78 protein-coding genes and 1 riboswitch are annotated in these 84,758 nt (G+C 74.3%); of the genes, 35 read left to right on the top strand and 43 right to left on the bottom strand.

Annotation, left to right across the window (positions count from 1 at the left end):
- Positions 1 to 54 precede the first annotated feature (54 nt).
- Genes alr through A0J59_RS05245 form a run of 5 tightly spaced genes read left to right on the top strand, consistent with a single transcriptional unit; the run spans position 55 to position 4,061 of the window.
- Positions 55 to 1,290, top strand: coding sequence for an alanine racemase (alr, locus tag A0J59_RS05265; protein ID WP_064315445.1), 1,236 nt, complete (start codon positions 55 to 57; stop codon positions 1,288 to 1,290).
- The gene (gene tsaE / locus A0J59_RS05260) at positions 1,287 to 1,835 is read left to right on the top strand and encodes a tRNA (adenosine(37)-N6)-threonylcarbamoyltransferase complex ATPase subunit type 1 TsaE (RefSeq protein WP_064315429.1); all 549 of its coding nucleotides are present in this window, start codon (positions 1,287 to 1,289) and stop codon (positions 1,833 to 1,835) included. The genes alr and tsaE overlap by 4 nt, the downstream gene beginning before the upstream one ends.
- A gap of 47 nt (positions 1,836 to 1,882) precedes the next feature.
- Positions 1,883 to 2,614 (top strand): tRNA (adenosine(37)-N6)-threonylcarbamoyltransferase complex dimerization subunit type 1 TsaB, encoded by a 732-nt coding sequence (gene tsaB / locus A0J59_RS05255; protein ID WP_047233048.1) that lies wholly within the window; start codon positions 1,883 to 1,885, stop codon positions 2,612 to 2,614.
- Positions 2,611 to 3,162 (top strand): ribosomal protein S18-alanine N-acetyltransferase, encoded by a 552-nt coding sequence (gene rimI, locus A0J59_RS05250; protein ID WP_053369636.1) that lies wholly within the window; start codon positions 2,611 to 2,613, stop codon positions 3,160 to 3,162. The genes tsaB and rimI overlap by 4 nt, the downstream gene beginning before the upstream one ends.
- Positions 3,159 to 4,061, top strand: coding sequence for a sulfurtransferase (locus A0J59_RS05245; RefSeq protein ID WP_082918756.1), 903 nt, complete (start codon positions 3,159 to 3,161; stop codon positions 4,059 to 4,061). The genes rimI and A0J59_RS05245 overlap by 4 nt, the downstream gene beginning before the upstream one ends.
- Positions 4,062 to 4,147: 86 nt before the next feature.
- Here the strand turns inward: A0J59_RS05245 and A0J59_RS05240 are convergent, their stop codons facing one another.
- Positions 4,148 to 4,768, bottom strand: coding sequence for a malonic semialdehyde reductase (locus tag A0J59_RS05240; protein ID WP_052877610.1), 621 nt, complete (start codon positions 4,766 to 4,768; stop codon positions 4,148 to 4,150).
- Positions 4,769 to 4,897: 129 nt separating this feature from the next.
- Between A0J59_RS05240 and tsaD the strand changes: the two genes are divergently transcribed.
- Together tsaD and A0J59_RS05230 are read left to right on the top strand one after the other, a co-directional pair.
- Complete coding sequence (tsaD, locus tag A0J59_RS05235; RefSeq protein WP_255365008.1) at positions 4,898 to 5,947, top strand: tRNA (adenosine(37)-N6)-threonylcarbamoyltransferase complex transferase subunit TsaD; 1,050 nt, start codon at positions 4,898 to 4,900, stop codon at positions 5,945 to 5,947.
- Complete coding sequence (locus A0J59_RS05230; protein ID WP_064315428.1) at positions 5,944 to 7,017, top strand: hypothetical protein; 1,074 nt, start codon at positions 5,944 to 5,946, stop codon at positions 7,015 to 7,017. Before tsaD ends, A0J59_RS05230 begins: the two co-directional genes overlap by 4 nt.
- Before the next feature lie 17 nt (positions 7,018 to 7,034).
- Here the strand turns inward: A0J59_RS05230 and A0J59_RS05225 are convergent, their stop codons facing one another.
- Both A0J59_RS05225 and A0J59_RS05220 read right to left on the bottom strand, forming a co-directional pair.
- Positions 7,035 to 8,192 (bottom strand): glutamate--cysteine ligase, encoded by a 1,158-nt coding sequence (locus A0J59_RS05225; RefSeq protein ID WP_304439883.1) that lies wholly within the window; start codon positions 8,190 to 8,192, stop codon positions 7,035 to 7,037.
- Positions 8,189 to 9,478, bottom strand: a complete 1,290-nt coding sequence (locus tag A0J59_RS05220; protein WP_047233052.1) for a hypothetical protein — start codon at positions 9,476 to 9,478, stop codon at positions 8,189 to 8,191. The genes A0J59_RS05225 and A0J59_RS05220 overlap by 4 nt, the downstream gene beginning before the upstream one ends.
- Positions 9,479 to 9,719: 241 nt before the next feature.
- On the opposite strand from A0J59_RS05220, the gene groES reads away from it, so the two are divergent.
- Complete coding sequence (gene groES / locus A0J59_RS05215; RefSeq protein WP_047233053.1) at positions 9,720 to 10,016, top strand: co-chaperone GroES; 297 nt, start codon at positions 9,720 to 9,722, stop codon at positions 10,014 to 10,016.
- A 166-nt stretch (positions 10,017 to 10,182) separates the two neighbouring features.
- On the opposite strand, the gene A0J59_RS05210 is transcribed toward groES, so the two are convergent.
- Entirely contained in the window at positions 10,183 to 10,473 is a 291-nt protein-coding gene (locus tag A0J59_RS05210) for a WhiB family transcriptional regulator (RefSeq protein WP_031316449.1), read from the bottom strand.
- Between the two features lie 267 nt (positions 10,474 to 10,740).
- Between A0J59_RS05210 and A0J59_RS05205 the strand changes: the two genes are divergently transcribed.
- Positions 10,741 to 11,874, top strand: a complete 1,134-nt coding sequence (locus A0J59_RS05205; protein WP_047233054.1) for a MerR family transcriptional regulator — start codon at positions 10,741 to 10,743, stop codon at positions 11,872 to 11,874.
- 82 nt (positions 11,875 to 11,956) lie between these two features.
- Positions 11,957 to 13,486 carry an IMP dehydrogenase gene (guaB, locus tag A0J59_RS05200; protein WP_082141239.1) on the top strand — a complete coding sequence of 510 codons (1,530 nt, stop codon included), beginning with the start codon at positions 11,957 to 11,959 and terminating at the stop codon, positions 13,484 to 13,486.
- A 118-nt stretch (positions 13,487 to 13,604) separates the two neighbouring features.
- On the opposite strand, the gene A0J59_RS05195 is transcribed toward guaB, so the two are convergent.
- Positions 13,605 to 15,218: an FAD-dependent oxidoreductase gene (locus tag A0J59_RS05195; RefSeq protein ID WP_064315427.1), complete on the bottom strand. Its 1,614-nt coding sequence runs from the start codon at positions 15,216 to 15,218 to the stop codon at positions 13,605 to 13,607.
- A 356-nt stretch (positions 15,219 to 15,574) separates the two neighbouring features.
- Here A0J59_RS05195 and A0J59_RS05190 point away from each other — a divergent pair, with 356 nt between their 5' ends.
- Positions 15,575 to 16,213, top strand: coding sequence for a Rid family hydrolase (locus A0J59_RS05190; RefSeq protein WP_047233056.1), 639 nt, complete (start codon positions 15,575 to 15,577; stop codon positions 16,211 to 16,213).
- A 53-nt stretch (positions 16,214 to 16,266) separates the two neighbouring features.
- On the opposite strand, the gene A0J59_RS05185 is transcribed toward A0J59_RS05190, so the two are convergent.
- On the bottom strand, positions 16,267 to 17,802 hold the full coding sequence (locus A0J59_RS05185; protein WP_172820016.1) for a UDP-N-acetylglucosamine 1-carboxyvinyltransferase: 1,536 nt from the start codon (positions 17,800 to 17,802) through the stop codon (positions 16,267 to 16,269).
- A gap of 158 nt (positions 17,803 to 17,960) precedes the next feature.
- On the bottom strand, positions 17,961 to 18,662 hold the full coding sequence (locus tag A0J59_RS05180) for an exonuclease domain-containing protein (RefSeq protein WP_053369639.1): 702 nt from the start codon (positions 18,660 to 18,662) through the stop codon (positions 17,961 to 17,963).
- Positions 18,663 to 18,806: 144 nt separating this feature from the next.
- On the opposite strand from A0J59_RS05180, the gene A0J59_RS05175 reads away from it, so the two are divergent.
- From A0J59_RS05175 to A0J59_RS05160, 4 genes are all read left to right on the top strand, one after another.
- The gene (locus A0J59_RS05175) at positions 18,807 to 19,931 is read left to right on the top strand and encodes a GuaB3 family IMP dehydrogenase-related protein (RefSeq protein ID WP_053369640.1); all 1,125 of its coding nucleotides are present in this window, start codon (positions 18,807 to 18,809) and stop codon (positions 19,929 to 19,931) included.
- A 68-nt stretch (positions 19,932 to 19,999) separates the two neighbouring features.
- The gene (locus tag A0J59_RS05170) at positions 20,000 to 20,545 is read left to right on the top strand and encodes a GNAT family N-acetyltransferase (RefSeq protein WP_369799750.1); all 546 of its coding nucleotides are present in this window, start codon (positions 20,000 to 20,002) and stop codon (positions 20,543 to 20,545) included.
- The gene (locus A0J59_RS05165; RefSeq protein WP_064315426.1) at positions 20,542 to 21,603 is read left to right on the top strand and encodes a GNAT family N-acetyltransferase; all 1,062 of its coding nucleotides are present in this window, start codon (positions 20,542 to 20,544) and stop codon (positions 21,601 to 21,603) included. Before A0J59_RS05170 ends, A0J59_RS05165 begins: the two co-directional genes overlap by 4 nt.
- 9 nt (positions 21,604 to 21,612) lie before the next feature.
- Entirely contained in the window at positions 21,613 to 23,256 is a 1,644-nt protein-coding gene (locus A0J59_RS05160; protein ID WP_082918755.1) for a succinic semialdehyde dehydrogenase, read from the top strand.
- A gap of 29 nt (positions 23,257 to 23,285) precedes the next feature.
- Here A0J59_RS05160 and A0J59_RS05155 read toward each other — a convergent pair whose 3' ends face one another.
- The 6 genes from A0J59_RS05155 to A0J59_RS05130 form a co-directional block, all read right to left on the bottom strand.
- On the bottom strand, positions 23,286 to 23,972 hold the full coding sequence (locus A0J59_RS05155) for a vancomycin high temperature exclusion protein (protein WP_052877611.1): 687 nt from the start codon (positions 23,970 to 23,972) through the stop codon (positions 23,286 to 23,288).
- 128 nt (positions 23,973 to 24,100) lie between these two features.
- Entirely contained in the window at positions 24,101 to 25,069 is a 969-nt protein-coding gene (locus A0J59_RS05150; protein ID WP_064315439.1) for a DUF4031 domain-containing protein, read from the bottom strand.
- A gap of 110 nt (positions 25,070 to 25,179) precedes the next feature.
- Positions 25,180 to 26,439 carry an acetate/propionate family kinase gene (locus A0J59_RS05145; RefSeq protein WP_043656335.1) on the bottom strand — a complete coding sequence of 420 codons (1,260 nt, stop codon included), beginning with the start codon at positions 26,437 to 26,439 and terminating at the stop codon, positions 25,180 to 25,182.
- Positions 26,436 to 28,628, bottom strand: coding sequence for a phosphate acetyltransferase (gene pta, locus A0J59_RS05140; RefSeq protein WP_047233060.1), 2,193 nt, complete (start codon positions 28,626 to 28,628; stop codon positions 26,436 to 26,438). Before pta ends, A0J59_RS05145 begins: the two co-directional genes overlap by 4 nt.
- Positions 28,625 to 31,126 carry a phosphoketolase gene (locus A0J59_RS05135; RefSeq protein WP_047233061.1) on the bottom strand — a complete coding sequence of 834 codons (2,502 nt, stop codon included), beginning with the start codon at positions 31,124 to 31,126 and terminating at the stop codon, positions 28,625 to 28,627. The genes pta and A0J59_RS05135 overlap by 4 nt, the downstream gene beginning before the upstream one ends.
- Positions 31,127 to 31,268: 142 nt before the next feature.
- Positions 31,269 to 33,473 carry a DUF11 domain-containing protein gene (locus A0J59_RS05130; RefSeq protein WP_064315425.1) on the bottom strand — a complete coding sequence of 735 codons (2,205 nt, stop codon included), beginning with the start codon at positions 33,471 to 33,473 and terminating at the stop codon, positions 31,269 to 31,271.
- 150 nt (positions 33,474 to 33,623) lie between these two features.
- Here A0J59_RS05130 and A0J59_RS05125 point away from each other — a divergent pair, with 150 nt between their 5' ends.
- Positions 33,624 to 34,517, top strand: coding sequence for an SURF1 family protein (locus A0J59_RS05125; protein WP_053369645.1), 894 nt, complete (start codon positions 33,624 to 33,626; stop codon positions 34,515 to 34,517).
- 72 nt (positions 34,518 to 34,589) lie between these two features.
- Here A0J59_RS05125 and A0J59_RS05120 read toward each other — a convergent pair whose 3' ends face one another.
- Positions 34,590 to 35,492 (bottom strand): hypothetical protein, encoded by a 903-nt coding sequence (locus tag A0J59_RS05120; protein ID WP_064315424.1) that lies wholly within the window; start codon positions 35,490 to 35,492, stop codon positions 34,590 to 34,592.
- A 489-nt stretch (positions 35,493 to 35,981) separates the two neighbouring features.
- Between A0J59_RS05120 and A0J59_RS05115 the strand changes: the two genes are divergently transcribed.
- On the top strand, positions 35,982 to 36,275 hold the full coding sequence (locus tag A0J59_RS05115; protein WP_047233063.1) for a hypothetical protein: 294 nt from the start codon (positions 35,982 to 35,984) through the stop codon (positions 36,273 to 36,275).
- Positions 36,276 to 36,362: 87 nt separating this feature from the next.
- Here the strand turns inward: A0J59_RS05115 and A0J59_RS05110 are convergent, their stop codons facing one another.
- On the bottom strand, positions 36,363 to 38,096 hold the full coding sequence (locus A0J59_RS05110) for an ABC transporter ATP-binding protein (RefSeq protein WP_064315423.1): 1,734 nt from the start codon (positions 38,094 to 38,096) through the stop codon (positions 36,363 to 36,365).
- Entirely contained in the window at positions 38,093 to 39,889 is a 1,797-nt protein-coding gene (locus tag A0J59_RS05105) for an ABC transporter ATP-binding protein (protein ID WP_064315422.1), read from the bottom strand. The genes A0J59_RS05110 and A0J59_RS05105 overlap by 4 nt, the downstream gene beginning before the upstream one ends.
- Before the next feature lie 124 nt (positions 39,890 to 40,013).
- Here A0J59_RS05105 and A0J59_RS05100 point away from each other — a divergent pair, with 124 nt between their 5' ends.
- Positions 40,014 to 40,454, top strand: a complete 441-nt coding sequence (locus A0J59_RS05100) for a DUF3817 domain-containing protein (RefSeq protein WP_082918754.1) — start codon at positions 40,014 to 40,016, stop codon at positions 40,452 to 40,454.
- Positions 40,451 to 41,719, top strand: coding sequence for a ThiF family adenylyltransferase (locus A0J59_RS05095; protein ID WP_064315421.1), 1,269 nt, complete (start codon positions 40,451 to 40,453; stop codon positions 41,717 to 41,719). Before A0J59_RS05100 ends, A0J59_RS05095 begins: the two co-directional genes overlap by 4 nt.
- 100 nt (positions 41,720 to 41,819) lie before the next feature.
- Here A0J59_RS05095 and A0J59_RS05090 read toward each other — a convergent pair whose 3' ends face one another.
- The 3 genes from A0J59_RS05090 to thiO all read right to left on the bottom strand — a co-directional run bounded on the left by A0J59_RS05090 (position 41,820) and on the right by thiO (position 44,284).
- Positions 41,820 to 42,563, bottom strand: a complete 744-nt coding sequence (locus A0J59_RS05090) for a thiazole synthase (RefSeq protein ID WP_064315437.1) — start codon at positions 42,561 to 42,563, stop codon at positions 41,820 to 41,822.
- Positions 42,564 to 42,671: 108 nt separating this feature from the next.
- Complete coding sequence (gene thiS, locus A0J59_RS05085) at positions 42,672 to 42,905, bottom strand: sulfur carrier protein ThiS (protein WP_047233067.1); 234 nt, start codon at positions 42,903 to 42,905, stop codon at positions 42,672 to 42,674.
- 5 nt (positions 42,906 to 42,910) lie between these two features.
- Positions 42,911 to 44,284 carry a glycine oxidase ThiO gene (thiO, locus tag A0J59_RS05080; RefSeq protein WP_064315420.1) on the bottom strand — a complete coding sequence of 458 codons (1,374 nt, stop codon included), beginning with the start codon at positions 44,282 to 44,284 and terminating at the stop codon, positions 42,911 to 42,913.
- Positions 44,285 to 44,288: 4 nt separating this feature from the next.
- Positions 44,289 to 44,369, bottom strand: a riboswitch (TPP riboswitch).
- 52 nt (positions 44,370 to 44,421) lie between these two features.
- On the opposite strand from thiO, the gene thiE reads away from it, so the two are divergent.
- The 3 genes from thiE (at position 44,422) to A0J59_RS05065 (ending at position 47,315) form a co-directional block, all read left to right on the top strand.
- On the top strand, positions 44,422 to 45,138 hold the full coding sequence (gene thiE, locus A0J59_RS05075) for a thiamine phosphate synthase (protein ID WP_047233068.1): 717 nt from the start codon (positions 44,422 to 44,424) through the stop codon (positions 45,136 to 45,138).
- Between the two features lie 43 nt (positions 45,139 to 45,181).
- Positions 45,182 to 46,795, top strand: a complete 1,614-nt coding sequence (guaA, locus tag A0J59_RS05070) for a glutamine-hydrolyzing GMP synthase (protein WP_064315436.1) — start codon at positions 45,182 to 45,184, stop codon at positions 46,793 to 46,795.
- Positions 46,796 to 46,880: 85 nt separating this feature from the next.
- Positions 46,881 to 47,315, top strand: a complete 435-nt coding sequence (locus tag A0J59_RS05065) for a DUF6188 family protein (protein ID WP_053369653.1) — start codon at positions 46,881 to 46,883, stop codon at positions 47,313 to 47,315.
- Between the two features lie 74 nt (positions 47,316 to 47,389).
- Here A0J59_RS05065 and A0J59_RS05060 read toward each other — a convergent pair whose 3' ends face one another.
- The 7 genes from A0J59_RS05060 to A0J59_RS05030 form a co-directional block, all read right to left on the bottom strand.
- Entirely contained in the window at positions 47,390 to 47,875 is a 486-nt protein-coding gene (locus tag A0J59_RS05060) for a hypothetical protein (RefSeq protein WP_064315419.1), read from the bottom strand.
- Between the two features lie 75 nt (positions 47,876 to 47,950).
- A complete protein-coding gene (locus A0J59_RS05055; protein ID WP_156532810.1) occupies positions 47,951 to 48,430 on the bottom strand; it encodes a hypothetical protein in 480 nt (159 codons plus the stop codon).
- A 320-nt stretch (positions 48,431 to 48,750) separates the two neighbouring features.
- Complete coding sequence (locus A0J59_RS05050) at positions 48,751 to 49,053, bottom strand: hypothetical protein (protein WP_220084436.1); 303 nt, start codon at positions 49,051 to 49,053, stop codon at positions 48,751 to 48,753.
- Between the two features lie 77 nt (positions 49,054 to 49,130).
- The gene (locus tag A0J59_RS05045; RefSeq protein ID WP_082918753.1) at positions 49,131 to 49,418 is read right to left on the bottom strand and encodes a transposase; all 288 of its coding nucleotides are present in this window, start codon (positions 49,416 to 49,418) and stop codon (positions 49,131 to 49,133) included.
- Positions 49,419 to 49,727: 309 nt separating this feature from the next.
- A complete protein-coding gene (locus A0J59_RS05040; protein ID WP_156532806.1) occupies positions 49,728 to 50,081 on the bottom strand; it encodes a hypothetical protein in 354 nt (117 codons plus the stop codon).
- 335 nt (positions 50,082 to 50,416) lie between these two features.
- Entirely contained in the window at positions 50,417 to 51,079 is a 663-nt protein-coding gene (locus A0J59_RS05035) for a hypothetical protein (protein WP_064315415.1), read from the bottom strand.
- A 237-nt stretch (positions 51,080 to 51,316) separates the two neighbouring features.
- Entirely contained in the window at positions 51,317 to 52,477 is a 1,161-nt protein-coding gene (locus A0J59_RS05030; protein ID WP_064315435.1) for a glycosyltransferase family 4 protein, read from the bottom strand.
- Between the two features lie 180 nt (positions 52,478 to 52,657).
- Between A0J59_RS05030 and A0J59_RS22610 the strand changes: the two genes are divergently transcribed.
- On the top strand, positions 52,658 to 53,431 hold the full coding sequence (locus A0J59_RS22610; protein WP_064315414.1) for a hypothetical protein: 774 nt from the start codon (positions 52,658 to 52,660) through the stop codon (positions 53,429 to 53,431).
- 182 nt (positions 53,432 to 53,613) lie between these two features.
- Here A0J59_RS22610 and A0J59_RS05020 read toward each other — a convergent pair whose 3' ends face one another.
- Both A0J59_RS05020 and A0J59_RS22525 read right to left on the bottom strand, forming a co-directional pair.
- Positions 53,614 to 54,189, bottom strand: coding sequence for a hypothetical protein (locus A0J59_RS05020; RefSeq protein ID WP_053369659.1), 576 nt, complete (start codon positions 54,187 to 54,189; stop codon positions 53,614 to 53,616).
- Complete coding sequence (locus A0J59_RS22525; RefSeq protein ID WP_156532804.1) at positions 54,189 to 55,916, bottom strand: PspC domain-containing protein; 1,728 nt, start codon at positions 55,914 to 55,916, stop codon at positions 54,189 to 54,191. The genes A0J59_RS05020 and A0J59_RS22525 overlap by 1 nt, the downstream gene beginning before the upstream one ends.
- Positions 55,917 to 56,052: 136 nt before the next feature.
- Between A0J59_RS22525 and A0J59_RS05010 the strand changes: the two genes are divergently transcribed.
- Positions 56,053 to 57,486 (top strand): ATP-binding protein, encoded by a 1,434-nt coding sequence (locus tag A0J59_RS05010; protein WP_082918752.1) that lies wholly within the window; start codon positions 56,053 to 56,055, stop codon positions 57,484 to 57,486.
- A 77-nt stretch (positions 57,487 to 57,563) separates the two neighbouring features.
- A complete protein-coding gene (locus A0J59_RS05005) occupies positions 57,564 to 58,181 on the top strand; it encodes a response regulator transcription factor (protein WP_156186385.1) in 618 nt (205 codons plus the stop codon).
- A 69-nt stretch (positions 58,182 to 58,250) separates the two neighbouring features.
- Here A0J59_RS05005 and cobA read toward each other — a convergent pair whose 3' ends face one another.
- The 5 genes from cobA to A0J59_RS04980 form a co-directional block, all read right to left on the bottom strand.
- Positions 58,251 to 59,645 (bottom strand): uroporphyrinogen-III C-methyltransferase, encoded by a 1,395-nt coding sequence (cobA, locus tag A0J59_RS05000; RefSeq protein ID WP_064315412.1) that lies wholly within the window; start codon positions 59,643 to 59,645, stop codon positions 58,251 to 58,253.
- Between the two features lie 10 nt (positions 59,646 to 59,655).
- On the bottom strand, positions 59,656 to 61,044 hold the full coding sequence (locus A0J59_RS04995; RefSeq protein ID WP_047233073.1) for a sulfate adenylyltransferase subunit 1: 1,389 nt from the start codon (positions 61,042 to 61,044) through the stop codon (positions 59,656 to 59,658).
- Complete coding sequence (cysD, locus tag A0J59_RS04990; RefSeq protein WP_082141245.1) at positions 61,044 to 62,054, bottom strand: sulfate adenylyltransferase subunit CysD; 1,011 nt, start codon at positions 62,052 to 62,054, stop codon at positions 61,044 to 61,046. Before cysD ends, A0J59_RS04995 begins: the two co-directional genes overlap by 1 nt.
- Before the next feature lie 8 nt (positions 62,055 to 62,062).
- Positions 62,063 to 62,746, bottom strand: a complete 684-nt coding sequence (locus A0J59_RS04985; RefSeq protein WP_255365010.1) for a phosphoadenylyl-sulfate reductase — start codon at positions 62,744 to 62,746, stop codon at positions 62,063 to 62,065.
- A 215-nt stretch (positions 62,747 to 62,961) separates the two neighbouring features.
- Positions 62,962 to 64,710, bottom strand: coding sequence for a nitrite/sulfite reductase (locus A0J59_RS04980; RefSeq protein ID WP_047233074.1), 1,749 nt, complete (start codon positions 64,708 to 64,710; stop codon positions 62,962 to 62,964).
- 444 nt (positions 64,711 to 65,154) lie between these two features.
- On the opposite strand from A0J59_RS04980, the gene A0J59_RS04975 reads away from it, so the two are divergent.
- The 4 genes from A0J59_RS04975 (at position 65,155) to A0J59_RS04960 (ending at position 67,505) form a co-directional block, all read left to right on the top strand.
- Positions 65,155 to 65,529, top strand: coding sequence for a hypothetical protein (locus A0J59_RS04975; protein WP_064315411.1), 375 nt, complete (start codon positions 65,155 to 65,157; stop codon positions 65,527 to 65,529).
- A gap of 102 nt (positions 65,530 to 65,631) precedes the next feature.
- Positions 65,632 to 66,192: a PadR family transcriptional regulator gene (locus A0J59_RS04970; protein WP_047233076.1), complete on the top strand. Its 561-nt coding sequence runs from the start codon at positions 65,632 to 65,634 to the stop codon at positions 66,190 to 66,192.
- Entirely contained in the window at positions 66,189 to 66,995 is an 807-nt protein-coding gene (locus A0J59_RS04965) for an alpha/beta fold hydrolase (protein ID WP_082918751.1), read from the top strand. The genes A0J59_RS04970 and A0J59_RS04965 overlap by 4 nt, the downstream gene beginning before the upstream one ends.
- A gap of 27 nt (positions 66,996 to 67,022) precedes the next feature.
- The gene (locus tag A0J59_RS04960) at positions 67,023 to 67,505 is read left to right on the top strand and encodes a DUF456 domain-containing protein (RefSeq protein WP_064315410.1); all 483 of its coding nucleotides are present in this window, start codon (positions 67,023 to 67,025) and stop codon (positions 67,503 to 67,505) included.
- Positions 67,506 to 67,511: 6 nt separating this feature from the next.
- Here the strand turns inward: A0J59_RS04960 and A0J59_RS04955 are convergent, their stop codons facing one another.
- Positions 67,512 to 67,892, bottom strand: a complete 381-nt coding sequence (locus tag A0J59_RS04955; RefSeq protein WP_064315409.1) for a VOC family protein — start codon at positions 67,890 to 67,892, stop codon at positions 67,512 to 67,514.
- Positions 67,893 to 68,010: 118 nt separating this feature from the next.
- On the opposite strand from A0J59_RS04955, the gene A0J59_RS04950 reads away from it, so the two are divergent.
- The gene (locus A0J59_RS04950; protein ID WP_064315408.1) at positions 68,011 to 70,770 is read left to right on the top strand and encodes a UvrD-helicase domain-containing protein; all 2,760 of its coding nucleotides are present in this window, start codon (positions 68,011 to 68,013) and stop codon (positions 70,768 to 70,770) included.
- 4 nt (positions 70,771 to 70,774) lie between these two features.
- Here the strand turns inward: A0J59_RS04950 and A0J59_RS04945 are convergent, their stop codons facing one another.
- On the bottom strand, positions 70,775 to 71,464 hold the full coding sequence (locus A0J59_RS04945; RefSeq protein ID WP_255364997.1) for a DUF6518 family protein: 690 nt from the start codon (positions 71,462 to 71,464) through the stop codon (positions 70,775 to 70,777).
- Between the two features lie 107 nt (positions 71,465 to 71,571).
- Between A0J59_RS04945 and A0J59_RS04940 the strand changes: the two genes are divergently transcribed.
- Positions 71,572 to 72,486 (top strand): DUF5996 family protein, encoded by a 915-nt coding sequence (locus A0J59_RS04940; protein WP_047233080.1) that lies wholly within the window; start codon positions 71,572 to 71,574, stop codon positions 72,484 to 72,486.
- A 28-nt stretch (positions 72,487 to 72,514) separates the two neighbouring features.
- Here the strand turns inward: A0J59_RS04940 and A0J59_RS04935 are convergent, their stop codons facing one another.
- Together A0J59_RS04935 and A0J59_RS04930 are read right to left on the bottom strand one after the other, a co-directional pair.
- A complete protein-coding gene (locus tag A0J59_RS04935) occupies positions 72,515 to 73,090 on the bottom strand; it encodes a Clp protease N-terminal domain-containing protein (RefSeq protein WP_064315407.1) in 576 nt (191 codons plus the stop codon).
- Position 73,091: 1 nt separating this feature from the next.
- Complete coding sequence (locus A0J59_RS04930; RefSeq protein ID WP_047233082.1) at positions 73,092 to 73,313, bottom strand: helix-turn-helix domain-containing protein; 222 nt, start codon at positions 73,311 to 73,313, stop codon at positions 73,092 to 73,094.
- A gap of 196 nt (positions 73,314 to 73,509) precedes the next feature.
- On the opposite strand from A0J59_RS04930, the gene A0J59_RS22030 reads away from it, so the two are divergent.
- The 3 genes from A0J59_RS22030 to sucD all read left to right on the top strand — a co-directional run bounded on the left by A0J59_RS22030 (position 73,510) and on the right by sucD (position 77,311).
- Positions 73,510 to 75,039: an OmpA family protein gene (locus tag A0J59_RS22030; RefSeq protein WP_064315406.1), complete on the top strand. Its 1,530-nt coding sequence runs from the start codon at positions 73,510 to 73,512 to the stop codon at positions 75,037 to 75,039.
- Between the two features lie 174 nt (positions 75,040 to 75,213).
- Positions 75,214 to 76,383, top strand: coding sequence for an ADP-forming succinate--CoA ligase subunit beta (gene sucC / locus A0J59_RS04920; protein WP_047233083.1), 1,170 nt, complete (start codon positions 75,214 to 75,216; stop codon positions 76,381 to 76,383).
- Positions 76,384 to 76,420: 37 nt separating this feature from the next.
- A complete protein-coding gene (gene sucD / locus A0J59_RS04915) occupies positions 76,421 to 77,311 on the top strand; it encodes a succinate--CoA ligase subunit alpha (protein WP_047233084.1) in 891 nt (296 codons plus the stop codon).
- Positions 77,312 to 77,414: 103 nt separating this feature from the next.
- Here the strand turns inward: sucD and A0J59_RS04910 are convergent, their stop codons facing one another.
- The gene (locus A0J59_RS04910) at positions 77,415 to 78,473 is read right to left on the bottom strand and encodes a 1-acyl-sn-glycerol-3-phosphate acyltransferase (RefSeq protein WP_064315405.1); all 1,059 of its coding nucleotides are present in this window, start codon (positions 78,471 to 78,473) and stop codon (positions 77,415 to 77,417) included.
- Complete coding sequence (locus A0J59_RS04905; RefSeq protein ID WP_064315404.1) at positions 78,470 to 79,315, bottom strand: patatin-like phospholipase family protein; 846 nt, start codon at positions 79,313 to 79,315, stop codon at positions 78,470 to 78,472. The genes A0J59_RS04910 and A0J59_RS04905 overlap by 4 nt, the downstream gene beginning before the upstream one ends.
- A gap of 81 nt (positions 79,316 to 79,396) precedes the next feature.
- On the opposite strand from A0J59_RS04905, the gene A0J59_RS04900 reads away from it, so the two are divergent.
- Positions 79,397 to 80,659 (top strand): DUF6350 family protein, encoded by a 1,263-nt coding sequence (locus A0J59_RS04900; RefSeq protein WP_064315430.1) that lies wholly within the window; start codon positions 79,397 to 79,399, stop codon positions 80,657 to 80,659.
- 43 nt (positions 80,660 to 80,702) lie between these two features.
- On the opposite strand, the gene A0J59_RS04895 is transcribed toward A0J59_RS04900, so the two are convergent.
- The 4 genes from A0J59_RS04895 to A0J59_RS04880 all read right to left on the bottom strand — a co-directional run.
- A complete protein-coding gene (locus tag A0J59_RS04895; protein WP_064315403.1) occupies positions 80,703 to 81,302 on the bottom strand; it encodes a hypothetical protein in 600 nt (199 codons plus the stop codon).
- Complete coding sequence (locus tag A0J59_RS04890; RefSeq protein ID WP_047233088.1) at positions 81,299 to 82,786, bottom strand: MFS transporter; 1,488 nt, start codon at positions 82,784 to 82,786, stop codon at positions 81,299 to 81,301. Before A0J59_RS04890 ends, A0J59_RS04895 begins: the two co-directional genes overlap by 4 nt.
- Before the next feature lie 59 nt (positions 82,787 to 82,845).
- Complete coding sequence (locus tag A0J59_RS04885) at positions 82,846 to 84,186, bottom strand: M20/M25/M40 family metallo-hydrolase (RefSeq protein WP_064315402.1); 1,341 nt, start codon at positions 84,184 to 84,186, stop codon at positions 82,846 to 82,848.
- A gap of 85 nt (positions 84,187 to 84,271) precedes the next feature.
- On the bottom strand, positions 84,272 to 84,758 hold a 487-nt coding region (locus A0J59_RS04880), incomplete at its 5' end, for a hypothetical protein (RefSeq protein ID WP_064315401.1).

Below are 84,758 nucleotides of genomic sequence, written 5' to 3'. Positions count from 1 at the left end.
CCCCCGGTCCCCGCTGACCCCGGCCTCGACTACCCGGCCCGCGCCTTCGTCGACCTGGCGGCGATCCGCGACAACGTCCGCGCCCTCGCGGGGCACGCGCCGTCGGCCGAGGTGATGGCGGTCGTCAAGGCCGACGCCTACGGGCACGGCCTCGTGGCGAGCGCGCTCGGGGCGCTCGCGGGCGGCGCGACGTGGCTCGGGACCGCACAGCTGAGCGAGGCGCTCGCGCTGCGCGCCGCCGGGATCGGGGTGGACCGCGCTCGCGTCCTCACGTGGCTCTACCCGCCCGGCGCCCCGCTGCGCGCGCTCGTGGAGGCGGACGTCGACGTCTCGCTCGCCGCGCGCTGGGCGGTCGACGAGGTCGTGGCCGCGGCCCGGGCCGCCGGCCGGACCGCGCGCGTGCACCTCGCGGTCGACACGGGTCTCGGCCGCAACGGGATCATGCCGGCCGACCTGCCCGACGTGCTCGACGCCGTCGCGCGCGCCCAGGCCGAGGGCGCGGTGCGCGTCGTCGGGCTCTGGTCGCACCTCGCGTTCGCGGACGAGCCCGGGCACCCGAGCGTCGTCGCGCAGGCCGACGTGCTCGACGAGGCGGTCCGGCTCGCCGAGCGCGCGGGCGTCGCGCCCGAGCTGCGCCACCTCGCGAACTCGGCCGCGACGCTGACCGCGCCGCGCACCCACTACGACCTCGTGCGACCCGGCCTCGCGGTGTGGGGCATGACGCCCGTGCCGCAGCTCGGGCCGCCGTCCCGGTACGGGCTGCGCCCCGCGATGACGCTCGAGGCGCGCCTCGCGACGGTCAAGCGCGTGCCCGGCGGGCACGGCGTCTCCTACTCGCACCACTACACGACCCCGCAGGACACGACGCTCGGCGTCGTCCCGCTCGGGTACGGCGACGGGATCCCGCGGCACGCCTCGGGCGGCGGCCCTGCGGGGGCGCCCGGCGGTCCGGTCCTCGTCGGTGCGCGTCCCGGAGACGGCGGTCGGGTCCTGCGCGTCGCGGGACGCGTGTGCATGGACCAGCTCGTGCTCGACCTCGGCCCGGACGCAGCCGAGCGCGCGGGCGACGTCGTCACGCTGTTCGGCGCGGGCGACGGCGTCGAGCAGGACGGCGTCCCCAGCGCCGAGGACTGGGCCCGGGCCGCCGGGACCATCAGCTACGAGATCACCACGCGCCTCGGCGCGCGCGTGCCGCGCGAGCACGTGGGGACCCACGTGCTCGACGACGGCGCGCGGGCGCTGCTCGCGCACGAACAGCACCCCAGCACGGAAAGGACGGTCCGCGCATGAGCGACGACCCGACCCCCTCGACCTCCACCGACGCGGCCGCCGCGCACGGCGTCGTCGTGCTGCCCGACGCCGACGCGACCCGCGCGTTCGGCCGCGCCCTCGCGGGCGTGCTGCGCGCGGGCGACCTCGTGATCCTCACGGGCGACCTCGGCGCCGGGAAGACGACGCTCACGCAGGGCATCGGCGCCGGGCTCGGCGTGCGCGGTCAGGTCGCGTCGCCGACGTTCATCGTCGCGCGCGAGCACCCCCCGCTCGGCGACGGCCCGGCGCTCGTGCACGTGGACGCGTACCGCCTCGGCTCGCTCGACGAGGTCGACGCGCTCGACCTCGACTCGAGCCTGGACGACTCGGTGACCGTCGTGGAGTGGGGCAGCGGGCTCGTCGAGGCGCTCGCGGGCGACCGGCTCGAGATCGTGCTCGAGCGCCCGCGCGGCGGGGTCGACCCTCGGTCGGACGACGCCCCCGAGGCCGGGGAGCGGCGCGTGACCGTGCGCGGGGTCGGTCCGCGCTGGTCCGGCCTCGACGTCGCCGCGCTGACCGGGTAGCGCACCGCGAGGAGAACAGTCCCTGTCCCGGCCGTAGGCTGGGGGCCGTGGCTGTTCTCGCGCTCGACACCTCCGCCTCCGTCACCGTCGCCGTCGTCTCCGACGACGGCGCCCGTCTCGCCCGCCGCGACGCCCCCGAGCGTCGTCGGCACGCCGAGGCGCTCGCCCCGCTCGTCGAGGAGGCGCTCGCCGAGGCCGGGGTCGACCGCCGCGACCTCACGGCCGTCGCCGTCGGCACGGGTCCCGCGCCCTTCACAGGCCTGCGGGTCGGGCTCGTCACCGCACGCACGCTCGGCTTCGCCCTCGGCATCCCCGTGCTCGGCGTCCCGAGCCTCGACGCGATCGCGGCCCAGGCCGTGAGCGACCTCGGCCTCGAGCCCGACGACGAGCTGCTCGTCGCGACCGACGCCCGCCGTCGCGAGGTGTACTGGGCGCGCTACCGCGTCGTCGCGCACGAGGGCCCGCACGCCGTGCCGGTGCTGGAGACCGTCGCGGGTCCTGACGTCGGGCCGGCGGCCGCGGTCGCCGAGCACGCCGCCGGCGCGGTCGTCGTGGGGGAGGGGGGCGAGCTCTACCCGGACGCCCTCGACGGCGCCGACGACGCGCCGCTCGTGCCCGACGCCGCCGTCCTCGCGCGGCTCGCGATCGCGCGCCGCGCCGCGGGGACGGACCAGCCGACCGAGCCGCTGTACCTGCGCCGCCCGGACGTCCACGAGGCCGCCGCGCGCAAGCGCGTGAGCGACACCGCGCCCGCCCCGGCGCCCGAGGGGTCCCGATGAGCGCGCGCCGCTACGAGATCCGCCTGCGTCCGCTCAGGGCGGCCGACCTCGACCGCGTCGTCGAGCTCGAGCGTGAGCTGTTCGGGCGCGGCGCCTGGACGTACGGGATGCTCGCGGACGAGCTCGCGGGCCTCGGGCGGTGGTACGTCGCCGCGGAGCCCGTGCGCCTCTACGCCGCCGGCCCGCAGCCCGTCGTCGGCTACGCGGGCCTGTGGTTCGACGGCGACGTCACCCAGGTCATGACCCTCGGCGTCGACCCGGCGTTCCAGCACCAGGGCGTCGGCTCCACGCTCCTGGAGGCGCTGATCGAGCGTTCCCGCGACCTCGGTGCGAGCGCGGTGCTGCTCGAGGTGCGGGTCGACAACGACCCGGCGCTCGCGCTCTACGCGAAGTACGGGTTCGAGCAGCTCGGCATCCGCAAGCGCTACTACCAGCCCGAGGACGTCGACGCCTACACGATGCGGCTCGAGCTCGGCGCTGCCGGGGCGCCCGGCGGGCCCGACGCGCCGGACTACGGCACCGCGCCCGACACCGGCGTCCTCGCGTGAGCGCGCCCGCGCCGCGGAGCCCTCGCACCGGCACGGCCGGGTCCGACGCCGGCCGTCGAGACCGCGTGCTCGTCGCCGCGCCCGACCTGGCGGAGGCGCTCGCGGGCGACCGCCCGCCCGTCGTGCTCGACGTGCGCTGGGCGCTCGGCGTCACCGACGGGCGCGAGCAGCACCGCGCGGGGCACGTCCCGGGCGCCGTCTACGTCGATCTCGAGACCGAGCTCGCGGCGCCGCCCTCGGCCGCGGCGGGCCGGCACCCGCTGCCCGACCCGGCCGACCTCCAGACCGCGGCGCGGCGCTGGGGCGTGCGTGCGGACCGACCGGTCGTCGTCTACGACGCCGTGGGCGGCACGTCCGCCGCGCGCGCCTGGTGGCTGCTGCGCTGGGCGGGTCACGACGACGTGCGCATCCTCGACGGCGGGCTCGCCGCCTGGCGGGCGGCCGGGCACGCGCTCGACGAGGGCGACGTGCGGCCCGAGCCGGGCGACGTCGTCGTCATGCCGGGCGGGATGCCCGTGCTCGACGCCGACGGCGCAGCCGACCTCGCGGCCTCGGGCGTGCTGCTCGACGCGCGCGCGGGCGAGCGGTACCGCGGCGAGGTCGAGCCGGTCGACCCGCGCGCGGGCCACGTCCCCGGCGCGGTGAGCGCGCCGACCACGGACAACCTCGCCGCCGACGGGACGTTCCTGGACGCGGCCGCGCTGCGTGCGCGGTTCGCGGCCCTCGGGGCGCTGCCCGGCGCGGACGACGCGCCCCCGGCCGTGGGCGTCTACTGCGGCTCCGGCGTGACCGCGGCGCACGAGGTCGCCGCCCTCGCGACGCTCGGCGTCGAGGCGGCGCTCTACGCCGGCTCGTGGTCGCAGTGGTCGAACGACCCGGCACGGCCCGTCGCGACCTGACCGCACCGCGCCGCGGACGCCGCGAGGCGGCACCCCGGTGGGGTGCCGCCTCGGCGGACGTGCGGGCGCGGCGGGGCCGCGGGGGGTCAGACGGTCGCGATGGCCTGCTCGGGCGCGAGGCGCGGCGAGCGCGGGTAGGGCGTGCCGACGCCGTCGGCCACGCCGACGTTGATGACGAGCATCGACTTCCAGCCGTTGTCGGCGAAGAACTCGGCGTCGATCCCGGCGCGGTCCATGCCGTTCATCGGGCCTGCGGCGAGGCCGGCGGCGCGCAGGCCGACGACGAGGTAGCCCGCCTGGATGTGCGCGTTGTCGCGCGCCATGCCGTCGCGGACCTCGGGGACGCCGTGAAGGTTGTCGCGCATGCCGGGCACGTGCGGGAACAGCGTGTCGAGGTGCTCGTGGAACGCGGGGTCGTACGCGACGACGAGCGACAGCGGCGCGTTCGCGACGCGCTCCTTGTTGCCGTCGTTCATGTGCGCGACGAGGCGCTCGCGGGCCTCGGGCGTGCGCACGGCCAGGATGCGCAGCGGGACGGTGTTCATGGCCGTCGGGCCCCACTTGACGAGGTCGTAGACCGCGGCGAGCTGCTCGTCGGTCACCTCGGCGTCGGTGAACTGCGCGGTGGTGCGCGCCTCGCGGAAGAGGCGGTCGGCCGTGGTCTCGTCGATCTGCAGGCTCTCGGGAGCCAGGGTGTCGGTGCTCATGACCGGGGCAACGGTTGAGCATTGAACCATCTTCCCGACAGACGGTGTGACGTGCGCGACACGGCGCGGTCCTCCCGCGCGCGCGACTACCCTGGACGCCATGGTTCCCTCTGTGTCCGTGAGGTCTCTGTGAGCGCCGGCGAGCCCCTGGTGCTCGGCATCGAGACGTCCTGCGACGAGACCGGCGTCGCGCTGGTCCGGGGTCGCGAGCTGCTCGTCGACACGGTCGCGAGCTCGATGGACGAGCACGCGCGCTACGGCGGCATCATTCCCGAGGTCGCGTCGCGCGCCCACCTCGAGGCCATGATCCCCACGATCGAGCGCAGCCTCGGCACGGCCGACGTCGACCTGTCCGAGGTCGACGCGATCGCCGTCACCGCGGGGCCGGGGCTCGTCGGCCCGCTGACGATCGGCGCGTCCGCCGCCAAGGCGCTCGCGCTCGCGCTCGGCAAGCCGCTCTACGGCGTCAACCACGTCATCGGCCACGCGGCCGTGGACGAGCTCGTGCACGGCGCGTTCCCGGAGCGCGTCATGGCGCTCGTCGTGTCCGGCGGGCACAGCTCGCTCCTCCTGGTCGACGACGTCGCGACGTCCGTCACCGAGCTCGGCTCGACGCTCGACGACGCGGCGGGCGAGGCGTTCGACAAGGTCGGGCGCCTGCTCGGCCTCCCGTACCCGGGCGGGCCGCACATCGACCGCCTCGCGCGCGAGGGCGACCCCACGGCGATCCGCTTCCCGCGCGGCCTCACGGCGCGCAAGGACCAGGAGAAGCACGCGTACGACTTCTCCTTCTCCGGCCTCAAGACGGCCGTCGCGCGTTGGGTCGAGGCCCGGCAGGACGCGGGGGAGGAGATCCCCGTGCACGACGTCGCGGCCTCCTTCGCGGAGTCCGTCGCCGACGTGCTCACCGCCAAGACCATCGCGGCGTGCGAGCGGCACGGCGTGTCGACGCTCGTCGTCGGCGGCGGCTTCAGCGCGAACTCGCAGCTGCGCGACATGGCCGCGAAGCGCTGCGCGGAGGCGGGCATCGAGCTGCGCATCCCGCCGATCCGCTACTGCACGGACAACGGCGCGATGATCGCCGCGCTCGGGTCCGCCGTCGTTCGGGCCGGCGTGGCGCCGTCGAGCCTCGACATCGGCGTGGACTCGTCGATGCCGCTGACCGTGACGCACGTGTGACCTCCGAGCCCGTCCTGACGCCCGACGAGGCGCTGCGCCGCGCGCACGCGTGGGCCCAGGCGGCCGCAGCGTCGCGCCCCGGGCCGGAGCGGGCCCAGGCCGAGCACGCCGCGGCGTACTGGTCGGCGCAGCACCGGGCGCTCCTCGCGACCGTGCCCGTCCCTGCCTACGGGACGCCGGCCGCGACGACCGTCGCGCTGTACGGCCAGCCCTCCGGCGTCCCCACGACCCAGCCCGCGTACGGGGCTCCGACGGCGACCGCACCCGCGTACGGGGCGTCCACCGTCTCGTGGGAGGTGCCGCGCCGCCGTCGGGGTCGTGCCGGGCGGGTGGTGATGTTCGTCCTGGTGCTCGTGGTGTCCGTCGTCGCGTACCTCGTCAACGGCGTGCGCGAGGCGCGGGACGACGGCGCGGTCCTGCCCACCGAGCAGGAGGGCGCCGTACCGCCCCCCACGGTCTGGGAGGACCCGAGCCCCGACGCGACGGCGTCGGCGACCGGCATGGAGGCCGCGTGGAAGGCGGGCGAGTACGCCGAGCCGCTGCCCGACCCCGTGCCGGGCGCGACGCAGACCACGCCCTTCCTGCCCGACCACCCCGACCCCACGGCCTGGCTGCTCGCCCTCAACCCCGCCAACGAGGGCGTGCAGGTCGTGTTCACCGACGACCCGACGCTCAACTGCGGCATGGAGCACGTCGCGGAGCACGACGCGTACGCGACCGGCTCGGCGGGCTGCTTCCAGCCCGCCCACCCGACCGTGCTGTTCGTGTGGTGGGGCGAGGACTCCGACCCGGCGACCAAGCAGGTGCTGCTCGCGCACGAGCTGTCGCACCTGCTCCAGTGGTGGCACGAGTTCGACCTGCTCCAGTCGGCCGTCGACTCGGGGTTCGCGGAGGACGAGGAGTGGACGCACGCGCTCGAGACCGACGCGACGTGCCGCGTGCTGTCGTGGGGCGGGTACTCGGAGGCGGCGGCGGACCGCACGTCGTCGCCGTGCGACACCGACGACTGGTCGCCGACGTGGCTCGCCGACCGCGCCGCGGACCTCGGCGTGGTCCTGCGCGACTACTGACCGTCCCCGGAGGACCGTCAGAGCGGGCGGCCCGCCCGCATCTCCGCGACGAGCGAGCGCACGACGGCGTCCAGCTCGCCCCCGTTGCGGCGCGCGACCGCGCGCTGGCGCTGGTAGGACGCGCCACGCCGCACGATCGTGCGCACGCCGTCGAGCTCGTCCAGGCACCCGAGGCGCGCGGCGACGGGCTCGAGCTCGACGAGCAGGCGCCCGACGGCGTCGGTCACGAGCTCCTCGTTGCCCTCGCGGTCGAGGATGATGATCGCGTCCATGCCGTAGCGCGCCGAGCGCCACTTGTTCTCCTGCGCGAACCAGGGCGGGATGCTCGGGAGCTCGCGGCCCTCGTCGAGCATCGTCGAGAAGTGCTCGACCAGGCAGTGCGTGAGCGCGGCGAGCGCGAGCAGCTCGGAGATGTTCGTGACGCCGTCGCAGATGCGCGTCTCGAGCGTGCCGAACTGCGGGGCGGGTCGCAGGTCCCAGCGGATCTCGTCGAACGCGTCGATGACCCCCGTGTGGAGCATGTCCGCGACGTAGCCCTCGAGCTCCTCCCACGTGCCGAACTGGAACGGGAGCCCCGCCGTGGGGAGCTGCTGGAACATGAGCGCACGGTTCGACGCGTACCCGGTGTCCTTGCCGCCCCAGAACGGCGAGCTGGCCGAGAGCGACTGCAGGTGGGCGAAGGTCGTGAGCATCGCGCGCTGGATCGGCAGCACCTTGGCGCGGTCCTCGATGCCGACGTGCACGTGCACCCCGTAGATGAGCATCTGCCGCCCCCACCACTGCGTGCGGTCGATGAGGGTGTTGTAGCGCTGCTTGTCGGTGACCTTCTGCTGCGCCCAGCGCGCGAACGGGTGCGTGCCCGCGCTCATGAGCTCCACGCGCAGCGGGTCGGTCACGGCCCGGAGCTCCTCGATCGACCGCTCGAGGTCGCGTCCCGCCTCGCCGACCGTGCGGCACACGCCGCTCACGACCTCGACCGTGTTGAGCAGCAGCTCCTGCTTGATGGACGGGTGCGTGCCCCCGTCCTCCGGGCGCACCGCGTCGAGGACCGTCTGGGCGACCTGGCGCAGGTCGCCCGAGTCGGCGTCGACGAGCGCGAGCTCCCACTCCAGCCCGACGGTCGAGCGCTCCGACCGCGCGAACGGGATCGCGGTACGCCGCGGCAGGGCGCTCACCGCGGGCCCCCCTGGGCATCGCTCTGCGGGGCGCCCGTCGAGGGGGCGGCGAGCGGCTCGACGACGAGGACCTGCTGGGACCCGCCCACACGCGTCAGGACGATCGTGGCGGTCGCGTCGCCCGTGAGGGCGAGCTGCCGACGGAGCTGCTCGGGCGTGACGGCCGTGCCGCGCTTCTTGATCGTCAGGCGTCCCACGCCGCGCTCGCGCAGGTAGGAGCGCAGCCGCTTGAGACCGAACGGCATCGTGTCGAGCACGCGATAGCCGCGTGCGAGGCCGTCCGCGAGCCCGGTCGCGTCGAGGGGCGCGGGGGAGTCGGTCGTCACGTAGGCGATCGTCCGGTCGAGCAGCCGCCCGCCGAGCCCGCGGGCCGCGTGGGCGACGAGCCCCGCACGGATGACCGCGCCGTCGGGCTCGTAGAGGTACTGCCCGACGCCTCCCACGTCGGGGACGACGTCGTGCTCGCCGGGGCGGTGGGCGACCCGGCGCGTCGTGGTGCGCTCGGTCCCGTCCGGCCCGGTCCACGTCGTGAGGACGAGCGCGGAGCGGCCCGGTCCCTCCGGCGCGAGCGGCCCGAACCAGAGGCCCGCCTCCACGACGTCGCCGTCGACCGAGACCCACTCGGTCTCGGCGTCCTCGGGCAGGCCGTCGTGCGGGATCCCGGGACCGACCTTGATGCCCACGGCGGGGACGCGATCGCGCAGCGCCCACACCGCGTCGAGCGGCGGGGCGTACGCCTTCGGGTCGAACACGCGCTTGCCGCCCCGCGTCCGTCGGGCCGGGTCGGCGTACACGCCCTCGATCCGCTCGCCCTCGAGGTCGAGCGCGAGCCCGTCGCCGTGGCGCACCTCGGCCTCGGGGAAGTGGCGCAGGTTCACGGTCGCGATCGCCGCGGTGAGCTCGTCGACGTCGGTCGCGAGGACCTCGAGCTCCGCGGCGGCGAACGCGAGGGCGTCGACGCCGATCCCGCTCGTGAGGTCGGCGACGCGCCGGATCCCCGCGTCCTGGTACCGCCGCGCGTGCAGGCCCGCGACGACGAGCCGGCTCGCCTGCTCCAGCCCCGCCTGCGTGAAGAGCATGCCGTCGGCGAACGCGCCGAGCTTGCCGCGGGCGGCCGCGCGCAGCCGCGACTGCGTGAGCGCCGCGGCGGCGAGGTCGGGATCGACGCCCTTCGCGCGCAGCCCCGCCGAGAGCACGAGCGCCTGCTGCTCGTCGTACGGGGGCAGCGCGCCGAGCAGCGCCCAGCCCTCGGGGCTGAGCAGCTTGGTCAGCGTGGCGGCGTCCATGGCGTCGATCCTTCCACGGGGGACGGGGACCCCGCGCAGCCGGGACCCGGATCGTCCCGAGGGGCGGACGTTGGCACTCGCCTTGACCGAGTGCTAACGGCGACCTAGATTTGAGGACGTGCCGCCACCGCTCGCGGAGGCGGCACCACGTGCGACCAGGCTGTCCGGCACCCGCGACGACGGCCAGCCGGTGCGCTCGACCCATCCGTTGCAGTTCTCACCGCGAAAGGGGAGGTCCGACGTGTCGGTCCCCATCAAGCCGCTCGAGGACCGGATCGTCGTGAAGGCCCTCGAGGCCGAGACCACGACCGCATCCGGCCTGGTCATCCCGGACACCGCCAAGGAGAAGCCCCAGGAGGGCGAGGTCCTGGCCGTGGGTCCGGGCCGTGTCGACGACAACGGCAACCGCGTCCCGCTCGACGTGACCGTCGGCGACAAGGTCATCTACAGCAAGTACGGCGGCACCGAGGTCAAGTACGGCGGCGTGGACTACCTGGTCCTGTCCGCGCGCGACATCCTCGCCGTGGTGGTCGGCTGACGCCGACCCGTTCCAGCAGCAGGGCCCGCGACCGTCCGGTCGCGGGCCCTGCTGCGTTCCGTGGCCGGTCGCCCCACCGTCTCCCACGGGTCGTGCGCACGTGCTCGCCCGGTACGACGTCGGACCGGTGCCGTGCAGGTCTGCTGGTGGTGCCGCGGCGTGCCGGTCAGCCGGTGCGGCGAGCGCCGCCGGCGAGGATCGCCGCCCGCTCGTCCTCGCTCAGGCCGCCCCACACCCCGTACGGCTCGCGCACGCGGAGCGACTGCTCGCGGCACTGCATCATGACGGGGCACGAGTGGCAGATCGCCTTCGCGGCCTCCGCGCGCCGTCGTCGCGTCGAGCCGCGTTCGCCCTCGGGGTGGAAGAACAACGTGTCGTCCGCGTCGCGGCACGAACCCTGGTACTGCCATTCCCACAGCTCCATGACGGGCCCGGGGAGCCTCGAGATCTCTGCCATGGCGAACAACCTACAAGCGTTGCAGAGGTTGTTCAAGTCCCCTGTGGTGAAAAAGTGAACGGGCAGGTCGCGACCGGTTCGAACGCGCCGATGTGGGTCACGCGGCGTCGAAGCGATCCATGGCACGCGGAGGGACTGGCGCGATGTTGACGCGATGGCGCGTTTGCGCGTGTGCTGAACAAATACTGCACAAGTCTGAAGCGAAGGGTGCAGGACTGTGACCTGGACGAGGTGGCGAGACCGGTGGCCGGTCGGCAGAATCGATCCATGACCTCCGTCCGGTCCGCCCCCGACCCCGAGGGAGCCCGACCGAGCATGTCCTCGAACCCCGGCCTCGCCGTCGCCGCCGTCGCGCGCCGGCTCGGTGTCGCGCCCGCAACCCTGCGGACCTGGGACCGCCGCTACGGCCTCGGCCCGTCCCAGCACCGCGCGGGATCCCACCGCCGCTACACCGACGACGACGTCGCGCGCCTGGTCGTCATGCGGCGCCTCACGCTCGACGGCGTCGCGCCCGCCGACGCCGCCCGCGCGGCCCTCGCGGCCGACGACGACGAGCTCGACGCGCACCGCGGCACCGTCTCGTTCGACGAGCACGGCGCCGAGGGCGGCGCGGACCTCGACGATGACCTCGACGCGGACGACGCCGCCGCCGAGCCGGCCCCGCCGTCACGCCCGTTCCTGCGGGCCGTGCCCGGGGGCGAGCCCGCGCGGGGAAGCGGGCCGCGTGCGCTCGGCGTGCGGGAGGCGCCGCGCCCGACGCGCGTCTCCGACGTCGTCGACGCCGCGATCGCCTACGACCAGCGCAACTGCGACCGGCTCCTGCGCATCCCCGCCGGTGGCGACCCCGCCACCTGGTGGTCCGACCTCGTCGAGCCGGCGCTCGAGCGGCTCGCCGAGCGCACGGTGCTCGCCGGTCCGGGAGAGGTCCCCGAGGTCGTCCTCGCCAACGCGACGCTGGGCGCGCTGCGCGAGTACACGCAGGCGAGCGAGGACGCGATCGTTGCGGCGGGCGGCCCGCCGCGCAACCACCCGAGCCGCATGCGCCGGATCGTCCTCGTCTTCGCGGCGCCCGACGAGCCGCTGCCGCTGGCCGCGCACGCCCTCGCGGCGTCGCTCGCGTCGCACGGCGCGATGGCCCGGATCGTCACGGGGCCGGCGAACGTCCACCGCACGCTCGAGATCGTCACGATGGTGCGGCCCTCCGCCGTCGCCATGGTGACGACCCAGGCGCGTCCCGACCTGGGGATCGTCCACGCCGCGCACGAGGCGAACCCGAGCCTGCCGTTCTTCGTCGGCCTGCCGAGCGACGAGGCTGCCGGCGACCTCCCGCTCGCTGCGACGGTGCACCGCGTGCGCAGCTTTCCCGGGCTCCTGCACGAGCTCCTGGCGGTCGTCCGCTGAGGTCTCGGGCGGCCGGTCTGCGGGGTGCCGGGCGCGGTTCGCGGCGGGAATACCGGAGAGCCCCGCGGCGTAGAATCCTGGTGTGACCGCCTCGCCCGTCCCCGCCGCCGCTCCCGACCGCGACCCCTTCGGTTTCCTGGGTCTCACCTACGACGACGTCCTGCTGCAGCCCGGTTACTCGGACCTGGCGCCGTCGGACATCGACACCACGACGCGCCTGACCCGCGAGATCTCGATCCGCGTGCCGCTCGTCTCGGCAGCGATGGACACCGTCACCGAGTCGCGCATGGCGATCGCGATGGCGCGCCAGGGCGGCATCGGCGTCCTGCACCGCAACCTCTCCATCGAGGACCAGGCGCTCCAGGTGGACCTGGTGAAGCGCACGCAGACGGGGATCATCGACAACCCGGTGACGATCGGCCCGGACGCGACGCTCGAGGAGCTCGACAAGACGGCGGGCGAGTACCGCATCTCCGGCTTCCCCGTCCTCGACGCCGAGCGCCGCCTCATCGGCATGGTCACCAACCGCGACCTGCGCTTCACGCCCGTCGCGGAGTGGGCCACGACCAAGGTCGACGAGGTCATGACGCCGCAGCCGCTCATCACGGGCCCGGCCGGCATCTCGCGCGAGGAGGCCACCGCGCTCCTGCGCAAGCACAAGCTCGAGCGTCTCCCGCTCGTGGACGCCGACGGCCGCCTCACGGGCCTCATCACCGTGAAGGACTTCGTGAAGTCCGAGCAGTTCCCGCAGGCGTCCAAGGACGGCCAGGGGCGCCTGCTCGTGGGCGCCGCCATCGGCTACTTCGGCGACGCATGGCAGCGCGCCACGACGCTCATCGACGCGGGCGTGGACGTGCTCGTCGCCGACACGGCGCACGGCAACGTCCGCATGCTCATCGAGATGGTCGCGCGCCTCAAGTCCGACCCGGCGACGCGCGACGTGCAGGTGATCGGCGGCAACGTCGCGACGCGCGAGGGCGCCCAGGCGTTCGTCGACGCGGGCGCGGACGCGGTCAAGGTCGGCGTCGGTCCGGGCTCCATCTGCACGACGCGCATCGTCACCGGCGTGGGCGTCCCGCAGGTCACGGCGGTCTACGAGGCGTCGCTGGCCGCGCGCCCGGCGGGCGTGCCCGTCATCGCGGACGGCGGCATGCGCCACTCGGGCGAGATCGGCAAGGCGATCGTCGCGGGCGCGGAGTCGGTGATGCTGGGCTCGATGCTCGCGGGCACCGAGGAGTCGCCGGGCGAGACGATCCTCGTGAACGGCAAGCAGTACAAGGCGTACCGGGGGATGGGCTCCATGGGCGCCATGTCCTCGCGCGGCAAGAAGTCCTACTCGAAGGACCGCTACTTCCAGGCCGAGGTCACGAGCGACGACATGATCGTCCCCGAGGGCATCGAGGGCCAGGTCGCGTACAAGGGCTCGCTCGGCACGGTCGCGCACCAGCTCGTCGGCGGTCTGCACCAGACGATGTTCTACGTCGGTGCGCGCACGGTCCCGGAGCTCCAGGAGAAGGGGCGCTTCATCCGCATCACGTCGGCGTCGCTCAAGGAGAGCCACCCGCACGACGTCCAGATGACCGTCGAGGCGCCGAACTACTCCGGCTTCTGAGGCGGCTCGCCGCCACGCGACGACGGCCCGGCGTCCGGCACCCTGCACGGGCCCGGGTGCCGGGCCGTCGTCGCGCGGCACGGGCGCCGTCAGGCGGGCGCGGGTGCGCCGTCGAGGCTCACGAGGCCATGACGCGCGTGTGCAGTGCCTGCACGGCGTACCGGGCGGCCCAGAACGCGCCGTGCTGCCACGCCGAGATCTCCGACATCCAGTCGCCCGCGAAGTACACGTTGCCCGCGCCCTGCTGGAGCTGCTTGAAGCGCGACGACTGCGTGTTCGGGTACGCCCACGCGCCCTCGATGTAGGGCACCTTGTGCCACGCGATGGAGAACGAGCTCTCGAGCTCGGTCCGGTACTTCTCGCCGTGGATCTTCACGCCCTGCTCGACGGCGCGCATCTCGCGCTGCCGCGGCGTCATGTCCGCGTAGGAGCGCGCGTTGGCGCCGGTGTTGTAGTACCCGACGACGAGGCCACGACGCTCGCCGTACCCGTAGGAGGGATACCAGACGTGGGCGAGGTCCATGTCGGTCTCCGTGATCCCGCCGAAGATCCGGTGGTCGTCCTCCCAGAACCGCGAGCGGTACTCGAGCCCGATCTTGCCCGCGGGCGACCCGACCGCGAACTCGCCCAGGGCGGCGTCGATGTCGGCCCCCCAGTTGGTGTCCCACCGCCGCATGAGCCCCGCGGGCGCGGCGACGATCGCGAAGTCCGCATCGATCTGGCGGGCCTTGCCGTTGTGGGCCGTGTAGGTGACGGTGACGCCGCTCGTGGTGTTCCGCACCCCGGTGACCGGCGAGCTGAACAGGACGTTCTGCTTGCCGATGGCCCGGACGAAGTAGTCGTAGGTCGTGTCCATGCCGCCCTTCGGCTGGAACATGAGCATCGACTGCTCCCAGTTGATCTCGAACGGGAAGTACTGCCCCACCTTCGACGCGAGCACCTCCGAGACCGTGCCGGGGCCGGGGAGCGGCGTGCCGTGCTCGTTCCAGGCGGACGGGTAGACGGAGTAGCCCCGGTTGTCCCCGCCGCGGTAGCTGCCGTCGGACTGCAGCGACCCCCAGGACCGGAGGAACGCGCGCAGGTTCTCCTTGTCCGCGGCCGTGAGCTTCTGGTCGAGCGCGCCCTGGTCGGTCGCGTAGCTCAGCAGCTCGGACGTGTAGCCGAAGACGTCCGCCTTGGCCGTGCGGTACCGGACCGGGTTGCCGGGGGTGGCGCCCGAGCGCTCGTTGTAGAGGTAGGCGTCCGCGTTCGCGTTGGTGAACACCTCGTAGGGGACGCCCAGCTCGCGCAGGTAGTCCATGGTGACCATCCACTGCGCGATGCGTCCGGCGCCCGCGTTCATGTACACGCCGTCGGAGAACCGTGCCTTCTGGGTGACGCCGTTGATGTCCGTCTCGGAGTCGCCCCCACGTATCGTCAGCGTCCGCCCGCCGGGCCGGTGCCGCGCCTCCAGCACCGTCACCCGGTACCCCGCCTTCTGCAGCTCGTACGCCGAGGCGAGGCCCGCGGGCCCGGCGCCCACGACGACGACCTTCTTGGCGGAGCGTCCCGTCAGGCTGAAGTCGCTGCCCCGCGGCGGTGTCCACGACTCGTTCCGCGGCTGGGCGGCGGCCGTCGGCGCGAGCCCGACAGCGCCCATCGTCGCGAACATGACGCCGGCGCTGGAGCCGACCCCGACGGCCTGGAGGAAGTTGCGGCGCGAGACGCCGGACGTCTTCTCGTCAGTGACCATGTGGCTGGAGCCCTCTCGTCCACGGCCCGACGGACGGACTGCCCGGCCCACGATGCCGGGTGCCGCCGTCAGCACCGCGGCCGACGCTAGGCACGCGTCGTCGCGAACGCGGGTCCGGCAGGTTTCGCGTCCGTCAACGCGCGGCGGCTCGCGTAAACGTCTCGTGTCGTCGCCGTCGCGCCGGGTCGCGGGACCGCGCGGCACGGGCGTCGCGCGACCGACGGGGCGGCGACGAGCGGACACGAGACCGTCACGGCCCGGAAACGGTCGGCGTCTAGCGTCGCCGCTCCGGTGGCCGTCCTGGCCGCCGGAGCGGGCGCCAGGGTGGCGCCCGTCGTCCCCGCCTGGAGGCCTGCATGAAGAACCGCACGAAGGTCGTCGTCGCTGTCGCCGTCACCGCCGCCGTGGCCGTCCCCGGCACCGCCGTCGCCGCAGGGAAGCTCTTCGAGCCGAAGCCCACCGAGTCCTTCTCGTTCGTCACCGGCGACACCCCGTCGATCGCCGACGGCGTCGCGTTCGGCAAGAACGTCGCCTGGTACAAGTCCTCGGGCCTCGGGCCCTCCGCGATGAACACGGCGTCGGGGGCAGGGGCCGAGGAGCGCTACATCCCCACCGACGTGTTCCCCGGCGGGGTGCTGCCGGCGGGGGTGACGATCACCGAGGCGCAGGGGATCAACGTCCTCATGCGGATCGGCGAGAACCTCGAGCGCGCCGGGCTGTCCTACGACGACGTCGTGTCCATGCGCGTGTTCCTCCAGAACCCCGCCGGGCAGGAGAAGATGGACTTCGCCGGCTGGAACCGCGCCTACCGGCAGTTCTTCGCCAACACGAACCTCGCGACCGGCAAGCCGATCGATGTCCAGCTCGGCTCGGCGACGACCGCCCCGATGGTCGTCAACGCCGCGCGCCCGTCGCGGTTCGCGCTCGAGATCGAGAACCTCCCCGTGAACGGCTGGCTCGTCGAGGTGGAGGTCGACGCCGTCTACCCGAAGTGACGCACGACGGGCCGGCGCCCCGGAGGGTGCCGGCCCGTCGCGGGGGAGGCGACTCAGTCGCGGAAGGTCTCGATGTTCGCGCCGAGCTCGCGCAGGCGCTCCGTGAGGCCCTCGTAGCCGCGCGCGATGATGTCGACGCCGCGCAGGACCGAGGTGCCCTTCGCCGCGAGCATCGCGAGCAGGATGACGACGGCGGGCCGCAGGGCCGGCGGGCAGCTCACCTCGGCACCGGACCAGCGCGTCGGGCCGGTGACCTGGAGCCGGTGGGCGTCCAGGAGCCGCACGTCGGCGCCGAGGCGCGTGAGGTCCGTGAGGTGGATGGCGCGGCCCTCGTAGACCCAGTCGTGGATGAGCGTCGTGCCGTGCGCGTTTGCCGCGATGACGGCGAAGAACGGCAGGTTGTCGATGTTGAGGCCCGGGAACGGCATGGGGTGGATCTTGTCGATCGGCGCCCGGAGCTCGCTCGGGTGCACGGTGACGTCCACGAGGCGCGTCCGGCCGTTGCGGGCCAGGTACTCGGGGCTCAGCGTGTAGCGCAGCCCCATCTCGGACAGCGTCGCGAGCTCGATCTCCATGAACTCGATCGGGACCCGGGCCACCGTGATCTCGGAGCCGGTGACGATGCCCGCGGTGAGCAGGCTCATGGCCTCGACCGGGTCCTCCGAGACGGCGTACTCCACGTCCACGTCGATCTCGGTGCGGCCGTGCACGCGCAGGGTCGTCGTGCCGATGCCCTCCACGCGGACGCCGAGCAGCTCGAGGTAGAAGCACAGGTCCTGGACCATGTAGTTGGGGCTCGCGTTGCGGATCGTCGTGACGCCGTCGCGGCGGGCCGCTGCCATGAGCGCGTTCTCCGTGACGGTGTCGCCGCGCTCGGTGAGCACGACCGACAGGTCCGTGCCCGAGGCCGGGGCCACCGTCGCGTGGTAGTTGCCGCCCGTCGCGGTGACCGCGAGGCCGAACGGCCGCAGCGCGATCATGTGGGGCTCCACGGTGCGCGTGCCGAGGTCGCACCCGCCGGCGTACGGGAGCTCGAACGTGTCCCGGAGCCCGAGCAGCGGGCCGAGGAACATGATGATCGAGCGCGTGCGCCGCGCGGCGTCGACGTCGATGGCGGCGAGGTCGAGCTGGTCCGGCACGACGATCTCGAGGTCGCGCCCGCCGGTCGTCCAGGTCGCCCGGACGCCGATCGAGCGGAGCACGTCGACGATGCGGTCGACCTCCACGATGCGGGCGACGCCGCGCAGCGTGGTGCGGCCCCGGTTGAGCAGCGACGCGCACAGGAGGGCGACCGCGCCGTTCTTGGAGGAGTTGACCTCGATGCGCCCGGACAGCGTGTGGCCGCCCTGGACGCGCAGGTGCGCGTGCTTGGGCCCGCCGAGGCTGATGATCTCGGAGTCGAGCGCGAGGCTGATGCGGTTGAGCATCTCCAGGCTGAGGTTCTGGGCGCCCTGCTCGATGCGGTGCACGGCGCTCTGGCTCGTGCCGAGCCGCTCGGCGAGCTGGGTCTGCGTGAGGCCCCGGTTCTGGCGGGCGCCGCGGATGAGCGCGCCGACCTGCGTCAGAGGGGCGTCGTCGATCACTGTCATGCGAGCGACGATAACTCATGGATGAGATATTCACGCGTCGGCGCCGCGCAGTCGTGGCGAGATCACGCGTTCGTCACACGATCTCCATCCGTGTCGTGAGATAGGTGGCGGCCGGGTGCGCCCGGGCCTCGTGCCGGGCTCGTCGGCGGGCACGTCCGCTACGAGGGCCAGCGGCCGTCCGCGCCGGCCCCGACGTAGGGCGGCTCGCGCTCGGGGTCCAGCGCGTCGACCCAGCGTCGGTGCGCCGCGACCTGGAGGTCGTGGAGGGCGTCGGGGCCCAGGGCGCCGAGGTCCGGGAAGGCGCGCCCGAGGGCGTCCAGGAGGTCCAGCGTGGCGAGGACGTCGGCGTCCGCGGTGTGCAGGGGGCCGACGTCGAGCACCTCGTAGCGCGCGCAGAGGTCGACGAGCCGGCGCTTGCCCTCGCGGGCCGGGTCCCACGCGCGGTCCAGCACGAGCGGGTCGAGCACCGGGCGCACGGGGCGGCCCAGCCGGGCGGCGAGCGTCGGCAGGCCGTGGCGGACGAGCTCCGCGTCGAGGAGGGACAGGTCGAACGCGGCGTTGTACGCGACGATGGGCACCCCGTCGCGCTGGGCGTCGACGAGGAGCGTCGCGATCTCCTCCAGCGCGGTCGCGGGCGCGACCCCGTGGGCGACCGCGTGCGCCGTCGTGACGCCGTGGATCGCCGTCGCCTCGGCGGGGATCTCGACACCGGGGTCGAGGAGCCACGTGCGCACGTGCGTCGAGCCGGGCTCGCGCAGCACGAGCGCGGCGGTGACGATCCGGTCGACGTCCACGTCGACGCCCGTGGTCTCGGTGTCGAGACCGAGGAGCGGTCCCGCCGTCCAGGGCGTCGTCGTCATGGTCCACCTCGGGTCTCGCTCGGGTCCCGGTGCTCGTCGCGCCCGGTGCCGCCGGACGTCCCGGCGACGAGCGTCACCCTGCCAGCGCCCACCCACAGGGCGGTCGTGCCGGTGGCGGGTTCGGCCCGCCGGTAGGCTGGCCCGGTGAGCAACGAGATCGAGATCGGACGTGGCAAGCGCGGTCGGCGCGCGTTCTCCTTCGACGACGTCGCGGTCGTGCCCTCCCGGCGCACGCGCGACCCGAAGGAGGTGTCGGTCGGCTGGCAGATCGACGCGTACCACTTCGAGCTGCCGATCCTCGCGGCACCCATGGACTCGGTGATGAGCCCGGCCACGGCCGTCGCGCTCGGCAACCACGGCGGCCTCGGCGTGCTCGACCTCGAGGGCCTGTGGACCCGCTACGACGACCCCACCGCCCTGCTGGAGGAGATCGCGACCCTCGAGCCGCTCGAGGCGACGCGGCGCATGCAGGAGATCTACGCGGAGCCCATCAAGCCCGACCTCATCACGCAGCGCCTCAAGGAGATCCGCGCCGCGGGCGTCACGGTCGCGGGCGCTCTGTCGCCGCAGCGCACCCAGGAGCACTACCAGACCGTCGTCGACGCAGGCGTCGACCTCTTCGTCATCCGCGGGACGACCGTCTCGGCGGAGCACGTCTCGGGCGTCGCGGAGCCGCTGAACCTCAAGCGGTTCATCTACGAGCTCGACGTCCCGGTCGTCGTCGGTGGTGCCTCCACGTACACCGCGGCGCTGCACCTCATGCGCACGGGCGCCGCGGGCGTCCTCGTCGGCTTCGGCGGTGGGGCCGCGCACACCACGCGCGTCTCGCTCGGCATCCACGCGCCCATGGCGACGGCGGTCGCGGACGTCGCGGCCGCGCGCCGCGACTACCTCGACGAGTCGGGCGGCCGCTACGTGCACGTCATCGCCGACGGCGGCGTCGGCCGCTCGGGCGACCTCGTCAAGGCCGTCGCGTGCGGCGCGGACGCCGTGATGATCGGCGCCGCGCTCGCGCGGGCCGAGGAGGCGCCGGGCCGAGGCTGGCACTGGGGCTCCGAGGCGCACCACGCGCAGCTCCCGCGCGGCGAGCGCGTGCGCGTCGGCACCGCCGGGACGCTCGAGGAGATCCTCTTCGGCCCCGGCCGCCAGGCCGACGGCACCCTGAACCTCGTCGGTGCGCTGCGCCGCGCGATGGCGACGACCGGCTACTCCGACCTCAAGGAGTTCCAGCGCGTCGAGGTCGTCGTCTCGCCGTACCAGCCTCGCTGAGCCGCGCCGTGACGGGACGGGTCGCGGACGGACCCCGGCTGACCCGCGCGGGCGACGGTGTGCCCGACGTGGTGCCGGACGTGGTGCCCGACGGCGGCCGTGCCGGGACGGGCGCGGACGTCGTGTTCGCGGAGGTCGCGGACGACGACGTCGAGGCCGTCGTCGCGCTGTGGCGCACGTGCGGGCTCACCCGGCCGTGGAACGACCCGTACCGCGATCTCGCGGACGCGCGGCTGGGGGAGACGTCGACGGTGCTCGTGGGCCGGGCGACGCGCGACCTCCCGGAACCGGCGCCCGACGACGGCGAGGCGGGCGGCGCGGTCCGCGCAGGCGAGGTCGTCGCGTCGGCGATGGCCGGCGTCGACGGGCACCGCGGCTGGCTCTACTACGTGGCCGCCGACCCGCGTCTCCAGGGCATCGGCACGGGGCGGGCCACCGTCGTCGCGGCGGAGGCGTGGCTCGCCGCGCAGGGGGCGCGGGCGGTGCGGCTCATGGTGCGCTCGACCAACGTCGCCGTCCGCGGCTTCTACGAGCGCCTCGGCTACACCGACCAGGAGTGCGTCGTGCTCGGCCGACCGCTCGGCGCGCCGGACGCGCGCGACGCCGGACGATGACGCCCGGCCCCGCCTGGGCGCCGTCCGCCGACGACCTGGCCGCGCTGGAGGCCGAGCACCGCGCGCGGGTCCGGGCGCTCGACCCGCTCGTCGCGGTCCCGGACCTGGGCGCGGCCCCGGGGGACGAGCGCCTGCTCGCCGTCCGGCTCCCCGACGGGTCGAGGGCCGCGGGCCTCGTCACGGTCGGCGACGTCGGCGCCGACTCCTCGGCCGCGCTGTTCCGCCCGCTGCGCGAGCACCGGCTGCGTGCCCGGGTAGCGGGACCGGACGTCCCGGGCGCGGTGGCGGCGCTCCTCTCGGCGTGGTCCGAACGCGTCGCGCAGGACCCGGGCACTCCGCCCGACGGCGACGGCGTGCCCCAGGTGGGACCCGCTCCGCGCGACCACGGGATGGTGCTGCTCTGGCCGAGCCGGGACGTCGGGGCGGTCGCGGCGCTCGCCGCGCACGGCATGCGCCCGACCGTGCACCTCGCCGCGCGCCGCGGGACGGCGCCGGGTGCGGCAGGACACGGTCCGGCAGGCCTGGTGGTGCGTGACGCGACGCCCGACGACGTCCCGGCGCTCGTCGAGCACCAGCTCGCCGAGCTCGCGTACGACGAGCTCGTGGGCGCCGCCCGGGTGCGGCCCGGAGCCCGGGAGCACCTCGCGACCCAGGTCGCGGGTGCGGTGGCGAACCCGGCCACGACGTTCCTCGTCGCGACGGCGCCGCCGACGGACGTCCGCGGGACCGGGGACCGGGCCGAGGAGGTGCTGGGCGTCGTCGCGGTCGAGCCGCCGGAGCGGTCGGGCGCGGTCGCCGGGACGGTCACGACCAGGCCGGTCTCCTACCTCGTGCTGCTGCACGTGACAGGCGCCGCACGCGGCGCCGGGGTCGGCGGCACGCTCGTCGACGCGGCGCTCGCGCGCGTCCGGGACCGTGTCGGGGAGGACGCGGTCGTGCTCCTGCACCACGGCGTCCTCAACCCGCTCTCGGCACCCTTCTGGGCGCGCCGGGGCTTCCGCCCCGTGCTCACGACCTGGGAGCTCCCCGTCTCGGGCACTGTCGGTCCGACGACGTAGCCTGTCCCCATGACGAGCTCATCCGGCACCCCCGGCACCGGTCCTGGCGAGGGCGCCGCGCTGGACGGCCCGATCGACCCCGAGAACCCGGCCGCGACCTACGTGCTCGAGCCCGAGGTCGTCGCCCCCCTCGCGCAGCGCGTCGTCACGGGCAACGAGGCGGGCATGCACCGCTCCGTCCTGCCGTTCACGGGTGCGCCACTCGCCGCGTTCCCGGTGTCCTCCGTCGAGGACGTCGCGCGAGCGGTCGACCGGGCACGGGCGGCCCAGCCCGCCTGGGCGGCGCGCTCCGTCCGGGAGCGCGCGGCCGTGCTGCGCCGCTTCGGCGAGCTCGTGCTCGCGCGGCAGTCGGACGGGCTCGACCTCATCCAGATGGAGTCCGGCAAGTCGCGGCGCAGCGCGTTCGAGGAGGTCGCGGACGTCGCGATCCTCACGCGCCACTACGCCCGGCGCGGGCCCCGCTACCTCGCCGACCGCCGCGCGCCGGGCATGCTGCCCGTGCTGACGGGCACGCGCGTGCACCGTCGCCCGGTGGGCGTCGTCGGCGTGATCGCACCGTGGAACTACCCGCTGACGCTCGCGTTCGCCGAGGCCGTGCCCGCGCTCGTGGCGGGGAACGCCGTCGTGCTCAAGCCCGACCCGCAGACGACGCTCACCGCGCTGTGGGGCGCCGAGCTGCTCGAGGAGGCGGGGCTGCCTGCCGACCTGTTCCTCGTCGTCGCGGGCGGCGGCGACGTCGGGGCGGCGGTGACCGACCACGTCGACCACATCGCGTTCACCGGCTCGACGGCGACGGGCCGCAAGGTCGCCGCGCGCGCGGGGGAGCGGCTCATCGGCGCGACCCTCGAGCTCGGCGGCAAGAACCCCCTCTACGTCGCGGCGGACGCCGACGTGCGCGCCGCGGCGCGCGGCGCGGTCCGCGCGTGCTTCTCCAACTCGGGCCAGCTCTGCGTCTCGATCGAGCGGATCGTGCTGCACGAGGACGTCGCCGACGCCTTCCTCGACGAGTTCGTGCCGCTCGTCCGCGAGATGCGCCTCGGGGCCGGGCTCGACTACTCCGCCGACATGGGGTCGCTCACGTCGCAGGCGCAGCTCGACCGCGTCGTCGCGCACGTCGAGGACGCCATCGCGCGCGGGGCACGCGTCCTCGCGGGCGGCGTGCACCGTGCGGACATCGGACCGTGGTTCTACGCGCCCACGGTCCTGGACGACGTGCCCGACGACGCCGCGTGCGCCCGGGAGGAGACGTTCGGCCCGGTCGTGTCGGTGCGGCGGGTCGCGAGCGACGACGAGGCCGTCCGCGTCATGAACGACTCGGAGCTCGGGCTCAACGCGAGCGTGTGGACGCGCGACGTCGCGCGGGGCCGCCGGATCGCGGCCCGCGTGGAGGCCGGGACCGTCAACGTCAACGACGGCTACTCCGCCGCCTGGGGTTCGGTCGGCGCGCCGATGGGCGGGTTCAAGGCGTCCGGCCTCGGGCGTCGGCACGGCCGCGAGGGGATCGAGGCGCTCACGGAGGCGCAGACGATCTCCGTGCAGCGCGGCGCCAACCAGGGCCTTACGCTCGACACGCTCTACGGGATCGGCGGCGAGCTCCCCAGCAAGGTGCTCACGACCGCGCTCGACGCGATGCGGAGGCTGCGCCTGCCCTGACCGCGCCGCCGGCGTGCCGCGGCGCGTCCTCAGCGGCGCACGGCGTCGAGCACGGCCTTCGTCGCCGCGGGCACCTCGCGGACGCGGTAGAGCACGGCCTTCCACGGCTCCACGCTCGCCGCGCTGACCCCGATCCCGACGGCGTCGAGGCCCGCGACGCGGCACGAGAAGAGCGTGCGCGGCAGGTGGTAGCCCTGCGTGACGACCACGGCCGTGCCGACGCCGAACTCCGACACCGCGCGCGTGCACGTCGCGTGCGTGTCGAAGCCCTCGCGGTCGAGCAGGATCGCGTCGTCCGGGACGCCCCGGTCGAGCAGCCACGCGCGCATCGACTCGGGCTCGTCGTAGTCGTCGTGCGCGTCGCCGCTCACGAGGACGACGGGCGCGACGCCACGGGAGTACAGCTCCGCGGCCGCGTCGAGCCGACGGCGCAGGTACGTGGACGGCGACCCGTCGGGTCGCAACCCCGCGCCCGGGACGACGATCGCGTCGCTCGGCGGCGCGTCGGCCGGGTCGGCGACGTGCGCGCGCCCGACGCCCTGCACGACGGCGAACGGCGCCAGCACGAGCACCGCCAGACCGGCCGCGACCCAGACCGTCGCGCGCCGCCGCCGCGACCAGCGCGGGCGACGCCGCAGCGACCGACCGGAGGACCGCGCCACCGACGGGGACGCGTCGGACGGGGAAGAGGCGGGCGGCGCCGGTTCGTCGGTCACGGCCCGACCCTAGCGCTGCCGGGGCGTCGAGCGAGCGATCGTGGCCGACCGAGCAGGCGATCGTGTCCCGTCCGCCGTCCAGGACGGACCGGGACTACCACCTGCTCGGCACGTTCCGGGGGAGAGAGTCAGGCGAGGGCGGCGAGCTCGTCGGTGAGGTTCGCGCTGGCGCGGTCCTCCCACAGCGTGGCGCCCTGCGGGGTGCGGAAGAGCGCACCGCCCGCGAGCAGGCCGCGCAGGACGGCGGCGCGACCGGTGCGGAAGGCGTCGTCGGGGACGTGCGCGTACTCGGCGCGGACCTGCCGGACGTAGCGCGTGTACCGGTCCGGCGCGGAGCCGAGGATCGCGAGGTCGGCGTCGGACACGAGCGCGCCCGGCCCGTCGCCCGCCGCGGGGGAGTGGTCCGTCGTCACGAGCACGAGCCGGACGACCTCCGCCACGGCCGCGGCGTGGAGGTGGCCCGCGAGCCGGGCTTCCGCCAGGTCGGCGGACCGTTCCTCGTCGCGACCCGCCTCGCCGTCGTGCACGGCGTCGTGGAACCACAGCGCGAGCTGGGTCACCGCGGTGCTCCCCGGCGCGTCGAGCGAGCCGTCGTCCGTCGGCCTGCCCGACGCCGCACCGCCGCCCGCCCGCCCGGGCGCAGCGACGTCGTCGGGCACCCCGGGCGCGCGCCCCTCCAGGAGCGCGAGCGAGTCGAGCGCGTGCACCAGGTGCTCGGGTCCGTGGTAGACGCGGTGCGGCTCGTGCCAGCGCTCGACGAGGTCCACGCCGACGTCCCGGGCCCCGGGCAGCAGCGCGTCCCAGCGGGCGAGCAGCGCGTCGGCCTTCGCCGCGCGCCGCGCCCGGCCCGGCACGCGTAGCCCGGACGACCCGAGCCTCCGGGCGAGCTCGCGCCCGCCGACGGGGACGGCACCCGCCGCCACGGCGACGTCGTACCGCTCGGCGGCGACGTCGTAGTGGTCGAGGTCGAACGCGCGGCGGCTCACGCCGATCGAGGCCGCGAACGCGTGCAGCTCCGCCAGCGAGGCGTCCGACACGAGATGGCTGAACAGCGTCCCGTGCGCGGGCCACGCGGGCGGGTCGATGAGAACGGTCACCACCCGAGCATGCCACCGGCCGGTGAGCCGACGCGCGGGCGTCGGCTCACCGGCCGGGGAGCGGCCTGAGCCGCGTAGGTGTCACCCGGAGGAGCCCGGGCGTGCGGGGATCAGCCGGCGCGCGAGGCCGCCTCGACGACCTCGACCGACTGGCGCGCGATGGCGAGCTCCTCCATCGTCGGGACCACCATGACGAGCGTGCTCGTCCAGTCCGGCGAGATGACGCGCGGCTCGCCGGAGTCGACGGCGTTGCGGTCCGGGTCGACTGCGAGGCCGAGCGGCTCGAGCCCCTCGACGACGGCGGCGCGCACCTCGGCGTCGTGCTCGCCGACGCCCGCGGTGAAGGCGACGACGTCCACGCGGCCCAGCACGGCGGCGTACGCGCCGACGTACTTGCGCAGCCGGTGGATGTACACGTCGAACGCGAGGCGGGCACCCTCGTGGCCGGCCTCCATGAGCCGGTGCAGCTCGCGGAAGTCGTTCACGCCGGACAGCCCCTTGACGCCCGAGCGCTTGTTGAACAGGTCGTCGATCTCGTCGATGCTCATGCCCGCGTTGCGCGCGAGGTGGAACACGACCGCGGGGTCGATGTCGCCCGTGCGCGTGCCCATGACGAGGCCCTCGAGCGGGGTGAGGCCCATCGACGTCTCGACCGGCACGCCGCCCTTGACGGCCGACGCCGAGGCGCCGTTGCCGAGGTGCAGGACGATCGTGTTGAGACCCTCGATCCGGCGCCCGAGGACGCGCGCGACCTTCCCGGACACGTACTGGTGGCTCGTGCCGTGGGCGCCGTAGCGGCGGATCGCGTACTTCTCGGCGACCTCGGCGTCCAGGGCGTACGTCGCGACGTGCTGCGGCAGCCGCTGGAAGAACGCGGTGTCGAACACCGCGACGTGCGGCACGTCGCCGAGCAGCGACCGCGCGACCTCGATGCCCTTGACGTTCGCCGGGTTGTGCAGCGGCGCGAGCGGGGACAGCGAGCGGATCCGCTCGAGCACGCCGTCGTCGACGAGGACCGGGTCGGCGAACAGCGAGCCGCCCTGCACGACGCGGTGCCCCACCGCGTACACGTCGGCGTCCGAGAGCGTCGGGCCGACCTCGTCGAACATGCTCAGCGCGATGCGCAGCGCGTGCCCGTGGTCCGCGACGGGCTCCTCGCGCGTCGTCGTGTTCCCGGCGAACCGGTGCTTGATGATCCCGGACTCCTCGCCGATGCGCTCGATCGTGCCCGCGGCGATCGCCTCGCCGCCGACGGGGTTGACGAGCTGGTACTTGAGCGAGGACGACCCCGAGTTCATGACGAGCACGGACCCGTGCGCGCCGTACGCGCTGTAGGGGTTGGGGCGCTCGCCCTCGGGCAGGATCGTCATGACGTGGCTCCCTGGGAGTCAGAGGTGGGGTCGGCGGCGTCGGCCGGGGCCTGCGCCTGGATCGCGGTGATCGCGACGGTGTTGACGATGTCCTGCACGAGCGCGCCGCGCGAGAGGTCGTTCACCGGCTTGTTGAGGCCCTGGAGGACCGGGCCCACCGCGACGGCGCCCGCCGAGCGCTGGACCGCCTTGTAGGTGTTGTTGCCCGTGTTGAGGTCCGGGAAGATGAACACGGTCGCGCGCCCCGCGACGTCCGAGCCCGGCATCTTCGACGCCGCGACGGACGCGTCGACGGCCGCGTCGTACTGGATCGGGCCCTCGACGAACAGGTCGGGGCGCCGCTCGCGCACCAGCGCGGTGCCCCGGCGCACCTTGTCCACGTCGGCCCCCGAGCCGGACTCGCCGGTCGAGTACGACAGCATCGCGACCCGCTGGTCGACGCCGAACTGCTGCGCCGTCGCCGCCGAGGAGATCGCGATGTCCGCGAGCTGCTCCGCCGTCGGGTCGGGGATGACCGCGCAGTCGCCGTAGACGAGCACGCGGTCCTGGAGGCACATGAGGAACACGGACGAGACGACGGACACGCCCGGCTGGGTCTTGATGATCTCGAACGACGGCTTGATGGTGTGCGCCGTCGTGTGCTTCGCGCCCGACACCATGCCGTCCGCGAGCCCGAGGTGGACCATCATCGTGCCGAAGTAGGACACGTCCTGGACGCGCTCGCGCGCCTCCTCGAGCGTCATGCCCTTGTGCGCGCGCAGCCGCTGGTACTCCGCGGCGAACCGCTCGACGAGCTCCGGGTCGTGCGGGCTGACCACGTGCGCGGCGTCGATGTCGAGGCCGAGCTCGGCCGCGCGGGCGCGGACCTTCTGCTCCTCGCCGAGGATCGTCAGCTCCGCGACCTGGCGGCCGAGCAGCGTGGACGCGGCGCGCAGGATGCGGTCGTCGTCGCCCTCGGGCAGCACGACGTGCTTGCGGTCCGCGCGGGCGCGGGACAGCAGCTCGTACTCGAACATCAGCGGCGTGACGACCTCGGGCCGCGGCACGTCCAGCCCCGCGAGGAGCGCCGCGCCGTCGACGCTCTGCTCGAACAGCGCGAGCGCCGTGTCGACCTTGCGCTGCGACTCCTTGGTCACGCGGCCCCGGGCGCTCGCGGCGGCGCTCGCCGAGCGGAACGTCCCGAGGTCGGTGCGGATGATCGGCAGGCTGGGGTCCAGGTCGGCCACGAGGCGCGCCGTCGACTCGGGCGGGAAGAACCCGCCGTTGAGGATGACGCCCGCGAGCGACGGGAAACCGGACGCCGAGTGGGCGGCGAGCAGACCGATGAGGATGTCCACCCGGTCGCCGGGCGTGATGACGACGGCGCCGTCGGTGAGCCGGTCGAGCAGGTGCTCGAACGACATGGCGCCGACGAGCAGGTCGGTCGCCTCGCGCGCGAGGAGCTCCTCCTCGCCGAACGCGAGCGTCCCACCCACGGCCTCCATGAGGATCCGCACGGTCGGGGCGTCGAGGAACGGGTCCTCGGGCACCGCCCAGCCGGGCAGCCGGGCGCCCGGGGCGGGCTCCGCCGTCGGGCCCGACGGCGTCCCCGCCCCCGTGAGCGGCTCGCCGTCCGGGCCGAGCGACCCGAGCAGCGCGCGCACCGCGTCGAGGTCGTCCGGCTGGACGCGGTTCGCGACGACGCCGATGGGCTGCGCGTGCTGCGAGCGCAGCTCGGCGACGCTCACCTCGATGAGGTTGCCCACGGCGTCGGGCGTGCGGCCCTTGCCGGAGACCACGAGGAGGACCGGCGCGCCGAGGTTCGCCGCCACGCGTGCGTTGAACGACAGCTCGGTCGGCCCCGCGACGTCCGTGTAGTCCGTCCCGACGACCACGACGAAGTCGCACTGGCGCGCGACCTCGTGGTAGCGCGCCACGATCTGCGACAGCGCGCCCTCGGGGTCGGCGTGGACGTCCTCGTACGTGACGCCGATCGCCTGCTCGGCGGTGACGTCCACGCCGTCGTGCGCGAGCAGGAGCTCGAGCACGTAGTCCTGCACGTCCGGACCGACGGCCCGGGTGACCGGCCGGAAGACCCCGACCCGCTGGACCTTGCGGACCAGCAGGTCGAGGACCCCCAGCGCGATCGTGGACTTGCCCGTCTCGCCCTCGGGCGAGGTGATGTAGATGCTGCGAGCGGTGTCGCTCACTCGTTGTCTCCTCCGGTGTCCTGCACGGCGGCGCTCGCGCCGTTGTACTGCGGGCCACCCTCCTCGGTCGCCGTCTCGCCGACGTCCGGCCACACCCAGTCGCGCACCTCGGGGATGTCCTCCCCGTGCTCGCGGGTGTACTGCCGGGCCGTCAGCCGCGCGTCGACCATCTCCTGACGCAGACCCGCGTAGGTCGAGCGCAGGGACGGCACACGGTCGATGACGTCGATCACCAGGTGATAGCGGTCGATGTCGTTGAGCATGGCCATGTCGAACGGGGTGGTGGTGGTGCCTTCCTCCTTGTAGCCGCGCACGTGGATGTTCGCGTGGTTGGTGCGGCGGTACGTGAGGCGGTGGATCAGCCACGGGTAGCCGTGGTAGTTGAAGATGACTGGCTTGTCCGACGTGAAGAGCGTGTCGAAGTCCTTGTCCGACAGGCCGTGCGGGTGCTCGTTCTCGTCCTGGAGCCGCATGAGGTCCACGACGTTGACGACCCGGACCTTGAGGTCGGGGATGCGGCGGCGCAGGATGTCCGCCGCGGCGAGCACCTCGAGCGTCGGCACGTCACCCGCGGAGCCCAGGACCACGTCCGGGTCCTCGCCCTCGACCTCGGTGCCGGCCCACTCCCAGATGCCCAGCCCGCGCGTGCAGTGCGCGATCGCCTGCTCCATGGACAGGAACTGCGGCGCCGGCTGCTTGCCCGCCACGACGACGTTCACGTACTGGCGAGAGCGCAGGCAGTGGTCGTAGGTGGACAGAAGAGTGTTGGCGTCCGGCGGCAGGTACACGCGGACGATCTCGGCCTTCTTGTTCACGACGTGGTCGATGAAGCCCGGGTCCTGGTGGCTGAAGCCGTTGTGGTCCTGGCGCCACACGTGGCTCGAGAGCAGGTAGTTGAGGCTCGCGACCGGCCGGCGCCACGGGATGTGGTTGGTGACCTTGAGCCACTTCGCGTGCTGGTTGAACATCGAGTCGACGATGTGGATGAAGGCCTCGTAGCTCGTGAACAGGCCGTGGCGCCCGGTGAGCAGGTAGCCCTCGAGCCAGCCCTGGCACTGGTGCTCCGAGAGCATCTCCATGACCCGGCCCGCGCGCGCGAGGTGCTCGTCGACGTCGGGACCGAAGAAGTCGGCGTTCCACTGCTTGTCCGTGACCTCGTAGACCGCCTGGAGCCGGTTCGACGCGGTCTCGTCCGGCCCGAAGATCCGGAAGTTGTCCGGGTTCAGCCGCACGACGTCGGTCAGCCACTGCCCGAGGACGCGCGTCGACTCGGCGATCGCGCTGCCCGGTCCCTTGACGTCCACGGCGTAGTCGCGGAAGTCCGGGAGCCGCAGGTCCTTGAGCAGCAGACCGCCGTTGGCGTGCGGGTTGTCGCTCATGCGCAGCGTGCCCTCGGGGGCGAGCGCGGCGATGTCGTCGCGCAGGCGGCCGTCCTCGTCGAACAGCTCGTCGGCCCGGTAGGACTCGAGCCAGCCGCGCAGCACGTCGAGGTGCTCCGGGGTGTCCCGCGCGCTCGCGAGCGGCACCTGGTGCGCGCGCCACGAGTCCTCGGTCTTCTTGCCGTCGATGACGGGCGGGCACGTCCAGCCCTTGGGCGTGCGGAAGACGATCATGGGCCACGCAGGACGCTCGTCGCTCCCCGCCGCCGCGTCGGCCTTGATCTGCGCGATGTGGTTGAGCACCTCGTCGAGGAGCTTCGCGAAGCGCTGGTGCACCTCGAAGTGGTCCTCGCCGTCGAACCCGCCCGTGAAGAAGTAGGGCGTGTGGCCGTAGCCGATCATGAGGTCGCGCAGCTCGTCGTCGCTGATGCGCGCGAGCACCGTGGGGTTGGCGATCTTGTACCCGTTGAGGTGCAGGATCGGCAGCACGACGCCGTCGTTGCGCGCGTTGACGAACTTGTTGGAGTGCCAGCTCGTCGCGAGCGGGCCCGTCTCCGCCTCGCCGTCGCCCACGACCGCCGCGACCAGCAGGTCGGGGTTGTCGAACGCGGCGCCGTAGGCGTGGGAGAGCGCGTAGCCCAGCTCGCCGCCCTCGTGGATCGACCCGGGGGTCTCGGGCGCGACGTGGCTCGGGATGCCGCCGGGGAAGGAGAACTGGCGGAAGAGCCGGCGCAGGCCCTCGGTGTCCTGCGTGATGTCCGTGTACGTCTCGGAGTACGTGCCCTCGAGGTACGCGTTCGCGACGAGGCCGGGACCGCCGTGACCGGGGCCCGCGACGTAGATCGTGGACTGGCGGCGCTGCGCGATCGCGCGGTTGAGGTGCGCGTAGAGGAAGTTGAGGCCGGGCGTCGTGCCCCAGTGGCCCAGCAGGCGCGGTTTGACGTCGTCGCGGTCCAGCGGCGTGCGCAGCAGCGGGTTGTCGAGCAGGTAGATCTGCCCGACGGACAGGTAGTTCGCCGCGCGCCACCAGGCGTCGACGCGACGCAGGGTGTCGTCGTCGAGCGGGGCGACCTCGGCGGGTCGCCAGGCGGTGGACTCGGTGGCGGTGGTCGTGCTCATCTCACGCTCCTGCAGGGGGAAGGGTTCGTGAACGACTACGGCTTCATACAACCGCATCGACCGAGGCCCTGCACGGTTCGTGACGGCCCCGGGCGGTGTGACGTCCGCCCGGGACCGCAGAAAAGGTCCTAGGTCCCGGGACTCAGGTCCGGCGGCGGGCCCGGCTGCCGTGGGGCGCGAGCCCGGCGCCCAGCGCGACGGCGACCAGGGCCGCGGCGCTCGCGGCGACGACGTCCACGCCGGTCGTCGCGAGGCCGGGCCCGGACGTATCAGGCTGCTGCGGTTCGGGGCCCGGGCCAGGGCCGGGGCCAGGGACGGGGACGGCGGTGACCGTGGTCGTCGCCGTCGCCTCGCGCGGACCGTCGCCACCGTCGACGCAGGCCGCGCACGGCTCGACCGTCGCGGTGTTCGTCACCGTGCCCCCCTCCGGGGGTGCCGTGCCCGTCACGACGACCGTCGCCGTCCCTCCCGCGGGGACGGTCGCCGTCGTCGAGACGTCGTTCCCGGTGCCCGACGGCGCGTCGCACGCCGACCCGTCCGAGACGCTGCACGTCCACGAGACGCCGGTGACGGCGTCGGGCACGGCGTCCTGGACGACGGTTCCGGGTGCCGCCGCGGGGCCGTCGTTGGTCACGACGACCTCCCACCGGAGCTCCGCGCCCCCGGTCACCTGCGCGGGGCCCGTCTTCGTGACGGAGAGCGCGACCGGGACGACGCACGGCGCCGTGACCTCGGCGACGTCGTTCGACGGGTCCGGGTCGCCAGACGTCGAGGTCACGCGGGCGCGCTGCACGACGTCGCCCGCCGAGCAGGCCGCGGGGTCGGGCCCGACGGTGCCGGTGATCGTGAACGACGCCCCCGCGCCGGCGGCGAGGGGACCGACGGGGCACACGAGCGTCGTGCCCTCGAGGGTGCACCCCTCGGCGACGACGCTCGCCGGGTCGATCGCCGCCGGCAGGGCGTCGGCGACCACGACGCCGCGGGCGTCGCCGGGTCCCTCGTTCGTCACGTCGACGACGTACTCGACGAGGTCGCCGAGCACGAGCGGCGACGGGCTGGTCAGCTCCTTGGCGACCGCGAGGTCGGCGGCGGGCAGCACCGTCACGTCCACGCTCGAGGTGTTCTCCGTGAGGTCCTCGCGGTCGGGCGGCGCGACGACCTCGGCGGTGTTCGTCAGGACCGTCTGGTCGTCGACGAACGGCGCGGTCCCGGTCACGGTGAGGACTGCCGACGCGGTGGGCGTGGAACCGGTGAGCCGGGGCAGGTCGACGGTCGTGTCGATCGCGTTGCCCGACCCCGAGGCCGTGCCGCAGGCCGCGCCGCCGGTCGCGGCGCAGGTCCAGGTGACGTCGGTGAGCCCGGCCGGGACGGCGTCGACCACGCGGGCGCCGACGACGTCGTTGACGTACTCGTTCGTCACCTCGAGCTGGTAGGACACCTGGCCGCCGGACTCGACGACCGGCGTGCTCGTCGTCTTCTCGACGGTGAGGACGGTCGGGACGACGACGCGCAGGTTCCGGATCTCGTGGTAGTTCGTCGCGCCGCCGGTTGACGCCCCGAAGCCGAGCTTGAACATCGCGGGCAGGGCCGGTTGGCCGGCGGCGCCGCCGATGTCGAACTCGCTGATGAGCGGCTCGAGCGCGGTGCCCGGCCCGGTGTCGCTCCAGACGGACAGGAGGTCGGTGTTCGGGGCCGGCGTGACCACGACCCGGACCGTGCGGACGAACTCGCGGCTCGGGTCACCACCGCCCGGGGGCACAGTCTCCACGGTATCCCCGGGACCGGGCACTCCCGTGAGGTAGCCCCACGGGATGTCCGCGGCGTAGGAGCCGCGCACGGAGACGAATCCCGGCTGCGGTCCCGGGCCGCCGACGCCGGCCGAGAAGTTGCCGAACTCGTCGAACCCGACGCCCGCGTACCCGCCCTGGAGGAACGTGTACCCGAGCGACCCGCCGTCCCCGCCGACCGCCGCGGGGAAGGACCCGTCCATGAGGAAGAACGAGAACCCGTCGCCCCGGTTGCCGCCGAGCTCCTGACCGCCCCACGTCGCGTACTCGAACTCGACCACCACGCCGAGGTCCGTCGGGAACGGGCTGTCGAGCACGTAGCCGCCGAACCCCCCGTTGGTCTGGTCGACGTCGGTGAGCCGGAGCCAGCCGTCGCCCTCGCCCGTCAGCGTGGCCTCCCCGAACGGGACCCAGGCAGGGTCGTTCGGCGTCGTGCTCCCGAACGGCTCCTCGATCGGGAAGTCCGCCGCGGTGGCGGGCACGGCGACGGCGCCCGCGGCGAGCACGAGGGCGGCGGTCGCGGCGAACCGCAGGCGGTGGCGTCGGGCTCGGTGCGTCACGGATGCTCCTCTCGTGCACCGGCCCCGTCGCCGGCGTGTCGTCCCCGTCTCGTCCCCCGTGCTTCCCCATCGGACCACACCGGTGTGAGGTTCGCCCGGTACGACGCCCGCGATGCGGGTTCTCGCACGAGGCCCGGTTACCGTGGGCTCGTGCCCGAGCCCACCGCCCCGCGTTCGTTCTGGGCGGTCGCCCGCCAGCCCCGCGTGGTCGGTCTGCTCGTGCTGTTCCTCCTGGCCGCCGCCGTGTGCGCACGGCTCGGCGTCTGGCAGCTCGACCGCGCGCAGCAGCGCGCCGAGCTCGCGGCACAGCAGGAGGCCGCGGAGCTCGAGGCCGCCGGGCCCGAGGGCGTCGGGGTGCTGCTCCCGCCGCAGTCGTCCTTCCCCGGTGAGCTCGTCGGCCGGCAGGCCTGGGTCGAGGGGGAGTACGACCCGGAGGGCCAGCTCCTCGTGGAGGACCGCGCGCTCGACGGCCGGGTGGGCTACCTCGTCCTCACGCCGTTGCACGTGACCGACGATGGGACGCAGGGCGCGTCGTGGGCCGACCTCTCGGGCGCGCCCGTGCTGCCCGTGGTCCGCGGCTGGGTCGAGACGCCCGAGGAGAGCGCCGCGCTCGACCCGCCGGACGGCGTCGTGCGGCTCACCGGGTACCTCCAGGCCTCGGAGGCCGCGGGCCAGGGCGGGACCGCGCCCGGGCGCACCGACGCCATCTCGACCGGGGCGCTCGTCAACGAGTGGGGCGGACCGATGTACTCCGGGTACCTCGTGCTGTTGTCGTCCGACCCGGCGCAGCCGTCGGCGGCCGAGGGCGGTCCGGCGCAGCTCCCGCGCCCGATGATCGAGGGCGGCACCGGCCTCAACCTGCAGAACCTCTTCTACGCGCTGCAGTGGTGGGTGTTCGGCGGATTCGCCGTGCTGCTGTGGGTCCGCCTCGTGCGCGACGAGGCCGCGGGTGGCAAGCGCCGCACGCGCGGCGACGGCACCGGGATCGCCGGCCTGCCCGACCCCACCGAGATCGACCCGCCCGGCTCGACGTCGACCTCCTGAGGGTCGATCTCGGACCTACGGGTCGATCTCGCAGACCGCGGCTCCACGCGCGGGCCCCACCCCGCGGAGCCGTCACCGACGAAGAGCACGCTCGACGCGACGCACGATCGCCGCAGGGTCGCCCAGGTCTGCCCAGACGACGCGCAGCACGACCCATCCCGCCTCGACGAGCGCGTCGTGCCGCACCTTCTCCTGCTGCAGGCGTGACCGTGGGTCCCCGAACCCGCCGCCGGAGTACTTGACCGCACCGTCGAACTCGACCGCGACCCGGTGCTCCGGCCACCCGAGGTCCACCCACAGGTTCCCGCGCCACGTCGGGACCTCGAGCCCGGGCACGGGAGCGGCCAGCCCGGCCTCGTGCAGGATCCAGCGCACGACCGACTCGCCCGGAGACTCCGCGCGGGCGTCCGCGAGCCCGACGACGGCCCGCGCGCCCCGGACACCGCGCCCTCCCACCGCCTCCGCCAGCAGGACGGCGAGCACCGCCGGATCGGCGCCGGCACGCAGGGCCGAGTCGGCGACGACCAGTGCCTGCGCGCCCGGCAGGGACCGGGCGCAGTCCACGACCGTCCGCTCCAGCGTCGTGACCGGGAGGCCGGTGACGACGGCGCGGTCGCGGTCCGGGAGGTCCGTCCAGTGCCGCCGCAAGGTCGGCTCTCGCGTCTGCGCCGCCTTGGGCGGGCGGAGCTGGGTGACGTGGACGACGTCTGCCAGGCGCCAGGTCCAGCACCCGTGCAGGAGCGCGGCGCTCGTGTGGCTGAACCAGTACGCGTTCGACAACCGCTCGGCGACGGCGCTGACGCGACGCAGCACCAGCTCGCGACGGAGCTGGGCGGGGCTCAGGTCGTCAGGGACCGGCGGGAGGTAGACGCCGCGCCGGACGCGGTCGAGGGTTCCGGCTCGTGTGCGGCGCGCGAGCTCCGTGCGCCGCTCCTCGGAGAAGCGGGTCGCCGTCGGTGGGGCGGGACGCTCCATGCGTCGGTCGTCACCGGGGCGTCGGAGCGTCGCGTCGGACGACGCGGTAGCCGGACGGTCGTCTGGCGACGTGCGGCCTGGCACGAGGTCTCGGTCGAGGTCCGCTCGGGGCGGGGTGTCGTGGAGTCGCGTGTCACGGGACAGGGCGACGCTCGGCGGGATGTCGCTCGGCATGGTGCCGAGCGTCGTCGATACAGGCATGGCGTGGGGCGCGATGCCGTGGTCTGTGGACAAGTGAACCCGCGAGATCGACCCGAGCGTCCGAAATCGGCCCTCAGGAGGTCGATCTCGAGACCTGGGGGTCGATCTCGCGGGCCGGTGGTCGTGCGGGGAGCCCTCCGGACGGGAGGGAGCGCGTCCGTCTCAACACCTGACACAGGGGTTGCCGGACGTAAGTACGGACTGCAGTCTTATCGCGATTCGGGCAGTGCGTCCGAATCGTCCGCCGGTCGAGGTCGCCCGGCGGTCCGAGAGACACGGGGGTACTCCATGAAGAAGCGTCTTGCACCTCTGGCGGCAGCAGCCGTCACGCTGGGCCTCGTCCTGGTCCCGGCGGCCAGCGCGAGCGCTGCCAGCCGGTCCACGCCGTACAACTGCGGGACCCGCGACGCGAAGGTCACCGCGAGCGCGCCGACGAACGTGACGCTCACCGTCAACGGGACGACGAGGAGCGCGAGCAACAGCGCGGGCGCGTCGGTCACCCTGTACGACTACGACGGCCAGGGGACCGCGTACGCGTCATCGAGCAACGCCTCGGTCTCGATCAACGTCACGTGCTTCTGACCCCGACGCGGTCGAGCGTCATGGTCTGACGTCGCAGGGCGCCGGTGCCCGGTCGTCGCGACGACGACCGGGCACCGGCGTGTCCGGCTACTCCTGCTGCCAGGAGTGCCAGAGGCGCGCGTAGTCGCCGCCCGCCGCGACGAGCTCGTCGTGCGGGCCGATCTCGCTGATGCGGCCGCCGTCGACCACGGCGACGCGGTCGGCGTCGTGCGCGGTGTGCAGGCGGTGCGCGATCGCGACCACCGTCCGGCCCGCGAGCACGGCGTCGAGCGAGCGCTCGAGGTGCCGCGCCGCGCGCGGGTCGAGGAGCGACGTCGCCTCGTCGAGCACGAGCGTGTGCGGGTCGAGCAGCACGAGCCGCGCGAGCGCGACCTGCTGCGCCTGCGCGGGCGTGAGCACGTGCCCGCCCGACCCGACGGTCGTCTCCAGGCCGTCGGGCAGGGACTCCGCCCACCCGCGCGCGTCCACGGCGTCGAGCGCGTCGCGGAGCTCGGCGTCGCTCGCGTCGACCTTGGCCAGCCGCAGGTTGTCCGCGAGCGTGCCGACGAACACGTGGTGCTCCTGCGTGACGAGCGCGACCTCGCGCCGCAGGTCCTCCAGCGGGAGGTCCACGAGCCGTACGCCGCCCGAGCGGACCGAGCCGGCCGTGGGCGGGTGGATCCCGGCGAGCATGCGCCCGAGCGTCGACTTGCCCGCGCCGGACGGGCCGACGACGGCGAGCCGCTCGCCCGGTTCGAGGTCGAGCGAGACGCCGTGCAGCACGGGGTGACCCTCGCGGTAGGCGTACTCGACGTCGCGCGCGACGAGCCGGTCGCCGTCGGGCACGTCGCCCGTCGCGGTGCGGTCGCCCGGCACCTGCGCGACGCCGACGATGCGGGCGTAGGACGCCGCGGCGACCTGGATCTCGTCGAGCCAGAAGATGAGGTTCCACACCGGCCCCGCGAGCTGGAACGCGTACGTGGTCACCGTGGCGACCGCGCCGAGCGTCGTCTGCCCCTGCGAGAGAAGCCACGCGCCCCACACGAGCGCCGCGACGGGCGCGATCGCGATCGCGAGGTCGATGCCCGGGAACAGCACGGTGCGCAGGCCGAGCGTGTACTTCTCCGACTCGTACGCCTCGGTGAGGTCGGCGCGCACACGGGCCTTGCGCCGCTCGGTGAGCGAGAGCGCGTCGACCGTGCGTGCGCCCTCCACGTTCTCCGTGATGGTGCCGTTGAGCGTCGCGTACGCGGCGGCCTCGCGCTGGTAGCCCGCCGACGCGCGCTTGAGGTACCAGCGCGAGACGACGACGAGCAGCGGGACCCCGACGAACAGCGCGATCGCGACCAGCGGCGCGACGACGACCGACGCCACGACCGTGAGGACGAGCGTCACGACCGCCACGAGGAGCTGCGGCACGCCGAACCGCACCGCGTGCTGGATCCGGTCGACGTCGTTGGTCGTGCGCGCGACGAGGTCGCCCGTGCCGGCGCGCTCGACGGTCGACAGCGGGAGCGAGGTCACCGTCTCGACGAGGTCCTCGCGCAGCTCGGCGAACACCGTCTCGCCGAACACCATGGAGAGGCGCTGCGCGTACCGGCGCAGCACGGCCTGCGCGACGACGGCCCCAGCGCCGACGGCGACCACGGTCGTCACGTAGGACGAGGTCGTGCCCTCGGTGACCGCGTCGACGAGCCGGCCGAGCAGCCACGGCCCGACGAGCCCGGCGACGGCGGCCAGCGTATGGAGGACGGCGATCAGGACGAACGTGCCGCGGTGGCGGGCGAAGAGCCGCCCGGCGGCGGCGCGGACGGCGGGGCCGTCGGCGACGGGGAGCTTCACGACTCTCCTCCTTCGGGTGCGGTGCGAGCGAGGACGGGGGACTCGTCGAGCGAGCGCCCGACGACGCGCAGGTAGCGGGCCGCGTCGTCGTCCGGCGCGGCGCCGGGCGCGTGGGCGCGGTCCACGAGGTCGCGGTGCGTGCCGCGCGCGGTGACGCGACCGCCCTCGAGGAGCAGGACCTCGTCGACGTGCTCGAGGACGAGCGGCGACGCGGTGACGACGAGCGTCGTGCGCCCGCGCCGGGCGTCCGCGAGGCTCGCGGCGATCCGTGCCTCGGTGTGGGCGTCGACGGCGCTCGTCGGCTCGACGAGCACGAGGACCTCGGGCTCGGTGAGCAGCGCGCGCGCCAGGGCGACGCGCTGGCGCTGGCCGCCCGAGAGCGACCGGCCCTTCTCGGGCAGCTCACCCGCGAGGCCGTCGGGGACGGAGTCGAGCACGTCGTGGGCGTCGGCGACCGTGACGGCGGCGAGCACGTCGGCCTCCGTGGCGGAACCCCGCGGGTCGAGCTCGTCGCGCAGCGCGCCGGAGAACAGCTGCGGCGTCGCCTCGGCGACCACGACCCGGCGCCGGAGCGCGTGCTTGTCCAGGTCGGCGAGGAGCGTCCCGCCGAGGCGCACGGGCGTGGCGGCCTCCGTGGCGTCGTCGAACCGGCCGAGGCGCGTCGCCACGGCCGCCGACGCGTCGGGGTCCGCGGACACGAGCGCGACGACGCGGCCCGGCTCCAGGACGAGGCCGCTCGTCTCGTCGACGAGAGGGCTGCCCTCGGGCGGCATGGGCGCGGTCGCCGGGGTCGCGCCCGCGGCGGGCTCGACCGCGAGGACGCGCACGATCTTGCGCGACGCGACGTGGGCGCGCGTGGCGATGTTGAGCATCTGGGTCGCGACCTGGAGCGGCCAGCCGAGGAAGGCGGCGTACCCGTAGAACGCGACGAGCTGCCCGGGCGTGATGTCGCCCGCCAGCGCCGCCGTCGCGCCGAGGTACACGACGAGCACGACGAGGAGGCCCGGCAGGAGCACCTGGAGTGCGTCGAGCGTGGCCTGCGTGTGCGCGACCTTCACGCCGGCCTCGCGGACCTTCTGCGACTGGCGCGCGTAGCGGCCGACGAACACGCCCTCGCCGCCGATGCCGCGCAGGATCCGCAGGCCGGAGACGGTGTCGGCGCCCAGGGTCGTGAGGCGGCCCTGCGCCTCGCGCTGCGCGGCCTGCCGCTGCTGGAGCGGCTTGACGAGCAGGGCCAGCACGGCCGCGACCACGGGCAGGCCCAGCACGACGACGAGCCCGAGCTGGAGCGACGTCGAGAGCATGATGACGGCCACCACGACGTATGCGCCGAGCGCGCCGAGGAACTGGCCCATCATCGAGAAGAGCTGGCCGACGCGCATGGCGTCGCTCGCGACCGTCGACACGACCTCGCCCGTGGGCAGCTCCTCCGTGATCGCGTCGCCGGAGCGCGCGGTGACGTCGCCCACGAGCTGGGACGTCGTGAGCGCGGAGCGCAGCCAGTTCGCGATGTCGAACCGGTGCTGCGTCACGCCCGTGACGACGATCCCCAGGCCCAGCGCGAGCAGGAGACCCGCCCAGCGCCACAGCTCCGGCCCGAACCCCTCGGCCAGCCCCTCGTCGAGCGCGCGGCCGAGCATGTACGGCTGGAACGCCTGGCACGCGAAGTTGGCGAGGCCCAGCAGCACGGAGACGGTGAGCACGGTCCACTGGCGCCTGGCCAGCCACAGCAGGTAGCGCGTCGGTCCGCGCAGGTCGGGGGTCCCCGGGTCGGGGAGGGGGAGGGGTCGCACGGTGTTCTACCCTAGGTTCGGCGTCCGACACGCGGCGACGCTTTAACCGCTGCGACCGCGTCGCACGCCACCGCGCGCGGCAGGGACCGCCGCGGCCGTCTCGCCCGGAACGAGGACCTCCCCCATGACCACGCAGGACCCGGCCACGACCACCCCGACCGACGCGCCCGCCGACGTGGCCACGCCGAGCACGGAGGCCGCGCGCACCGCGATCCGCAAGGCGCGCGGCGCGCTCGCCCGCTACCGGGTCCTCGCGATCATCACGGGTGTCATGCTGCTCATCCTGTGCGTCGAGATGCTCGTCAAGTACGGGGTCGGCCAGTTCGCCGACGTCGACGGGATCATGCGGTACGTCTCCTGGATCCCCTTCGCGCACGGCTGGATCTACGTGGTCTACCTCGTCACGGTGCTCGACCTGTGGACCAAGATGCGCTGGGGCTGGGGCCGGCTCGCGACCATGGTCTTCGCGGGCGTCGTGCCGGTCATGTCGTTCATCCTCGAGAAGAAGGTGCACGCCGAGGCCGAGGCCAAGCTCGCCGTCCTGGAGGAGCAGTACGCGTCATGACGGCGGCCCTCGCGCCCCTCGTCGCGCCCGGTCCCGAGCTGACCACCGCCGAGCTCGAGCGGTACGCGCGCCACCTCGCCCTGCCCGGCGTCGGCCCCGAGGGCCAGCGTCGTCTCGCTGCCGCGCGCGTGCTCGTCGTCGGCGCGGGCGGCCTCGGCAGCCCCGCGCTGCTCTACCTCGCCGCCGCGGGCGTCGGCACGATCGGCATCGTCGACGACGACGTCGTCGACACGTCCAACCTCCAGCGCCAGGTGATCCACGGCGGCTCCGACGTCGGCCGTCGCAAGGTCGACTCCGCGCGCGACGCGATCGCCGACGTCAACCCGCACGTGCGCGTCGTCGAGCACGCGCTGCGCCTCGACGCGGACACCGCGCTCGACGTGCTGCGCGGCTACGACGTCGTGCTCGACGGCGCCGACAACTTCCCCACGCGCTACCTCGTCTCCGACGCGGCCGAGGTCCTCGGCCTCCCCGTGGTCTGGGGCTCGATCTACCGCTTCCAGGGACAGGTCAGCGTCTTCTGGGGCGCGCCGCGGTTCGCGGTGCCCGACGACGTCCCGCTCCCGGGCGGCGCGGCTCCCGTCGGCCCCGGGGACGGCGAGGGGCGAGGCGTCACGTACCGCGACGTGTTCCCCGTCCCGCCGCCGCCCGGTGCCGCGCCCGACTGCGCGACCGGCGGGGTGTTCGGCGCGATGTGCGGGACCGTCGGCTCCGTCATGGCGACCGAGGCGATCAAGCTCGTCACCGGTGCCGGGACGACGCTGCTGGGCCGCCTCGCCGTCTACGACGCGCTCGAGCTCTCGTGGCGCCAGCTCACCGTGCGCGCCGACCCGACGCGCGAGCCCGTCACCGCGCTCCTGCCGGGCGACGACGCCTACGCCGCGTTCTGCGGGCTCGCCCCGGCGACGTCGGGCAGCAAGCCGGTCGCGGGGGAGCGCGACGTCGCCGCCCGCGACGCCGCGGCCCTGCTGGGTCACGACGGCGCGGCGCCGTACCTCCTCGACGTGCGCGAGGACTGGGAGGCGCAGGTGCGTCCCCTGCCCGGGTCGACCCTCGTGCCGAGCGGGACGTTCCTCACGGGCGACCCCGCCGCGGCGCTCGCGGCCCTCCCGACGGACCGAACCGTGCTCGTCCTGTGCGCGGTCGGCGCCCGCTCGGCCCGCGTCGCCGACGTCGCCCGCGCGGCGGGGATCGACGCCCGCTCGGTGGTCGGCGGCGTCCCCGCCCTCCTCGACGCCCTCGCGGCGCCCTCCCCGGCCACGTAGGCCGCGCCCCCCGTGCCGAACAGGTGATCGTGGCGCGTCCTGGTCGGCTGACGAGCCAGGACGGCCTGTCCGGCATGTCGGGGTGGCCTGGTCGCCGGAGTCAGAGGGCGAGGTCGAGGCGGCCGTCCGGCGACGAGCTCGCGAGGGCGCCCTCGCGGCGGGGGATGCGGCCGGCGCCGGCGGCCAGACGGCCCGACTCGACCGCGAGGCGCATCGCGTGCGCCATGCGGACCGGGTCGGCGGCGCGCGTGACGGCGGTGGCGAGCAGGACGCCGTCGCACCCGAGCTCCATCGCCTGCGCGGCGTCGGACGCCGTGCCGATCCCCGCGTCGAGGATCACAGGCACCCGGGCTGCGGCGGCGATCGCCTCGATGTTGCGGGGGTTGAGGATGCCGAGGCCGGTGCCGATCGGCGCGCCGAGGGGCATGACGGCGGCGCACCCGACGTCCTCGAGCCGGCGCGCGAGGATCGGGTCGTCGTTCGTGTAGGGCAGCACGACGAACCCGTCGCGCACGAGCTGCTCGGCCGCCTCGACGAGCCCGACGGGGTCGGGCAGGAGCGTGACGTCGTCGGCGATCACCTCGAGCTTGACCCACTCGGTGCCGCACGCCTCGCGCGCGAGGTGCGCGGTGAGCACGGCCTCGCGCACCGAGAAGCACCCGGCCGTGTTGGGCAGCGCGCGGATGCCGAGGCGCGCGAGGAGCGCCCAGATCCCCGAGTCAGGGCTCGCCTCCCCGCCGGCGCGCACGGCGACGCGGCGCATCGCGACGGTCGTCAGCGCGGTGCCCGACGCGACGAGCGCGTCCTCGAGCGTGAGCAGGTTCGCCGCCCCGCCGGTGCCCATGACGAGGCGCGACCCGATGGTCGTGCCGGCGACGACGAGCGGGTCGTCGCCGTCGGACGGCCGGCTCGTGGGCGCGGGGGAGATGTCGGTCGTGGTCACGGGTCCTCCTCAGCCGCCCTGGACGGCGGTGACGATCTCGATGCGGTCGCCGGGCGCGACGACGGTCGTCGCCCACGAGCCGCGCGGCACCACGGCGTCGCCCACCGCGACGGCAACTCCTTGCGGCGTCCCGTCGGCGACGTACGCGGGGACGAGCGCCGCGACGAGCTGCTCGAGGTGCACGGGGGCGTCGAGCGGGTACGGCTCGCCGTTGACGAGCGCGGTCGGAGCGGGTGGGGTCACGGGAATCACCTCGGTGTCGTGGTGGAGAAGGCGGCCGACCGGGCGGCGTCGAACCCGGGGTCGTTCCCCGGATCCGACGCGAACCCGGGGACAACCCCGGGTTCGGCGAAGCGGTCGGTGCGGGTCGGGGAGAGGGCGGTGGTGGCCTCGGCCGGGAGCGCGGCACCGGTGAGGCCGGCGACGACCGCGTCGGCGGTGAGCGGCGCGAGCAGGATGCCGTTGCGGCCGTGCCCCGTCGCCAGGTGCAGCCCCGGGACGCCGGTCGGGCCGACGAGCGGCAGGTTGTCCGGCGTTGCGGGGCGTGCTCGGGGCGTCACGTCGACGAGCGCGGCCTCGTCGATCCCGGGCAGCAGGGCGCGCGCGTCGCGCAGCAGGGCGAAGACGCCGCCCGCGGTCGCGCGGCGGTCGTCGGGGTTCTCCTCGGTCGTCGCGCCGACGACGACCTCGCGGTGCCCCGCGCAGCCGTGACCCTGCCCGTCGGGTACGGGGTCGCGCGGCACCACGTACACCGGCCGCCCCTGCACGACCCCGCGCACGACGTGCTCGAGCGCGAGGTCCGGCCCGGCGTCGAGGCGCAGCGTCTGCCCCTTGACCGGCCGCGTCGGCACGACGACGCCCGGGACGTCCGCGAGCAGCGCCCCGGACTCCCAGCCCGCCGCGACGACGACCGCGCCCGCCGCGTGGAGCCGGCCCGCGTCGTCGCGCACCCCCAGGACGCGCCCGGACGGGTCGAGCGCGAGCCGCCTCGCCGACGCCCGCACGACGGCGGCGCGCGCCTCGGCACCGCCGTCCGCGCTCGCGAGCGTCCCCGGCCCGGCGCCCCCGTCGAGCGCGCCGAGCAGCACCGCGTGCGTCGCGCGCGGGTCGACCGCGTGGTCGGCGGGCGCCCAGGCCGCGCCCGCGACCCGCGGGCCGAGGTAGGGCTCGCGCCGACGGGCGTCGGCCACGGTGAGCTCGTGCGACGCGAGGCCGTGCGCGGCGTGGAGGGCGAGGAGGCGCCGGAGCAGCGCGAGGTCGTCGCCGTCGTACGCGACCGTGAGGGTGCCCGCGGTGCGCAGGCCGACGTCGGCACCGGTCGCGGCGTGCAGGTCGGCCGCGAAGCCGGGCCATGCCGCGGCGGCGGCGAGGTGCAGGCGCAGCGCGTCGTCCTCGCCGAAGTCGGCCTCCGTGACCGGGGCGAGCATCCCGGCGGCGGCGTGCGTCGCGCCGTCGCCCGGCGACGGGTCGAGCACCGTGACGGTCAGCCCCGCGCGCGCCGCCCGCCACGCCACGGCGAGACCCACGATCCCGCCACCCACGACGACGACGTCGCGCGCGCCGTCGGGGACGGCAGGACCGGCTCCCGGCAGGCGGGGCCCAGGACGGACAGGGGTGTGCATGCGCGCTCCCTTCGCTGGCATGACCCAGATCAGGTTCGACGGTCGGCTCCGACGCCCTCTCAGCCCCCGTGGGGGGCTCCCGTGCTGTCGGCCACAGTACCGCCTGCTCCGGACGGGCCGCCGCTAGGCTCCGGCGGGTGAGCACCGAGACCTTCGCCACTCCCGCCCCGCAAGCTCCGGACGCCGCGCGGACCCGCCTCGCTGACGCGCGCCTCTACCTGTGCACGGACGCGCGCGAGGAGCGCGGCGACCTCGAGGACTTCCTCCGGGCGGCGCTCGCGGGCGGAGTCGACGTGGTCCAGCTCCGCGACAAGACGCTCGACGTCGCGCGCGAGCTCGAGCTCCAGGAGCTTGTCGCGCGGGTCGCGACGGAGCACGGCGCGCTGTGGGCGGTCAACGACCGGGCGGACGTCGCACAGCTCGCGGGCGCGCCCGTCGTCCACATGGGTCAGGGGGACCTGCCCGTCCCCGCGGTGCGAGCCCTGCTCGGCGGCGGCCCCGTGCTCGGCCGGTCGACGCACTCGGCCGACCAGGCGGCCGCTGCCGAGGCCGACCCGGACGTCGACTACTTCTGCGTCGGACCCCTGTGGGCGACGCCGACCAAGCCGGGGCGGGCGGCCGTCGGGCTCGACCTGCTGCGCGCGGTCGCCGCGACGCGGCCGAGCACGCCGTGGTTCGCCATCGGCGGGATCGACGCGGACCGGCTCGACGCGGTGCTCGACGCCGGGGCGACGCGCGTCGTCGTCGTGCGGGCGGTCACGCAGGCGAGCGACCCCGAGGCCGCGGCCCGCGCGCTGCGCGACCGGATCGTCGAGCGTGTGGCCGAGCGCGCCGCCGAGCCCGCCGGCGCCTGAGACGCGGGACGGGACCGCGCCGCGCGGCGACTATCCTGGAGCGGTGACGTCACCCGCCACCGCTCCCGACACCCCCACCACCGCCGAGGTCGCCGCGACCCCGCGCCCCGTGCTCGTCGTCGACTTCGGCGCCCAGTACGCGCAGCTCATCGCGCGCCGCGTGCGCGAGGCCAAGGTCTACTCCGAGATCGTGCCGCACACCTTCACGGTCGAGCAGATGCTCGCGAAGGACCCGGTGGCGATCATCCTCTCCGGCGGTCCGTCGTCGGTGTACGCGACCGGCGCCCCGTTCGTCGACCCGGCGCTGTTCGCGGCCGGCGTGCCCGTCATGGGCATCTGCTACGGCTTCCAGGCCATGGCGAAGGCGCTCGGTGGCGAGGTCGCCCAGACGGGCCTGCGCGAGTACGGCGGCACCGAGGTCGAGGTGTGCGCCGCGGGCGTGCTGCTCGACGGGACCCCCGAGAACCAGACCACGTGGATGAGCCACGGCGACGCCGTGCACCGCGCGCCCGAGGGCTTCGAGGTCCTCGCGACGTCGGCCGGCTCGCCCGTCGCGGCGTTCGAGGACACGTCGCGCCGCCTCTACGGCGTGCAGTGGCACCCCGAGGTCAAGCACTCCGCGCACGGCCAGACCGTGCTGGAGCACTTCCTCTACGAGGGCGCCGGACTGGCCCCGGACTGGACGCCGGGCAACGTCATCGCGGACCAGGTCGCGGCGATCCGCGCCCAGGTCGGCGACGCGCGCGTGATCTGCGCGCTCTCCGGCGGCGTCGACTCCGCGGTCGCGGCGGCGCTCGTGCAGCGCGCGGTGGGCGACCAGCTCACGTGCGTGCACGTGGACCACGGCCTGATGCGCGCGGGCGAGGTCGAGCAGATCGAGCGCGACTTCGTCGCGGCGACGGGCGTCAACCTCGTGATCCGCGACGAGAAGGAGCGGTTCCTCACCGCGCTCGCGGGGCACAGCGACCCCGAGACCAAGCGCAAGATCATCGGCCGCGAGTTCATCCGCGTGTTCGAGGACTCCGCGCGCCAGATCGTCGAGGACGCGGGCGAGCACGGGGCCGAGGTCAAGTTCCTCGTCCAGGGCACGCTCTACCCGGACGTCGTCGAGTCCGGCGGCGGCGAGGGCGCGGCGAACATCAAGAGCCACCACAACGTCGGCGGCCTGCCCGACGACCTGCAGTTCTCGCTCGTCGAGCCGCTGCGCACGCTGTTCAAGGACGAGGTCCGCGCGGTCGGCCGCGAGCTCGGCGTGCCCGAGGAGATCGTCGCCCGCCAGCCGTTCCCCGGCCCCGGCCTCGGCATCCGCATCGTCGGCGAGGTCACGGCGGACCGCCTGGAGACGCTGCGCGCCGCCGACGCGATCGCGCGCGAGGAGCTGACGAAGGCGGGACTCGACAACGAGATCTGGCAGTGCCCCGTCGTGCTGCTCGCCGACGTGCGCTCGGTCGGCGTCCAGGGCGACGGCCGCACCTACGGCCACCCGATCGTGCTGCGCCCCGTCTCGTCCGAGGACGCGATGACGGCGGACTGGACGCGCCTGCCCTACGACGTGCTGTCCGTCATCTCGACGCGCATCACCAACGAGGTGGCCGAGGTCAACCGGGTCGTGCTCGACGTGACGAGCAAGCCCCCGGGCACCATCGAGTGGGAGTGACCCCCTAGGCGGTGTCTCCCCACTCTCTGGTGCGCACTCGTCCTCGAGAGCCGGGCGCACTTGTGCGGGTGCCTGAGATGCTGTTGTGGTGATCTCGGATGGCTCCGTCGCGGACCGCTTGGCGCAAGCCGGCTTGCGCGGGGCGTCTCTCTCGCAGTTCGCGATCGCGATCAACGGCATCCGGCTCTCGTTCTGGGGTGAAGGCGCCGCCTCGGTCTGCCACGAGGTCCACGTCGAACAGTCCGTCGTTCGCGTGGCCGGCGGTGCTGGAGATCGGGTCGCGGCGTATGGGTGGACCGACCCGCAGGTCTCCCGGGCTCTGCTCGCCTGCCTCGGTCGGTCTGTGCTTGACGTCGGTGTGTCCGGGGGCAGCCTCACCCTGCGCTTCTCCACCGAGATCGGTCTCAGCGTCGACCCCGACGACGCACAAGAGGCCTGGCAGATCAGTTCCGACGACGGGCTCCGCATCGTCTGTGCTCCGGGTGGAGAGGTGTCGACCTGGCGCCCGCGGGAGCGCTGAGCACAGTTCACGACGTGCGCAGCCAGACCATGATCGCGGCAGGTGCCGGCCGCAGTGTGAGCGCTTCAACCGCCTCAGAGCGCCCATCCGATGCGGCCTTCCATCGGACCGCCGCACTCCTCGGAGCCTCCGACGCGAACCCAGTCCACGTTCTTCTCGGTCTGGGCGAGGACCTCTCCGGCCTCGTCGAGAGCGCGCAGCCCGACCTGGTCCGGCGGGTAGAAGAGGGTGAACGTCCAGGTGTCACCATCTCGGGGCGGGACCGATGGCTCTGCCGCGTCAGGTCCGGTCGCAGGCGACGGCTGCCAGACCGCGTGCTCATCACCCTCATGCACCTGGAGGTGGGCCACGTCGCCGGTGTCCCCGGTCAGCACCACTTCGAGGAGGTTGGCGTACCCGACCGCCGGGCAGGCTCGCGGTCCGGAGGAGAACCGTGAGACCAGGACCACGACGAGCACGAGCGCGCCCGCGATGACGACGATCGTCCCGGCCCAGACGGGCAGACGCAGCCGCCCAGGTCGTGCACGTCCAGGCTGTTTGTCGATCTCGCGCTCGTCCATGAACGCCCCTTCGCTGGAGAACCTGCCACGAATGATGCCCGAGACGACAGAATGCCGGTCGCGATCTGCAAGGCGTCACCCGTGCTTGGTGACGGGGACCGACGGCGAGTCGGCGCAGTCAAGGCCCGTAGCGTCGATCCGAGAGCCCGAGCACACGATCAGCTCGGCCGGGATCGAGTACAGCCTCCGAGCGCCGTCCATCTCGTACGTGACCTCGATCGTCTTCCGCTCGAAGCGTCCGAGCGTCTCGGCCGCGATGCCGATGAGGAGCTGGTAGCCCTCCATCGCCTCGGGGTCGTCCGCGGGAGCGCGAGATCCCTCGTAGGTCACCGTGTACCCGACGGCGTCGTCGTAGGTGTCGACGGTCGCGCTGACCTCGGCCGGTGCGGGTGGGAAGCCGGCGGCGAGCTGCGTCGCGCCCATCTCGCGATCCTCGGGACCGAGGATCGCGACGCCGACGATCTCGACGCCGCTGTCCTGCGGGGTGAACGAGACGTCGGTGATCGTGGCCTCGCCGGGCGTGTCGAGGTACAGCACCTCAAGCCCGTCGGTCACCGGTTCACCGGGCATGACCTCGACGGCCCATCCGTGTTCGTACGCTGCGCGGAAGTCCTCGGACTCCGACGGCTCGGCCTGACACCCCGAGAGGAGGAGCGCCAGGCTGAGCGCGACAGCCACGTTGCTGTGGTGGCGGATCATGGCGCCGAGAGGGCGAGCAAGGCCCAGCAGTGCCAACCGGCGGGGCGAGCGCGGCCAGGCCGCCTGGAGCCTGTGCGCGGTGCCGCGCAGGACCACCAGTCTTGACCAGCCCGTGGAGGAGAGCGCACGAACTCCGCACGCTACCCAGGCCGAGGTGAAGCCGGTCGCGAGCCGCGTCACCGAAGCTGCGGTTTCTCATCGAGCGCCGTGACCACCCGGCTCTCTGCTGGCGAGGAATAGGAGACCTCGAAGCGGATCTTGACTCTCGTCGCCGCCGGGTCCTTTGTCCTCAGATGCTCCAGGGAGACGGGGATCGTCGTGGCTCGGGCGATCTCGCCGAGGTTGGCGTCGCCGATCGCGACCGAGGTGCTCTTCCACCTGTCGCGTAGGTGCTGAGGCGGTTCGACGTGCCAGACGTCCTTGCCTCCGGTGCGTTCGAGGATCGTGGCGAGCGGGATCCCTGCAGACGCCGTGTCCACGCTCTCTCCCTCGGCTTGTGCCCCGACTCCTTGGACGACAACTTCGAATCGTGCCATCGGTTCACCCTCCCTGGACATCACACCGAGGCCGTGTCGCTCAAGCTGCTGGTGAGCCAGTGGAGCGTGGCGGCGAGGCACTGGCCGGAGTGGTAGTTGCGGGCGGTCCTGTCTGAACGCATCGCGAGCCCGCACCGCTGCTTGGGCCTGTTGAAGCAGCGCTCGACGACGTTGCGGCCCCGGTAGCGCTGCTGCTGCTCGTCGCCAACGTCGATCGGTCGTCCGGGTCGGTTGCGGCGGTGGGCGATCTGGTCGTCGCGTTCCGAGATCGTCGCCGCGATGCCGCGATGCCGCGCTCGCGCAGCCATGCCCGGTTCGCTCTGGATGGGTATCCCTTGTCGGCCAGGAGGTGGTCGAGGCGTTGACGTGGTCGTCTGGTCGCGCCGGCGACGTGGATCTCGTCGAGCGGGTCGGTCGGCATCGTGGTGCCCGCCGCCTGGCCGCCGGTCAGGACGAACGCCAGGGCGCGGCCCTGAGGCGGGCAATGTCGACCGGGTCGCGTCGATCGACTCGACAATCGTGCGATCATGCCCGGGAACACTGGTCCCAGCACGGACCACACCTCATCTGTCATCACGTCACGCGACACGACGCCAATACGCGCCCATCAGGACGTCCTAGCCTGCTCCCATGTCAAAGACCACCCAGCGGCCGTCCTGCTCTACGAGCAAGGCGGCCCAGGTGATCGGCTCTCCGTTCGTCATCGAGATGTCGGCCTGCTCGGGCGTGAATGTCAGGGTCACCGCGGCAGTGTTCGCCTCGCTGTACGCAGTTCCTGCGCCGGCGTCATCGCGCGTCGAGCCGATGGTTGCGTCGGTAAGGTACCCGCGGGCAAGCCAGGTCCGTTCTAGGTGGTCGCGGAAGTCAGGCGTCGTCATCTCGGCGACAAGCTCCGCGTCGCGGTCGTTCACAGCGTCGACAACCGCTTGGACCACCTGGGCTGGCGTGGCATCGGCGGCCGGTGCGGCCACCAGTGAACCATTGGGTACCCCGGCGCAACCGCCCAAGGCAGCACCACTAGCAACTACTGCGACGACAACGCTGCAGCACCGCCACATCAACCTCGACATGCTCGGACTGTAGCGGAGCGGGCTGCCGTGACGGCAGCAGCTCCGGTCGAGACGCACTACGCGCGAATGCACGGGGGAGGAGTTCACGCCTGAGCAAGCCCGCAACAGAGTGTGGGCTCATGAAAGCCTGTCTAGCCGCACTGCGAGAGGTCCGTCGCACGGCCGAGTTCAGATTCCCGGTGCGAGACCCCCGCCGACGAGCCTGACGTCCACGCGAAACGCCTTGGCAACACGACCTAGTCGCCCTGTCCCGACTCCACCCACCGCACGTCGTCGGCGATCACCACCTCGGGTCCTAGCGCATCCTGGAGGTCGCGAGGATCCGCACCCGCACGCGGGACCGCCATGACCAGCGCGGGGCTGCCTGATCCTTGCGCCGACCACTCCATGACGTCGAAGTTGTGCGGCGCGACGTGCACCGCCAAGGCCCCGGCATCCAGGGCCTCGTCGGCGGCTTCGATCCGGGCGGCGTTGTCGTCGATGTCGCCGGAGACGGCGATGAACGCCTTGGGCGTGGCTATCGCGACATGGACGGGGCGAGAGGGGTTGAACGGTGCGGCATGGTCCCTCAGGGGGGTCGCGAGCCGTCTGATGTCGACCTGGTTCCAGGGCTCGTCGGTGTGCACGATGACGAGTCCAAGGGTGGGCACGAAGGTGTCTCCGGGGACCTTCTCGACAGAGACCGAGTCCACGCCGTCGAGGTCGGCAACGGCTTCGGCGACGGCTTCGGCGTCGACGACCCCCGAGTGGGCCCCGATGTCGAACGGGAGCGTCTGGTTCACCGCTCGCCCGACGAACAGCGCCGAGAGAGCAGCGACGCCGATGACGAGGACGAGGATCGTCGCGGTCGCGAGAACGAGGTGCGCTCCGGAGCGCGGAGTCGAGCCCGTGTCTGCCACGCGGCAACGATAGGGCCGGACGATCCAGCACCGGCGGGTCTTCACAGGATCAGCGGTGGATCGCCCAACCTCGCACCATGCGCGCCGGCGACCCCACCTGCGAACGTCGGGTCGGTAGGAGCGGCGGCGTGGGACGAAGCGTCACGTGCATGAGTCCTGCCTCGGAACCAGCGGCTGCCTGACGTATCTCCTGACGCCACACGAGTGTGGGGATCGATGGGGTTGGGCAGACACGTCCTAGCGGGGTGGACGGTCTCGACGAGCAACAGCGATCGCCGCAGCCCGTTCGTATGCGGCCTGCACGTCGGCGAGCACGCGCGGCCAGCCCGCTGACGACGGCACGTCGCGGTTGTGCGCGACGATCCGGTCGAGCAGGCCGTCCTCGGTCGCGAGGCGCACCAGGGCGTCCGTGAGCCCGGCGTCGTCGTCCGCGAGGAGCGCGTCGACGCCGTCCGTGAGGCGTTCCGCGACGCCCGACTGCGAGCGGGTCAGGATGGCGAGACCGGCAGCCTGGCCCTCGAGCGCCGCGATCCCGAACGCCTCCTCGACGGCGGGCGCGGCGAACACGTCGGCGCGCGCGTAGAGCCGCTTGAGCCCCGTCGCGTCGAGGCGGCCGGGGAGCGACACGACCGACCCCAGCCCGTGCTCCGCGACGAAGCGCCGGGCGTCGGCCAGCTCGGGGCCGTCCCCGGCGAGCGTCACGTGGAGCGCGCCCTCGGGGAGGCGCGCGACGGCGTCGCGCACGACGTCGAGGAGCGGCAGCACGCGCTTGCGCGGCGCGAACCGCGTCGCCGCGACGACGTGGACGGCCGCGCCCTCCATGCGGTCGGCGCGCTCGGTGCGTGGCACGCGCCACGCGTCGAGGTCGAGGCCGTTGTGCAGCACCACGACCTCGCCGTGGTCGCCGACGATGCGGCGCAGGGGAGCGGCGGTCAGCTCGCTCACCGCCGACCACAGCACGGGCCAGCGTGACCACCGCACGACGCGGTCGAGGCCGGCGAACGCCTTCTCCGCCCCACCCCAGACGCTGTGCACGGTGAGCACCGCGGGCAGCCCCGCGCGCACGACCGTGCGCAGCGACGCCTGGGTCGAGGGCGTGAGCACGCCCATGTGGAGGTGCACGACGTCGGGCCGGTCCGCGCGCAGGATCCGCGCCACGTGGTGCGGCGCGCGCGGGTGGACCGGGTAGCCGCCCGGGACGTGCGCGGCGAGCCGGTGCACCGTGACGTCGCCGTCGCGCTCGGTCGACACGCCGTGCGCGCCGGGGCGCGCTGGCGTCGTGCAGACGACCGCGACGTCGTGACCGGCGGCCGCCTGCTGCTGCGCGAGGCGCGCGACCTGGGTCTCGATCCCGCCGAGCAGGGGGAGGTAGCAGTCCGTCAGGTGGGTGATGCGCACGGACGGCATCCTCCCATCCGTTCATGGCGCTGAGGTGCGCGTTCGCCGCGCGGTCCGTCGTCGTCGTCGCTACCGTGGGTCCCGTATGGGTGGTTCGACCGCCCTGCGGCGGACCCGCGCCCGCGGGTCGCGGACCGTGGTGCGGCAGCAGGTGGGTCCTGACGAAGGGGAGAACGCGCCATGTCGAGCACCGTCACCGTCACGCCGGCCAAGGGGGCGCGAGGCATCGGCCTCGTGTCGATCATCGCCGGCATCGTCCTCCTCCTCGCGGGCATCGGCACCTGGATCGTGGTGGCGAACCAGCTGTCCGCCGAGGAGATCACCGTCTCGGACGACGCGTCGTTCCTGGCGGGCCGCCACGTCAACGGTCCGCTCACCGCGTACGCGCAGGCCGAGGTCATCAACAAGCACGCGCTCGAGGCGAGCGGCGGCCAGACGTACGCCGAGCTCGATCAGGACGACCCGACGCGGCAGACCGTCATGACGGCGTCGTTCCTGCGGGCGTCGCTGTTCACGTCCGTCGTCGCGTTCGGGGTGTGCGCCCTGGTCATGGGGCTCGGCATCCTGTTCATCCTCGTCGGCATCGCGCTCCGGCGGCTCGCGGGCGGCCCCAGCGTGGCCGTCGAGACGCCGGGCGCGTACACGTCGTCGGGCGACCTGTCGGACGCGGGTCGCCACGCCGCCCCCTCGCACGCGGAGCCCGCGCCGACCGCGCCGCCGGTCCGCCCGGAGCCCACGCGCCCGGTCGAGGCGCCGGGCCGCACGTCCGCGCTCTCGACACCCGGAGCCGAGGCTCGTGCGGCCGCGACGCCGGTCGAGCCGACGGGCGCGGCGGGGACGGGCACCCCGTCCGCCCCGGGAGCGTCGCCGGCCGCGTCGCCCGACACCACGACGCCCACGACCGGCCCCACGGGCACCCCGCCCGAGCGCCGGCGTGACGAGCCCACCCCCTGATCGTCCCGGCGGTCCGTCCGGACGCCGAGGTCCCGTTCCCGCCGGGTCGCACCGGGGAGAGCGCGAGGGGCGGCGTCGCTCGGACACAGCGAGGGGCCGTGGCACGCGTGCCACGGCCCCTCGCTGTGTCTCGGCCCGCCGTCTCTCGCCCGCGGTCGCCCGTGCGGGAGTCCGGACCGCGCTCAGCCTCGCCGGCGCCGGGCCCCCGAGACGATCGAACCGACCACGAGCGTGAGACCCGCCGCGGCGAGCACGACGATCGTGGCCAGCCCGAGGTCGACCCGCGCGCCGAGCGCGGCGGCGAGGACCACGACGCCGAACGCGACGATGACGAAGCCCCACACGATCGTGGAGACGCGAGGGCCGCGCCGGACGGGCGGCGGGGGTTCGACGGGTGCGGCGGGCACGGTGGGCGCCGAGGACGTCCCCGAGAGGGACGGCCCCGCGGGCGGGACCGCGCCGGAGGTCGGGCCGGACGTCGTCGGGCCCCCGGGAGCGGCGAGCGGGTGCGCGGGGGCTGCCGGTCCAGGCACGTCCAGGACGGAGGTCTCCCCGTCCTGCGCCCGCGCGGCGGGCAGGGGCTCCGTGGGACGCGGGTCGGACACCGACCGCGCGGCGAGCGGCTCCGTGGCCGGAGGCTCGGTGGACAGCGGCACCGTCGGGTGGGCGTCCGCCTCCGCGTCCCGGGCCTGCGGGGTGTCGAACAGCTCGTCGCCGAGCGGCCGCGTGTCGTCGTCGCGGCGTGCTGAGTCGTTCATCAGTCCTCCTCGATCGTGATCTGGCCGGCGCCGACCTCGATCCGCAGCACGAGCAGCGGGTCGTCGCCGGACTGGACCTCGTCGTTGTCGAACGTGACCGGCTGCGTGCTGACGCCGCCGATCTCCTGCCGGTCACCGTCGACGTACCAGCGGGCGTTCCCCGCGAGCACCTGGACCTCCGCGCGCACCGGGACGCCGTCGGGCACGACGACGGTCGCGTCCCCGGCGCCGAGCTGGATCGGGACCTCGACGGGAGAGGTGCCGGACGCGTCGGACAGGTCGAGCCCGGAGAGGTCGATCGTCGGGTCGCCGAACGTCACGCCGAACCCCTCCTCGGCCACGTCCGGGTCGGTCACGCGGTGCGTGCCGTCCGTGACGGTCCGTACCGAGTCGTCCAGGAAGAACGTGAACGGGGCCGACCGCCAGGCGGACGCCGGGAGGGCGACGACCAGCAGGAGCACCGCGAGCCACCCGAGGCCGCCGCTCGTGCGCCCACGCAGGCCGCTCACGACGATCGCGAGGCCCGCGAGGATCCCGGACAGCCCCGCCCAGGTGAGGAACACGGGCCAGGGCAGCTCGCCCTGGCGCTCGACGACGAGGAGGAACGCGCCGAGCAGGAGGCTCAGGCCGACGACCACGCCCGTCGTGGTCGCCCCGGGACCCCGCGGTCGCGGGGGCTTCGGCGGCTGGGGGGCGCGCGGAGGCCTCGGGGGCTGCTGCGCGGACGGGTTCCGCGGTCCCTGGTGCGCCCGCTGCGGAACGGTGGGGGTCGCGCCGAGCGGTGCGCCCGGGGCGTACGGGGGAAGGGGCGCGGTGACGCCCGGCGCGGTCGAGGCGTACGGGCTCGCCTCGGCGGACCAGGGCACCCGGTCCTGGGGCCCCGACGGCGCGGTACCCGACGGCGTCCCGGGGGAGCCCCACGGGGCGTCGGTCGGCGTGGGGCCGCCACCGGCAGCGCCGGGACCGTGGCCCGGTGCGCCCGGACCGTAGCCAGGTCCACCGTGCCCGGTGGTCCCGGGACCACCGGCGCCGGGAGCGCCCGGGCCGCCCGGCCACGGGGGAGCCTGCGGCGTGCCCTGAGGTCCCCGGGGGCCGCGCTGCGTGAGCGCGGAGACCACGACGACCGCCACGGTGACGAACGCCGCGACCCAGAACAGGCCGGTCAGCCATCCGAGGTGGAGCGCGTCCCACCACGACCACCAGCCGCCGCCCCAGGAGAACCCGACGACGACGAACGCGGCCGCGCCGAGCAGCGCGACGTCCACGTTGCCGCGGAACGCCTCCTGGAGGTGGATGCGGCCGTCGCGGCGCTCCGGGAGCAGCGCCCACGCGGCGCCGTACAGGACGAGCCCGGCGCCCGAGAGGAAGAACGTCACGAACAGGAGCCCGCGCACGATGAGCGGGTCGATCCCGAACCGCTCGGCGACGCCGGACGCGACACCACCGATCCACCGGTCGTCCCCGCGGTAGATGCCCACGCGTCGGACGGCGTCGAAGAAGCCGTCGGTGCCGTTCGGGCGGGTCGCGCCGGGGGCCTGCTGCGGACCCTGCGGGGGGCCCTGCGGCGGACTCTGGCCGGGGTCGGTCGGGCCGGCGGGGCCGCCCCACGCGGGGCGGGGACCGCTCGCCCCGGGAGGGACGGTGCCCGGCGGTGCGCCGGACGTGTCGGCGGCGCCGCCGGAAGGCCCGGGCTGGGTGCCGGGTCCGGGAAGGTCGGGAGTGCTCATGACCACCATGCTGGCCTCGGCGCCGCGTCGCCGGTATCGGGTGCCACCCTGACCCGACCCTGAACCGGCCGCCGCGCGACCCTGGTTTCCCCGTCCGGGGACGCTCCGGGCGCCCGGGACGTGTGACGATCGGGGGGTGACGACTCCTGCCCGTCCCGGCCCGTGGCCCGGCGCACCGACCGGTGCCGGGTCCGGTTCCCGACCGCGCGACCTGCCGCTGCGCCGCCCCGAGCGCGGCCGATGGGTGGCCGGCGTGTGCGCGGGGCTCGCGGCGCACCTGGGCGTGAGCGTCGGGGTCGTGCGCCTCGTGATGGCGTTCCTCGGGCTCGCGGGCGGCGCCGGCGTCGCGCTCTACGTGTTCTGGTGGCTCACGGTGCCGTCCGGCGACCCGGCCGCGGCGCGCGACGAGCAGCGCCCGGCGTCGTTGTCGCGCCTCGCGCCGCGGCTCCAGGGCAGCGTGCGCCGGCTCCCCGTGCGCGACGTCGCGATCGGCGTGGTGCTGCTGGGCGGCGCCGCGCTGCTCGTGGCGCTGCGGACCGGCGTCGACGTCGAGGTCTCCTGGGTCATCCCCGTCCTCATCGCGCTCGCGGGCGCGGCGCTCGCGTGGAGCCAGCTCGACGCCGTCGAGCGCGGCCGGCTCCTCACCCGGGCCGGCGGCCGCACGCCGGCGGGCGTCCTGCGCATCGCGGGCGGGGTGGTGCTGGTGCTCGTGGGCATCGTCCTCCTCGTGGGGCAGGACGCGCGGCCCACGCAGATCGTGCGCGCGGCCGTCGCGGCGGTCGCGGTGCTCGCCGGCGTCGCGATCGTGCTCGCCCCGTGGTGGCTCAAGCTCGTGCGGGAGCTCGGGAACGAGCGCGCCGCGCGCGCCCGCGAGGCCGAGCGCGCCGACATCGCCGCGCACCTGCACGACTCGGTGCTCCAGACGCTCGCGCTCATCCGGGCGCGGTCGTCGGACGCCGACACCGTCGCGCGCCTGGCGCGCGCCCAGGAACGCGAGCTGCGCGAGTGGCTCTACGACGACCGACCCTCGCCCGGGACGTCGCTCGCCGCCGAGCTGCGGGGGCTCGTCGCGGAGGTCGAGGACGGGCGCGTGGGCCGGCGTGCGGAGCCCATCGGGGCGCCCGTCGGGTCGACCGGCGGCGGGGTGACCGGCGAGGCCGACCCCGGTCCGGTCGTCGTGGACGTCGTCGTGGTGGGGGACTGCACGCCCACCCAGGAGACCGCGGCGCTGCTCCAGGCGACGCGCGAGGCGCTCGTCAACGCCGTCGCGCACGGCGGGCCGCCCTACTCGGTCTACCTGGAGGTCAGCGACGCCGCCGTCGAGGTGTTCGTGCGCGACCGCGGGGACGGCTTCGACATGGAGGACGTCGCGCCCGACCGGTTCGGCGTGCGGGAGTCGATCCTCGGCCGGGTCCAGCGGCGCGGCGGCAAGGCCGAGATCATCAGCAGGCCGGGGTGGGGCACGGAGGTACGGTTGCGCGTGCCACGGGCCGTGACGGCAGAGCCCGAGCCCGCCCGCCCGCCGTCGGGCACCCCGTCGAGCGCCCCGTCGAACCAGGAGGACCCGTGACGACCATCCCCAGCACGCCCGCCGACGGCGTCCCTGCGACCGGCCCCGTCCCGGTGGTGCTCGTCGACGACCACCACATGTTCCGGGCGGGCGTGCGCGCGAGCCTCGACCCGGCGCTCGTCGCCGTGGTGGGGGAGGCGGACGACGTCGAGTCCGCGGTCGCGCGCGTGCACGAGCTGCGGCCCCCGGTCGTGCTGCTCGACGTGCACCTGCCCGGCGGGAACGGGGGCGGCGGCGCCGAGGTCATCCAGCGCTGCGCCGACCTGCTCGGCGACGTGCGGTTCCTCGCGCTGTCGGTGTCCGACGCGGCGGAGGACGTCGTCGCGGTCATCCGCGCCGGGGCGCGCGGGTACGTGACCAAGGCGATCTCCGGGCCGGACCTGTCGGCGGCCGTCGGGCAGGTCGCGGGCGGCGACGCGGTGTTCTCGCCGCGCCTCGCCGGGTTCGTGCTCGACGCGTTCGGCACGGGCGCGGGCGACGTCGCGGTGCGCGACGACGAGCTCGACCGGCTCTCGGCCCGCGAGCAGGAGGTCATGCGCCTCATCGCGCGCGGCTACACCTACCGCGAGGTCGCGTCCGAGCTGTTCATCTCGATCAAGACGGTCGAGACCCACGTCTCCGCGGTCCTGCGCAAGCTCCAGCTCTCGTCCCGCCACGAGCTCACCCGCTGGGCGGCCCAGCGCCGCCTCCTGTAGCCCCGAGGCGTTGTGGCATGAGATGGGCCCGGTTCTCGACCGAGAACCAGGCCCATCTCATGCCCAGCTTCAGGGGGTCGGTGGCCAGGCGGGGGAGAGGGTGACGACGTCGCCCACGACCGTGACCGCCGGGGGGCGGACGCCCGCCTCGCGGGCACGGTCGGCGATGGTCGCGAGCGTGCCGACCGTCGTCCGCTGGCGCGGGCCGTAGCCGTCCTCGACGACCGCGACGGGCGTCTGCGGCGAGCGGCCCTGCGCGACGAGCGCGGCCGCCGTCTCCGCGAGCCGCGAGACGCCCATGAGCAGGACGACCGTGTGGTCGCTCGCGGCGGGGACCTTGCCCACGTCCTCGTGCCCGGTGAGCACGGTGAACCCGCGCGACAGACCGCGGTGCGTCACCGGGATGCCCGCCGCGGCGGGCACGGAGACGGCGCTCGTCACGCCCGGCACGACCTCCACCGGGATGCCGTGCTCGCGGCACGCGTCGAGCTCCTCGCCGCCGCGCCCGAACACGTAGGGGTCGCCGCCCTTGAGCCGCACGACCCGCCGCCCGACGAGCGCGTGGTGCACGAGGATCCGGTTGATCTCCGCCTGCGGCACCGGGTGGTGGCCCGGCGTCTTGCCGACGTCCACGACCTCGACGTCGTCGCCGAGCTCGGCGAGCAGGCCGCGCGGCCCGAGCCGGTCGACCACGACGACGTCCGCCTCCGCGAGGAGGCGGCGTCCCCGCACGGAGATCAGCCCGGCGTCGCCGGGGCCGCCCCCGACGAGCGCGACGCTCCCGAGCGGCCGCACGAGCGGTCCAGAGACGGCGCCGGCGAGGTGGGCGTCGTCGTCGGCCGCGGGCCGTGCACGTTCCGGGCGCACGGCCCGGAGCGGGAGCTCTCCCGCCTCGAGCAGCGCGGCGACGGCGTCGCGCACCCGCTGGGCGCGGCGCGGGTCCCGGCCCGCGTTGACCGACACCGTGACCTCTGCGGCCGGGCCGCGCGCGATGTCGCGAGCCGCCTCGTCCGGGACCGCGCTCGGGACGCGCGTGCGCGCCACGGCGGGCACCCACGCGGTCGCGAGGTCCGCGTCGCCCGCGGCGACGCAGAAGACCCGGTCGGACTCGGCATCGGCGGCGACCTCGGCGTCCACGTGGGGGTCGCCGGTCGCGGTGTGGACGAGCCACGCGCCGTCGAGGTCCCCCGTGAGGTAGTCGCGCCGCACCCACGACAGCCGCGCGCCGCGGTCCCGGGGCGCGCCCGCGTGACCGTGGGCGCCCCCCGCGTCCTCGGTCCCGTGGACCGCGAGCAGCTCCGCGAGGTCCTCGCACACGAACGGCGCGACGACCGACACGACGGCGCCCGCGTCGAGGAGGCCGCGCGCGCGCCGTGCCGCGACGGGACCGCCGCCGACGACGACGGTCCGGCGGCCGTCGAGACGCAGGCCCAGGGGGTACGTCTCGTGCTCGGGTGCGGTCACGGGTTCCAGCCTAGATCGCGTACGAGCCGGGCCGGGACGCCGGACGGCGGGCGGCGGCGAGCGCGTCGCCGACCATGCCGGCAGCGAGCGTGCCGCCGTCCTGGCCGTCGACGAGCAGGAACGCGCCCGTCCGCCGGGCCACGACGTACTCCTCGGCGGCGACCGGGGACGCGAGCCGCAGCGTCACGCGGCCGATGTCGTTGAGGTCGAGGCGCTCGGCGGGCTCGAGCTCGGCGGTGTCGAGGTCGAGCCGCCCGACGACGTCGCGCACGACGGCCTGCACCGTGCGGGTCGTGTGCTTGAGCAGCACGCGCGCACCGGGCAGGAGCGGGCGGTCGCTGAGCCACGCGACGGTGCCCTCGACGTCCTGCGTGACCTCGGGCGCCTCCGCCGCGGAGGCGATGAGGTCGCCGCGCGCGACGTCCACGTCGTCGGCGAGGCGGATCGTCACGGACTGCGGCGCGAACGCCTCCGTGAGCTCCTCGCCGGACGCGAGGGAGTCTGCCGTGTCGATCCCGACGACGGTCGTGCGGCGACCGGACGGCAGCACCACGACCTCGTCCCCGACCGTCACGACGCCCGACGCCACCTGGCCGGCGTACCCGCGGTAGTCGCGGTAGCGCTCGTCGGCCGCGGCCTGCGGGCGGATGACGACCTGGACGGGGAAGCGGAACGCCTCGGTCTCCGGGTCGTCGCCGGTCGGGAGCTCCTCGAGCAGCTCGAGCAGGCTCGGGCCGTCGTACCAGGGCGTGTTCGCGCTCGCCCGGTCCACCACGTTGTCGCCCACGAGCGCGGACACGGGGATGGTGTGGACGTCGCCGACGCCGAGCGACGTCGCGGCCGCGCGGATGTCCGCCGCGAGCTCCTCGTACCGGGCCTCGCTGTAGTCGACGAGGTCGATCTTGTTGACCGCGACGACGACGTGGGGCACCCGCAGGAGGCTCGCGACCGCGAGGTGGCGGCGCGTCTGCTCGAGCAGGCCCTTGCGCGCGTCGATGAGCAGCACGACGACGTCCGCGGTCGACGCGCCCGTGACGGTGTTGCGCGTGTACTGCACGTGCCCGGGGCAGTCGGCGAGGATGAACGACCGGCGCGCGGTCGCGAAGTACCGGTATGCCACGTCGATGGTGATGCCCTGCTCGCGCTCGGCGCGCAGGCCGTCGGTGAGCAGCGCGAGGTCGGCCGACTCGAGCCCGCGGTCGCGCGAGACGCGCTCGACCGCGTCGAGCTGGTCGGCGAGCACGGACTTCGAGTCGAAGAGCAGGCGGCCCACGAGCGTGGACTTGCCGTCGTCGACGGACCCCGCCGTCGCGAGGCGCAGCAGCGTGCCGCGGCGCGCGTCGTCGAGCGGCGGCGCCGCGTCCTCGGTGACGGTGCCGGTGCTGGTCTGGGTGCCCATCAGAAGTACCCCTCCTTCTTGCGGTCCTCCATGGCGGCCTCGGAGAGGCGGTCGTCGGCGCGGGTCGCGCCGCGCTCGGTGATGCGCGTCGCCGCGACCTCCGCGATGACGTCGTCGACGCCCGTCGCGTCCGAGCGCACGGCGCCGGTGCACGACATGTCGCCGACGGTCCGGTACCGCACCGTCTCGGTGCGCAGGGACGCCGTCTCGGCGTCGGTGCGGGGCTCCGAGTACGGCCCGACGGCGAGCAGCATCCCGTCGCGGTCGAACACCTCGCGCTCGTGCGCGTAGTAGAGCTCGGGAAGCTCGATCCGCTCGCGCGCGATGTAGCGCCACACGTCGAGCTCGGTCCAGTTCGACAGCGGGAACACGCGCACGTGCTCGCCCGGGCGGTGGCGCCCGTTGTAGAGGTTCCACAGCTCCGGGCGCTGGTTGCGCGGGTCCCACTGGCCGAACTCGTCGCGCAGCGAGAACACGCGCTCCTTGGCGCGCGCCTTCTCCTCGTCGCGACGGCCGCCGCCGAACACGGCGTCGAACCGGTGGCCGGAGATCGCGTCGAGCAGCGGCTGCGTCTGGAGGGGGTTGCGCGTGCCGTCGGCGCGCTCGCGCAGGCGGCCGTCGTCGAGGTAGTCCTGCACGCTCGCGACCTCGAGCCGCAGGCCGAGGCGCTGCGCGGTCGCGTCGCGGTAGGCGAGCACCTCGGGGAAGTTGTGGCCGGTGTCCACGTGGAGCACGGGGAACGGCACCGGGCCGGGCGCGAACGCCTTGACCGCGAGGTGCAGCATCACCACGGAGTCCTTGCCGCCGCTGAACAGCAGCACGGGCCGCTCGAACTCGGCGACGACCTCGCGGATGATGTGGATGCCCTCGCTCTCCAGAGCGTCGAGCTGCGCGAGGCGGCGCCCGCCCGGCAGCGCCGTGGCGGGGACCGGTGCAGCCTCTGCGGAGGCGCCGGCAAGAGCACCGGCGGGGGAGCCCGGTGCGTCGGTCGTCAGGTCGATGGTCGTCATGCCCGTCCTCATACGTGGAGTCCGCACTCTGTCTTGTCGAGCCCCGCCCAGCGGCCGGCCCTCGGGTCCTCGCCCGGCGCGACGCGCCGGGTGCACGGCTGGCAGCCGATCGACGGGTAGCCGTCGTTCAGCAGGGGGTTGAGGATCACCTGGTGCCGTGCGGCGTACGCGAGCAGGTCGTCGAACGACCAGGCCGCGAGCGGGTTGATCTTCACGAGCCCGTTCTTCTCGTCGAAGGTCACGAGCGGGGTGCTCGTCCGGGTCGGCGCCTCGTCGCGGCGCACGCCCGTGACCCACACCTCGTAGCCCGCGAGCGTGCGGTGCAGCGGCTCGACCTTGCGCATCTGGCAGCACAGCGCCGGGTCGCGACCGAACAGGTCCTTGCCGTGCGCCGCGTCCTGCTGGGCGACGGTGAGCTCGGGCCGGACGTCGACGACCGTCACGTCCATCTGCTGCTCGACGGCGTCGCGCGTCCCGACCGTCTCGGCGAAGTGGTAGCCCGTGTCGAGGAACAGCACGTCGACCCAGGGAATCTGCGCCGCCACGACGTGGGGGAGCACGGCGTCGGCCATAGAGCACGCGACCGCGACGGACGTCCCGAACTCGCGCGCCGCCCAGGCGATGACCTCCTCGGCCGTCGCCTCCGGGCGGGTGGCCCCCTCGACGCCGGGCGTGCCGGCGCCGTGCAGCAGCTCCGCGCCGCGCCGCGCGATCTCGCGCAGCTCGTCGAGGGACCGCTTCTCGCGGCCCTGCTCGACCTGCCGGGCGCGCTCCGCGTGGTGCGCCGCCTTCGCGCTCTCGCGCTGCTCGGCCTTCGCCCTCGCCGCGGCGCGCAGCGCGGCCAGCGGGTCGGTGGTGCCCGACGGCGGTGTGCCGGCGGTGGTGGTCGTCACGCCCTGGTCCTCGCTCACTGGAGCGCCTCCTCGTCGGCTCGGTGCGCCCACTCGGCGAAGGTCTCGGTCCCGTCCTTGTCGGCCTCGTACCGCCGGACGACGCGCTCGACGTAGTCGGGCAGGTCGGTCGCGGTGACCTTGAGGCCGCGCACGGTGCGGCCCATGCCGGCGACCTCGCGGTCGTCGGACGCCAGGCCGCCGCCCAGGTGGACCTGGAAGCCCGGGACCTGCTCGCCGTCGTCGTCCATCACGAGCTGACCCTTGAGCCCGATGTCCGCCGTCTGGATGCGTGCGCACGAGTTGGGGCACCCGTTGACGTGCAGCGAGAGCGGCTTCATGTGCGACAGGTCGCCGAGCCGCTTCTCGAGCTCGTCGATCGTGGCGGTCGCGGTGTCCTTGGTGTCGACGATGGCGAGCTTGCAGTACTCGATGCCCGTGCAGGCGATCGTGCTGCGGCGGAACGGGCTCGGGTTGGCGTCGAGCCCGTTGGCCTTGAGCGTCGAGACGACGTGCTCGACCTGCTCGTCCGGCACGTCGAGCACGAGGAGCTTCTGGTGGGGCGTGAGGCGCACGCGGTGCGAGCCGACCGACTCGGCGAGGTCGGCGACGTTCGCCAGGATCGTCCCGGACACGCGGCCGACGTACGGCGCCGCACCGACGTAGTTGAGCCCGTCCTTCTGCTTGTGCACGCCCACGTGGTCGCCGGGCACGGGCGGCTTGGGGGCGGGCGGGCCGTCCGGCAGCGCGTACCCGAGGTACTCGGTCTCGAGGACCTCGCGGAACTTCTCGGGCCCCCAGTCGGCGAGGAGGAACTTGAGGCGCGCCTTGTTGCGCAGCCGGCGGTAGCCGTAGTCGCGGAAGATCTGCACGACGCCGTGCCAGACGTCGGGCACCTGCTCCTCGGTGACGAACGCCCCGAGGCGCTCGCCGAGGCGCGGGTTCGCGGACAGCCCGCCGCCCACCCACAGGTCGAACCCGATGCCGAGCTCGGGGTGGCGGTGCGCCACGAACGCGACGTCGTTGATCTCGTGCACGACGTCCTGGCTCGGGTGCCCGGTGAGCGCGGTCTTGAACTTGCGCGGGAGGTTCGCGAGCTCGGGGACGCCGATGTACTTCTCGGTGATCCCCGCGACGGCCGGACCGATGTCGATGAGCTCGTCGGCGGCGATCCCCGCGACGGGGCTGCCGAGCACGACGCGCGGGACGTCGCCGCACGCCTCCGTGGTCTGGAGGCCGACGGCCTCCAGGCGGCGCCAGATCTCCGGGACGTTCTCGACCTCGACCCAGTGGAGCTGGATGTTCTGACGGTCGGTGATGTCGGCGCTGTCGCGGCCGAAGTCCTTCGAGATGTCCGCGATCACGCGGAGCTGCTCGGTCGTCAGGGCGCCGCCGTCGATGCGGACCCGGAGCATGAAGTACCGGTCCTCGAGCTCGTGCGGCTCGAGCGTGGCCGTCTTGCCGCCGTCGATCCCGGGCTTGCGCTGGGTGTACAGGCCCCACCAGCGGAACCGCCCGTGCAGGTCGTCGCCGGTGATGGAGTCGAAGCCCTCCCGCGCGTAGATCGTCTCGATCCGCTCGCGGACGGACAGCCCACCGTCCTCCTGCTTCCACTTCTCGTTGCCGTTGAGCGGCTCGGTGCCGTCGACCTTCCACTGCCCGTTCGGCCGGGCGGCGCGCGCCGGGCGGGCCGGCCGCTCACCGGTGCGGGCCGGGCGCTCAGGTCGGGCCGGGGTGGCGTCCGGCACCGTCGTGACCTGCGTCATCGGTGTTCCTCGTGTCCTCGTTCGGGGGCGGGGACGCGCGACGGCGAGCGCTCAGCGAGGGTGCGAGTGGCTGAGGACCGACGGCGCGCGCCGGTTCTCAGGGGTTCTCGGAGAGAGAGGCGAGCCGTGGCTCGCGCTGAGTCGGGCGCGGTTCAGCGACAACAGCTGAGACACGTGTGCGCGCACGCCGGCATCCCGTGACGCGAGGTCACGAGGAGGGTGCGGGCTGCCGTGGTCATGCCCTGAACGATAGCGGGGGTCCAGCGGCGTGGACAGCCCCGGTCCGCATGGTGGGAAACCGGAAATAGTAGACCGTTCTAGTCTGGTTTGTCGAGCCCTTGCCGCTCGCTATGGCCCGGGCGCGGTGCGCACCGCGCGCGACCTGGACGCATCTCACTTTGTGCAAACTTTCACGACAGGGTCGTCAGCAAATAGGATGGCGCCATGGAGTTCCTCTACAACGTCTTCGTCGCGCTGCACTTCATCGGGTGGGCCATCGTCCTCGGCGGCTACCTCGCGTCCCTGCGTTCGCCGGGCCTGTACAAGGGCGTCTTCCACGGCGCGCTCACCGCGCTCGTCGCGGGGATCGCCATGGTCGGCATCGGCGAGGCGTCCGTCTGGGAGACCTGGACGAATGGCGGGCCGGACATGGCCAAGATCGGCGTCAAGCTGGTCGTCGCGCTCGTCATCGCCGTGCTGGCGTTCGTCGCCAAGCGCCAGGGGGCCAAGGCGGCCGACGGCGCCGTCGCACCGGGTGTCAAGCACGCCATCGGTGGCCTGACCCTCGTGAACATCCTCGTCGCGGTCTTCTGGAACTGACCGCAGCGACCCGGCCGGGGCCCGTCGACGGATCGTCCGTCGGCGGGCCTTCGTCGTCACCGGGGCATTGACGAGCAACTATGTGCATGGTCCACTAGTCGCATGGTCCTTCGATATCTCGTCCTCGGGCTCCTCACGGTCCGGCCCATGACGGGCTACGACCTCAAGCGCGCGTTCGACTCCTCCGTGCGCCACTTCTGGGCGGCCGACCGGTCGCAGCTCTACCGCACCCTTGCCGCGATCGTGGAGGCGGGGCTGGCCGAGGTCGAGGTCGTGCCCCAGGAGAGCTACCCCGACCGGAAGGTCCACACGATCACCGACGCCGGCCGCGCGGCGCTGCGCGGCTGGCTCGCCTCGCCGCTCGCGCCCGAGGACTCGCGCGAGCCCTTCCTCGGCCGGCTGTTCTTCGCCGACCAGCTCGACGACGACGGCGTCGCGGGGCTCCTCGCGGCCCGACGCGCGCTGGCCGAGGAGACGGTCGCGACGCTCACCGCCGAGGAGGAGCGGGTCGCGGCGGTCCTCGCGGGCGGCGGCCCCGACGCGGACCGCGTCCGGGGCACCCGCGGCCTCGCCCTGCGCCTCGCGACGCTCCGCCACGGGCTCGCGCACGCCCGCACCGAGCTCGCGTGGCTCGACGAGACCGAGCGGGAGGTGCTCGCGTGACCGCGCCGGACGTCGTCGTGCACCACCCCGCCACCCGCCCTGGCGCGCCGGGCACGGGTGCCGTCTCCGTCGTCCTGCTGCACGGGGGCAACGTGGCGTCGTGGATGTGGGAGCCGCAGGTCGAGGCGCTGGACGACCTCGACGTGTGGACGCCCGACCTGCTCGGCTTCGGGAGCCGGGGGGACCAGGTCCCGGCGTCGCTCGACGCGGTCGTCGACGACGTCGCCGCGACGGTCTCCGCGTTCCCCGCCGGGCGGGAGGTGCACGTCGTCGGGCTGTCGTTCGGCGGGATCGTCGCGCTGCGCCTCGCCGCGCAGCACCCGGGACTCGTGCGCTCCGTCCTCGCGTCCGGTGCGGTGGTCGACGGCGTGCCTGGCCTCGCCGGCGCGTTCGGCCGCGCGCAGCTCCGGGTCTGGGACCGGCCCTGGTACTGGCGCAGTCAGGCCGTCGCCATGGGCGTCCCCGCGGACGCGCGCGACCTGTTCGTGCGCTCGGGGCTCGCGATCCGCCGCGAGACCATGGCGCGGCTGCTGCCCGACGTCTACGGCGGGCGCTGGCCCGACGGCCTCGCGGAGTCGGGAGCCCGCGTGCTCGCGGTCGCGGGCGGCCGGGACCTGCGTGCCGCCCGGGGCGCCCTGGCGACGATCGGGCGCCGCGTGCCCGACGCAGTCGTCCGCCTGGCGCCCGGGATGCACCATCAGTGGAGCGCGGAGGACCCGGACCTGTTCAGCGCGATGATCCGGTCCTGGGTGGTCGACGGCGTCGCGCACCCGCGACTGGTGCCTCCCCCGAGGCGTGCGTAGCGCGCCCGACGTGCGAGGGTTTCCCCCGTGAACGTCGGTGGAGAGGTCCTCGTCGGACTGGCGATCCTGGTCGGCCTGATCGGGATCGTCGTGCAGGTCCTGCCCGGGAACGTGCTCGTGCTCGGCGCGATCCTCGTGTGGGCGATCGTCACGGGCGGCACCGCGGCGTGGGTCGTCTTCGCCGTCGCCGCGGTCCTCGTGGTCGCCGCCGAGGTGTCGCAGTACGTCCTCGCCGGCCGCCACATGCGCCGGGCGGACGTCCCCTGGTCGACCCTCGTCTGGGGCGGGATCGCGGGCGTCGTCGGGTTCTTCGTCATCCCGGTGATCGGGCTCTTCATCGGCTTCGTGCTCGCCGTGTTCGTCGCGGAGCTCCTGCGCCGCCGGGACCGCCGCGCCGCGTGGCGCGCGACCGTCGCCGCGATGCAGGCCACGGGCATCACGATCCTGGTCCAGCTCCTGGGGGGCCTCCTCGCGGCGGCGACGTGGGGCGTGGGGCTCGCGATCACCTGACGTGCGTCAGCCGGGGATCTCCATCACATAGAGCGTGTTCCCGTCGACGTCGCGCAGCGAGAACATCGGCGGGACGCCCTCCCAGCGCAGGAGGTCTCCGGTGCTCGCGCCGGCGTCGGTGAGCGCCGCGTGGTCGGCGGCCGCGTCGGAGGTCGTGAGGCGGATGCCGGTGTCGACGCCCGCGGGGAGTCCGTCTCCTGTTGCGACCAGCGCGACGGACGTCGCCGACCCCGGGGGCGCGACCTCGATCCAGCGGAACCCCTCCTGGAGCTCGCCGTCCATGCGGACCTCGAAGCCGAGCGTCCCGGTGTAGTAGGCGAGCGCGCGGTCCTGGTCGGTGACCGGGATCGCGACGGTGTGCACGCCCGTGAGGTGGGTCGTCGCCATGGTGACTCCTTCGTGGTGCGGCAGGTGCTGCGGACGAACGGGGAGACCGTCGCGGGCGACAGGACTCATCGGCGGGGCGGCGCCGGGTGTGGGCGGGGGCGCCTAGGCTGGAGGGGCTATGGCTTCGCTCTTCGAGAACCTCCCGCTGCCCGGCCTCGACACGCTGTTCGACGGCCCGCGCGTCGACCACGGCGGCGAGTCCCGCCTCCCGCGGACCGCCCCGCGCTGGACCGACGACCCGGCCGTGCCCGACGGCGCGGGGTCGCCCGCCGGGGACGGCGGGACGGGGCCGGGGAGCGCCGGCTCGTCGCCGGGAACGGGGGAGCGCAGGGGCCGGTACGCCCACCTCGACCCCGAGGCGCTGCTCGACGGGCTCAACCCGCAGCAGCGCGAGGCCGTCGTCCACGCGGGCGGGCCGCTGCTCATCGTCGCGGGCGCCGGGTCGGGCAAGACGCGCGTGCTCACGCACCGCATCGCGCACCTGCTCGCGACGCGCCGGTCGAACGCCGGGCAGATCCTCGCCATCACGTTCACCAACAAGGCCGCGGCGGAGATGCGCGAGCGCGTGGAGGCCCTCGTCGGGCCGTCGGCGCGGAACATGTGGGTCTCGACGTTCCACTCCGCGTGCGTGCGCATCCTGCGCCGCGAGGCGAAGACGCTCGGGCTCCGGTCGAGCTTCTCCATCTACGACGCGGCGGACTCGCAGCGGCTCATCACGCTCGTCACGCGCGAGCTCGACCTCGACCCCAAGAAATACCCGGCGCGCTCGCTCGCGAACAAGATCTCGGACCTCAAGAACGAGCTCATCGACCCCGAGACCTACGCCCGGGACTCGGGCGCGCACGCGACGGACGACGGCCTCGCGGCGCGGGGCGGACAGCACGGCGCGAACGTCCCCGAGTTCGACCAGGTGCTCGCCGACGTCTACACGCGCTACCAGGCGCGCCTCGTCGCGGCGAGCGCGCTCGACTTCGACGACATCATCATGACCACGGTCAACCTGCTCCAGGCGTTCCCCGCCGTCGCGGAGCACTACCGCCGCCGGTTCCGGCACGTGCTCGTCGACGAGTACCAGGACACCAACCACGCGCAGTACGTGCTCGTACGCGAGCTCGCGGGCGTCGGCGAGGACTCGGCGGCGACCGACGCCGCGACGAGCGGGACCGGGGAGGCGCAGGTCCCCGCGCTCGACCCGGCCGAGCTCACCGTCGTCGGCGACGCCGACCAGTCGATCTACGCGTTCCGCGGCGCCACGATCCGCAACATCCTCGAGTTCGAGGCCGACTACCCGGACGCCCGGACCATCCTGCTCGAGCAGAACTACCGCTCGACCCAGAACATCCTGTCCGCCGCCAACGCCGTCATCTCGCGCAACCCCGACCGCAAGCCCAAGCGCCTGTGGACCGACTCGGGCGCGGGCGCGAAGGTCATCGGCTACGTCGCGGACAACGAGCACGAGGAGGCGCGGTTCGTCGCCGAGGAGATCGACCGCCTGGGCGACTCCGACGGCGTGCGCCCCGGCGACGTCGCGGTGTTCTACCGGACCAACGCGCAGTCCCGCGCGCTGGAGGAGGTGCTCATCCGCGTCGGCCTGCCCTACAAGGTCGTCGGCGGCACGCGCTTCTACGAGCGGCGCGAGGTCAAGGACGCGGTCGCGTACCTGCGCGCGATCGACAACCTCGACGACGACGTCAACCTGCGCCGCGTGCTCAACACCCCCAAGCGCGGGCTGGGGGACCGGGCCGAGGGCGCCGTCGCGGCGCTGGCGGACCGCGAGCGCATCTCGTTCGGTGCGGCGCTCGCCCGGATCGACGAGATCCCCGGCCTGACCAACCGCACCCTCAACCCCCTGCGTGCGTTCGTCGAGCTCATGACCGGGCTGCGCGAGCTCGCGGACTCCGGCGCGAGCCCGTCCGAGATCCTCGGCGCCGTCCTCGACCGCACCGGCTACCTCGCCGAGCTGCGAGCGAGCGACGACCCGCAGGACGCGACGCGCGTCGAGAACCTCGCCGAGCTGCACGCCGTCGCGACGGAGTTCACGGAGCTCGACCCGGAGGGCACGCTGTCGGACTTCCTCGAGCGCGTCTCGCTGGTCGCGGACGCCGACCAGATCCCCGCGGACGACGGCGACGACGAGGGCGAGGAGAAGGAGGACCCGGGCGTCGTCACGCTCATGACGCTCCACACGGCCAAGGGCCTCGAGTTCCCCGTCGTGTTCCTCACCGGCATGGAGGACGGCACGTTCCCGCACATGCGGTCCCTGCACGACGACGCCGAGCTCGCCGAGGAGCGCCGCCTCGCCTACGTGGGCATCACCCGCGCGCGCGAGCGGCTCTACGTGTCCCGGTCCGCGGTGCGGTCCGCGTGGGGCATGGCCAACGAGTTCCCGCCCAGCCGGTTCCTCGAGGAGATCCCCGAGGAGCTGTGGGACTGGCGGCGGCGCGAGTCGTCGATGGCCACGCTGCGCGCCGGCGGGTCGGTCTGGGGCCGCGGCTCGGGCTCGGGCTCGTGGTCCGGTTCGCGGTCCGGGTTCGGGTCGGGGGCACGGTCAGGGGCCGACGACGACGGGTCTACCATCCGCGGGCCTCGTTCCTCGGGCCGCTCCCGCCAGACCCGCCACGACCCGTCGTCGTCGGCCCCTGCCCGCGCCGCGTTCGGCTCGCCGTCCGGTGGGGCGAAGTTCGGGTCCGCGACGCCGCGGGCCGACGGGGACGTGCCGAACCTCGCCGTGGGGGACAAGGTCACGCACGACGCGTACGGGCTCGGGACGGTCGTCGCGCTCGAGGGGGCGGGGCCGAACGCCGTCGCGAAGATCGACTTCGGGGCCGACGGGACCAAGCGCCTCCTGCTGCGCTACTCACCGGTGACCAAGCTCTGACGGGTCAGCCGATCGTGCCGAGCGCGCGGTAGGCGAGGACGAACGCCGCGGCGACGACGGCGGTGCCCGCGACGGCGATCGCGACGGTCAGTGCTCCGCGGAGCCGACGTGCGAGCATGCCGACGAGAAGGATGAGCGCGACGACGCCGATCACGACCCAGTAGGTGGCGCCCGTCGTCTCGACGACCGTCGTGAGCCCGTACACCGACTCGCCGACGCCGATGCCCGCGAGCGCCGCGGTGCCGAGGGCGGCGTGGACGCCCGCGCGCCACAGCCACGCCGCCGCGACGCCGACGAACGGGCCGACGACCAGGCCGACCACGCCGAACATCGTCGGGTCGTAGAAGAACCCGCGCACGTCGGCGGCGACGGTGTAGCCCAGGGTGAGCAGCACGAAGCTCGTGGCGCCCAGCACGGCGGCGTGCCACGTCCGGGCACGCGGGGCGCGCGCGTACCAGGCGACCAGGAGCGCCGTGAGCAGCGTCCAGCCGCTAGCCGAGTTCGCGAAGGGCGCCGCGGCGTCGGGCAGGAACCCCTGGGCGTACGAGGTCAGGCCGCCGAGCACGAAGCTCGCGACGAGCACGACGGCAGCGCGCCGCCAGGGGCGACCCGGCGACGTCGTCACCCCGGCGGGTCGGTTCGGTGCCGACGAACGGTCGTCGGCGCGGTCGGGGAGAGAGGTCGTCTCGGGCACGCCACGACGCTAGGCGCCGTGGCGGCGTCGGGCGTCACCCCGTCGTCGGGCACGGGCGCGCGAGGCGTCCTACCGTGGCAGGACGACCGAGCCCCGAGGAGCCTCCCGTGACCCAGCCGGCCGCCCGCCCCGCCCCGTGGCCCGACCTCGACGTCCGACGGTGGGAGCCGACGCGCCGGCCGCTCCACCTGTTCACCCAGGTGATCGGCAAGGTCGTGCTCGACCTGACGCCGTTCGTCAACCACTGGTGGAACGTCGCGTTCCACGTGACGTCGCGCGGGTTCGTCACGCCCGTGATGCAGGTCGGCGACCGCGCGCTCGACGTCGAGATCGACCTCGTGGCGGAGCGCGTCGCGTTCCGCACGTCCGACGGGCGCACCGAGACCATCGTGCTGGGGCCGATGTCCGTCGCCGACTTCTACGCCCGCACGCTCGCGTGCCTCGAGCGTCTCGACGTGGCCGTGCGGGTGTGGTCGACGCCGCGCGAGATCCCCGACCCCGTGCCGTTCGAGGAGGACACCGAGGTCGGGGAGTGGGACGGCGAGCTCACGCGCACGTGGCTCGCGACCGTGCAGCGGGTCGTCGCGGTGATGGAGCGGTTCCGCTCCGGGTTCTACGGCAAGTCGAGCGGGCCGCGCTTCTACTGGGGCGCGTTCGACCTGGGGCTCACGCTGTTCAACGGGCGACCCTTCCACCAGCCGGACGCCGTCGAGCCCATCTACCGCTACGCGGAGAACGCCGAGAACCTCGCCGTCGGCTACTGGCCCGGCGACCCGACGACGCACGCGGACCAGGTCTACGCGTACGCCTACCCGCAGCCGCCGGGGATGGCCGACCTCGACCTCACCCCGGGGTACTGGGACCCCGGCCTGCGCGAGGCGGTGCTCCCGTGCGGGGTGCTGCGCGACGCGGCGGACCCCGACGCCGTCCTGCTCGCGTTCTTCGAGCGCTCCTACCGTCAGCTGGCGACGGCCGCCGGGTGGGACCTCGACGCGTTCACGGGACCGGTCCCGCCGGGCTGAGGGCAGCCAGGGGACCGGTCACGCCGGGTCAGGAGGCCTGGCGGTGCGGCGCCGCGAGCGCAGCGCGCAGGCCTGCGACGTCGGACCCCGCCTCCGCGAGCGCGTCGACCAGCGCGCGGTGCGCCGTCGAGCCCTTCGCCCGCGCGACCGCGGCGAGGACGTGGCCCGAGTCGATGGTGCGCGACCCCTCGTGCACGGCCTCGCGCAGCGAGAGCTCGAGCGCCTTCTTCGCCTCGGGCGTGAAGGGGATGTGCGAGCGCCGGTTGCGTCGCCCGCGACGGCGCTCGTCGTCGCGGGCGCGGTCGAGCGCCCCCGGCCCGAAGGCCGCGTCCGTGCGCGCACGGATCTCGTCGAGGTCGATCCCGAGGGCGGCGAGGGCCGGACCGTCGAGCGTGTCGTGACGACTCGCGGAGTCGACGTGGCGTTCGAGGTCGTCGGTCGTGACGCCGACGGTGGCGAGCGCGGTGGCGCCCGCGCTGCCGTCCTGGCCGGCGAGGGAGAGGAGCAGGTGCACGGCGTCGATGGCGTCGTCGCCGCGCGAGCGGGCCACCTCCTGGGCGCCGACCACCGTCTCGCGGGCGTCGGCGGCGAAGCGTTCGAACATGTCATGACCTCCTGGTGGTGCGGGACGCGCCGTACTTCTTGTGCACGGCCTGGCGGGTGACGCCGAGGCGGTCGGCGATCTCCTGCCACGACCAGCCGAGCGCGCGGGCGTGCTCGACCTGGAGCGCCTCGAGGCGCTCGGCGAGCACGCGCAGCGAGCGCACGGCACGCAGCCCCGTGTCGGGGTCGGTGCTGCTCGCGGCGTCCATGTCGACGGGTTCCATGGCTGTCAATCTAGGTTGACGCGACGCCCTCTGTCAACACAGGTTGACGACGGCGGACCTCGATCCGGGGGTCGGGACCGGTCGGCTAGTGTCGTGCCGCCGCGCGGCACGAGCGTGCGGGCCGTCGATCGACAGGGGAGATCTCGCGATGCAGCACCGGTACGGAACGCGGAGGGCGGCGCGCGCCGCTTCCGTCGTGGCGGTCCTCGCCCTGGCCCTCGGGGGCTGCGGCGCCGACGCCTCGGACGCCGGTCCGGCGGCGACCGCTTCGGAGGCGCCCGCGCTCTCGACCGACCCGACCCCCGTCCCCGTCCGGGGCCACGTCCTCGGTCTCGACCTCGAGGGCACGGTCGGTCCCGTGGTGGTCGACGGGGACCTCGGCGTCCTGCGCATCGAGGTCGGGGCGAGCGGCGGCGAGGGGTCGCTGCTGACCGGGAGCGTGTTCGGGAACCGGGCGATCGCCGACCAGGAGGACTCCTTCGACGGGGTGCGTCTGGTCGACCTCGACGCCGGTGTCGTCCGCGAGGCGGCGCGATCGGGCTCCGGGAAGGCGTTCGCCGAGCTGGGCGAGCAGTACATGATCGCGCCGGGTCGTGAGCCCGTCGTGGGCTTCGTCGCGTTCGACGCGCCCAGCGCGCCGACCACCGCGGTCCTCGTGCCGTCGCTCGGTCTCGTCGAGGACGTCCCGGTGGTGGCTGCGGCCGACGCCGACGGTCTCACCGTGCCGGTCGCCGACCTCGCCCCGTCCGGCGTCGACGACGTCGTGGCGCCGACCGCCGTCCTCGAGACGTACAGCGCCACGGCCGACGACGCCGTCCGCACGCGCGACACGGGCGAGAAGGTCAGCGTCAACGTGAGCTCCGACGTGCTGTTCGGCGTCGACTCCGCCGACCTCGGGCCAGAGGCGGACTCCGCGCTCGAGGCGGTGGCGGGAGAGCTGGCGCTCGCGGCGGACGGCGAGCTCGTGGTCGTCGGGCACACGGACGACGTGGGCGAGGACGCCGCGAACCAGGACCTGTCGGAGCGCCGGGCGCGAGCCGTGGCGGACCGGCTGGGGCAGGTCACGGACCTCGGCCGGTTCGACGTGCGCGTCGAGGGCCGCGGCGAGCGCGAGCCGGTCACGACCGAGCTCACCGACGAGGCGCGCTCCCTCAACCGCCGGGTCACGGTCGAGTTCACCGCCTCCGACGAGCCCGTCGTCGTCGAGGGACCGACCGGCGAGGTCGCCGCAGCCCAGGGGCCGACGGTCGACGGTCTGGGGGGCGCGACCCTCGAGCACCACGACACGGTGGGTGACGTCCAGAGCCTGCACGTCGGGCTCGTCGAGGTGCGGCGCGCGGGCGGCTATCTCGTCGGCACGCTCGACGTGCGCAACGACGGGACGGACTACGCGACGTTCGTGAGCGTGCTCGGGTCCGTCCGCGACGGCCGCGGTGACCTCGGCAGCGGGCTCCTGGGCGCGAGCAACGTCACGCTGCTCGACGGCGGTGTGCGCGTCTACCCGGTCGACTACCTCGTGGAGCCCACGTTCTACGACCTCAACGGGCGCAACGTCCTCGCGGACCTGCAGGTCGGGTCCCTGGACCCGGGCGTCACGTCCCGGGTGACGGTCGTCTGGCCGGACACGGGTTCGGACACCGTCGTCGTCGACGTGCCCGACGGCTCGACGTCCGTCTCGGACGGCAGCACGCCGGTGCGGTTCGTGGACGTGCCGGTCGCGGACTGACCCCGGTGGCGCCCGCGCGGACGCCGCGTGACGAACGGAACACGTGGCGCCGGCCGTCGTCCCCGCCGAGCGATAGGAGCCCCGGCCTTCCCGGGCTACCCTGTACAGGGATGTCTTGATGTCGAGACATCGGTCATGCCGCACACGGCGCATCAGACGGAAGGACGCAGCAGGGTGGACCTGTTCGAATACCAGGCGCGCGACATCTTCGAGAAGCACGGCGTGCCCGTGCTGGGCGGGGTCGTCGCGACGACGCCCGAGGAGGCCCGCGCGGGCGCCGAGAAGCTCGGCGGCGGCACCGTGGTCGTCAAGGCCCAGGTGAAGACCGGCGGCCGCGGCAAGGCCGGCGGCGTCAAGCTCGCCCACTCGCCCGAGGAGACCGCCGAGAAGGCGTCCGAGATCCTCGGCATGGACATCAAGGGCCACACGGTCCACCGCGTCATGGTCGCCCAGGGCGCCAAGATCGCCGAGGAGTTCTACTTCTCGGTGCTCCTCGACCGGTCGAACCGCAACTACCTCGCCATGTGCTCCGTCGAGGGCGGCATGGAGATCGAGCAGCTCGCGGTCGAGCGCCCCGAGGCGCTCGCCAAGGTCGCGGTGGACCCGATCGTCGGCATCGACGAGGCCAAGGCGCGCGAGATCGTCGACGCCGCCGGCTTCGCCGAGGAGCTCAAGGCCCCGGTCGCGGCGGTCATCGAGAAGCTCTGGACCGTCTTCACGGCCGAGGACGCGACGCTCGTCGAGGTGAACCCGCTCGTCCGCACCGAGGACGGCTCGATCATCGCGCTCGACGGCAAGGTCACGCTGGACGACAACGCGTCGGAGGTCCGTCACCCGGACCACGAGGCGCTGGAGGACAAGGAGTCGACCGACCCGCTCGAGGCCAAGGCCAAGGCGAACGGCCTCAACTACGTCAAGCTCGACGGCGAGGTCGGCATCATCGGCAACGGCGCGGGGCTCGTCATGAGCACGCTCGACGTCGTCGCGTACGCGGGCGAGGCCCACGGCGGCGTGAAGCCGGCCAACTTCCTCGACATCGGCGGCGGCGCCAACGCGCAGGTCATGGCGAACGGCCTCGACGTCATCCTCAACGACCCGCAGGTCAAGTCGGTGTTCGTCAACGTCTTCGGCGGCATCACCGCGTGCGACGAGGTCGCCAAGGGCATCGTGGGCGCGCTCGAGATCCTCGGCGACGAGGCGTCCAAGCCGCTCGTCGTGCGCCTCGACGGCAACAACGTGGACCTCGGCCGCGCGATCCTGCGCGAGGCGAACCACCCGCTCGTGACCCTCGCCGAGACCATGGACGGCGGGGCCGACAAGGCTGCCGAGCTGGCCAACGCCTGATCGCCCGAAGACGCGGAAAGCTGAGACAGAGAACACCATGTCGATCTACCTGAACTCCGACTCCAAGATCATCGTCCAGGGCATCACCGGCGGGATGGGTGCCAAGCACACCGCCCTCATGCTCGACTCGGGCGCGCAGATCGTCGGCGGCGTCAACGCCCGCAAGGCCGGCACGACCGTCACGCACAAGGACCACGAGGGCAACGACGTCACGCTCCCCGTGTTCGGCACCGTGGCCGAGGCCATGGCCGAGACCGGTGCGAACGTGTCGGTCCTCTTCGTCCCGCCGGCGTTCACCAAGGACGCCGCGATCGAGGCCGTCGACGCCGAGATGCCGCTCATCGTCGTCATCACCGAGGGCGTCCCCGTCCAGGACACGGCCGAGGTCTGGGCCTACCTCCAGGGCAAGAAGACGCGCATGATCGGCCCGAACTGCCCCGGCATCATCACGCCGGGCGAGTCGCTCGCCGGCATCACCCCGCACACCATCACGGGCAAGGGCCCGGTCGGTCTCGTGTCGAAGTCGGGCACGCTGACCTACCAGATGATGTACGAGCTCAAGGACCTCGGGTTCTCGACCGCCATCGGCATCGGCGGCGACCCGATCGTCGGCACCACGCACATCGACGCGCTCGAGGCGTTCGAGAACGACCCCGAGACCAAGGCGATCGTCATGATCGGCGAGATCGGTGGCGACGCCGAGGAGCGTGCCGCGGCGTACATCAAGGAGCACGTCACGAAGCCGGTCGTCGGCTACGTCGCGGGCTTCACCGCCCCGGAGGGCAAGACGATGGGCCACGCCGGCGCGATCGTCTCCGGCTCCGCGGGCACCGCGCAGGCCAAGAAGGAGGCCCTCGAGGCCGTCGGCGTCAAGGTCGGCAAGACGCCGTCCGAGACCGCCGCGCTCCTGCGCGAGGTCCTCGCCTGACCCTGGCTCCATCGCAGGACCCATGACCCGGGTCCTCGCACCCGACGCCCCGCGACCGCTCCGCCGGTCGCGGGGCGTCGTGCGTCCGGGCCGGCGCCCTTCGTCAGGCGGCCGGGTCGCGGTCGCCGCTCGGGACCGTCGGTGCGCCCGAGGCGGCCAGCCACGCGTCGAGCCGCACCCACTGCGCGTAGAGCCACGCGGCGCGCTCCTCGTCGCCCGCCGGGAGCGCCTCGCGGGGCGTCGCCCAGATCTTGAGCGTGAGGCGCTTGTCCATCGGCAGCTCGCGCCAGATGTCGCGCACCGTGACCAGGCGCTCGAGGCCCGTGTGCGCGACGACCGCCACGCCCGTCGTCGGCGTCGCGTCGAGCGCGGCGAGGAACCCGCCGACGTGCGGCGCCATGACGTGCGGCATCCCCTCGGCGAGGAGGGCGAGGTCGTCCTCCCCGGAGGCGCTCAGCGCCGCGATGCGCGCGTCGCGGCGGCGCGGCGTGACGTTCCCGCCCTCGGGGAAGAGCAGCACGGCGGAGTCCGGCGCCAGGTCGGTGGCGAGCTCGGCGACCGCCTCGCTGCCCGACGGCGCACCGTGCGGTCGCCGGGAGCGCGGCACCACGAAGTACGCCGGCACGCGGTGCAGCAGGACGTCGATCGCCGGGTCCCACTGGAGCGTGTCCTTGAGGACGACGCGCGGCTCGCGGCCCGCCGCGTTGACGATCCGGTCCATGAGGACGAACGAGTCGCCCGGCCCCGCGTGGCGGCTCACCACGAGCACCGGGGCCCCGTCGAGCCCGTCGGCCTCGCTGAGGTCGACGTCGATCCGCAGCCGCAGCGTCCAGCGCACCTGCCAGAACAGCACCGAGAGCATCGTGCCCGCGAGGCGGACGTGCGCGCGCCGGAACGCCGGGCGGCGCAGTGCCCACCCGAACCCCGAGCCCACCCAGAGGCCGAACAGCGCGACGATCGCGGCGGCGTCCCACACGACGTAGAAGCTCGCGAGCCACAGCACGCGCGGCGCGCGGAGGCGGCCGGGCAGCGCCCAGCTCACGATGCCGCCGACGAGCAGGACGAGCATGATGCTCGTCGGGACGAGCAGGACCGCGAGGACGACGACGGCCGGCGCGAGCAGCAGCCGGCGGACCCATCGGGGCGGGGGCGGGACGTTCACGCGTCGCCGCCCAGCTCGTCCAGGTAGCGGCGCGCCGCCGCGTACGACGAGGCGGCGCGCGCTCGGGTCGTGTCCAGCCGGCGCGACGACGAGAGCCGGTCGTCGCCGGGGAGCGGCCCGCCGCTCGGCAGGACGTGGATGGTCACGTCGTCGGGGACCTCGGCGAGCTCGCGCGCGAACCGGTGCCGTCGGGAGATCTCGAACGTCACCTTCGCGACCTCCACCGCGGTCCGCGGGGGCCGCAGCGGCTCCTCGATCCGGCCGACCTGGAGCACCCAGACCGTGCGGGCGCCGCGGCGCACGGCCTCGCCCAGCGGGATCGAGGAGACCACGCCGCCGTCGACGTAGTGCTCGTCCCCGATGCGCGTGGGCGGCAGCGCGCCCGGGACGGACGCCGAGGCGAGCACGGCGTCGACGAGCGGGCCGTCGCTGAACCAGCGCTCGGCCGCGCGCTCGATCGACGCCGCGGCGACGACGAGCGGCACGGCGAGGTCCGCGAACGTCGTGCGCTCCCCGAGCACCTGGCGCAGGAGCGCGCGCAGGGGAGCCGGGCTGGCGAGGTGGGTGCGCGTCGTCGCGAGCCGGTGCACCTGCCGGTACCACGCCTCGCCGTAGACCTGCGCGGCCGCGGGCGACGACCAGGCGGACTCGAGGCGGGGGACGACGGCGGGCGTCGGGTCCGCCGCGAGCGCCGCCCCGTTGATCGCGCCGATCGACGTCCCGACCACCAGGTCGGGCGTGATGCCGCGTTCCAGCAGAGCGCGCAGCATGCCGATCTGGACCGCGCCGCGCACGCCACCGCCACCCAGGACGAACGCGGTGGGGGCGGGCGCCGTCGTCATGGACCGATCGTAGGCGCGGGTAGGCTGGCGCGCCGGGGCGAATGCCACGTACCGACCACTCGATCGACGACGATGGGCACCATGAGCACCACCAGCACGACGCGTGGTGCGCGCACGCGCACCGTGGACGGCAGCCCGGCCCCCGCACCGGTCGTGGTCCGGCGCGGGCCGTCGGGCGTGCTCGCCGCGCTCCAGGCGCTCGCGCTGTCCCTCGCGGTCGTCGTCCTGCCGGGCGTCGTGGCCTTCCTCGCGTCGTCCACCGGGTCGTCCGAGGGCACGGGGTGGGGGCAGTCCGTGACGATCGCCGCGGGCTTCTGGCTCCTCGGCCACGGGGTCCCGCTCGTGGCGAGCGGGACGACCGTCACCCTGGTCCCGCTGGGGCTCACCGCGCTCGCCCTGTTCTGCTGCTTCGCGTCCGCGCGCCGGTCCGCGCACACGACGACGTCCGCGTGGGTCGCGGGCACCGTGACCTACGCGGTCGCGACGCTGGGCGTCGCGCTCCTCGCGGGGTCCACCCCGCCCTGGGGCCTCGCGGTCGCGGTCGTCGGGGGTGCGCTCGTCGGCGGGCTCGGGCTCGGCGCCGGGATCCTCGCGCGGCCGGACGCTCCCTTCGTCGGCGACCTCACGCACCGGCTCGACGTGTGGCTCCCGCCGTCGGTGCGGCTCGGACTGCGCGGCGGGTTGCTCGGCACCAGCCTGCTGGCCGGCGTCTCGGCCGTCGTCGTCGGGGCGTGGCTCGTCGCCGGCCGCGCGACGTCGGGCGACATCGTCGCCGGGCTCGTGCCCGGGACCGTCGGCGGCATCGTGCTCGCGCTCGCCCAGCTCGCCGTCCTGCCGAACGTCGTCGCCTGGGCGGGGGCCTGGCTCGTCGGCCCGGGCTTCGCCGTGGGCGAGGGCAGCACGTTCGCCCCGAGCGGCTCCGAGCCGGGGGCGCTGCCGGCGATCCCGCTGCTCGGCGCCCTGCCCGGCGACGACTGGACCAACCCCCTGACGCCCTGGGTGCCGGCCGTCGTCGTCGCTCTCGGCGTCGTGGCCGGGGCCTTCGTGTGGCGCCGCCTGCGCGACGTGACCGGGACGCACCCGGACGACGACGTCCGGTGGCTCGACGTCGGCCTCGCCGTGGGCGGGGTCGCGCTCGGCGCCGGACTGCTCGTCGGCGTCGTGAGCTGGCTCGCGGGCGGGGCGGTCGGGCCCGGGCGGCTCGAGGTCGTCGGCGCCGACGCCCTCGTCGTCGGCGCGCTCGCCGCGGCCGAGATCGGCGGCGGCGCCGCGCTCGCCGTCCTGTGGGCGCGCCTCGACGTGCTGGGACGCCGCCACGGCGACCCCCTCGACGACGAGGCCTGACGCCGGGACGGTTCCGAGAGGGAGCCGTCGGCGGTGCTTCTCGTCAGTCGAGCGGTGGCGTGGAGGGCGGAGTCGTGTCGAGGTCGACCACCGATGTCGGGACGGGGCAGTCGGGCGGGGCGGCGAGGTCCATCCGTGTCACCACGGACCAGCCGTCCTCGGTGAGCGGGAGCTCGAAGCGCACGTCCTCGCCGGCGGCGACGCTCGCCGACCAGGTCTCGAGGCGGTCCCCGAGAGCCGCCCAGTCGTCGGCCCACGACCGCGCCGGCCTGTCGGCGTCGAGGACGTCCGTGGGCACCGCACCGACGGCGGTGGTGAGCAGACGGGCTGCCTGTGCGACGTCGAGCGCAGCGGTGGCGCGATCCTCGGGCGTCGTCGCGACCGCGAGCGTCGCTCCGGCCTCCTGGACCTGCGCGCAGGGGTCCGCCGCGGCGGCCAGGATCCTGTCGTCCTCGACGAGCTCGAGCCTGTCGTGGTTCGCATAGAGCACGATCGCCCAGACGACGAGGGCCACGGCAGCGAGGAGGACCGCGGCAGGGACCGCGAGCCACCGCCACGGGGACACTCCGCGGCGCAGACCCTCTCGGTCCACGGACGGGAGCGACGGCGGAGGGCCGGCGAGCGGCGGGGTCGGGGCGGTCACGCCGCGGACCGTGCGCTGGGCGCGCCCTCGACGGGGGCTGCGGCGGCGGGGTCGGTGAAGGCCTGACGCGGGACGACGGCGAGCAGGAGGACCGCGGCGACGAGCGCCGTCGCGCCGCAGACGACCCAGACGGTGACGTACCCGCCGAACGAGCCGGCCGTGCTCCCGGTCGCGCCGCCCTGGAGCGCGGCGCCCGCGAGCGCGATGCCGAAGACGCAGGAGGCGATCGCGCCGCCGACGGTCTTCACGGAGTTGGTCAGGCCGGTCGCGACGCCCGTGAGGGTCGGGGGCGCGGCCGCCGCGGCGGCTGCGGGCAGCGCGGCGACCAGAGCGCCGGAGCCGAGCCCGACGATCACCATGTTGGTGAGCACGTGCGCGTACGTCCCGTGGAACGGCAGGAAGAGCAGGAAGCCCAGACCCACGAGGGTGGACGCACCGACCAGGGTGAGGCGCGGCGTCGCGCGGCGGGCGACCCGGGGGTAGGACAGCGCGCCGACGATCATGCCGATCAGGTAGACGCCGATGAGCAGGGACGTCTGGAAGCCGGTCGTACCGAGGCCGTACCCGTGCTCGGCGGGGTCGGTGCGGGCGAACGTGGACAGCGGCGCCTGGGCGCCGAGCACGGAGACGCCGAACAGCCCGGCCGTGAGGAACACCGGGCCCAGCGTGGGGGACCGGAACATGCGCACGTCGACGAGCGGGTCGTCCTGACGCAGCTCCCACCGGGCGAACGGCCACAGCAGCGCGGCGCCGAGCACGACGAGCGCCCACGGCGCGAACGCGACGACGCCCTCGAGGCGGAGCAGGCTGAGGCCGCCCGTGAGCGCGAGGAGCGCGAGCGAGACGAGCACGAGGCCGACGGTGTCGAAGCGCCCGCCCGCGGGGTCGGGCGACTCCTGCACGCCGAGCAGCACGACGACGAAGCACACGACGACGAGCAGCGCGGGGACGAGGAGCACGACGCGCAGCGGGAGCGCGTCGACGAGCGCGCCGCCGGCGAGCGCGCCGACGATGGCGCCGGTCTCGAGCGCCGCGACGAGGACGCCCGCGGCCCGCGCGGTGACGGCGGCGGGGTTCGCGAGGCGTCGGGCTCGCGACCAGACGAGCGCGATCTCCAGCGGCAGCCACACGACGTAGAACCCCTGCACGGCCCACGCCACGAGGAACACCGCGAACGAGTCCGTGAACGGCAGGACGAGCGACGCGGCCGCCGTGACCGCCGTCGACCACAGGAGGATGCGGCGGTGGCCGACCATGTCGCCGAGCTTGGCCAGCGCGGGCACGACGAGCGCGGACAGCATGAGCTGGGAGCCCTCGAGCCAGTTCACGTCGGCGTCGTGCACGCCGAGGTGCCGCGCGATGTCCGTGAGCATCGGCGTGTAGTAGCCCTGGAGGACGCCGCTCGTCAGCTCGACGAAGGCGAGGAACCCGACGACGCCGGCGAGGGTCGAACCCGCGAGGCGCCCGGTGAGCGAGCGAGCCATCGCTGCTCCTTCTGCGTGGGGAGGCGCGCGTCGTCGCACGCCCCGGAGGTGGGGGAGCGTCAGGGTAGCCGCTCGAGGAGCGCGCGGTGGAACCGCTCGCCCCGCTCGAGCTCGGCGACCTCGACGCGCTCGTCGACGCCGTGGATGGTGGCGCGCAGCTCGGCGGACATCGCGAGCGGCGCGAACCGGTACACGGCCGGGGAGAACCGGTGGAAGTGCCGCGCGTCGGTCGCCTGCATCGTGATGTACGGGGCGGGCAGCGCGTCGGGGTGCGAGACGCCGACGCACGCGGCGAGGACGGCGAACCGCTCGTCGTCGACGGGGGACTCGGGGGAGGGCTCGCTGCCCTCGACGACCTCGATCTGGACCTGCGGGTCGTCGACGCGCCGCCGGACGCGCTCGACGGTGCCCGCGACGGTCTCGCCGAGCGCGATCCGCAGGTTGACGGTCGCGGACGCCTGCGACGGCAGCACGTTGGCGGCCGTGCCGCCGGAGAGCATCGTCGGTGCGACGGTCGTGCGGACGATCGCCGCGGCCTCACCGCCCATCGCGGCGAAGGTCTGCGCGGACACGGGCGGCGCGGCGGCCAGGGCGCGCAGCGCGGTGCGCGCCGGTCCGGTCGCGCGGTCGGAGAAGAGCCGGAGCATGCGCGAGATCGCGACGGGCGTGCGCGCGGGGAAGGTGCGCGGGCCGAGGCGCTCGACGGCGCGCGCGACCCGCCGGACCGCCGTCGTCGTGGGCGGGGCGGACGAATGCCCGCCCTCGCCGCGCGTGGTGAGGCGCAGCGTCAGCACGCCCTTCTCGCCGACGCCGATCATCGCGGCGCTCCCGGGGACGAGGGGGAGCGGGGAGTCCGTGACCGCGCCGCCCTCGTCGAGCACGAGCCAGGGGATCACGCCGCGGTCGCGCAGCGTCGTCGCGATCGCCGCCGCGGCCGCGCCGTGCGACTCCTCGTTGCCGCCGAACGACAGGTAGACGTCCCGCGCGGGCGTGAAGCCTGCGGCGAGGAGGTTCTCGACCGCCTCGAGCACGACGACGAGCGGCCCCTTGTCGTCGAGCGCGCCGCGCCCGTGGACCCAGCCGCCGGCGACGCGACCCTCGAACGGCGGGTACGTCCAGGCGTCGCTCTCGTCGACCGGGACGACGTCGTAGTGCGCCATGAGCACGAGCGGCGCCTCGTCGGACCGGCCGCGCCACCGGTACAGCAGCCCGAGCTCGGTGATGCGCTCCCGGTCGAGGTGCTCGTGGACCAGGGGGTAGAGCTCGGGCAGGAGGTCGACGAGCTCGTCGAAGGGCGCGAGGCCTCGCTCCTCCAGCTCGGCGGACACCGTGGGGATCCGGATGAGCCGGGCGAGGCGTTCGTCGGCACCGGGCCGGGGGGACACGGAGGCGGTCGTCATGCGCTCACCCTAGAGACTCCATGTCACGAGCAGGTGACGGAGTCTCAGGCCGTGTCGGCGGACGGTCCCGGGGCGTCGGAGGCGGTCAGGAGGACGCGGGGGCCGGCGTGGGGAACCAGCGGGCGAACTTCTCCTCGAGCGCCTGGGTCCGTTCGACGTCGCAGCGCTTCTCGGCCGAGACGGTGATCGCGCCGTCGAGGCACTGCTGGTGCGCCAGCGCGACGTCCCACGTGACGAGGGTCGAGACCATCTGCAGCGCGAGCATGGCCGAGAGGCCGACCCCGATGCCCAGCGCCGGGACGAGGGCACCGCGCACCCGTGCCCGCCAGACGGCCACGAGCGCGCGGATGCCCACGACGATCGCCCCGAGCGCGAGCGCGAGGCTCACGGCCTGCCACGGGAACGGCATCGTGCTCACGACGATCACCGCGAGCAGGAGCAGACCGAAGTGCAGCACGCGCCGCGTCGCCTGCCGGGCGAGCTCGGGGTCCGGCTCCGGCGGCTCGGGTGGCGCCGGCGGTCGGCGGTCGGTGGGCGCGTCCAGGTCCGGCCACCCCGGCGGGGGAGGGGGG

It is taken from the genome of Cellulosimicrobium sp. I38E (genome assembly GCF_001647255.1).
In the GTDB taxonomy this organism is placed as follows: Bacteria; Actinomycetota; Actinomycetes; order Actinomycetales; family Cellulomonadaceae; genus Cellulosimicrobium; species Cellulosimicrobium cellulans_E.
The sequence above is the reverse complement of the archived record's forward strand: the minus strand, read 5'-3'. Positions and strand labels throughout refer to the sequence as shown.

Bases quoted from the DNA above. Each gene is read 5' to 3' on its own strand.
- tsaE (WP_064315429.1), top strand. From the start codon at position 1,287: ATGAGCGACGACCCGACCCCCTCGACCTCCACCGACGCGGCCGCCGCG.
- rimI (WP_053369636.1), top strand. From the start codon at position 2,611: ATGAGCGCGCGCCGCTACGAGATCCGCCTGCGTCCGCTCAGGGCGGCC.
- A0J59_RS05240 (WP_052877610.1), bottom strand. From the start codon at position 4,768: ATGAGCACCGACACCCTGGCTCCCGAGAGCCTGCAGATCGACGAGACC.
- A0J59_RS05220 (WP_047233052.1), bottom strand. From the start codon at position 9,478: ATGGACGCCGCCACGCTGACCAAGCTGCTCAGCCCCGAGGGCTGGGCG.
- A0J59_RS05210 (WP_031316449.1), bottom strand. From the start codon at position 10,473: ATGGCAGAGATCTCGAGGCTCCCCGGGCCCGTCATGGAGCTGTGGGAA.
- A0J59_RS05205 (WP_047233054.1), top strand. From the start codon at position 10,741: ATGACCTCCGTCCGGTCCGCCCCCGACCCCGAGGGAGCCCGACCGAGC.
- A0J59_RS05195 (WP_064315427.1), bottom strand. From the start codon at position 15,218: ATGGTCACTGACGAGAAGACGTCCGGCGTCTCGCGCCGCAACTTCCTC.
- A0J59_RS05190 (WP_047233056.1), top strand. From the start codon at position 15,575: ATGAAGAACCGCACGAAGGTCGTCGTCGCTGTCGCCGTCACCGCCGCC.
- A0J59_RS05185 (WP_172820016.1), bottom strand. From the start codon at position 17,802: ATGACAGTGATCGACGACGCCCCTCTGACGCAGGTCGGCGCGCTCATC.
- A0J59_RS05180 (WP_053369639.1), bottom strand. From the start codon at position 18,662: ATGACGACGACGCCCTGGACGGCGGGACCGCTCCTCGGTCTCGACACC.
- A0J59_RS05165 (WP_064315426.1), top strand. From the start codon at position 20,542: ATGACGCCCGGCCCCGCCTGGGCGCCGTCCGCCGACGACCTGGCCGCG.
- A0J59_RS05160 (WP_082918755.1), top strand. From the start codon at position 21,613: ATGACGAGCTCATCCGGCACCCCCGGCACCGGTCCTGGCGAGGGCGCC.
- A0J59_RS05145 (WP_043656335.1), bottom strand. From the start codon at position 26,439: ATGACGATCCTGCCCGAGGGCGAGCGCCCCAACCCCTACAGCGCGTAC.
- A0J59_RS05135 (WP_047233061.1), bottom strand. From the start codon at position 31,126: ATGAGCACGACCACCGCCACCGAGTCCACCGCCTGGCGACCCGCCGAG.
- A0J59_RS05120 (WP_064315424.1), bottom strand. From the start codon at position 35,492: ATGGAGCGTCCCGCCCCACCGACGGCGACCCGCTTCTCCGAGGAGCGG.
- A0J59_RS05115 (WP_047233063.1), top strand. From the start codon at position 35,982: ATGAAGAAGCGTCTTGCACCTCTGGCGGCAGCAGCCGTCACGCTGGGC.
- A0J59_RS05100 (WP_082918754.1), top strand. From the start codon at position 40,014: ATGACCACGCAGGACCCGGCCACGACCACCCCGACCGACGCGCCCGCC.
- A0J59_RS05095 (WP_064315421.1), top strand. From the start codon at position 40,451: ATGACGGCGGCCCTCGCGCCCCTCGTCGCGCCCGGTCCCGAGCTGACC.
- A0J59_RS05090 (WP_064315437.1), bottom strand. From the start codon at position 42,563: ATGGGCACCGGCGGGGCGGCGAACCTGCTCACGCTCGAGGACGCGCTC.
- thiO (WP_064315420.1), bottom strand. From the start codon at position 44,284: ATGCACACCCCTGTCCGTCCTGGGCCCCGCCTGCCGGGAGCCGGTCCT.
- A0J59_RS05060 (WP_064315419.1), bottom strand. From the start codon at position 47,875: ATGGACGAGCGCGAGATCGACAAACAGCCTGGACGTGCACGACCTGGG.
- A0J59_RS05045 (WP_082918753.1), bottom strand. From the start codon at position 49,418: ATGGCTGCGCGAGCGCGGCATCGCGGCATCGCGGCGACGATCTCGGAA.
- A0J59_RS22610 (WP_064315414.1), top strand. From the start codon at position 52,658: ATGTCGAGCACCGTCACCGTCACGCCGGCCAAGGGGGCGCGAGGCATC.
- A0J59_RS05020 (WP_053369659.1), bottom strand. From the start codon at position 54,189: ATGAACGACTCAGCACGCCGCGACGACGACACGCGGCCGCTCGGCGAC.
- A0J59_RS22525 (WP_156532804.1), bottom strand. From the start codon at position 55,916: ATGAGCACTCCCGACCTTCCCGGACCCGGCACCCAGCCCGGGCCTTCC.
- A0J59_RS05005 (WP_156186385.1), top strand. From the start codon at position 57,564: ATGTTCCGGGCGGGCGTGCGCGCGAGCCTCGACCCGGCGCTCGTCGCC.
- A0J59_RS04995 (WP_047233073.1), bottom strand. From the start codon at position 61,044: ATGGGCACCCAGACCAGCACCGGCACCGTCACCGAGGACGCGGCGCCG.
- cysD (WP_082141245.1), bottom strand. From the start codon at position 62,054: ATGACGACCATCGACCTGACGACCGACGCACCGGGCTCCCCCGCCGGT.
- A0J59_RS04980 (WP_047233074.1), bottom strand. From the start codon at position 64,710: ATGACGCAGGTCACGACGGTGCCGGACGCCACCCCGGCCCGACCTGAG.
- A0J59_RS04975 (WP_064315411.1), top strand. From the start codon at position 65,155: ATGGAGTTCCTCTACAACGTCTTCGTCGCGCTGCACTTCATCGGGTGG.
- A0J59_RS04970 (WP_047233076.1), top strand. From the start codon at position 65,632: ATGGTCCTTCGATATCTCGTCCTCGGGCTCCTCACGGTCCGGCCCATG.
- A0J59_RS04955 (WP_064315409.1), bottom strand. From the start codon at position 67,892: ATGGCGACGACCCACCTCACGGGCGTGCACACCGTCGCGATCCCGGTC.
- A0J59_RS04950 (WP_064315408.1), top strand. From the start codon at position 68,011: ATGGCTTCGCTCTTCGAGAACCTCCCGCTGCCCGGCCTCGACACGCTG.
- A0J59_RS04935 (WP_064315407.1), bottom strand. From the start codon at position 73,090: ATGTTCGAACGCTTCGCCGCCGACGCCCGCGAGACGGTGGTCGGCGCC.
- A0J59_RS04930 (WP_047233082.1), bottom strand. From the start codon at position 73,313: ATGGAACCCGTCGACATGGACGCCGCGAGCAGCACCGACCCCGACACG.
- sucD (WP_047233084.1), top strand. From the start codon at position 76,421: ATGTCGATCTACCTGAACTCCGACTCCAAGATCATCGTCCAGGGCATC.
- A0J59_RS04905 (WP_064315404.1), bottom strand. From the start codon at position 79,315: ATGACGACGGCGCCCGCCCCCACCGCGTTCGTCCTGGGTGGCGGTGGC.
- A0J59_RS04900 (WP_064315430.1), top strand. From the start codon at position 79,397: ATGAGCACCACCAGCACGACGCGTGGTGCGCGCACGCGCACCGTGGAC.
- A0J59_RS04890 (WP_047233088.1), bottom strand. From the start codon at position 82,786: ATGGCTCGCTCGCTCACCGGGCGCCTCGCGGGTTCGACCCTCGCCGGC.
- A0J59_RS04885 (WP_064315402.1), bottom strand. From the start codon at position 84,186: ATGACGACCGCCTCCGTGTCCCCCCGGCCCGGTGCCGACGAACGCCTC.